This is a genomic window from Aeromonas sp. 600479 (assembly GCF_049175515.1).
GTDB classification, from domain to species: domain Bacteria; phylum Pseudomonadota; class Gammaproteobacteria; order Enterobacterales; family Aeromonadaceae; genus Aeromonas; species Aeromonas veronii_A.
In genome coordinates this window covers 1-115,343 of the sequence record NZ_JAAKVF010000004.1, presented here as the reverse complement: position 1 = coordinate 115,343, position 115,343 = coordinate 1, and the positions used below count along the sequence as shown (strand labels likewise).

At 59.5% G+C, this 115,343-nt stretch carries 101 protein-coding genes and 1 tRNA gene (1 of these 102 running past the window's edge); 61 read left to right on the top strand and 41 right to left on the bottom strand.

The window, feature by feature from the left end:
* Both G5149_RS06605 and G5149_RS06600 read left to right on the top strand, forming a co-directional pair.
* On the top strand, positions 1-1,410 hold the 3' portion of the coding sequence (locus G5149_RS06605) for an alpha-glucosidase (protein WP_216978941.1). Its footprint begins 612 nt before the window's first position; only the last 1,410 of its 2,022 coding nucleotides appear in the window; the start codon falls outside the window, past its left edge; the stop codon is at positions 1,408-1,410.
* 96 nt (positions 1,411-1,506) lie between these two features.
* On the top strand, positions 1,507-1,926 hold the full coding sequence (locus G5149_RS06600; RefSeq protein ID WP_337072914.1) for a GNAT family N-acetyltransferase: 420 nt from the start codon (positions 1,507-1,509) through the stop codon (positions 1,924-1,926).
* A 145-nt stretch (positions 1,927-2,071) separates the two neighbouring features.
* Here G5149_RS06600 and G5149_RS06595 read toward each other — a convergent pair whose 3' ends face one another.
* Both G5149_RS06595 and G5149_RS06590 read right to left on the bottom strand, forming a co-directional pair.
* Positions 2,072-3,103 (bottom strand): LacI family DNA-binding transcriptional regulator, encoded by a 1,032-nt coding sequence (locus G5149_RS06595; protein WP_005346285.1) that lies wholly within the window; start codon positions 3,101-3,103, stop codon positions 2,072-2,074.
* Positions 3,104-3,577: 474 nt separating this feature from the next.
* On the bottom strand, positions 3,578-4,300 hold the full coding sequence (locus tag G5149_RS06590; protein ID WP_421212123.1) for a DUF2982 domain-containing protein: 723 nt from the start codon (positions 4,298-4,300) through the stop codon (positions 3,578-3,580).
* A 214-nt stretch (positions 4,301-4,514) separates the two neighbouring features.
* Between G5149_RS06590 and recR the strand changes: the two genes are divergently transcribed.
* On the top strand, positions 4,515-5,117 hold the full coding sequence (gene recR, locus G5149_RS06585) for a recombination mediator RecR (RefSeq protein ID WP_019444931.1): 603 nt from the start codon (positions 4,515-4,517) through the stop codon (positions 5,115-5,117).
* A gap of 164 nt (positions 5,118-5,281) precedes the next feature.
* Positions 5,282-7,195, top strand: coding sequence for a molecular chaperone HtpG (htpG, locus tag G5149_RS06580; protein WP_337072913.1), 1,914 nt, complete (start codon positions 5,282-5,284; stop codon positions 7,193-7,195).
* A gap of 105 nt (positions 7,196-7,300) precedes the next feature.
* Here htpG and G5149_RS06575 read toward each other — a convergent pair whose 3' ends face one another.
* From G5149_RS06575 to pspF, 7 genes are all read right to left on the bottom strand, one after another.
* Positions 7,301-8,086 (bottom strand): ATP-binding cassette domain-containing protein, encoded by a 786-nt coding sequence (locus tag G5149_RS06575; protein WP_005333681.1) that lies wholly within the window; start codon positions 8,084-8,086, stop codon positions 7,301-7,303.
* A gap of 34 nt (positions 8,087-8,120) precedes the next feature.
* Positions 8,121-9,119, bottom strand: coding sequence for an oligopeptide/dipeptide ABC transporter ATP-binding protein (locus G5149_RS06570; RefSeq protein WP_005333679.1), 999 nt, complete (start codon positions 9,117-9,119; stop codon positions 8,121-8,123).
* The gene (locus G5149_RS06565; protein ID WP_421212122.1) at positions 9,119-9,247 is read right to left on the bottom strand and encodes a hypothetical protein; all 129 of its coding nucleotides are present in this window, start codon (positions 9,245-9,247) and stop codon (positions 9,119-9,121) included. The genes G5149_RS06570 and G5149_RS06565 overlap by 1 nt, the downstream gene beginning before the upstream one ends.
* Positions 9,247-10,140 carry an ABC transporter permease subunit gene (locus tag G5149_RS06560; RefSeq protein ID WP_005346264.1) on the bottom strand — a complete coding sequence of 298 codons (894 nt, stop codon included), beginning with the start codon at positions 10,138-10,140 and terminating at the stop codon, positions 9,247-9,249. Before G5149_RS06560 ends, G5149_RS06565 begins: the two co-directional genes overlap by 1 nt.
* Before the next feature lie 39 nt (positions 10,141-10,179).
* Positions 10,180-11,139 (bottom strand): ABC transporter permease, encoded by a 960-nt coding sequence (locus G5149_RS06555; RefSeq protein WP_288728356.1) that lies wholly within the window; start codon positions 11,137-11,139, stop codon positions 10,180-10,182.
* Between the two features lie 2 nt (positions 11,140-11,141).
* The gene (sapA, locus tag G5149_RS06550; RefSeq protein ID WP_216980316.1) at positions 11,142-12,737 is read right to left on the bottom strand and encodes an ABC transporter substrate-binding protein SapA; all 1,596 of its coding nucleotides are present in this window, start codon (positions 12,735-12,737) and stop codon (positions 11,142-11,144) included.
* A 108-nt stretch (positions 12,738-12,845) separates the two neighbouring features.
* Positions 12,846-13,874, bottom strand: coding sequence for a phage shock protein operon transcriptional activator (gene pspF, locus G5149_RS06545; RefSeq protein WP_005333674.1), 1,029 nt, complete (start codon positions 13,872-13,874; stop codon positions 12,846-12,848).
* Between the two features lie 196 nt (positions 13,875-14,070).
* Here pspF and pspA point away from each other — a divergent pair, with 196 nt between their 5' ends.
* The 18 genes from pspA to G5149_RS06455 all read left to right on the top strand — a co-directional run bounded on the left by pspA (position 14,071) and on the right by G5149_RS06455 (position 30,554).
* On the top strand, positions 14,071-14,757 hold the full coding sequence (gene pspA, locus G5149_RS06540; RefSeq protein ID WP_421212121.1) for a phage shock protein PspA: 687 nt from the start codon (positions 14,071-14,073) through the stop codon (positions 14,755-14,757).
* A 3-nt stretch (positions 14,758-14,760) separates the two neighbouring features.
* Complete coding sequence (gene pspB / locus G5149_RS06535; RefSeq protein ID WP_005333672.1) at positions 14,761-14,997, top strand: envelope stress response membrane protein PspB; 237 nt, start codon at positions 14,761-14,763, stop codon at positions 14,995-14,997.
* Complete coding sequence (gene pspC / locus G5149_RS06530) at positions 14,994-15,398, top strand: envelope stress response membrane protein PspC (RefSeq protein WP_005333670.1); 405 nt, start codon at positions 14,994-14,996, stop codon at positions 15,396-15,398. Before pspB ends, pspC begins: the two co-directional genes overlap by 4 nt.
* 102 nt (positions 15,399-15,500) lie before the next feature.
* A complete protein-coding gene (locus tag G5149_RS06525; protein ID WP_421212120.1) occupies positions 15,501-16,907 on the top strand; it encodes a YcjX family protein in 1,407 nt (468 codons plus the stop codon).
* 53 nt (positions 16,908-16,960) lie between these two features.
* Entirely contained in the window at positions 16,961-17,992 is a 1,032-nt protein-coding gene (locus G5149_RS06520; protein ID WP_236272075.1) for a YcjF family protein, read from the top strand.
* A gap of 190 nt (positions 17,993-18,182) precedes the next feature.
* The gene (locus tag G5149_RS06515) at positions 18,183-19,106 is read left to right on the top strand and encodes a LysR family transcriptional regulator (protein ID WP_005346246.1); all 924 of its coding nucleotides are present in this window, start codon (positions 18,183-18,185) and stop codon (positions 19,104-19,106) included.
* Positions 19,107-19,303: 197 nt separating this feature from the next.
* On the top strand, positions 19,304-20,449 hold the full coding sequence (locus G5149_RS06510; protein WP_158113403.1) for an ABC transporter substrate-binding protein: 1,146 nt from the start codon (positions 19,304-19,306) through the stop codon (positions 20,447-20,449).
* Between the two features lie 100 nt (positions 20,450-20,549).
* Positions 20,550-21,563, top strand: a complete 1,014-nt coding sequence (locus G5149_RS06505) for an ABC transporter ATP-binding protein (RefSeq protein WP_206877046.1) — start codon at positions 20,550-20,552, stop codon at positions 21,561-21,563.
* The gene (locus tag G5149_RS06500; RefSeq protein ID WP_337072906.1) at positions 21,560-22,528 is read left to right on the top strand and encodes an ABC transporter permease; all 969 of its coding nucleotides are present in this window, start codon (positions 21,560-21,562) and stop codon (positions 22,526-22,528) included. The genes G5149_RS06505 and G5149_RS06500 overlap by 4 nt, the downstream gene beginning before the upstream one ends.
* A gap of 35 nt (positions 22,529-22,563) precedes the next feature.
* Complete coding sequence (locus G5149_RS06495) at positions 22,564-23,391, top strand: ABC transporter permease (protein ID WP_216978933.1); 828 nt, start codon at positions 22,564-22,566, stop codon at positions 23,389-23,391.
* Between the two features lie 29 nt (positions 23,392-23,420).
* A complete protein-coding gene (locus G5149_RS06490) occupies positions 23,421-24,851 on the top strand; it encodes a gamma-aminobutyraldehyde dehydrogenase (protein WP_421212119.1) in 1,431 nt (476 codons plus the stop codon).
* A gap of 152 nt (positions 24,852-25,003) precedes the next feature.
* Positions 25,004-25,798 carry a phenylalanine 4-monooxygenase gene (gene phhA / locus G5149_RS06485; RefSeq protein ID WP_421212118.1) on the top strand — a complete coding sequence of 265 codons (795 nt, stop codon included), beginning with the start codon at positions 25,004-25,006 and terminating at the stop codon, positions 25,796-25,798.
* A gap of 74 nt (positions 25,799-25,872) precedes the next feature.
* Positions 25,873-26,211: a 4a-hydroxytetrahydrobiopterin dehydratase gene (locus G5149_RS06480; RefSeq protein ID WP_216978931.1), complete on the top strand. Its 339-nt coding sequence runs from the start codon at positions 25,873-25,875 to the stop codon at positions 26,209-26,211.
* A gap of 50 nt (positions 26,212-26,261) precedes the next feature.
* Entirely contained in the window at positions 26,262-26,360 is a 99-nt protein-coding gene (locus G5149_RS06475; RefSeq protein WP_270905441.1) for a 4a-hydroxytetrahydrobiopterin dehydratase, read from the top strand.
* A 148-nt stretch (positions 26,361-26,508) separates the two neighbouring features.
* On the top strand, positions 26,509-28,056 hold the full coding sequence (tyrR, locus tag G5149_RS06470; RefSeq protein WP_005333656.1) for a transcriptional regulator TyrR: 1,548 nt from the start codon (positions 26,509-26,511) through the stop codon (positions 28,054-28,056).
* Positions 28,057-28,244: 188 nt separating this feature from the next.
* Complete coding sequence (locus G5149_RS06465) at positions 28,245-28,802, top strand: YfiR family protein (RefSeq protein ID WP_421212117.1); 558 nt, start codon at positions 28,245-28,247, stop codon at positions 28,800-28,802.
* The gene (locus G5149_RS06460) at positions 28,799-30,040 is read left to right on the top strand and encodes a diguanylate cyclase domain-containing protein (RefSeq protein ID WP_421212116.1); all 1,242 of its coding nucleotides are present in this window, start codon (positions 28,799-28,801) and stop codon (positions 30,038-30,040) included. Before G5149_RS06465 ends, G5149_RS06460 begins: the two co-directional genes overlap by 4 nt.
* A 25-nt stretch (positions 30,041-30,065) precedes the next feature.
* On the top strand, positions 30,066-30,554 hold the full coding sequence (locus G5149_RS06455; RefSeq protein WP_421212114.1) for an OmpA family protein: 489 nt from the start codon (positions 30,066-30,068) through the stop codon (positions 30,552-30,554).
* Positions 30,555-30,626: 72 nt separating this feature from the next.
* Here G5149_RS06455 and G5149_RS06450 read toward each other — a convergent pair whose 3' ends face one another.
* Positions 30,627-31,355 carry a TerC family protein gene (locus G5149_RS06450; protein ID WP_421212112.1) on the bottom strand — a complete coding sequence of 243 codons (729 nt, stop codon included), beginning with the start codon at positions 31,353-31,355 and terminating at the stop codon, positions 30,627-30,629.
* Between the two features lie 120 nt (positions 31,356-31,475).
* On the opposite strand from G5149_RS06450, the gene G5149_RS06445 reads away from it, so the two are divergent.
* From G5149_RS06445 to G5149_RS06435, 3 genes are all read left to right on the top strand, one after another.
* Positions 31,476-32,591: an ATP-NAD kinase family protein gene (locus G5149_RS06445; RefSeq protein WP_421212110.1), complete on the top strand. Its 1,116-nt coding sequence runs from the start codon at positions 31,476-31,478 to the stop codon at positions 32,589-32,591.
* A gap of 99 nt (positions 32,592-32,690) precedes the next feature.
* Complete coding sequence (locus G5149_RS06440; protein WP_139740389.1) at positions 32,691-32,969, top strand: YfcL family protein; 279 nt, start codon at positions 32,691-32,693, stop codon at positions 32,967-32,969.
* 98 nt (positions 32,970-33,067) lie between these two features.
* Positions 33,068-34,732, top strand: coding sequence for an AMP-binding protein (locus G5149_RS06435; protein ID WP_005333638.1), 1,665 nt, complete (start codon positions 33,068-33,070; stop codon positions 34,730-34,732).
* 110 nt (positions 34,733-34,842) lie between these two features.
* On the opposite strand, the gene G5149_RS06430 is transcribed toward G5149_RS06435, so the two are convergent.
* The 3 genes from G5149_RS06430 to G5149_RS06420 all read right to left on the bottom strand — a co-directional run bounded on the left by G5149_RS06430 (position 34,843) and on the right by G5149_RS06420 (position 38,160).
* Complete coding sequence (locus G5149_RS06430; protein WP_421212108.1) at positions 34,843-36,006, bottom strand: trans-sulfuration enzyme family protein; 1,164 nt, start codon at positions 36,004-36,006, stop codon at positions 34,843-34,845.
* 133 nt (positions 36,007-36,139) lie between these two features.
* The gene (locus G5149_RS06425; protein WP_421212106.1) at positions 36,140-37,183 is read right to left on the bottom strand and encodes an isopenicillin N synthase family dioxygenase; all 1,044 of its coding nucleotides are present in this window, start codon (positions 37,181-37,183) and stop codon (positions 36,140-36,142) included.
* 338 nt (positions 37,184-37,521) lie between these two features.
* Positions 37,522-38,160, bottom strand: coding sequence for an NAD(P)-dependent oxidoreductase (locus G5149_RS06420; protein ID WP_421212104.1), 639 nt, complete (start codon positions 38,158-38,160; stop codon positions 37,522-37,524).
* Between the two features lie 101 nt (positions 38,161-38,261).
* On the opposite strand from G5149_RS06420, the gene G5149_RS06415 reads away from it, so the two are divergent.
* Positions 38,262-39,143 carry a LysR family transcriptional regulator gene (locus G5149_RS06415; RefSeq protein ID WP_421212102.1) on the top strand — a complete coding sequence of 294 codons (882 nt, stop codon included), beginning with the start codon at positions 38,262-38,264 and terminating at the stop codon, positions 39,141-39,143.
* A gap of 7 nt (positions 39,144-39,150) precedes the next feature.
* Here the strand turns inward: G5149_RS06415 and G5149_RS06410 are convergent, their stop codons facing one another.
* Positions 39,151-40,056, bottom strand: a complete 906-nt coding sequence (locus G5149_RS06410) for a LysR substrate-binding domain-containing protein (protein WP_421212100.1) — start codon at positions 40,054-40,056, stop codon at positions 39,151-39,153.
* 276 nt (positions 40,057-40,332) lie between these two features.
* Here G5149_RS06410 and metE point away from each other — a divergent pair, with 276 nt between their 5' ends.
* Both metE and G5149_RS06400 read left to right on the top strand, forming a co-directional pair.
* Entirely contained in the window at positions 40,333-42,597 is a 2,265-nt protein-coding gene (gene metE / locus G5149_RS06405; RefSeq protein WP_421212098.1) for a 5-methyltetrahydropteroyltriglutamate--homocysteine S-methyltransferase, read from the top strand.
* A 176-nt stretch (positions 42,598-42,773) separates the two neighbouring features.
* On the top strand, positions 42,774-43,523 hold the full coding sequence (locus G5149_RS06400) for a substrate-binding periplasmic protein (protein ID WP_421212096.1): 750 nt from the start codon (positions 42,774-42,776) through the stop codon (positions 43,521-43,523).
* 36 nt (positions 43,524-43,559) lie between these two features.
* On the opposite strand, the gene G5149_RS06395 is transcribed toward G5149_RS06400, so the two are convergent.
* Complete coding sequence (locus G5149_RS06395; protein WP_040069378.1) at positions 43,560-44,423, bottom strand: LysR family transcriptional regulator; 864 nt, start codon at positions 44,421-44,423, stop codon at positions 43,560-43,562.
* 167 nt (positions 44,424-44,590) lie between these two features.
* Between G5149_RS06395 and G5149_RS06390 the strand changes: the two genes are divergently transcribed.
* The 4 genes from G5149_RS06390 (at position 44,591) to pflB (ending at position 51,539) form a co-directional block, all read left to right on the top strand.
* On the top strand, positions 44,591-46,024 hold the full coding sequence (locus G5149_RS06390) for a glycoside hydrolase family 1 protein (RefSeq protein ID WP_288728338.1): 1,434 nt from the start codon (positions 44,591-44,593) through the stop codon (positions 46,022-46,024).
* 195 nt (positions 46,025-46,219) lie between these two features.
* Positions 46,220-47,980 (top strand): 30S ribosomal protein S12 methylthiotransferase accessory factor YcaO, encoded by a 1,761-nt coding sequence (gene ycaO, locus G5149_RS06385; RefSeq protein WP_005346164.1) that lies wholly within the window; start codon positions 46,220-46,222, stop codon positions 47,978-47,980.
* 381 nt (positions 47,981-48,361) lie between these two features.
* Positions 48,362-49,210: a formate transporter FocA gene (gene focA / locus G5149_RS06380; RefSeq protein WP_236348641.1), complete on the top strand. Its 849-nt coding sequence runs from the start codon at positions 48,362-48,364 to the stop codon at positions 49,208-49,210.
* 46 nt (positions 49,211-49,256) lie between these two features.
* Entirely contained in the window at positions 49,257-51,539 is a 2,283-nt protein-coding gene (gene pflB, locus G5149_RS06375) for a formate C-acetyltransferase (RefSeq protein ID WP_005346160.1), read from the top strand.
* Positions 51,540-52,015: 476 nt separating this feature from the next.
* On the opposite strand, the gene G5149_RS06370 is transcribed toward pflB, so the two are convergent.
* Both G5149_RS06370 and G5149_RS06365 read right to left on the bottom strand, forming a co-directional pair.
* The gene (locus G5149_RS06370; protein WP_005352569.1) at positions 52,016-52,450 is read right to left on the bottom strand and encodes a YcgN family cysteine cluster protein; all 435 of its coding nucleotides are present in this window, start codon (positions 52,448-52,450) and stop codon (positions 52,016-52,018) included.
* A gap of 412 nt (positions 52,451-52,862) precedes the next feature.
* Complete coding sequence (locus G5149_RS06365; RefSeq protein ID WP_005333614.1) at positions 52,863-53,348, bottom strand: cell division inhibitor; 486 nt, start codon at positions 53,346-53,348, stop codon at positions 52,863-52,865.
* Between the two features lie 230 nt (positions 53,349-53,578).
* Between G5149_RS06365 and G5149_RS06360 the strand changes: the two genes are divergently transcribed.
* Both G5149_RS06360 and G5149_RS06355 read left to right on the top strand, forming a co-directional pair.
* Positions 53,579-53,776, top strand: a complete 198-nt coding sequence (locus G5149_RS06360) for a DUF4250 domain-containing protein (protein WP_005333612.1) — start codon at positions 53,579-53,581, stop codon at positions 53,774-53,776.
* A 375-nt stretch (positions 53,777-54,151) separates the two neighbouring features.
* Positions 54,152-56,626: a glycogen/starch/alpha-glucan phosphorylase gene (locus G5149_RS06355; protein WP_005333609.1), complete on the top strand. Its 2,475-nt coding sequence runs from the start codon at positions 54,152-54,154 to the stop codon at positions 56,624-56,626.
* Between the two features lie 371 nt (positions 56,627-56,997).
* Here G5149_RS06355 and G5149_RS06350 read toward each other — a convergent pair whose 3' ends face one another.
* On the bottom strand, positions 56,998-58,383 hold the full coding sequence (locus tag G5149_RS06350) for a DASS family sodium-coupled anion symporter (protein ID WP_337072889.1): 1,386 nt from the start codon (positions 58,381-58,383) through the stop codon (positions 56,998-57,000).
* A 161-nt stretch (positions 58,384-58,544) separates the two neighbouring features.
* On the bottom strand, positions 58,545-58,979 hold the full coding sequence (gene trxC / locus G5149_RS06345) for a thioredoxin TrxC (protein ID WP_005346144.1): 435 nt from the start codon (positions 58,977-58,979) through the stop codon (positions 58,545-58,547).
* A 166-nt stretch (positions 58,980-59,145) separates the two neighbouring features.
* On the opposite strand from trxC, the gene G5149_RS06340 reads away from it, so the two are divergent.
* The 4 genes from G5149_RS06340 to G5149_RS06325 all read left to right on the top strand — a co-directional run bounded on the left by G5149_RS06340 (position 59,146) and on the right by G5149_RS06325 (position 66,241).
* Positions 59,146-61,950, top strand: coding sequence for a response regulator (locus tag G5149_RS06340; RefSeq protein ID WP_337072888.1), 2,805 nt, complete (start codon positions 59,146-59,148; stop codon positions 61,948-61,950).
* 166 nt (positions 61,951-62,116) lie between these two features.
* A complete protein-coding gene (locus tag G5149_RS06335) occupies positions 62,117-63,853 on the top strand; it encodes an ABC transporter transmembrane domain-containing protein (protein ID WP_337072887.1) in 1,737 nt (578 codons plus the stop codon).
* Positions 63,850-65,601, top strand: coding sequence for an ABC transporter transmembrane domain-containing protein (locus G5149_RS06330; protein ID WP_005346135.1), 1,752 nt, complete (start codon positions 63,850-63,852; stop codon positions 65,599-65,601). The genes G5149_RS06335 and G5149_RS06330 overlap by 4 nt, the downstream gene beginning before the upstream one ends.
* Positions 65,602-65,767: 166 nt before the next feature.
* Complete coding sequence (locus G5149_RS06325) at positions 65,768-66,241, top strand: DUF4442 domain-containing protein (protein WP_005346133.1); 474 nt, start codon at positions 65,768-65,770, stop codon at positions 66,239-66,241.
* A gap of 33 nt (positions 66,242-66,274) precedes the next feature.
* Here G5149_RS06325 and ybcJ read toward each other — a convergent pair whose 3' ends face one another.
* A complete protein-coding gene (gene ybcJ, locus G5149_RS06320; protein WP_005333598.1) occupies positions 66,275-66,508 on the bottom strand; it encodes a ribosome-associated protein YbcJ in 234 nt (77 codons plus the stop codon).
* A 274-nt stretch (positions 66,509-66,782) separates the two neighbouring features.
* Here ybcJ and G5149_RS06315 point away from each other — a divergent pair, with 274 nt between their 5' ends.
* The 3 genes from G5149_RS06315 to pdxY all read left to right on the top strand — a co-directional run bounded on the left by G5149_RS06315 (position 66,783) and on the right by pdxY (position 69,239).
* Complete coding sequence (locus tag G5149_RS06315) at positions 66,783-67,346, top strand: VC2662 family protein (RefSeq protein WP_421212089.1); 564 nt, start codon at positions 66,783-66,785, stop codon at positions 67,344-67,346.
* A gap of 84 nt (positions 67,347-67,430) precedes the next feature.
* The gene (locus G5149_RS06310) at positions 67,431-68,207 is read left to right on the top strand and encodes a DUF429 domain-containing protein (protein WP_421212087.1); all 777 of its coding nucleotides are present in this window, start codon (positions 67,431-67,433) and stop codon (positions 68,205-68,207) included.
* A gap of 168 nt (positions 68,208-68,375) precedes the next feature.
* Entirely contained in the window at positions 68,376-69,239 is an 864-nt protein-coding gene (gene pdxY, locus G5149_RS06305; protein ID WP_421212085.1) for a pyridoxal kinase PdxY, read from the top strand.
* Between the two features lie 75 nt (positions 69,240-69,314).
* Here pdxY and G5149_RS06300 read toward each other — a convergent pair whose 3' ends face one another.
* Entirely contained in the window at positions 69,315-69,707 is a 393-nt protein-coding gene (locus tag G5149_RS06300) for an NUDIX hydrolase (protein WP_005346122.1), read from the bottom strand.
* Positions 69,708-70,044: 337 nt separating this feature from the next.
* Between G5149_RS06300 and G5149_RS06295 the strand changes: the two genes are divergently transcribed.
* Positions 70,045-70,890 (top strand): DUF5718 family protein, encoded by an 846-nt coding sequence (locus tag G5149_RS06295; RefSeq protein ID WP_005346119.1) that lies wholly within the window; start codon positions 70,045-70,047, stop codon positions 70,888-70,890.
* A 58-nt stretch (positions 70,891-70,948) separates the two neighbouring features.
* The gene (locus G5149_RS06290; RefSeq protein ID WP_005346118.1) at positions 70,949-71,389 is read left to right on the top strand and encodes an acetyltransferase; all 441 of its coding nucleotides are present in this window, start codon (positions 70,949-70,951) and stop codon (positions 71,387-71,389) included.
* 62 nt (positions 71,390-71,451) lie between these two features.
* On the opposite strand, the gene G5149_RS06285 is transcribed toward G5149_RS06290, so the two are convergent.
* From G5149_RS06285 to G5149_RS06275, 3 genes are all read right to left on the bottom strand, one after another.
* On the bottom strand, positions 71,452-71,769 hold the full coding sequence (locus G5149_RS06285; protein ID WP_005346117.1) for a DUF4377 domain-containing protein: 318 nt from the start codon (positions 71,767-71,769) through the stop codon (positions 71,452-71,454).
* 93 nt (positions 71,770-71,862) lie between these two features.
* Positions 71,863-73,149 carry a citrate synthase gene (locus tag G5149_RS06280; RefSeq protein ID WP_005346116.1) on the bottom strand — a complete coding sequence of 429 codons (1,287 nt, stop codon included), beginning with the start codon at positions 73,147-73,149 and terminating at the stop codon, positions 71,863-71,865.
* A gap of 189 nt (positions 73,150-73,338) precedes the next feature.
* Positions 73,339-73,527: a hypothetical protein gene (locus G5149_RS06275; protein ID WP_005346115.1), complete on the bottom strand. Its 189-nt coding sequence runs from the start codon at positions 73,525-73,527 to the stop codon at positions 73,339-73,341.
* Between the two features lie 64 nt (positions 73,528-73,591).
* Between G5149_RS06275 and sdhC the strand changes: the two genes are divergently transcribed.
* The 9 genes from sdhC to G5149_RS06230 all read left to right on the top strand — a co-directional run bounded on the left by sdhC (position 73,592) and on the right by G5149_RS06230 (position 83,931).
* Entirely contained in the window at positions 73,592-73,969 is a 378-nt protein-coding gene (sdhC, locus tag G5149_RS06270) for a succinate dehydrogenase cytochrome b556 subunit (RefSeq protein ID WP_005346101.1), read from the top strand.
* Complete coding sequence (gene sdhD, locus G5149_RS06265) at positions 73,963-74,307, top strand: succinate dehydrogenase, hydrophobic membrane anchor protein (RefSeq protein WP_005346100.1); 345 nt, start codon at positions 73,963-73,965, stop codon at positions 74,305-74,307. The genes sdhC and sdhD overlap by 7 nt, the downstream gene beginning before the upstream one ends.
* A gap of 1 nt (position 74,308) precedes the next feature.
* A complete protein-coding gene (gene sdhA / locus G5149_RS06260) occupies positions 74,309-76,075 on the top strand; it encodes a succinate dehydrogenase flavoprotein subunit (RefSeq protein ID WP_041234283.1) in 1,767 nt (588 codons plus the stop codon).
* 16 nt (positions 76,076-76,091) lie between these two features.
* The gene (locus G5149_RS06255; RefSeq protein ID WP_005346097.1) at positions 76,092-76,808 is read left to right on the top strand and encodes a succinate dehydrogenase iron-sulfur subunit; all 717 of its coding nucleotides are present in this window, start codon (positions 76,092-76,094) and stop codon (positions 76,806-76,808) included.
* A 115-nt stretch (positions 76,809-76,923) separates the two neighbouring features.
* Positions 76,924-79,734, top strand: a complete 2,811-nt coding sequence (sucA, locus tag G5149_RS06250) for a 2-oxoglutarate dehydrogenase E1 component (protein ID WP_236348825.1) — start codon at positions 76,924-76,926, stop codon at positions 79,732-79,734.
* Positions 79,735-79,767: 33 nt separating this feature from the next.
* On the top strand, positions 79,768-80,955 hold the full coding sequence (odhB, locus tag G5149_RS06245) for a 2-oxoglutarate dehydrogenase complex dihydrolipoyllysine-residue succinyltransferase (RefSeq protein ID WP_005346092.1): 1,188 nt from the start codon (positions 79,768-79,770) through the stop codon (positions 80,953-80,955).
* Between the two features lie 104 nt (positions 80,956-81,059).
* Positions 81,060-82,226, top strand: a complete 1,167-nt coding sequence (sucC, locus tag G5149_RS06240; RefSeq protein ID WP_005346090.1) for an ADP-forming succinate--CoA ligase subunit beta — start codon at positions 81,060-81,062, stop codon at positions 82,224-82,226.
* Positions 82,226-83,098 carry a succinate--CoA ligase subunit alpha gene (gene sucD, locus G5149_RS06235; protein WP_005346088.1) on the top strand — a complete coding sequence of 291 codons (873 nt, stop codon included), beginning with the start codon at positions 82,226-82,228 and terminating at the stop codon, positions 83,096-83,098. The genes sucC and sucD overlap by 1 nt, the downstream gene beginning before the upstream one ends.
* Before the next feature lie 146 nt (positions 83,099-83,244).
* Positions 83,245-83,931, top strand: coding sequence for a hypothetical protein (locus G5149_RS06230; RefSeq protein WP_421212080.1), 687 nt, complete (start codon positions 83,245-83,247; stop codon positions 83,929-83,931).
* Between the two features lie 639 nt (positions 83,932-84,570).
* Here the strand turns inward: G5149_RS06230 and G5149_RS06225 are convergent.
* Complete coding sequence (locus tag G5149_RS06225) at positions 84,571-86,502, bottom strand: amidohydrolase (RefSeq protein ID WP_005346087.1); 1,932 nt, start codon at positions 86,500-86,502, stop codon at positions 84,571-84,573.
* Positions 86,503-86,699: 197 nt separating this feature from the next.
* Here G5149_RS06225 and G5149_RS06220 point away from each other — a divergent pair, with 197 nt between their 5' ends.
* Positions 86,700-87,380 carry a TetR/AcrR family transcriptional regulator gene (locus G5149_RS06220; protein WP_005346085.1) on the top strand — a complete coding sequence of 227 codons (681 nt, stop codon included), beginning with the start codon at positions 86,700-86,702 and terminating at the stop codon, positions 87,378-87,380.
* 40 nt (positions 87,381-87,420) lie between these two features.
* Here G5149_RS06220 and G5149_RS06215 read toward each other — a convergent pair whose 3' ends face one another.
* From G5149_RS06215 to G5149_RS06155, 13 genes are all read right to left on the bottom strand, one after another.
* Complete coding sequence (locus G5149_RS06215; protein ID WP_236348822.1) at positions 87,421-87,873, bottom strand: NUDIX hydrolase; 453 nt, start codon at positions 87,871-87,873, stop codon at positions 87,421-87,423.
* 54 nt (positions 87,874-87,927) lie between these two features.
* Complete coding sequence (locus G5149_RS06210) at positions 87,928-88,557, bottom strand: DUF2268 domain-containing putative Zn-dependent protease (RefSeq protein ID WP_421212077.1); 630 nt, start codon at positions 88,555-88,557, stop codon at positions 87,928-87,930.
* A gap of 91 nt (positions 88,558-88,648) precedes the next feature.
* Positions 88,649-89,851 (bottom strand): heme lyase NrfEFG subunit NrfF, encoded by a 1,203-nt coding sequence (gene nrfF / locus G5149_RS06205; RefSeq protein ID WP_421212075.1) that lies wholly within the window; start codon positions 89,849-89,851, stop codon positions 88,649-88,651.
* On the bottom strand, positions 89,848-90,447 hold the full coding sequence (locus tag G5149_RS06200) for a DsbE family thiol:disulfide interchange protein (RefSeq protein ID WP_005346081.1): 600 nt from the start codon (positions 90,445-90,447) through the stop codon (positions 89,848-89,850). The genes nrfF and G5149_RS06200 overlap by 4 nt, the downstream gene beginning before the upstream one ends.
* Positions 90,444-92,405 (bottom strand): heme lyase NrfEFG subunit NrfE, encoded by a 1,962-nt coding sequence (gene nrfE, locus G5149_RS06195; protein WP_421212073.1) that lies wholly within the window; start codon positions 92,403-92,405, stop codon positions 90,444-90,446. The genes G5149_RS06200 and nrfE overlap by 4 nt, the downstream gene beginning before the upstream one ends.
* A gap of 162 nt (positions 92,406-92,567) precedes the next feature.
* Positions 92,568-93,521: a cytochrome c nitrite reductase subunit NrfD gene (gene nrfD, locus G5149_RS06190; protein WP_236348817.1), complete on the bottom strand. Its 954-nt coding sequence runs from the start codon at positions 93,519-93,521 to the stop codon at positions 92,568-92,570.
* An 87-nt stretch (positions 93,522-93,608) separates the two neighbouring features.
* Complete coding sequence (gene nrfC / locus G5149_RS06185) at positions 93,609-94,301, bottom strand: cytochrome c nitrite reductase Fe-S protein (RefSeq protein ID WP_130632454.1); 693 nt, start codon at positions 94,299-94,301, stop codon at positions 93,609-93,611.
* Positions 94,298-94,891 (bottom strand): cytochrome c nitrite reductase pentaheme subunit, encoded by a 594-nt coding sequence (gene nrfB, locus G5149_RS06180; RefSeq protein ID WP_236348816.1) that lies wholly within the window; start codon positions 94,889-94,891, stop codon positions 94,298-94,300. Before nrfB ends, nrfC begins: the two co-directional genes overlap by 4 nt.
* Before the next feature lie 51 nt (positions 94,892-94,942).
* Positions 94,943-96,388, bottom strand: a complete 1,446-nt coding sequence (gene nrfA / locus G5149_RS06175; RefSeq protein ID WP_421212070.1) for an ammonia-forming nitrite reductase cytochrome c552 subunit — start codon at positions 96,386-96,388, stop codon at positions 94,943-94,945.
* Positions 96,389-97,011: 623 nt separating this feature from the next.
* On the bottom strand, positions 97,012-98,214 hold the full coding sequence (gene glpC, locus G5149_RS06170) for an anaerobic glycerol-3-phosphate dehydrogenase subunit GlpC (RefSeq protein WP_005346066.1): 1,203 nt from the start codon (positions 98,212-98,214) through the stop codon (positions 97,012-97,014).
* Between the two features lie 51 nt (positions 98,215-98,265).
* The gene (gene glpB / locus G5149_RS06165; protein WP_005346064.1) at positions 98,266-99,531 is read right to left on the bottom strand and encodes a glycerol-3-phosphate dehydrogenase subunit GlpB; all 1,266 of its coding nucleotides are present in this window, start codon (positions 99,529-99,531) and stop codon (positions 98,266-98,268) included.
* Positions 99,521-101,194, bottom strand: a complete 1,674-nt coding sequence (gene glpA / locus G5149_RS06160) for an anaerobic glycerol-3-phosphate dehydrogenase subunit A (RefSeq protein ID WP_005346062.1) — start codon at positions 101,192-101,194, stop codon at positions 99,521-99,523. Before glpA ends, glpB begins: the two co-directional genes overlap by 11 nt.
* A gap of 242 nt (positions 101,195-101,436) precedes the next feature.
* Positions 101,437-101,892: a YchJ family protein gene (locus tag G5149_RS06155; protein ID WP_080592824.1), complete on the bottom strand. Its 456-nt coding sequence runs from the start codon at positions 101,890-101,892 to the stop codon at positions 101,437-101,439.
* 123 nt (positions 101,893-102,015) lie between these two features.
* On the opposite strand from G5149_RS06155, the gene G5149_RS06150 reads away from it, so the two are divergent.
* The 4 genes from G5149_RS06150 to G5149_RS06135 all read left to right on the top strand — a co-directional run bounded on the left by G5149_RS06150 (position 102,016) and on the right by G5149_RS06135 (position 106,935).
* Positions 102,016-103,683: a methyl-accepting chemotaxis protein gene (locus G5149_RS06150; RefSeq protein ID WP_005346058.1), complete on the top strand. Its 1,668-nt coding sequence runs from the start codon at positions 102,016-102,018 to the stop codon at positions 103,681-103,683.
* 130 nt (positions 103,684-103,813) lie between these two features.
* Positions 103,814-105,025, top strand: coding sequence for an ROK family transcriptional regulator (locus G5149_RS06145; protein ID WP_005346056.1), 1,212 nt, complete (start codon positions 103,814-103,816; stop codon positions 105,023-105,025).
* A 174-nt stretch (positions 105,026-105,199) separates the two neighbouring features.
* The gene (locus G5149_RS06140; protein ID WP_005346055.1) at positions 105,200-105,955 is read left to right on the top strand and encodes a tRNA-uridine aminocarboxypropyltransferase; all 756 of its coding nucleotides are present in this window, start codon (positions 105,200-105,202) and stop codon (positions 105,953-105,955) included.
* Between the two features lie 203 nt (positions 105,956-106,158).
* The gene (locus tag G5149_RS06135; protein WP_005333472.1) at positions 106,159-106,935 is read left to right on the top strand and encodes a TSUP family transporter; all 777 of its coding nucleotides are present in this window, start codon (positions 106,159-106,161) and stop codon (positions 106,933-106,935) included.
* A gap of 76 nt (positions 106,936-107,011) precedes the next feature.
* On the opposite strand, the gene G5149_RS06130 is transcribed toward G5149_RS06135, so the two are convergent.
* Positions 107,012-107,878, bottom strand: a complete 867-nt coding sequence (locus G5149_RS06130) for a LysR family transcriptional regulator (protein ID WP_421212065.1) — start codon at positions 107,876-107,878, stop codon at positions 107,012-107,014.
* A 69-nt stretch (positions 107,879-107,947) separates the two neighbouring features.
* The gene (locus tag G5149_RS06125; RefSeq protein WP_421212063.1) at positions 107,948-108,865 is read right to left on the bottom strand and encodes a DMT family transporter; all 918 of its coding nucleotides are present in this window, start codon (positions 108,863-108,865) and stop codon (positions 107,948-107,950) included.
* Between the two features lie 173 nt (positions 108,866-109,038).
* On the opposite strand from G5149_RS06125, the gene G5149_RS06120 reads away from it, so the two are divergent.
* The 3 genes from G5149_RS06120 to G5149_RS06110 all read left to right on the top strand — a co-directional run bounded on the left by G5149_RS06120 (position 109,039) and on the right by G5149_RS06110 (position 112,735).
* Positions 109,039-109,917 carry a helix-turn-helix domain-containing protein gene (locus G5149_RS06120; RefSeq protein ID WP_236285029.1) on the top strand — a complete coding sequence of 293 codons (879 nt, stop codon included), beginning with the start codon at positions 109,039-109,041 and terminating at the stop codon, positions 109,915-109,917.
* Between the two features lie 262 nt (positions 109,918-110,179).
* Complete coding sequence (locus tag G5149_RS06115; protein ID WP_421212061.1) at positions 110,180-111,817, top strand: ATP-dependent endonuclease; 1,638 nt, start codon at positions 110,180-110,182, stop codon at positions 111,815-111,817.
* A 198-nt stretch (positions 111,818-112,015) separates the two neighbouring features.
* Entirely contained in the window at positions 112,016-112,735 is a 720-nt protein-coding gene (locus G5149_RS06110; RefSeq protein ID WP_421212059.1) for a hypothetical protein, read from the top strand.
* Positions 112,736-112,843: 108 nt separating this feature from the next.
* Here the strand turns inward: G5149_RS06110 and glgX are convergent, their stop codons facing one another.
* Complete coding sequence (glgX, locus tag G5149_RS06105) at positions 112,844-114,907, bottom strand: glycogen debranching protein GlgX (protein WP_058058466.1); 2,064 nt, start codon at positions 114,905-114,907, stop codon at positions 112,844-112,846.
* A 196-nt stretch (positions 114,908-115,103) separates the two neighbouring features.
* Here glgX and G5149_RS06100 point away from each other — a divergent pair.
* Positions 115,104-115,180, top strand: a tRNA-Met gene (locus tag G5149_RS06100).
* The last annotated feature ends 163 nt before the right edge of the window (positions 115,181-115,343 follow it).

Below are 115,343 nucleotides of genomic sequence, written 5' to 3'. Positions count from 1 at the left end.
GTGTGGGCGATCCCGCAGGCCATCGAGTTGCGCACCGCAGAGAGCTATCTGGGCATTATCGAAAAACTGTCCGCCCGGTTTGGCCGCCAGCCCCGGTTGCCTGAGTGGGTTTACAAGGGGGCGATCCTTGGTCTGAAGGGGGGAGAGGTCAATACCTTCAGTCGTCTGGAAAACGCCCTTGACCATGGTATCAAGGTTTCGGGTCTGTGGAGTGAAGACTGGTGCGGCTTGCGGGTCACCTCGTTTGGCAAGCGCCTGTTCTGGGACTGGGATTGGCAGCACCATCAGGATCGCTACCCCAATCTGCCCGCCAGGATCAAGGCGCTCAATGACCAGGGCATCGAGTTCATGGCCTACGTCAACCCCTACCTGTGTGAAGATGGCAAGCTGTTTCCGATCGCCAAAGAGCTCGGCTATATGGCGCTGGACAAGGATGGTCAGGTTGCGCTGGTCGACTTTGGCGAATTCTATTGCGGCTGTATCGACTTTACCAATCCAGATGCCATGGCCTGGTTCCGTGATACCGTGCTGCGTAAAAACATGCTGGATATGGGGATCAAGGGGTGGATGGCTGACTTTGGCGAGTACCTGCCGACCGATAATATCTACCTGCACAACGGTGTCGATGCCAAGCTGATGCACAATGCCTGGCCGACTCTGTGGGCCCAGTGCAACGCTGAAGCGATCGCGATGAACGGCCAAACCGGTGATGCCCTGTTCTTTATGCGAGCCGGTTACACCGGGGTGCAGCAATACTGCCCGCTACTGTGGGCAGGCGATCAATGTGTCGATTTCAGCCGTCACGACGGTCTGGTCACGGTGATCTCGGGGGCGCTCTCCTCCGGTATGTTGGGGAACGCGTATCACCACTCGGATATCGGTGGCTACACCTCACTGTTTGGCAACCGTCGAACCAAGGAGCTGTTTGACCGCTGGGTTGAAATGGCTGCCTTTACCCCAGTCATGCGTACCCACGAAGGTAACCGCCCTGATGAGAATTTCCAGTTTGACCAGGATGGCAGCACGTTGGCGCATTTTGCCCGGATGACCCGAGTTTATTGCCACCTGACTCCTTACTTGCGTAGCCTGGTGGATGAAGCGGCCGAGAAAGGGTATCCGGTTCAACGTGCCATGATGCTGCATTTTGAACATGATCCCGAGACCTACGTCATACAGGATCAATACCTCTATGGGTCAGAGTTGCTGGTGGCACCGGTTCACCAAGGGGATGTGCGTGAGTGGACAACTTACCTGCCTGCAGGTGAGCAGTGGACGCATGTCTGGAGCGGCCAGCGCTTTACAGGGGGCCAGCGGGTCACTCTGCCTGCACCGATTGGCCAGCCCCCGGTGTTCTATCGTGCCAAAAGTCCTTGGACTTCGCTGTTTGCCGAGCTAAAGGATCTGGCGTAAATCGCACCGGCGTTCGCTATAGAGGATGCGACCCGGATAACCCATGGCCGTGACAATGTTCACGGCCATTATGTTTCAACAGAGGAGCAGAGCAGCATGATTGACACTCTTGACGTTGTGCAAAACCCCAGCCAGGACGACATAGATTTTTTACGAGACAACCTGATCAAAACCAATCGTGAGTTTGTCGGTGAACAGATACGTCGCCCACTTGCCATATTCTATCAGGATGATCAGATGCGTCGTGCCGGAGGATGCAGCGGCCATACCTACGGTAACTGGCTCTATATCGAGTATCTGTGGGTGGCCAGTAGCCTGCGGGGGCGCGGTGTAGGAGGCCGGTTATTGGCGGCGATGGAGCAGGCTGCCCGCGAGCGCGGCTGCTGTTTTTCACAGCTCGATACTTTTAGCTTTCAAGCAAAGCCTTTTTACCAAGCGCGGGGGTATTCAGTCGTCATGACGTTGGAAAAGTGCCCGGTGTTTCATCAACGATATTACTTAACCAAAACCTTGTAGCGCAGGCAGTGACTGGTGTCCTGCTTAAAAATATCTGACGCAACGGATAGTGTTTTGGTAGATACATGGGGGGCATTTATCTTCATGGGCTATTTATCAAGGCCATGGTTTTGTGATGGTTCATGGTGTGACTGTATTGGCTTGGTCACAAAACAAACCGGGTACTCTGTCTGGGGATCAAGTCAAATCCGGCATCAATGATCTCGCCTTTATAATCGGGCTCGCGAGCCATCCGCAACATCATGGATGCAGCCTGGCTGGCAACAGAGTGGATATTGATATTGATACTGGACAAGGTCACGGGTGCCAGATAACCGCTGCCTGGAAAGTCGCCAAACCCGATGATAGAGAGTTGCTCTGGTACCGGGATATTGCGTGCAATCGCCTCCATCAGCAATGCCGTACCAATGGTATCGTTTGATGCAAAAATGCCGTCGAGTTTGCGCTCTTTGAGCAGTGTCTTGATGAGTAGCTCGCGCGCGGCGGGATAAATATTGTCGCTGTAAGGGATTTCGACCAACAAGGGATCCATACCCGCCGTCTCAAGTGCCTGGCAAAAGCCGCTGTAGCGGCTCTGCGCACGCACGTCATCGTTAAAACGGGTCGTGAAATAGGCAATTTTATGGCAACCGGAGCGTATCAGGTAAGATGCGGCATCGTAACCCACCTGAAAATGATCGATACCGACCTGCGCGACAAACGGACTGGCTTCACCGATTTGCCATGCTTGAACCACAGGCACCGCACTGTGCTCCAGCATACGAATCGTAGTATCACTGTGCTTAGCGCCAGTGAGGGTTATGGCAGCAGGAGACCATTGTAAAATGGAGCGGATCTGCTGCTCCTCTTTTTCCATGGAGTGATCATGAGATGCGATATAGAGCTGAAAACCTGCATCACTCACGATATGTTCAATCTGTTGGACAAAGGTACTAAAGGTAATATTGGAAATGGAAGGAACGATAATTGCCATTGCCGAGCTTCGCCCGGCAGTAAACTGACTGGCAATTTTGTTGTGCACATAACCCAATTCATCAATGGCACGCTGAATTTTATGGCCGGTATTGGCTTTTACCTTGTCTGGATGACGTACATAAAGTGAGACTGTCGAGGGGGACACTTTGGCCAGGGCCGCGACATCATCAAGCTTGACGGTTTGTTTGCTTCTCGAGGACACGTGTTCTGCTTCCTGATTGGTTTTACTCGGCTCGATATCCTTCGTGATCTGAGGGTAAAGCCATCCAATAATCTCCCGACATGTATTTAAGTGTATAAAAAATAAGGCTTAAGTAAAAGTGATGATTCGCTGTAGGAGGTGCGTCGGCAATTCGGGTTACTTGTATGGTAATTAGATTTTGGTTAGCCATTACAAATAAAAACGTGTTGCCAAGAGCGCTTGACCGTTTTGGCATCCAACGTCGAAAAATGAGCCTGTTTAACCGCCATTACCCATGGCAGTTCACTGTTCAAATAAACACCACACCCCATGGTGAAGGGGTGTTACTTCAGGGTATGAGTATGAGTGTTTAGTGTTATGGGAATAGGTAGTTCTCATCGGCACTCTCTGCAATCGTCTAATGGGTGTTACAACCGCGTTGGATAGCTCACCGTTCAGTGCCTGGGACGTAGCGACAACCACTTGGCATGGGGGTTATTGAGCATGTGGCTCTGATGAAGGTAGTGGAGATACGTTCGCCTCCTGCCGGTATTGGCGCAGCAGTTTGAGGAAATCGTCCGGTTCCCGATCCAGGCTGCCTACCGGGATCAACAGGTCATAACCGAGCAAGTGGCGCATGCGAATCATCCGGTGGGCCAGCATGGCCAATGCGCCATCGTAGTGCAGCCCTTGCGGGGAGCAAAAGTGACTCTCCTCCAGCCAGTCGATGCCCTGTAAGGGATCATTGGTATGCACAGGCTGCTCATGGGGCTTCTCATTATGCAAGGCATGCAGCAACACAGGGCGCTGCTCTGTCAACAGATGCACGGCCAGTCTGGGAGTGATCAGGGTCAGAAACTCGTCATACTGTTTTATCTTGAAACCGATATAGGGCAGGGGCTGGAGATCCCAACCAACATGGATTCTGGGTTGATCGATACGCTGGATGTTGTGCCACTTCAGTGCCCAGCCGCCATATTTGTGGTGATAGTGGAGGGATTGCTGGCATAGGGAGAGGCTGATCGGGGGTTCATTGAGCTTGAGCCAGCCTATCAAGGTCATCATCATGCCACTCAGTAGCAATATATAGGCCGGGAGCACCGGGCCTTCCACAAGCAACCAGAGCAGTAATAGCATCAGGCTGGTGATGAGCCCCCCGGCCCAGATCAGGGTCAGCCCGTTTCGGCGGACCAGAGGCTTTATATGTTGTGTCTCCATTTAACCTCCTTGTCCTGATGAGAGGGGCGATCTTTTATGACACCACCTGATTGTCTTTGAGCAAGTATAAGAGCCGCGTTTTTGCGCTGGCCAGCAAAGCAAATGGCAGTCATGGGCCGGCTCGGGTATAGTCCTGCGCCAATGGCGTTATCCTGTTTTGCTGACCCGTCGTGGCCCAGGTGGTGGCGAGGGCCAGGCCTGTGTAAGGAGTGTTATGAAGTTCAGTCCCCTGCTCGATGAGATGATGAAAGCCCTGCAGGTATTGCCGGGGGTGGGGCCCAAGTCTGCCCAGCGGATGGCCTTTACCCTGCTCGAGCGTGAGCGCAGCGGCGGCTTGCGGTTGGCCCAGCTGCTCTCTCGCGCCCTGACCGAGATTGGCCACTGCAGCCACTGCCGCACCTTTACCGAGAACGATCGCTGCGATATTTGCGCCAATCCCAAGCGGGAAGAGAACGGTCTGCTCTGCGTGGTGGAGAGTCCGGCGGACGTGGCCGCCATCGAGCAGACCGGCCAGTTTTCCGGTCGCTACTTCGTGCTGATGGGCCATCTGTCGCCGCTGGACGGCATAGGCCCGGAGGAGCTGGGGCTCGATATTCTGGAGCGCCGCCTGAAGGAAGAGCACATCAGCGAGCTGATCCTCGCCACCAATCCCACCATCGAGGGGGATGCCACCGCCTGGTATATCGCCGATATGGCCCGTGCGGCCGGGGTGGAGGTGAGTCGCATCGCCCATGGCGTGCCGGTAGGGGGTGAGCTGGAGCTGGTGGATGGCACCACGCTCTCCCACTCCCTGATGGGACGCCAGCGCCTCAAGTAAGGGGCGGGTGGTGACAAGTCGCGAAAAACTGAACATAAAATCGGCGGTTACACGCCAACAGGGGGCGAATGAGCAGGATTGCACATTCGCCCCCTTGATATTTGGATCGCTGTCCCCATCTAGGTTGGGCGTATGTTCAACCCGATGTTTCTGAGGATTGGTCCATGACCCAAAGTGTTCATGCCGAAACCCACGGCTTTCAAACTGAAGTCAAACAACTGCTGAGCCTGATGGCTCACAGCCTCTACTCCAACAAAGAAGTATTCCTGCGCGAGCTGATCTCCAACGCATCCGATGCGGCGGACAAGCTGCGCTTCAAGGCGCTTTCCGATGCCTCTTTGTTCGAAAACGACGGCCAGTTGCGTGTGCGCCTGGTGGTGGACAAAGAGAAGCGTACCCTGACCATCTCCGATAACGGGATCGGTATGACCCGTGATCAGGTGATTGAGCATCTGGGTACCATCGCCAAGTCCGGCACCGCCGAATTCTTCAAGAACCTCTCCGGCGATCAGGGCAAGGATTCCCAGCTGATCGGTCAGTTCGGGGTCGGTTTCTACTCTGCCTTTATCGTGGCCGACAAGGTGACCGTGGTGTCCCGCGCCGCCGGTACTGCTCCGGAGCAGGGTGTGCAGTGGGAGTCGGAAGGGGAAGGCTCCTTCACCGTCGCTGATGTGACCAAAGAGGGTCGCGGTACCGACGTCATCCTGCACCTGCGCGCCGAAGAGGACGAGTTCCTCGATGACTGGCGTCTGCGCTCCGTGGTGGGCAAATATTCCGATCACATCAGTGTACCGGTCGAGATGTTCAAAGAGGGTACCCCGGATCGCGAAGAGAATGGTGAGACCATCGTCGGCACCCCGGGCGAGTGGGAGCAGGTCAACCGCGCGACTGCACTGTGGACTCGTAACCCGAAAGATATCAAGGACGAGGAGTATCAGGAGTTCTACAAGCACGTCGCCCACGACTTTGAAGATCCGCTGCTCTGGGGTCACAACCGGGTGGAAGGGGCGCAAGAGTACACCAGCCTGCTCTACGTACCGGCCCGCGCACCGTTCGACCTCTACAACCGCGATCAGAAGCACGGTCTGAAGCTCTATGTGCAGCGCGTCTTCATCATGGATGACGCCGAGCAGTTTATGCCGACCTACCTGCGCTTCGTCAAAGGGGTGCTGGACTCCAACGATCTGCCGCTCAACGTCAGCCGCGAGATCCTGCAGGATAACAAGGTGACTGCCTCCCTGCGCAAGGCTTGCTCCAAGCGCGTGCTGACCATGCTCTCCAAGCTGGCGAAAGACGATGCCGAGAAGTACGCCAAATTCTGGAAAGAGTTCGGTAACGTGCTCAAAGAGGGCCCGGCCGAGGATTACGCCAACCGCGAAGAGATCGCCAAGCTCCTGCGCTTTGCCAGTACCGCTGGCGAGGGTGAAGCCCAGACCGTGTCGCTGGAAGATTACGTTGGCCGCATGAAGGAAGGTCAGCAGAAGATCTACTACATCACTGCTGACTCCTATGCCGCCGCCAAGAACAGCCCGCACCTCGAGATCTTCCGCAAGAAGGGTGTCGAAGTGCTGCTGATGTGGGAGCGCGTGGACGAGTGGCTGATGAGCCACCTGACCGAGTTCGATGGCAAGCAACTTATCTCCGTCACCCGTGGCGAGCTGGATCTCGGCGATCTGGAAGACGAAGCCTCCAAGCAGGCACAGGAAGAGGCCGAGAAGGCCAACGCCGGTCTGGTTGAGCGGGTCAAGAAGAGCCTGGGCGATGCAGTGAAAGAGGTGCGTGTCACCCACCGTCTGACTGACTCCCCCTCTTGCATCGTCACCGACGCCTACGGTATGAGCACCCAGATGATCAAGCTGATGCGCGCGGCCGGCCAGCCGGTACCGGAGCAGAAGTACATTCTGGAGCTCAACCCTGACCATGCGCTGGTGAAGAAGCTCGATACCATTGAAGACGAGGCGCTGTTCGGTGAGTGGGTCACCCTGCTGCACGAACAGGCCCAGCTGGCCGAGCAGGGCGGGCTGAACGATCCGGCGAGCTTCGTCTCCCGCATCAACCGTCTGCTGCTGCAAGCCTAAGCAGCAACGCCGGTAACAGAAAGCCCACTGCATGCAGTGGGCTTTTTTGATCCCGCCGAGTGAGCTCGGCGAAACACAGTGGCAAGGGAGGCGGCCAGAGTCTCTCTATTTGCGGTATTCGTTGTTGTAGTTCTGGATGAGACGGCGAGTCACCTCATGTTGGGGATCGGCAAACACCTTGAGAGTCTTGCCGCGCTCCACCACCCGACCTTCGTGCATTACCAGCACCTCGTCGCTGATATGGCTGACGATACCCAAATCGTTGGCTACCAGCACATAACTCAGTCCCATGGTCTCCTGCATCTCCAGCAGCAGATTGATGATCTGGGAGCGTACCGAGATATCCAGGGTGGAGAGCGCCTCATCGGCCACCACTATCTTGGGGTTGAGGATCAGCGCGCGCGCCAACGCCACCCGCTGCTGCTGACCGGAGGAGAGCATCTGCGGGTAGAAGAGGGCGTGATCCGGCAGCATCCCCACCATACGCAGGGTCTGCACCACCTTCTCGCGGCGCTCCTCTTCAGTCATCTCGGTGTTGAGGCGCAGCGGTGTCTCCAGGATCTGGCCGACCCGGATCTTGCGGTTCAGCGAGGTGTTGGGATCTTGAAAAATCATCCGCAGCAGTTTGCAGCGAGTCTGGTAATCGCCATGCACCATCAGCTGGCCGTCGATGGCGATGTCGCCGCTGGTGGGTTCGATCATCCCGGCCAGAATGCGGGCGAGGGTACTCTTGCCGGAGCCAGCTTCGCCGACGATGGCGAGGGTCTGACCCACTTCGAGATCGAACGAGAGGGGCTTGATCGCCTCCACCGCCTGACGACGGAATAGACCGGTGCGGTTCTGGTAGGTTTTGCTAAGGCCTCTGACCTGCAACAGGGACGGCTCGATCACAAGCGGGGCTCCTTCATGGGGGCATTAACGGTCATCATTTTTTTGGCTCCTCCATGTTCAGCGGGAAGTGGCAGCTGAACTGATGGCCCTTGATCTTGTTCATCAACGGAGTCTGCACGCACTGCTTCTGGGCGTAGGGGCAGCGCGGCCCCAGACGGCAGCCGATGGGCAGGTGTTGCAGCGGCGGGATGACGCCGGGCAGGGTCTCGAGGCGCGACTTGTGGCGCACCAGCTTGTCAAAGTCGGGGATCGATTTGAGCAGGGCATCGGTATAGGGGTGATGCGGGGTCTCGAGGATCTGCTCCCGGGTGCCCACTTCCACCATCTGGCCGCAGTACATCACGTTGATGGTATCGGTCAGGTTGGCGATGGCGGCGATATCGTTACTGATGATCAGGATGGTGGTATTGCCCAGCTTGTTCATCTTGTCCAGCAGTCGCAGGATCTGGGAGTGGGTGGTGGACTCCATGGCGCTGGTAGGCTCGTCGGCTACCAGCAGACGCGGCTGGTTGGCAATGGCCATGGCGATCATCACCTTCTGGCACATGCCATCCGACAGCTCGTGGGGATAGGCGCGCATCACCTTGCGGTGATCCTTGACGCCTACCCGGTGCAGCAGGGCGATGGCCTTCTTCTTGCGCCACTGGAAGCGCTGCCAGAATTGTCCCTCGAACGAATCGGTCGGGATCGCCTCTTCCAGCTGGGTGCCGATCTCTTCGGAGGGGTCGAGACAGCTGATGGGGTCCTGGAAGATCATGGCGATCTCGCGGCCCATGATGCGACGGCGCTCCTTGGGGGCCATGGTCAGCAGATCCATGTCGTTGAAACGCATCCGGTCGGCACGAACCGTCCAGTTGTCTTTCTCGATGCCGACGATCACCTTGGCGATCAGACTTTTTCCGGAGCCGGATTCACCCACCAGACCGCGGATCTCCCCCTCGGTCAGGGTCAGGCTCACCTTGTCCACCGCCTTGACCTTGCCCTGCGGGGTGTCGATCTCGATGGTGAGGTTGCGTATGTCGAGCAGAGGCATCAGTCATTCCCCTCTTTGAGTGCTTCACGAATGCCTTCACCAACCAGCGATGGGTTGACCTGCACGCCGTACAGGAATGAGTGGGGGACAAGGGTGAGCATGTCTATCTTGGGCACAGAGCATTGCATCAGTCATTCCCCTCTTTGAGCGCTTCGCGGATGCCTTCGCCAACCAGGTTGGTGACCAGCACGCTGAACAGGATAGCCATGCCCGGCAAAGTGACGGTCCAGGGGGCGAGATAGATGAGATCGCTCGAATCAGCCAGCATGGTGCCCCACTCCGGTTGGGGAGACTGGGCGCCGAGGCCGAGAAAACCGACTGCCGAGATATCGAGGATGGCTGCCGACAAGGTGCGAGTAGTCTGGGCCACCAGGGTTTCGACGATATTGGGCAAAATAGCCAGACGCATGATCCTGAAGGGGGGCGAGCCATCGAGCCGACTGGCAATGATGTACTCCTTCTGCATCTCGGCATGCACCGCGTTGTAAGTGGCCCGTATAAAGGGGGGGATCAATGCCAGGGTAATGGCGATCAGGGTGTTGCCAAGGCCCGGACCCAGAATGGCAACCATGATGATGGCCATTAACAGGGAGGGGATGGAGAGCAGAGTATCGAGCAGATGGTGCAGCACACTCGATTTGAGCCCCTTGCTCATGCCACCGAGGATACCAATGGCAGAGCCGACCACCATGGCGATCGCCACCACGACCAGGGCACAGCCGAAGGTGAGACGTGCTCCTACCACCAGCCGGGAGAGCATGTCGCGCCCCAAATCATCGGTGCCCAGGAAGTAGTCGATATTGCCGGTTGCCGCCCAGGATGGGGCCAGCAGCAGCTTGTCGGTGTGTTGTTCATCAATGCCGTAGGGAACGACCAGTGGCCCCACCAGAGTGACAAGCAGCAACAGTAAAAAACACCAGAGGCCCGCCATCGCCAGCGGGTTACGGCGATAGGATGCCCACGTCTGCTCAAGGGGCGAAAGGATCTTGAGTTCGGGGTAAATGTTCGATTTATCTTGCATAGGGAGGGTACCTGGCTCCTGGTCACGCCATGAGCGCGTTCAATCCTGTTTGGCATAGAGCTCTTTGCGCCGTGCCGGATAGATAAGGGTGGTCAGCAACTCTGTGCTGACGCTGATCAGAATAACGAAACTGGCCACCACCAGAGTCGCACCACGAATGGCGGCGTAATCCTGCAGGGCGATGCTGCTGATGAGCCAGCGGCCGATCCCGTGCCACTCGAACACCACCTCGGTGATCATGGCGGAGGTGAGCACGCTGCCCAGTTGCAAGCCCAGCAGCGGGAGTACCGGCGGCAGGGCGTTCTTCAGACCATGGCGCCAGACGATCTGCGCCTTGGACAGGCCCCGGCTCGCCGCCGCCTTGATGTAGTTCTGCTTCATCACGTCGATGAGGGAGCTGCGCACATGACGGATCACCTCGGTGGTGGGCACCACCGCCAGCACCAGTGACGGGAGAATAAGGTGGCGCAGGGCATCATGTAGTGCTGCTTGTCGCCAGGGCTCGTGGCTCAACAATACATCGATCAGGGCAATACCGGTAATGTGTGGTACATCGTAGAGCAGGCTGATCTGTCCTGATGACGGTAGCCACCCAAGATCCAGCGAAAAGAGCATTACCACCAGCAGTGCCAACCAGAATACCGGTACCGCATAGCCGATAAGACCTGCGGTCATGATGGAGAGATCCAGCGTCTTGCCTTGTGACAGGGCCGCCAGAGTGCCGAGGGGAATGCCCACCAGCAGCGAGATGGCAAATGCCGCCAGGCAGAGGATCAGGGTGGCGGGAAAATAGTGGCGGATCTCGTCCAGCACCGGCAGCCCGGAGACGCTGGAGATCCCCAGGTCGCCAGCAAAAATACGGCGCAGAAAGTCGGGATAACCGCGCCAGAAACTCAGTTCGTGACCGAGCAACCGATACTCCAGCAGATAGGCGACCAGCGTCAGCGCCAGCAGGGTGATGAGCAGCAGGTTGATGCGGCGCAAGATGTATAGAAGCATGCTTACTCCCTGTAGGCCTGATTGAAGGAGGTGCCGCCAAAGGGCATCAGTGTCAGCCCCTCGATATCGCTGCGAGTGACCTGGGTACGCAGGGCATGGGCCAGCGGAATGAGCGGCAACTGTTCATTGAGCAGGGTTTGCGCGTAATAGTAGTTGCGCAGCCGGAACGAGAGCTGGGGTGTGGTGACCGCATCATCCAGCAGCTGGTCGAAGGCCGGACTGCACCAGCGGCTGTAGTTGTTGCCCCGCTCCACCGCAGAGCAGCTCAGCAACTGGCGAAAGAAGTTGTCCGGGTCGGCATTGTCGGCGATCCAGCCGGAGAGCAGACTGTCGTATTGCCCATTGAGCAGGCGTCTCTCAATGACGGGCCACTCTTGCTGCACAATCTTGAGTTTGATCCCCACCTTGGCCAGGTCACTGCGGATCAGTTGGGCTGTCTTGACCGCATCCGGGTTGTAGGGGCGGGCGTCCGGTTGCACCAGTACCTGCATTTCCAGTCCCTGTTCGAGCCCGGCCTCCTTGAGCAGTTGGCGTGCCCGTTTCAGGTCGGGCTTGCGCTCGGGCAGGCTGGGGTTGTAGCCCCAGGAGAGGGGGGGCAGCAGACTGTTGGCTGGCAGGCCGGTATCGAAATAGACCGCCTGTAGCAGGTTGTCGACATTGATGGCGCTGGCAATGGCCTGGCGAACCTTGACGTTGTTGAACGGTGGTTTACGGGTATTGAGGGCTAAAAACGCGACATTCATTCCTGACTGGACCGAGAGGCTCAAGTCGGGGTGCTCTTTGATCACCGAGAGCTGGCTGGCAGCCGGCGTGCTCATCACGTCGCACTCGCCGGTCAGCAGCTTGGCCAGCCGTTTGGCGGATTTGGGGGTGATGTCGTAAACCAGTTGTTCAATTTTTGCTGGCCCGTTCCAGTAAGCGGGATGGCGCTGATAGCGAATGAACTCGTTGTGACGATACTCCTTGAAGCTGAACGGGCCGGTACCGATGGGGCGGCTATCCAGCAGGGTCGGTGTGCCTGCGTTGAGCAACTGGTCGGCATATTCGGCCGAGAGGATCACTGCATAGTCGCTCGCCAGGGTAGCAAGGAAAGAGGCGTTGGGCTGATTCAACTCAAAGACGACGGTGTGTGGCCCTTTTTTGTAGACCTTCTTGATCAGCTGATCCTGCCCCAGACTGAAGAAGTAGGGGTAGTCGCCGCCGGAAACCAGATGATAGGGGTGCTGCTCGTCAAGCTGGCGGGCATAGGTGAAGACCACGTCGTCGGCATTGAAGGGACGGCTAGGTGTGAACCAGGCGGTATGGTGAAAGCTTACCCCTTCGCGCAGGGTCAGGGTGTAGGTGAGGCCATCCTCACTGATCTGCCAGTTGGTGGCAAGCGCCGGCTCCAGCGCCAGGGTGTTGGGGTTAACTTCCAGCAAGCGGTCGTAGAGCGGACGGGCACTGGCATCCAGCGTCACCCCTGAGTTGGAAACATGGGGATTGAAGGAGAGGGGGGAGCCCTCAGCGCAATAGATAAGCCCGGTTTTGGAGGCCTCGGGTTGCTTCTGGCAGCCGGTGACCAGCACCAGCAGACCCAGCAGCAAGGGTGTGAGCATTCTCATTGTTGAACCATGTTCTTATAGGGGTTTTGTACGCACGTTTTGATACAAATGTGCCAGCGCGAAGGCTGGCGTGTTGCTGGAGTCGGCATCAACCGCGCTCCTTCACTCTTGTTCTGCATCGTTATCGCCATCCAGCAGCTGATATTTGCGTAGCATGCCACGGAACTGGTGATAGCTTAAGGCCAGCAGTTGAGCGGCTTTGCGCTGATTATACTGGGATTGCTGCATCGCTTGCTTGAGTAAATTAATCTCGTACTCCGCCACCGCCTGCTTGAGATCGAGCGGCAAGGCGAGGGGGGATGCAGATTGTACCTCGCTTCGGGCCTCTTGAGCTGGTTGCGTGACCTGTGGTCGCCAGGGGGAATCAAACGGGTTGAGCACCAGGGTCGAGAGCGGCAACTGGGGATTGCCCTGACGATAGATACTTCGCTCCACCACGTTCTTCAGCTCCCGCACGTTGCCCGGCCAGTGGTAATCCAGCAGTAGCTGGGTTGCCTTGCGCGAGAAACCGGCAAACAGCGGATAGCCCAGCTCCCGCGTCATGCTGTGGGCGAAGTGTTCCGCCAGCATCAGGATATCTTCCCGCCGCTCCCGCAAGGGGGGGAGGGTGATCACATCAAACGCGAGCCGGTCGAGCAGATCGTGGCGAAACTGCCCCTTGTCGGCCAGCGCAGGGAGATCCTCGTTGGTGGCGCAGACCAGCCGCACATCCACCTTGAGGGGCTTGGCCCCGCCCACCCGCTCGAACTCGCCATACTCGATGACCCGCAGCAACTTCTCCTGCACCCGGGCGCTGGTGGTGGCCAGCTCGTCGAGGAACAGGGTGCCGCCATCGGCCCGCTCGAAGCGGCCCTGATGGCGCTTGGCGGCGCCAGTAAACGACCCCGCTTCGTGACCGAACAGCTCGGTCTCCAGCAGGCTCTCACTCAGGGTGGCGCAGTTGATGGTGACAAAGCTTTGATCCCAGCGCGCCGAGAGATAATGTAGGCGGTGGGCGATCAGCTCCTTGCCCGTCCCCCGCTCACCGATGATCAGCACGGGTTTGCGCAGCGGGGCGAGCCGTGAGGCCTGCTCAATGATCTCGAGAAATGCGTTGGATTCCCCCAGCAGGCTTTCCGTGGCCGTGGTCATAGTGATCCCTGTCAGTTGTTAAAGCTGGTCAATCTTACCAAAAGTTGGTGATTTTAATCATCACTTGCGCGAGGCATCTTGCAATCCGGCTATTCTGCCCCATATAAATCAACAAGTTAAATTTTGTTCCAGATTGGCACACAAGTTGCCATTGTCAATGGAGAAACAACGCCATGCCAATAACAGGAGTGCAATCATGAGTATTTTTTCCCGTCTGGCCGACATCATCAATTCCAACCTGACGGCCCTGCTCGACAAGGCAGAAGATCCCCAGAAGATGGTGCGCCTGATCATCCAGGAGATGGAGGACGAGCTGGTCAAAGAGCGTTCCAATCTGGCCCGCTTCCTCGCCAGCCAGAAAGAGATTGGTCGTCAGGTCGCCCGTCATCAGGAGCGGGTCGACGAGTGGCAAGCCAAGGCCGAGCTGGCCCTGACCAAGGGGCGTGAAGATCTGGCCCGCGCCGCCCTTATCGAGAAGAAGAAACAGACCGAGTTGTCAGAGACCCTCTACCGCGAGCAGCAGGCGGTCGATAGCGGCATCGAGAAGCTGGGTGAAGAGATCCGCCAGCTGGAAGCCAAGCTGGAAGATGCCCGCGCCCGTCAAAAGGCGATGGCCATTCGCGCCGAAGCGGCCAGCAGCCGTCTCAATGTGCAGAGCCAGGTAGCCCGTGGCGAGAGCCAGGCGGTGGTGAGCAAGTTTGAGCGGATGGAGCGTCGCATCGACGAAATGGAAGCGCGCGCCGATCTGGGACAGTCCGACAAGGCGCTGGCGCAGCAGTTTGCCGAGCTGGAAGTGGACGATCAGATAAGTCGTGAGCTGGAAGCCATGCGCCAGAAGCTGGGCCAGGGCGACAGCAAAAGCGAAGGCAAACAGGGGGAGTAACAGATGGAAGATCTGCTGGGCGTATTGATGGTTCCCATGGTGGTCTTCATGGTGGTGGTAGCCCCCATCTGGCTGGTGCTGCACTATCGTGCCAAGGGGCGCATTGGCGCCGGTCTTGCCGATAGCGAGCGGGAACAGCTGCAAGGGCTGCTGGCTCGCACCGAGAAGATGCAGGAGCGAGTGGGCGCGCTGGAATCAATTCTGGATGCAGAAGTACCCGGTTGGAGGAACAAGGTATGAGCAGTGTCAGTCGTGAAGGGCGTAACCTCTATCGCGATCCCCAGCGTGGCAAGATAGCCGGGATCTGTGCCGGTTTGGCTGAGTATTTCGGGGTGGAGACCTGGATCGTGCGGCTGCTCGCCATCAGTGGCCTTATCTTCGCCGGTTTCATTACCTTCACCGCCTATATCGCCGCCTGGTTCTTGCTCGACAAAAAGCCGGTCACCCTCTATTCGCAAGAGGATGCCGACTTTGCTGAGGTGCGGATGAAAGCGCGCAGCTGGCAGGCGGGGATCACCCCTCATCAGGCGCTGGGCCGCATCGCGCAGGAACTTGACGCGCTGGAGCCCAGAGTTCAGCGGATCGAGAAGCTGGTGACCTCCAGGGAGTTCACCCTGCAGCGGGAATTTCGCAAGCTGTAGTTCTTGCTCAAGCACTCAATGTCGATGGCGGCGCCTCCCGTGATGCGCCACCATCGACACCAACTATCCAGATGCAACCACCAAGGGAGAACGGGTCAAGCCTTGATACTCAATAAACTGGAACAGAAGTTGACTCGCCTGCAACACAAGGCGAACGACGTGGTGAACCGGGTGCGGGATCGCCATATCCGGCTGGCGGTGACCGGCCTCTCTCGCAGCGGCAAAACCGCCTTTATCACGGCGCTGGTCAACCAGCTGGAACACGCGGCCATAGATGGCCGTTTGCCCCTGTGGGATGCCCTGCGTCAGGGGCGCATCCTCGGTGCCCGCCGGGTGCCGCAGCTCAATGCCCACATTCCTACCTTTGCTTACGAGCGTGGCCTCGACTCCCTGTTTGGCGATCCACCAGCCTGGCCCGAGCCCACTCGCGGCGTGGCCGAAGTGCGCCTCGAAATCCGTTATCGCACCCGTCATCCCCTGCGCAAGCATCTGGGGGAGATCTCCACCCTCTACGTGGATCTGGTGGACTACCCCGGGGAGTGGCTGCTCGACTTGCCGCTCCTTGAGATGAGCTACGAGCAGTGGAGCGAACAGGTGCGCGAGCAACTTCGTCGACCAGAGCTGCAGGCACTTGCCGCCAGCTGGCTGACACCCGGGTGGCAGGCCGATCAGCGCTTCGAAGAGCGGCCGGTGGCTGAGCTGGCCGAGCGCTACACCGCCTATCTGCATGCCTGCAAACAGGAGCTGGGATTGCATCTTATTCAACCCGGTCGCTTCGTGTTGCCGGGGGAGTATGCCGGTGCCCCCATGCTGCAATATGTACCCTGGGTGTGGGAGATGCCTGTCGGCGAGCCCGCCGATGGCACTCTTTACGCTACTCTCAAGCAGCGCTTCGAGCAGTACAAACAGCATCTGGTGCAGGGTTTTTATGAGCAGCACTTTGCCGGCTTTGATCGCCAGATCGTGCTGGTGGATTGCCTGCAGCCGCTTAACGCCGGGGCGGCCAGCTTTGGCGACATGCAGCAGGCCATCGCCCGCATCATGGAGAGCTTTGCCTACGGCAAAAGCAACTGGTGGCGGCGGCTCTTCTCGCCCCGTATCGACAAGCTGCTGTTTGTGGCGAGCAAGGCCGATCACGTTACCCCCGAACAGCATGGGCCCATGGTCTCCCTGCTCCAGCATCTGGTACGCAGCGGTCGCGGTCAGGCCCGTTTTGAGGGGATCACCACCGAGTGTCTGGCGCTTGCCGCCATCAAGGCGACCGAAGTGGGCAAGGGGGTGGCCAATGGCCGCGAGTTCCCCGCAATCCGCGGCACCAGTCTGAGCGGTGAGCCGCTGCTGCTGTTCCCCGGAGAGGTGCCGCCTCATACTCCCCCCGCACAGTGGTGGAACAGTCAGGGTTTTGATTTTCAGGCGTTTCGCCCCATGCCCATGAGCCCCCATCAGGCGCTGCCCCATATCCGGCTCGATGCGGCGCTGGAGTTTCTGCTCGGGGATCACCTCGAATAACGGTGTGCGGTCTTGGCACCTGAGCCGAAGGCTGCGCACAGGAGAACAATGCGATGAACGATCAGATAAAAGAGCGGCCACCGCTGCAGGGCAAGGTGATCCTTGAGCCAGCCTTGACGGTGGCCAGTGACGAGCGACCGCCCGCACCGGCTCAGCGGCTGGAGGAGGCGAGCTTCGAGCGTCTCGATGAGCTGGACGAGTTCACCGAGGTGGAGAGCGCCCTCGTCAGCAAACCGCGCCGCCGTCATCGGCTACTGGCGTGGGGGCTGGGGGCGGTCGGTCTGCTCTCGTTGGGCCAGTATGGCGCTTTCCTTTACGATCAATTTCTCACCACCCCGCTCTGGGGCAGCGCCTGGCTGGCGGCCTCGGCGCTGGTGGCGGCGGGTACCGCCAGCGTGGTGGGGCGCGAGTGGCTGCGACTGCGCACCCTCAAGCGGCGTCAGGATGTGCGCTCGCGTGCCGAAGATCTGCTGGCCCATCAGGGAGTCGGGCAGGGGCAGGCCTTTTGCGAAGGGTTGGCGGTCAAAAGTGGCGACAAGGGGCGCGAGGGGTATCAAACCTGGCTGGCCCAGCTCGACGAGAGCCACAGCGATCGGGAGGTGCTGACCCTCTATAGCCAGCTGGTGCTCGGCGAGCGCGACAAACTGGCGCAGGCGCGGGTGGCCAAATGGTCGGGGGAGGCCGCCGTGCTGGTGGCGCTCAGCCCGCTCGCCACCGTCGACATGATGCTGATGTTGTGGCGTAACCTGCGGATGATCGAGGATATCGCCGATGTCTACGCCATCGAGCTCGGCTACTGGAGCCGCATTCGCCTTATTCGTCAGGTGTTTCGCAACATGCTCTATGCCGGTGCCACCGAACTGGTGACCGAGGTGGGGATGGACTTGCTGGGCGCCGAGTTTGCCGCCAAGCTCTCTGCCCGCGCGGCGCAAGGGGTGGGGGCCGGGCTGCTCACCGCTCGCCTTGGCCTGCGTACTATAGAGGCGTGTCGCCCGCTGCCCTGGTGTGCGGACGAGAAACCCAAACTGGGAGAGCTGCGCAAGCGGCTGATCGGCCAGTTGGCGGGGTATCTCAACAAATCCTGATAGCCCTGTCTGCACCTTGCTGCGATGACCCATGCCCCTGTCGTGCTCGCCAAGTCGCAGGGGCATGGTTTTAATCGGCAGATCATTGAGTTGGCAGCAGTGCCCGGTTTTGGCGAGGCGCCCGTTTACGGTTAAGCTGGCAGTCAATCTTACCAATCACACTCATCGTACCAATCGGCAAGGATGACCGATGAACTTTACCTTTCGCCAGATCCGTTATTTTGTGGCCGTGGCCGACAGCTTCTCAGTGAGTCGTGCCGCAGCCGAGCTTCATATCTCCCAGTCGGCGGTCACCAGCGCCATTCGCGAGTTGGAGACCGAGCTCGGTGCCCCGCTATTCGAGCGCAATCCGCGCGGCGTCACCCTCACCACTCAGGGCCACCAGTTTTTGCTCCACGCCCGCCGTATTCTCGGCGCCATGACCGAGGCGAGCCACTCACTCAAAGCAGTAGCCCAGCAGGATCAGGGGCGACTCACCATCGGCGTGACCACCTTGGTGGCGGGTTACTACCTCTCAGAGGCGCTCGGCCGTTTTCGCCGCGCCTTTCCGGCGGTACAGATCGAGGTGAAGGAGGATGAACAGCCTTTTCTGGAGCACCAGATCGTCAACGGCGAGGTGGATGTGGGGATCCTGATGACCAACCGCACCATCCGGCAAGAGGCGTTTGATACCGAATTGCTGACCCGTTCGCCGCTGCGGCTCTGGCTGGCCGCCAATCACCCGCTCTGCGCCGAGTCGACCCTCTCGCTCACCGCGCTGGGGGAGGAGCCGATGATCTCGCTGACCGCCGATCAGCTCGATCAGATCATCGGTGGCGGCCTGCGCCGCTACGGCATCTCCCCCCGCATCGTGCTGCGCACCGCGTCGGTGGAGGCAGTGCGCAGTCTGGTCGCCAGCCAGCTCGGGGTCGCCCTGCTGCCCGATTTTGCCTATCGCCCCTGGTCGCTGGAGCAGGAGCGGGTCGAGGCGCGCCCCATCAAGGAGCCCATTCCCGCCATCGATATCGGGCTGGTGTGGCGCCGTGGTTCTCGGCTGGATTGGACGGCGCGGGAATTTATCGATATTGCGCGGGATCAGAGCCGGTTGCGGGCCCGTCAGGCGCTCCCTCGCTAGCCATCTTTTGCGGGGTAGCCACCAAAAATCAGATTCATCTGCACTCGGTATCGATTTAGCTGATACCTGAGCCACCAAAAATTGAAATATTCATCGTATTGCCACTCCCCTAAGCTCATTGCTGGTTAACAGGATGTTAACGCCCACGGCGGCGTTCCCTCACCTGATGCAAGTCAACACAATGCAAGGAGTGCATGATGAAATTGACCCCTCTGATGCTGGCTCTTGTTCCGGCGCTGCTGGCAGGCCAGACCCAGGCTGCCCCGACCGAGCTCGGCAAGGGTGAAGGCCAGCTCAATATTGTGGCCTGGGCTGGCTACGTCGAACGTGGTGAGACCGACAAGAACTACGACTGGGTGACCGGATTCGAGAAAGAGACCGGCTGCAAGGTGAACGTCAAAACGGCGGCCACCTCGGACGAGATGGTAGCTTTGATGAACGAGGGGGGCTTCGATCTGGTGACCGCCTCCGGCGATGCCAGCTTGCGTCTGATTGCCGGTGGCAAGGTGCAGGCGCTCAATCTGGCGCTCATCCCGAGCTACAGCAAGATTGATCCCCGTCTGCAAAATGCCCCCTGGCACACTGTGGATGGCAAGCACTACGGCGTGCCCTACCAGTGGGGCGGAAATATCCTGATGTACAACACCAAGGTATTCCCCAAGGCACCGGACTCCTGGAACGTGGTATTCGAGGAACAGACCCTGGCGGATGGCAAGTCTAACAAGGGGCGGGTGCAGGCCTTTGACGGCCCGATCCACATCGCCGATGCCGCCCTCTATCTGATGACCCATCAGCCCGCGCTGGGCATCAAGGATCCTTACGAGCTGAACGAGGAGCAGTACAAGGCCTCCCTCGATCTGCTGCGCAAGCAGCGCCAGCTGGTGGGACGCTACTGGCATGATGCTTTCGTTCAAATCGACGACTTCAAGAACGAAGGGGTGGTTGCCTCAGGCTCCTGGCCGTTCCAGGCCAACGCCCTGATCGCCGACAAGCAGCCCATCGCCACCACTGTGCCGAAAGAGGGAGTGACCGGTTGGGCCGATACCAGCATGGTGCACAGCGATGCCAAGAACCTCACCTGCGCTTACAAGTGGCTGGAGCACTCCCTGAGCAACAAGCTGCAGGGAGATCTCGCCGCCTGGTTTGGCTCGGTGCCTGTGGTACCTGCCGCCTGCGAGGGCAATGCCCTGCTGGGCCCGACCGGGTGCAAAACTAACGGTATCGACAACTTCGATCGGGTTCGCTTCTGGCGCACTCCGGTCTCCCAGTGCAAGAGCCAGGGAACTTGCGTGCCCTATTACCGCTGGGTTTCCGACTATATCGCCATTCTGGGCGGTCGCTGAGGTGGGGTGAGCAGCGTTTCCTCTGCACAGTTGCTCAAACCGGATAATCAAGCGGGCCGGACAGGAGTCCGGCCCATCCCAGTACAGACAAGGACGCCCCATGAACGCCGTACAATTTGACCGGGTCAGTCGCCACTATGGCGAGGTGAAGGCGGTCGACGACATCTCTTTCCAGATCCCCTCCGGGGAATTCTTTACCCTGCTGGGGCCGAGCGGTTCCGGCAAGACCACTTGCCTGCGGATGATCGCGGGCTTCGAGTACCCGAGCGACGGGGAGATCCGCCTGTTTGGCGAACCCTGCTCCACCGTGCCGCCCTATGATCGCAACCTCAATACCGTGTTTCAGGACTACGCCCTGTTTCCCAACATGGATGTGCGCGACAACATCGGCTATGGCCTGATGCTCAAGGGGGTCGCCAAGGCGGAGCGTTACCGCAAGGTGGACGAGATGCTGGAGCTGGTGCGACTGCCCGGGGTCGGCAAGCGCCGCCCGAGCCAGCTCTCCGGCGGCCAGCGCCAGCGCATCGCCATCGCCCGGGCGCTTATCAACCAGCCACGCATCCTGCTGCTGGATGAGCCGCTGGGGGCCCTCGATCTCAAACTGCGAGAGCAGATGCAGCTTGAGCTCAAGGCGCTGCAACGCCAGCTGGGCATCACCTTTATCTTCGTCACCCACGATCAGCAGGAGGCGCTCTCCATGAGCGACCGGATCTGCATCTTCAGTCAGGGCAAGATCGAGCAGATCGCTGCGCCCGATACTATCTACGACGCTCCGGCAACGCCGTTTGTGGCCCGCTTCGTTGGCACCGTCAATCTGTTCGAAGGGGAGCAGGCCAGACGGCTGTGCGGCGACGGCAGCCAGATGATGGTGCGCCCGGAGCGGATCCGGCTCGCTGAGGCGGGCGCGCCGGGCTGGTCGGGGGAGATCCGCGAGGTGGAGTATCTGGGCCCCTTCGTCCGTTATCGGGTTGATCTCGGGGAGCAGCTCGAGATCATCGTCAACCACCCCAATGAGGGGCAGGCCCGTCTGGCGCGTGGCAGCAGGGTCAGCCTCAGTTGGCCGGAGCAGGCCATCCATCGCCTGAGCGGCGCCCATCAGGGGGCGCAGCCATGAGTGCCTCTCACAGTGCGAGTCTTGCCATGAACCATCAGCCCGAACCTGCCCGTTTCAGGCCGCTGCGGCGCCTCTCGACCCTGCTCTATGGTCGGCCCGGCCTGCTGCTGGCGATCCTGCTGGGGCCGCCGCTGCTGTGGCTCGGCATCATCTATGTCGGCTCCTTGCTGATGCTGCTCTCCAACTCTCTGTTCGGGCTGGACGAGTTCAGCGGTCAGGTGCGCCACGAGCTGGGGCTGCAAAACTTCGTCGCCCTGCTACGGCCGGAGAATCTGGATGTGATCGGCCGCACCGTCGGCATGTCGCTGCTGGTGACCCTGGCCTGCGCCCTGCTCGGTTTTCCGGTGGCCTACTACATGGCGCGCTACACCAGTGGCAAGACCCGGGCGCTGTTCTATGTGGGGATCATGCTGCCGCTCTGGTCCAGCTATCTGGTGCGGGTCTACGCCTGGAAGCTGATCTTGGCCAAGGAGGGGGTAGTGAGCTGGCTTGCGGACAGCATGGGGCTGGAGTGGCTGCTCGATGCCATCCTCTCCCTGCCGGTGATAGGTGGCCCGTCGCTCTCTTTTTCGCGGCTCGGCACCTTTATCGTGTTCGTCTATGTCTGGCTGCCCTTCATGATCCTGCCCATTCAGGCGGCGGTGGAGCGTATTCCGCGATCCCTCCTGGAGGCGAGCAGTGATCTGGGGGCAACACCCGCCCAGACTTTTCGCAACCTGATCCTGCCGCTGGCGTTGCCCGGTGTGGTGGCGGGCTCCATCTTCACCTTCTCGCTGACCCTCGGTGATTACATCATCCCCGGCATCATTGGCAACTCGACCATGTATATCGGTCAGGTGGTCTATATGCAGCAGGGGACTGCGGGCAACTTGCCCTTCGCCGCCGCCTTCTCGTTGGTGCCGATCCTTATCATCGCCATCTATCTGGCGATCGCGAAACGACTGGGGGCTTTTGATGCGCTTTGACCCTATCGCTTTGAACCGGCAGCAAGGAGGCCGTCATGTCAGCTAGCTCAGTGAGCAGTCAGGGAGAGCGCCCTTCGGGCCTGCTCAAGTACGCCGCCATCGGTGGGCTCTTGTTCCTGCACTTTCCCATTCTGTTTATCTTCCTCTACGCCTTCACCAGCGAGAGCAAGAGTTACCAGTTTCCGCCCCCCGGGCTCACCCTCAAGTGGTTCGAGGTGACCCTCAATCGCCCCGATGTATGGCGTGCCATCCAGCTGTCGCTGGAGGTAGCGGGGCTGGCGACGCTGGCGGCCATGGTGCTCGGCACTCTGGCGGCAGGGGCCATTGCCCGCAGCCGCTTCTTCGGTCAGGAGGTGGTGTCGCTCTTGCTGGTGCTGCCCATCGCGCTGCCCGGCATTGTCACCGGCATTGCGCTGCGCTCGGCCTACGGGTTGATGGAGATCCCGTTCAGCTTCTGGACCATCGTCATCGGCCACGCCACCTTCTGTGTGGTGGTGGTTTACAACAATGCGCTGGCCCGTTTTCGCCGCACCAACCAGTCGCTGATCGAAGCGTCGATGGATCTCGGGGCCGATGGTTTTCAGACCCTGCGCTACGTGATCCTGCCCAATCTGGCCACGGCGCTGCTGGCGGGGGGCATGCTGGCCTTTGCCCTGAGCTTTGATGAAGTGATCGTCACTACCTTCACTGCGGGCCAGCAGACCACCCTGCCCATCTGGATGTATCAGGAGCTGATCCGCCCCCGAGACAGGCCGGTCACCAACGTGGTGGCCCTCATCATAGTGGCCTTCACCACTATCCCTATTTTGCTTGCCTACTACCTCACTCGCGACACCCACGATGTCGCTGGCAGTGGCAAATGATGACTCAACGCGTGCGCAAGGATGCAACCATGAAACTCTCTACCCAACTCTTGATTGATGGCCAGTTTGTGACCGGCGAGGGGCAGGCCGAACCCATTCTCAACCCGGCCAACGGCGAACAGATCACCGCCGTGCCCGAAGCCTCGTTCGAACAGGTGAACCGGGCGGTGAACGGTGCCCAGCGCGCCTTCGCCCAGTGGAGCCGCACCACCCCGGCAAGCCGCAGCAACCTGCTGCTGCGGCTTGCGGATCTCATCGAGCGTCACGCCGAGGAGTTCGCAGCGCTCGAATCCCTCAACTGCGGCAAACCCTATTTGGCAGTGCTCAATGACGAGCTGCCCGCAGTGGTGGACTGCTTCCGCTTCTTTGCCGGGGCGGCCCGTTGCCTGCAAGGGCCGCTGGCGGGGGAGTATATCGAGGGACACACCAGCATGATCCGCCGCGATCCCGTCGGGGTGGTAGGCAGTATCGCCCCCTGGAACTACCCGTTGATGATGGCGGCCTGGAAGATGGCGCCGGTGCTGGCGGCGGGCAATACGGTGGTGCTCAAACCCTCCGAGCAGACCCCGCTCACCGCCCTGCGCCTTGCCGAGCTGGCCAGCGAGATCTTCCCGCGCGGCATCATCAACGTCATCTGCGGGCGGGGCGAGAGTGTGGGGGCGCCGCTGGTGGAGCACCCGCTGGTGCGGATGGTGTCGCTCACCGGCGATATCGCCACCGGCCAGAAGATCCTGCAAAGCGCCGCCCGTACCATGAAGCGCACCCACCTTGAACTAGGGGGCAAGGCGCCGGTGATCATCTTCGACGATGCGGATCTGGAGGCGGTGGTGGCGGGTATTCGCACCTTCGGTTTCTACAATGCAGGGCAAGATTGCACCGCCGCCTGCCGTATCTATGCCCAGGGCAAAATCTACGACAAGTTCGTCGCCGCCATGACCGAGGCGGTGGCCTCCATCAAGGTGGGCAGCCAGTACGAGGAGGGGGTGGAGATGGGGCCGCTCATCTCCGACAGACAGCGCAACCGGGTCGCCAGCTTTGTCGAGCGGGCCCAGAGCAGCGGCCATGTGGAGGTGACAGCGGGGGGCAAGATCCGCCCAGGCAACGGCTTCTTCTTCGAGCCGACCCTGATTGTCGGGGCCCGTCAGGAGGATGAGATCGTGCGCCGCGAGGTGTTTGGCCCTGTGGTGTCGGTGACCCGTTTCAATGATGCCGAGCAGGTGGTGCAGTGGGCCAACGACTCGGACTATGGCCTCGCCTCGTCGGTCTGGACCAAAGATCTGAGCCTCGCCAGCAAGGTGGCCAGCCACCTGCAATATGGCTGCACCTGGATCAACACCCACTTCATGCTCACCTCCGAGATGCCCCACGGCGGCATGAAGATGTCGGGCTACGGCAAGGATCTCTCCCTCTATGCGCTGGAGGATTACACGGTGCCGCGCCATATCATGGTCAAGCTGTAGTGGGGACTGGTTAGCGGGTTGTCACAATTTATTTACAACTGTTCCCGGCAGCCGGCTCATGGGTCGGCTGCTTTTTTTGTTGCCATTTCGTTACAGTGAAACCGTGATGAAACGGCAAGGCGCCTGATGTGGCGCCAGAGGATGGAACCGCTATGGCAACCTTTTACACCGCCCACCAGCCGGATGCTGACGGGGTGATCCACTACAGCAACGAGGAGCATGGTACCTGGCAGGTCCTGATCGAACGTCAGTTCGCCGCTCTCGATGGCAAGGGGTGTGACGAGTATCTGGCCGGTCTCGACAGACTGGGGCTGCCCCGTGAGCGCATCCCCCAGCTGGCCGAGATCAACGCCGTCTTGCAGCCTGCGACCGGCTGGTCGGTGGCGGCGGTGCCTGCGCTTATCTCGTTCGATCGCTTCTTCGCCCTGCTGGCCAACCGCCAGTTTCCGGTAGCGACCTTTATCCGGCGCCGGGACGAGCTCGACTACCTGCAAGAGCCCGATATCTTTCACGAGATCTTTGGCCACTGCGCCATGCTGACTAATCCGGCCTTTGCCCACTTCACCCACCTATACGGTCAGTTGGGGCAGCAGGCGAGCAAGGAGCAGCGGGTTTTTCTGGCGCGGCTCTACTGGTTCACCGTGGAGTTTGGCCTGCTGGCCACGCCTGACGGGCTGCGTATCTACGGTGGCGGCATTCTCTCCTCCATCGGCGAGACCGCCTATGCCCTCTCCGGCCAGCCGCTGCTGCAACCTTTCGATCTGTTGACCGTGCTGCGCACCCCGTATCGCATCGACATCATGCAGCCCACCTATTTTGTGCTGCCGAGTCTCGAGCATCTCTACCAACTGACTGGGGAGGAGATCATGGCTGCTCTGGCCGAGGCCAGTCGTCTTGGCCTCTATCCGCCACGTTTTGAGGTTCCCGCTGGCAAACAGGCGAGCTGACCAAAAGCAAACAACCCTATTTCATTTTCATTAATTTTTCATTAATTTTTCATTAATTCAAGCAGGAGTAACCCATGTCCGAACTGGCCAGCCAACAGTGTGAAGCGTGTCGCGCCGATGCCCCCAAGGTGAGCGATGAGGAGCTGCGTGAGCTGATGCAGCTTATTCCCGACTGGCAGCCGCTGGTGGAGGGGGGGGCGCTGCAACTGCGGCGGGAATTTACGTTTCGCAACTTCAAGGAGGCGCTGGCGTTTACCAACCGCCTGGGCGAGCTGGCGGAGGCAGAGTTCCATCATCCGGCCATCCTGACCGAGTGGGGCAAGGTGACCGTCAGCTGGTGGACCCACAAGATCGGCGGTTTGCATCGCAACGACTTCATCATGGCTGCGCGTACAGACCAATTGCCCAGATAATCTGAGAACAGGTTGAGGCGGAGTATCCCCCTTCCTGCATTTCTGACCGAATGGGGGAGGTGACCGTCAGCTGGTGGATGCATAAGATCGGCGGCTTGCATCGCAACGACTTCATCATGGCGGCGCGCACCGATCAGTTGCTCCGGTAATCGCACCCCACACCAGCGTCATCGGTTGACCCGGGCCTGCCTGCGAAAGCGGGGCGGGCCCGCATTTTTATGGGCTGGCGCTCGCACTGGGGGGATCGAGACTGTATTATCCGCTCATTCATAGAGTTAGCTAGGAAGTGTGTCCCGAATGCGTCTTGAAGTCAGCTGTGAAGACCGCCTGGGCCTGACCCGGGAACTGCTCGACCGCCTGGTGGAGCACAATATCGATCTGCGCGGCATCGAAATCGATACCTCAGGCATCATCTATCTCAACTTTCCCGAGCTGGAGTTCAGTGATTTTCAGCACCTGATGCCGGAGATCCGCCGCATTCCCGGCGTCTACGACGTCAAGACCATCCCCTACATGCCTTCCGAGCGAGAGCATCACGAGATCGAGGCGCTGCTCAAGGCGCTGCCGGACCTGGTCTTCTCCCTCGACAGCAAGGGCAAGGTGACCCAGGCCAACCAGTCGGCCCTCACCACCCTCGGCTTGCCGGTGGAGGAGGTGCGCGGCGTGGCGCTCGGTTCGCTGGTCAAGGGCTTCTCCTTCACCCGCTGGCTGGAGGCGAGCGAGATCAAGCCACAGACCTGCAAGCTCAGTTTCAATGGCGAAGAGTATCTGGCAGATCTGATGCCGCTGTTCGTGGCAGAAGCCCGCGGCAAGCAGGCGCTGGCTGGGGCCGTGGTGGTGCTCAAATCTGCCCGTCGGGTCGGCCTGCACTTCAGCGCGCTTCATGCGGTGGAAGTGGGGGGCTTCGAGCATCTGCAGGCTGAGAGCCCCAAGATGAAAGAGGTGCTGTCGCAAGCGCGCAAACTGGCGATGCAGGACGCGCCGCTGTTGATTGTCGGTGAGACCGGTACCGGCAAGGAGCTGCTGGCCCGTGCCTGTCACGGGGCCAGCCTGCGCTCCAGCCACCCCTTTATGGCCCTCAACTGCGCTGCCATGCCCGATAACGTGGCCGAGAGCGAGCTGTTTGGTTATGCCCCCGGTGCCTTTGGCAACAACACCGAGGGCAAGCGCGGCGTGCTGGAGCTGGCGAGCGGCGGCACCCTGATGCTAGACGAGATCGGCGACATGTCTCCCCATCTGCAGACCAAGTTTTTGCGGGTGTTGCAGGATGGGGTATTCCGCCGGGTCGGTGACGAGCAGGAGGTGAAGGTCAACGTGCGTTTCATCTGCACCACCCAGAAGCAGTTGCTGGATCTGGTGCACGAAGGAACCTTCCGCGAGGATCTCTACTATCGCCTCAACGTGCTCAGTCTGGCGCTGCCACCCCTGCGCGAGCGCAAGGCAGACATCATGGTGCTGGCCCAGCAGTTTGTCTCCCGCTTTGCCAGCGAGTTGCAGCGACCCCGTCCGCGCTTTACCCGCAACATGGCCGACTACCTGACCGCCTACCGCTGGCCGGGCAACGTGCGTCAGCTGCGCAACTGTCTCTACCGCGCCATGACACTGCTGGAAGGGGATGAGCTGGGGCCCGAGCAGATCGACCTGCCGGTGGCGGCCGATACCATGCCGCTGATCGACGAGTGGTTTGAGGGGAATCTCGACGATGCGGTGAAGCGCTTCGAGAGCCAGCTGCTGGCCCGGCTCTATCCCGCCTTCCCGTCGACCCGTCAGTTGGCCAAACGCCTGGGCGTGTCGCATACCGCCATCGCCAACAAGCTGCGGGAATATGGCATCAGCAAGAAGTAAGTTGTTCCGGATGCTAGCCAACAGAGAGCCCGTCACCAGACGGGCTCTCTGTTTTCTTTACACGGCTTCCGGGCGGGAGGGCTTCGGGAGACTTGTCAGGCCAGTGTCCACCAACTTACTATCTGGATACATGTACCCGAACCGCTATGCCACTGCAGCGGTGTTGTCAAGGCGGCCATTTCCCGATCATGCTGTTACTCTTTTCTCCCCGTTTCGCCGCTCTCCTGGCGCCCTTGCTGTTAGGGTTTGGTCTGCTGTTGCCTCACGCGCTGGCGGAAACGGCCGCAGAGAGCCGGGCGACGGCGGTCAGAGAGTTGGTGCTCGATATCCTGAGTTACACTCGCTGGCCCACCGAGCCTGCGGTGCTGCGCCTGTGTGTGGCGGCGCCAACGGAGTATGCCGGAGCCCTCTTTACCATCGATCGTCAGGCCAATGGCCGTGCCGTGCAGGTCAATCGTTACGACGCGAGTGATCCGGCCATCAGTGATAATTGCGATGTGCTCTATCTCGGCGTCGTCGACGAGCCGACCCGGATTGCGTTGTTTGCGCGCTTGCAGGGTCATTCAGTGCTCAGCATCAGCGAATACAACCACGACTGTTCCACCAGCTCGGTGTTCTGTCTGCAGACCGAGCCACAGAGTGTGCGAGTGCGGTTTAAAGTGAACCTCGATGCCCTGGCCCTGAGCGGCGTACGAGTACATCCCGCTGTGCTCAAGCTGGCCCGTGCCGATAAGGGGGTCCCATGAGGCGACAGGTCAGCGCGGATCCCCGTCTTCCGACCCTGCGTCAGAGCTTGGGGCGAACCCATCTGGTGGCCGCCATCACGGCCGTCAGCGTGGCGGGACTCTTTTTTACTCTGATTGCCTTGCTGGTAGTACGCTTCTACGCCGATCACAATCTGGAGCTGGTGGCCCGCGCAATCAGCTACAGCGCCGAGGCGGCGGTGGTGTTCCACGATGAAGAGGCAGCGAGCGAGGCGCTTGGCGGTATTGTCGCCCATGAGGAGGTGGCCGAAGCCAGTATCGTGCTGGCCAATGGTCAACAGCTCGCTAAATGGGTTCGTCCCGTCAGCAATCCACTAGCCACAGTCGAAGATTATCTTGCCCGCCTGCTGTTACCGGGGCCGGTCACCTATCCCATGCTGCGGGGAGGTGATCAGATTGCCACCATAGAGCTGCGCGGTCATGGCGAGTATCTGTTGCTGTTCTTGCTCTCGGTGCTGCTGGTGATGGTGATTTGCCTGGTGTTGAGTGTGATGGGCGCCTTCTATGTCGCCGGGCGGATGCAGGTCGCGATCACCTCGCCACTGCGACAACTGGCACAGGTCGCCCACTCGGTGCGTCGACAACGCACTCTGGGGATGCGGGCGCCACCGGCCGATATCGTCGAGCTCAATGAACTGGGAGAGGATTTCAACGCCCTGCTGGATGAGCTGCAAGCCTGGCAGGCTCATCAGGCGCGGGAGAACGCCAGTCTGCTCCACCAGGCGACCCATGATGCGTTGACCGGGTTGCCCAACCGGGCGTTATTCGAAGCTCGCCTCGAGCATGCCATTGGCGAGGTAAGCGAGGGGGGGGCCCCGTTCGCCCTGCTTTATCTCGATTGCGATCGTTTCAAACAGATTAACGACACCCTGGGGCACAACGCCGGTGACGATGTGCTGGTGACCCTCTCCCGGCGGGTAGAGCATCAGCTGCGCCCCGGAGATCTGGTTTGCCGGCTGGGGGGGGATGAGTTCGCCATACTGCTGACACCTGTGCATCTGGGGCAGGATGTGGAAGAGGTGATCGACCGCATTCAGCAGGCGATGAGTGATCCTGTGGTATTGCGGGATGGACAGCAACTGGTGGCAGGGATCAGCATCGGTTTTGCCATCCATCAACCCGGGACCCGCGCCAGCGAGCTGTGCGAGCTGGCAGACAAAGCCATGTATTTGGCAAAACGTACACGCCGTGAGGAGGTTGAGGCCGCCAAATCGGCGTGAGTCAAGGTGTAAAGGAGTCATAACAATGAAACTATCCCTCTCCATCAAGGCTGTCGTGCTGGGCCTGTTGTTCTCTCTGCTGGCGGGTTGTCAGAGCACCCCCAGGGGGTTGACCCCGGAACAGCTGGCAGTATTGAAGGAGCAAGGTTTCTATCTGACCGATGAGGGCTGGACACTGGATCTGGCCAACCGGGTGCTGTTTGCCAACAATGTGGGTGAACTCAATCCGCAGACCCGGCAGATAGTGGAAAAACTGGGCAAGGCCCTGCTTGGGGTCGGGCTCGACAAGGCGAGGGTTGACGGCCATACCGACAATACCGGCGAGAGCAGCTATAACCAGCAGCTCTCTCTGAAACGGGCTCAATCGGTGGCCGATGTGCTGATCTCGGTGGGGATGAAGCCCGCCAATCTTGAGATCCGTGGCCGTGGTGAGACGGCCCCGGTGGCGGACAACAAGAGCGCCGCCGGACGAGCAGAAAACCGCCGGGTTGCCATTGTGATTGCCAACCAGTGATTTCTACCCGGCAGTACGCCGTGTGCATAGCAAAAGAGCGCCCCGAGAGGCGCTCTTTTTGATCCGGCGACACTACTTTCCTGTGTCGGCCTCGCTGTGCTTGCGCAGGCGGATGTTGATCATCTCCACCACCAGCGAGAAGGCCATGGCGAAGTAGATGTAGCCCTTCGGAATATGCAGGTCCATCCCCTCGGCCATCAGGGCGAAACCCACCAGGGTGAGGAAGGAGAGGGCCAGCATCTTGATGGTGGGGTGGGCATCGACGAAATCACCGATGGATTTGGCGGCAAACATCATGATGAAGACGGCGATCATGATGGCCAGCACCATCACCGGCACGTGATCGGCCATGCCGACCGCGGTGATCACCGAGTCGAGGCTGAACACGATATCGAGGATGGCGATCTGGATCAGGGTGCTGATAAAGCCCGAGGCCGCTTTGCTGACGCTTTCCGGCTCGGCCGCCCCTTCCAGGGTGACGTGGATCTCGTGGGCACTCTTGCCGATGAGGAACAGGCCCCCCAGCAGTAGGATCAGATCGCGGCCGGAGATGGCTTCACCCAGCACGGTGAAGAGCGGATCGGTGAGGCGCATCACCCAGGCCAGCGAGAGCAGCAGCAGGATCCGGGTACCCATGGCGAGCCCCAGACCCAGAATGCGCGCTTTTTGACGCTGCGCCTCCGGCAGGCGACCGACCAGGATGGAGATAAAGATGATGTTGTCGATGCCCAGCACGATCTCGAGCAGGGTAAGGGTGGCGAGTGCGACCCAGGCAGAGGGATCAAGAACCCATTCCAGCATGATTGAACCTTGGTTGAAAATTGGTTGGAAAATTGAAGCAGCGCATTCTAGCAGGGGCGCCACTGCTTGTCCCAGAGGGGGGAAAAGATAAAAATGGTGGCCATCGCAAGGGAGGCAGGCATGTTTCGATTAGGGTTCATCATTAATCCGGTCGCCGGGATTGGCGGCGCAGTGGGGCTCAAGGGGAGTGACGGCGTGGTTGCCGAGGCGCTGGCCCGTGGCGCTGTGCCCAAGGCGCAGGAGCGGGCGCGGCAAGCCTTGTTGCCACTGTGCGAGCTGAGCGTCCCGTTTGAACTGCTGACGGTAGCGGGAGAGATGGGGGAGGCGGTGGCCCGCGAGCTGGGGTTGCCCTGTCGGGTGATCTATCAACCGGCCGGGGAGAGCACCTCGGCCGATGACACCCGCCATGCTGCCGGGCTGATGCGCGAAGCCGGGGTCGATCTGCTGCTGTTTGCCGGTGGCGATGGCACGGCGCGGGATATCTGCGCCGCGGTGGGGGAGTCCTGCCATGTGCTCGGCATTCCCGCGGGGTGCAAGATCCACTCCGGCGTCTACGGGGTGACGCCCGCTGCCAGCGGGCGGGTGGTGGCGCGGATGATCGCAGGGGAACTGCTCAGCTTGATCGATGCCGAGGTGCGCGACATCGACGAGGAGGCGTTTCGCGCGGGCAAGGTGCGGGCCCGCCACTACGGCCAGCTGAAGGTGCCCGGTGATCTGCGTTATGTACAGGCGGTAAAACAGGGGGGCAAGGAGTCCGAAGAGCTGGTGCTGGCGGATCTCGCCGCCGGTGTGGTGGAGCAGATGGAGCCCGATACCCTCTATCTGATGGGCTCCGGCAGCACGGTGGCAGCCTGTATGGCAGAGCTCGGTCTGGAAAATACTTTGCTCGGTGTGGATCTGGTGGAAAATGGCCGACTTATCGGGCAGGATCTCTGCGCCGCCGAGATCCTGACCCGGATCCGCGGCCGTCGCTGCCGACTGATCATTACCCTGATCGGCGGACAGGGACATCTGTTCGGGCGCGGAAATCAGCAATTGAGTCCTGAGGTGATTCGGTGTGTCGGGCTGGAGAATATCCAGGTGCTGGCAACCAAAGCCAAGCTTGCCGCCCTTGCGGGCAGGCCACTGCTGGTGGATACCGATGATCCGCAATTAAACCGGGCGTTGCGCGGTTATCTGCGAATAACCACGGGATACAAGGATCAGGTCATCTACCCGGTGGCCAACCCGGAATAGGACGCCAAGGACGCTGCTGGCCTGGCGCCAGAGAGCTGCAATCAACCGGATTGCGGTTCCATACCCCCGAATTTTTTGCCGCAAATGAGGCTGCGTTACATGACGATTCACGATTTTGAGCACAAGTTGTTGGGACTGATCGACAGCATGGTTGCCACCGCGACCGATGATGAGCTGTTTGCGGGGGGTTACCTGCGAGGTCATATCTCATTGGCCGTTGCCCGGGCCGAGCTGGAAGGCAAGACCCTGGTGCGGGACGTCAAGAGCTATGTGCTGCGCAGCCTCAACGAGGCGATCTTGCAAGGTGAGCTCTCGGAAGAGGATGAGAAACTGGTGCAGGCAATGTGGATTCGTTTGCAACAAGACGCAGAAGCTTGATCGGATACACAATTCAAACTGAAGTTTGAGTTTATTCTTCCCCTGAAGTTAGTGAAAGGTTAATAATAAGTTTCGCCTTTTGTTTCAGGGATTAAACTATGGCCTCCTCCTCACGCATTGCCAATAAACTGCCGCTCGAGATGCTCTATCACTGGGAGCGGCAGTGTCCTGATCGAACCTACCTGCGTCAAACCATCAACCGCGAATATGTCGATTTCACCTGGGGTGAAGTGGCCGATGAAGCGCGGCGGATGGTGACGGCCTTGCGTCACCTCGGTCTGGTGGCCGGTGACAAGGTGGCGCTGCTCTCCAAGAACTGCGCCCAGTGGTTTATCGCCGATCTGGCGATGCAGATGGGGCAGTATGTGAGCGTGCCCATCTACCCGACTGCCAACGTCGATACCATCGAATATGTGCTGCGCCATAGCGAGGCCAAGGCGATCTTCGTCGGCAAGCTGGATGACTGGAAGAGTCAGGAGGCGGGCGTACCCGCCGATCTGCTGCGCATCGCCTTCCCCTATGACACCATGCCAGCCAGCCACCAGTGGGACGATCTGCTGGAGGCGCATGAGCCGATCCCTGACAGCCCGGTGCAGGCCCCTGACTCCCTGCTGAGTCTGGTCTACACCTCCGGCAGCACCGGCAAGCCGAAAGGTGCCATGCTGAGCGTCGAGCGCTACGCCTGGTCGTGTGAGAAGCTGGTTGAGACGGTGAGCCTGAGCCAGGCCGATAGGGGCTTCTCCTACCTGCCGCTGGCCCACATTACCGAGCGGGTCTACATCTACGGCGGCAGCCTCTATGGCGGCGCTACCATCGCCTTTCCCGAATCCCTCGACACCTTTATCGAAGATGTCAAACGCTGCCGTCCCACCGTCTTTATCTCGGTGCCACGGCTGTGGGCCATGTTCCGCATCAAGATCCACGAGAAGCTGCCCCAGAACAAACTGGCGTTGCTGCTCAAGATCCCGCTTATCTCCGGCCTCATCAAACGCAAGCTGCAAAAGGGGCTGGGGCTGGATCAGGCCCGGGTACTCGGCTGCGGCTCCGCGCCTGTCTCCCCTGCGCTGCTTGAGTGGTATCTGAGCATCGGCCTCAAGGTGACGGAAGCCTGGGGCATGACCGAGAACCACGCCTACTCCACCATCAACTACCCATTCCGCGCCGACAAGATCGGCACCGTCGGCAAGGCGGGGATCGGGGTGACCATCAAGATCTCTGACGAGGGGGAGATCCTCTGCCGCTGCGAAGGGATGATGCTGGGTTACTACAAGGATCCTGAGCACAGCGCCGAGGCCATCGATGCCGAGGGGTGGCTCCACACCGGCGACATGGGCAAGCTGGACAAGGAGGGTTATCTCACCATCACCGGCCGGATGAAGGATGTGTTCAAGACCGCCAAGGGCAAGTATGTGGCGCCGGTGCCCATCGAGGGACTGCTGGGGCAGGAGCCCATTATCGAACAGCTCTGCGTGATTGGCTACGGCATGCCCCAGCCCATTGCGCTGGTGCAACTGGCCGAGAGCGCCATGAAGGGCAATCGGGAGGAGGTCAACGCCAGACTGGAAGCGGCGCGGGTACGGGTCAACGATCAGCTGGAATCTCATGCCAAAATTCGCGGCATTCTGGTAGTGAAGACTCCCTGGAATATCGAAAACGGTGTGCTGACTCCCACCATGAAGATCAAGCGTCACCTGCTGGAGCAAAAGTACGCCCAGGTCGGGGATCGCTGGCCCTCATCCCAGGTGGTGGTGTGGGAGGAGTAACTCCCGTCTTTCCATAGCGCAACAAACAACAACGGCCCTTGATGGGCCGTTGTTGTGTTTGAGGCATATCACTCGCCGCTGTTTTGTCGGGGAGTAAAAAGCGTGTCCGGTTAGATCTGCGCCAGCGCAGCGGCCAGATCGGCGATGAGATCGTCTGCATCTTCCACCCCGACGCTGAAGCGGATGAGGTCGTCGTTGACCCCAGCGGCGAGGCGGCTCGCCTCGTCCATGGCGGCGTGGGTGGTACTGGCCGGATGGCAAGCGAGACTCTCGAGATCCCCCAGACTCACCGCCTGCACGAACAGTTGCAGGTTATCGAGCAGGGTAGCGCAGCGCTCAAACCCGCCTTCCAGCTCAATGCTCACCATGCCGCCAAAGCCGCTGGCGAAGGCGCCTAGGGCATCGTGGCCCGGATGGCTGGCAAGCCCCGGGTAGATCACCTTCTTCACCGCCGGATGGGCGGCCAGAAACTCGGCCACTTTCTGCGCATTGTGCAGGTGGGCATCCATCCGCAGGGGCAGGGTCTTGACCCCGCGCTGCAGCAGGTAGGCCTCCTGCGGGCCGATTGGGGAGCCGATATGTTTGAGGGCCACGGTGCGGATCGACTTCATCAGGGCGTGAGATCCCGCTACCACTCCGGCGATGATGTCGCCGTGGCCGCCCAGATATTTGGTGCCGCTGTGCATCACTACATCGACCCCGAGTTCCAGCGGACGCAGCAGGTAGGGGGTGAGGAAGGTGTTGTCACATACCGTAATGGCGCCCACCTTGCGGGCCGCTTCCACCACCAGCCGCGGATCCACCACCTTGAGGGTGGGGTTGGTCAGGGTTTCGAACAGTACCACCTTGGTGGCAGGGCGGATATTGGCCAGCAGATCCCGATCGCTCTCGTAGGCGGTGACCTTGATGCCAGCGCGGCTGAAGGTCTGCTTCAAGAAGGCATCGGTGCCGCCGTAGAGCGGGCCGATATAGGCCACCTCATCGCCGCTGTCGGCCAGGGCATACATGATGGCGCTCACCGCCGCCATGCCGCTCGCCACCACCAGCGCCTCGTCGGCCCCTTCGAGGGCTGCCAGCTTCTGCTCCAGCTCGGCGGTGGTGGGGTTGCCAAAGCGGCTGTAGATAAAGCCGGGGGCCTGACCTGCAAAGCGCTCCTTGCCCGCCTGGGCGTTGAAGTAGCTGAAGGTGCTGCTTTGGTAGAGCGGGGTGGTGAGGGCACCGGTCTGTGGGTCGATCCGCTGGCCGCTGTGTACGCTCATGGTCTTGAATTTCATCGTGTTGCTCCGTGATGGCCAGGCTCTGGCCATGACTTGTTTTGTTGTTCGTTGCTTGTTGTTTTTGTCAGCGCGGGTATGTGCATGCGGCTTGTGGCTTATGCATATACCCGCATGCGCATCTTTGCGCTGCTCAGGCCGGTATCGCTTCGCTTTCAGTGCGCGGGAGGTGAGCAGGTTCCACCGGCCCATAGTGGCGCGCCGCCACATCCGGGTGGGAGCGCAGCCGCCCTTTCAGCACGTTCTCCCCTACCTGATAGAAGAGCGGGTTGGTCGGGTCACTCTCCGGCCCTTGCGCCTGCGCTGCCAGCTCTGGGGAGAGGCTGAGCAGTGGCACGGTGGCATCGAGCCGCGCCGCCATAAAGAAGGCGCAGGAGAGGCGCGATACGCCGGGCGGCGGGCTCACCACCCGATGCAGGGTCGCCTTGAGATAGCCGTTGGAAGCCAGTTCCAGCAGCTCGCCGATATTGACCACCAGTGCTCCCGGCAGGGGCGGCGCGGAGATCCAGCCGTCGGCCGTCTCGACCTCAAGCCCCGAATGATTGTCCTGCATCACCAGCGTCAGGTAGCCGGGATCCTTGTGGGCGCCGACCCCCTGACTGCTGCCACCCGCTTCTTGCCCCGGGTAGTGAATCAGCTTCATGTGTTGGTAGAGGGCGCCGCGAATACTGTCGTCAAACACGTTGGCCGGTTGCTCCAGCACTTCGGCAAAAGCGGCCAGCAGGGTGAGGGTGATGTCGCTCAGCCGATTCTGCCACGCCAGCAGATGGGCTTTCATCTCTGGCAGGGCGGTCGGCCACTGGTTGGGGCCGATCAGCCGCTGCCAGGGTTCACGGATCAGGGCTGCAGGCAGAGCCTGCGCCTCATTCATGATATCGAACTGCTCGCGCAGGTCCGGCCGCGCTCGGGTGAGCTCGGCACCGACCCGGTTATAGCCGCGAAAGTGGGGGCTGTTGACCATCTGCACCGCCAGCTTCTCCTGCTCCGGCAGGGCAAAGAAGCGCTCTGCCAGCGCCAGGGTCTCTAGCATCTCAACCTTGCTCAAGCCGTGGCCGACCAGATAGAAAAAGCCCACATCGCGGGCGGCCGCGGCCAGCCTGGCCAGCATAGGGCGACGCACCTCGGGCGCCCCGTTGAGGGCAGCCAGATCGATGATCGGTAGTGGTGAATGTTCCATGTGCACCTCCTCACTCTTTCGTTATCTCTGGCGCCATCTGGGATAAAGGGGATGCTACTGTTCGGTGTCATAAGACGGAAACAACAAATTATTCTTAGTTATATACAAAATTCGAAATGGAATTCGGCGCCTGATGGGCTGACGGGTTTTTGCGCAGCCATTGCGGGGTAAAGGGGCAACGATGAGGGGGAGAGTGATAACCAGAGGCAAGCTGCCCGCGGTAAAAATGACCAAAACAGCAGGGAGGCGGATGCCTCCCTGCTGTTTGAGCGGGTGTTCACCTGACTGGGTGCGCAGGCGAGTGACCGCGCATTCTGGCCTTAACCGCCTGCAGGCTCTCAGTAACCCAGGGTAAAGCGCTGGCGCTGGTGAGCCGGTTTTTCCACCTCGTTCAGCACGCCATCGGCCAGATCACCGGCAGTGATCCCGGCAGGCTGTTCGCCACTGAACAGCACCTGATCGCCACCAATCCGATAGCCGCCGCGTTTCTCGCCCGGTTCGAGGAACACAGGGGGAGAGACAAAGCGCCAGTCGAGGGTGGTTTCACGACGCAGGGCGGTGAGACCGTCGCGGGCCGCCAGCGCCCCCTGTTTCCACTCGGCCGGAAACTCAGGGGTATCCACCAGTTGCACGCCGGGGGCGACCTCCAGACTGCCGGCGCCACCTACTACCAACAACCAGCTGTTGGCCGCTTTGGCTGCTGCGACGATCGCGTTGGCGCCCTTGAGGTACTGGTCGTAGATATCCGGTGTGGTCCAGCCCGGGTTGTAGGCGCTGATCACCCGATCGTGCCCCTGGAGCACCTCGGCCAATGCCTGCGGGTTTTGGGCATCCACCGCCACGGCGGTGACCTGCGGATGGGCGGCCACCTTGCTGACATCGCGGACGATGGCGGTGACGTGATGGCCGCGGCTGACGGCCTCGTTCAGGATGGCTGAACCGACAAAACCGCTGGCACCGATCAGGGCAATCTTCATGGGGAACTCTCCTTCACTGTTGGAATGGGGCTATCCTACGCCGCCATTTATGATTTAATAATCACCTCAAAAATGCATTCACTTATAAGCTGGATTTAATAATGGAACAGCTCAGACGTTACGCCATCTTCGCCGCCGTGGTGGAAGCGGGCAGCATGACAGGGGCTGCCAAATCCCTTGGCATGACCCCCTCCGCCGTCAGTCAGCATATCAGCCAGCTGGAAAGCCTGCTCGGGCTGCCCCTGCTCCATCGCTCCACCCGTCGCCTCAGTCTGACCGAGGCGGGAGAGGTGGTGTGGCGAGGGTGCCGGGCGTTGCAGCAGACCCTGAGCGAGACCGAGCTGCGCCTCTCGGAGGTGCGCGACGCCCTGCTCGGGGAAGTGCGGATCACTGCCCCGGTGGGTATGGCGGGCCAGCCGCTGGCGCTGGCCCTCTCTCCGCTGCTGCAGGCCCACCCCGGCCTCACCATCCAGATCATCGCCGACGACGAGAAACGGGATCTGATTGCCGAGCGGATCGACGTGGCATTGCGGGTCGGCACCTTGCCCGACTCGACCCTGGTGGCCCGCAAACTGGGGCAGACCCGGATGCTGCTCTGCGCCGCCCCCGCCTATCTGGCGCGCAAGGGAGCGCCGCGCACGCCCGACGATCTGGCGACTCACGACTGGCTCTGTGGCGACATGCTGGGCAACGGTTTGCTGCTGCAGGATGAGAAGGGGGGCGAGCACAGGGTGAGGTTCAAGGCCAAGGTGCTCTGCAATAACGTGTTGCCCTTGCGCCAGTTTGCGCTGGCGGCGCAGGGTATCTCGCTGCAACCGGAGGGAGAAATTGGTGAGGATCTGGCGCAAGGGCGTCTGCTCGAACTGCTGCCCGGTTTTCAGGTGGCGCCGATGGAGATCCACGCCATCACGCCGCAGCGGGAGATCCCGGAGAAGGTGCGGCGGGTGGTGGAAGCGCTGCGCAGCTACTTCGGAACGCTCTGAGCCATCATCAAGCCATGGTAGCCCGGATGCGAGCAAAGAGGCTCTGCAGGCAGGCTTGATCCCGATCGGCGGCCCGCACCGCGCCGTACATATGACGACGAATACCGCTGCCGAGGGGGCGGGCGCAGAGCATTCCCTGTCTGACAAACTCGTCACTGGCCCAGCGCGGCAGGGCAGCGACCCCTAGGCCAGCGGCGGCCATCTGCAGCATCACCGAGGTGTTGTCCACCGGCTTGCAGCGGGCGGGCTCCACCCCGGCGGGCTGTAAAAAGCGGCTGAAGATATCCATGCGGCTGCGCTCCACCGGATAGACCAGCAGCACCTCCGGCCCCAGATCGCCTGGCTCGATGTGGCTCTGGTGGCAGAGGGGATGATCCGGCGCCATCACCAGAGTCAGATCGAAGGCAAACAGCGGCTCGAAGTGGAGATCGCCGCGGGCCTGCACGTCCGAGGTGAGCAGCAGGTCGAGTTGGCCGCCTAGCAGGGCATTGATGGCATCAAAGCCCGGCACTGACTCCACCTCCAGGTCCACCCCGGGCCACTGGCGGCGAAAATCGGGCAACAGCGGCAGCAGCCACTGGATGCAGCTGTGGCAATCGAGCGCCAGATGCAGCCTGCCCGCATCGCCGCTCTGCAGGGCATGCAACTGCTTCTCGGTCTGGGCCAGGGCGGGCAGTACCTGACGGGCGAGGACGAGCAGCTGGCTGCCGGCTGCGGTCAGTACCAGCGGGCGGCTTTTGCGCAGGTAGAGCTCCAGATTGAGGCGGGTCTCCAGCTCTTTGAGCTGGTGGGAGAGGGCGGACTGGGTGAGGTTGAGGGTCAGCGCCGCACCGGCCAGCGAGCCCTGCTCGGCCAGCGCGGTCAATGTTTTCAAGTGTTTGATCTCTATCCCTGCATTGCTTGGCACTGCCATAAGATGGCTCCTTGTGAGATTGCGTATGGCGCTGAGGTTGCGGTCGGCGGTGGCCTGCTGCGCTTCTTGACTGCGGCACCTCTTGCACCTGTAAAAATCGGCCTCTGTATCCTCGCGGTGAACCTTACCGGCGGTCAGTTGAGGATTATTTGAGAGCCACTTGAAGAGGATTCAATAGCCAGCGTCACCTTATCTTGTCATTTTGGATGTGTAAACATCTGGATGGCTAAATCATCCAGTTTCCCATCAGATGAATGAGCATAAGGAAATGAACCTATGACACGAGCACACACCCTGGGCTTCCCCCGTATCGGCGCCAAGCGCGAGCTGAAATTTGCCCTCGAATCCTACTGGCGTGGCGAGACCACGCAGGCCGAACTCGTTGCCGTGGGCAAGACGCTGCGTGAACGCCACTGGCAGGCCCAGCACGGCGCCGGGGTCAATCTGCTGCCGGTGGGCGACTTCGCCTGGTACGATCAGGTGCTCGGCACCAGCCTGCTGGTGGATGCGGTGCCTGCCCGTCACCGTCATGGCGAGACCGACCTCGACACCCTGTTCCGGGTGGCCCGTGGTCGTGCGCCGACCGGCCCATCTGCCGCCGCCGCCGAGATGACCAAATGGTTCAACACCAACTACCACTATCTGGTGCCGGAATTCAGCCGTGACCAGCGCTTCAAGCTGGGCTGGAGCCAGCTGTTTGACGAGGTGGAAGAGGCCAAAGCGCTGGGGCTGCCGGTCAAGGCGGTGCTGCTGGGGCCGGTCTCCTACCTGTGGCTCGGCAAGGAGAAAGAGAGCGGCTTCTCTCGCCTTGAACTGCTCGATCGCCTGCTGATTGTCTATCAGGAGATCCTGGCGAAACTGGCCGCCCAAGGGGTGGAGTGGGTGCAGATCGACGAACCTGCGCTGACGCTGGACTTGCCGGACGAGTGGCGTCTGGCCTATCTCAACGCCTACGAGCGCCTGAGCGGTCCCTGCAAGCTGCTGCTCACCACCTATTTCGGCTCGGTGGCCCATCAGCGCGACATCATCACCAGCCTAAAGGTGGATGGCCTGCATCTGGATCTGGTGGCCGCCCCCGAACAGCTGGAGACACTGGTGCCGCATCTGCCCGCCCAGTGGGTCATATCCGCCGGGGTCATCAACGGTCGCAACGTCTGGCGTGCCAATCTGGCCAAGCTGGCGCCGACCCTGAAAGCATTGAAAGCCAAACTCGGCGAGCGGCTCTGGGTGGCCTCATCCTGCTCATTGCTGCATAGCCCGGTGGATTTGACCCTGGAGCAGGAGCTGGATCCCCAGACCCGCAGCTGGTTCGCCTTTGCCCTGCAAAAATGCTTCGAGTTGGGACTGCTCAGAGAGTATCTGGATGGGGCCGAGCTCGACAAAATCACCGCCTACAGCCAGCCCATCGTCGATCGGGAGTCTGACTGCCGCGTCCACAAGAAGGCGGTGCAGTCACGGCTCGCCAGCCTCACCAACGGCGATTTTGATCGCCACAGCCCCTATCCGGTCAGGGCCGAGCTGCAGCGCTCGGAGCTCAAGCTGCCGCTGCTGCCCACCACCACCATCGGCTCCTTCCCGCAGACCTCGCAGATCCGGGTATTGCGGCAGGATTGGCGCGCCGGTCACATCGATAACCGCGCCTACGAGGCGGGCATTAAGGCTGAGATCCGCGATGCCATCGCGCGTCAGGAGGCCATCGGGCTGGATGTGCTGGTGCACGGCGAGGCCGAGCGCAACGACATGGTGGAGTATTTCGGTGAGCTGCTGGATGGCTTTGCCATCACCCGCTTCGGCTGGGTACAGAGCTATGGCTCACGCTGCGTCAAGCCGCCGGTGATCACCCGCGATATTGACCGCCCGACCCCCATGACGCTCGAATGGACCCGATTTGCCCAGAGCCTGACCGACAAGCCGGTGAAGGGGATGCTGACCGGCCCTGTGACCATCCTCTGCTGGTCCTTCCCGCGGGAAGATGTGAGCCGCGAGCAATCTGCCCTGCAAATCGGGCTGGCCATTCGTGACGAGGTGGCAGATTTGGAAGCCGCTGGCATCAAGATCATCCAGATCGACGAACCGGCGATCCGCGAAGGTTTGCCCCTGCGCAAGCAGGATCACCAGGCCTATCTCGACTGGGCGGTGCGGGCCTTCCGTCTTAGCGCAAGCCCGGTGGCGGACAGCACCCAGATCCACACCCACATGTGCTACAGCGATTTCAACCCCATCATCGAGGCGGTGGCGGCGTTGGATGCGGATGTGATCACCATCGAGACCAGCCGCAGCCAGATGCAGCTGCTCGAAGCGTTCGAACGCTTCAACTACCCCAACGAGATTGGCCCGGGCGTCTACGACATCCACTCGCCGAACGTGCCGAGCCAGAGCTGGATTGAGGGGTTGCTGCGCAAGGCCGCCAAACAGATCCCGGCCGAGCGGCTCTGGGTCAACCCGGATTGCGGCCTCAAGACCCGCGGCTGGGAAGAGACAGAAGCCGCCCTCAAGGTGATGGTTGATGCCACCAAGGCGCTGCGGGCCGAGCTGGCGTAACCGGCAAGCCGTGACAGCCATCGGTAAGGTGGCGTGCTGACAAACGAACAAGAGAGGGGAAGCCACTGCTTCCTCTCTCTTTTTTCGTTGGCCACTTTTTCCACTGGATCCTGAACCTTGCCGCAGCCCGCTTTGCACTAGGCTCAGAGTTGGCAGAAGTGGATGGAGTCGCGGCCATGAGAGTCAGTCTGGGGAGCGCAATCCTGTGGGGATTGCTGATGTGGCAGAGTGCATGGGCGGCGCCAGCGGCCGAGGTGAAGATGGTCTACTTTGACGACTTTGCCCCATATTCGTGGCGTGACGAACAGGGCAGGATGCGCGGGCTGATGATCGACGTGATGGATCGGGTGGCCGCGCAGATGGGGCTGCGGGTTCGCCATGAAGGTTATCCGTGGCAACGGGCGCAAAAACTGGTGCGGATGGCGCAGGCCGATGGCTTTGTCACCATCGCTACTCAGGAACGGCGCAGCTATACCCTGGTTGTGGAAGAGCCAGTCACTACCACTGTGCTAACCATTTTTACCCAGCGTGCCCATCCCCGCATGGCGGAGTTTCAGCGTGCCAGCCGCTTGAGCGACTTCAAATCACTTACCTTTCTCGACTATTTCGGTAACGGCTGGGGCAAGGAGAACCTAGCGGGCTTCACCGTTCATCACACCATCAATGTCGATAATGTCTTCAAAATGCTGGCGGCGGGTCGGGGGGATCTGATGGTGACCGACCCACTGGTGGCACGCTTCAAACTTAACCAGCTGGGTCTCTCCGGGTTGGTGGTCGAGGTGCCGCTGCAGCTTGCCTCTACCCCGTTCAATCTCTGCATTGGCAAGCACTCCCGCTTCAATACCCGGATAACCGAGTTCAACCGTGCCCTGCAACAGCTGCGACAAAGCGGCGAGTTGGCGCGTATCGTCGAACGCTATCGTTGATGCGCGGCCGCCATCTGCTGTTTGCCAAGGGCGTGTCTATCTTGGCGCCATATCGGCGATGGTTGCCCAGAAGGCATCGATCAAGGGCCCCTTGCTGTGGGGCGGACGGATAAGGCCAATGGTCCAGCAGGCTTCCCCGTCTCTCAAGGGGAGGGTGAGTACATCCGGGTGCTCTATGGTGGTGGAGGAGGGAACCAGGGTCCAGGCGATCTCGGCTGCCGCGGTGGCGACTCCGGCGGCGAAGTCGTTGACGTACTGGATATCGCGAAAACGCAGCCCGCTCTGGGCCAGATAGTTCATCAGGTGATCGTAAAAGGACGGCGCCTTGTCACGACGCAGGATCGCCAGCGGCTTGTCCACCAGATCCGCCAACTCCCTCACATCGCGGTAGCTGGCGGGCAGTACGGCGACAAAGTGGGCTTCGACCACCGGCAGGGCGTGCCACCCCTTGGGGGCGGGCAGGCGGCAAAAACCGAGATCCAGCTTGCCTTCACTGAGCGCCAGCAGCTGGTGGTGGGTGGAGAGATCGTTGAGCTCGATGGTCACTTGCGGCCGCTCGGCGCGAAAGCGGGCAATGGCGGCGGGTACCAGGATCTTGGTAGCGACGCCAAAGCCGATGCGCAGGGTGCCAACGTTGCCCGCCAGCACGTCGCGGGCGGTGCGGGAGAGCTGCTCGCTCTGGATGACCACTGCGCGGGCATCTTCATAAAGCGCCCTGCCCAGTCCGGTGAGGCGAGTGGTGCTGGCATTGCGCTCGAACAGCTCGCCGCCCAGCTCCTCCTCCAGCCGCCTTATCTGTTTGCTCAGGGCCGACTGGGTAACGTGCTGACGTACCGCCGCTTGGCCGAAGTGCAGCACCTCCCCCAGAGTGACGAAGGCTTTCAGATCTCGTAGCTCCATCAGGGCTCCTTTCATTCCTGTTGGGAATGTTGAATGTTTAAATTTGTCATTGGACGGAATTTTAGAAGTGATGGATGCTTATGCCAATTCATTTCGGGTACCCCAGCACGGGGGCGCCGAGTTATCAGAGATGGCTGACACCATCAGCGCAGAAGGAGCAACACCAGATGCATCACCACAAGTTCAACGACTTCCCGAGCGATTTTCTGTGGGGCGCCGCCTCCGCCGCCTATCAGGTGGAGGGGGGCTGGAATGCCGATGGCAAGGGGCCCTCGGTGTGGGATCTCTTCACCAAGCTGCCGGGCAAGACCTTTGAGGGGAGCAACGGCGATGTGGCAGTGGATCACTACCACCGTATGGAAGAGGACGTGGCGCTGATGGCCGAGATGGGGCTCAAGGCTTACCGCTTCTCGGTGAGCTGGCCGCGCATTTATCCTACCGGTCGGGGGGAGGTGAACGAGGCGGGTCTGGCTTTCTACGAGAAGCTGATCGACACCCTCTTGGCCCACAAGATCGAGCCGGTGCTGACCCTTTATCACTGGGATCTGCCGCAGGCGCTGCAAGATGAGTACGGCGGCTGGGAAGACCGACGCATTATCGAGGATTTCGAGCGCTACTGCGTGACCCTCTATCAGCGCTTTGCCGGCAAGGTGAAGTACTGGGTGTCGCTTAACGAGCAGAACTACAACCTGACTAACGCCTATCAGCTCGGCACCCATCCGCCCGCTGTGCAGGATCGCAAGCGCTTCTTTGCCGCCAACCACATCGCGTTTCTGGCCAATGCCCGGGTGATCAAGGCGTTTCGCCAGCATGTGCCAAATGGCCTCATCGGCCCGAGCTTTGCCTACTCTCCTGCCTATCCGGCGTCGTGCGATCCGAAAGATATGCTGGCCTATGAGAACGCCGAGGAGTTCAACAACCTCTGGTGGCTGGATGCCTACTGCTTTGGCCGCTATCCGCAGGCGGCGCTCGCTTACTTGCGAGAAAACGGCGAGGCGCCGGAGATCCTGCCGGGCGATATGGAGTTGCTGCGAGAGGGGACGCCCGACTACATCGGCGTCAACTACTACTACACCCTGACCTACACCGATAACCCCTTGGGCGGTCAGACCCTGCAGCGGATCAACACCACCGGCAAGAAGGGCACTACGCCGTCCAGCGGTATTCCCGGCCTCTACAAGACGGCGCCCAATCCGCACCTTGAGACCAGCAACTGGGACTGGGCCATCGACCCGACCGGGATGCGCATCGCCCTGCGTCGCCTCTCTTCCCGCTATGGTCTGCCGCTGATGATCACCGAGAATGGCCTTGGCGAGTTCGACAAGCTGGAGGCGGGCGACAAGGTGAACGATGCGTACCGCATCGATTACCTGCGCAGCCACGTCAAGGCGTGCCAGGAGGCGATGCAGGATGGGGTGGAATTGCTCGGCTACTGCGCCTGGTCGTTCACCGACATCCTGAGCTGGCTCAATGGCTACCAGAAGCGCTACGGCTTCGTCTATGTGGAGCGTGACGAGCAGGGGGGCTCCCTTCGCCGGATCAAGAAAGCGAGCTTCCACTGGTACAGCCAGGTGATTGCGAGCCAGGGCAAGCAGCTCTGATGGTTTACCGCGTCGCGTAACCAGCGGGCCCGGGTAATCCCCGGGCCCGCGCTGTTTGTGGCGGGGTAAAGGGGATAAGCCTGTTTCTCACCGTGCAACTCACCCCCCTGTTTGCTGATTTTTGTCCTGCCAAAGTCGGCGACCCCTGCTATTATCTGCGGCCGAACATGAGCCAATAAAAATCAGGATATCGTGATGACTGACCACACTTTTATTCCCGGCAAGGATGCGGCGCTGGAAGACTCCATCGAACGCTTCCAGACCAAGCTGCAAGCCTTGGGCTTTGATATCGAAGAGGCCTCCTGGCTCAACCCCGTGCCGAACGTCTGGTCGGTGCATATTCGCGACAAAGAGTGCGCCCTCTGCTTTACCAACGGCAAGGGCGCCAGCAAGAAGGCGGCCCTCGCGTCTGCCCTTGGCGAATATTTCGAGCGTCTCTCCACCAACTACTTCTTTGCTGACTTCTATCTGGGCGAGCAGGTCGCCAACGGCGATTTCGTTCACTACCCGAACGAGAAGTGGTTCCCTATCGAGGGTGACCAGTTCCCGGCCGGTCTGCTCGACAGCTTCACCCGCAAGTTTTACAACCCGGATGGTGAAGTGACCGCCGACATGCTGGTGGATCTGCAGTCAAACAACGAAGAGCGCGGTATCGTCGCGCTGCCGTTCGAACGCCAGTCCGATCACGAGACCGTCTACATCCCGATGAACATCATCGGCAACCTCTATGTCTCCAACGGCATGAGCGCTGGCAACACCAAGACCGAAGCGCGCACCCAGGCGCTCTCCGAGGTGTTCGAGCGCCACGTGAAGAACAAGATCATCGCCGAGGCCATCAGCTTGCCGCTGATCCCGGACGAGGTGATTGCCCGTTATCCGGGAATTGCTGCCTCCATCGCCGCCCTCGAAGCGGAAGGCTTCCCCATTTACAGCTTCGATGCCTCCCTCGGTGGCCGTTATCCGGTCATCTGTGTTGTGCTGCTCAACCCGAGCAACGGCACCTGCTTTGCCTCCTTCGGCGCCCACCCGCGCTTCGAAGTGGCCTTCGAACGCACCGTGACCGAGCTGCTGCAGGGCCGTGGTCTCAAAGATCTCGACGTGTTCGTGCCGCCGTCATTCGATAACGAGCAGGTAGCGGATCACCATAACCTCGAGACTCACTTCATCGACTCCTCGGGCCTTATCAGCTGGGATCTGTTCAAGCAGGATGCGGACTTCGAGTTTGCCGACTGGGACTTCCGTGGCACCTCGCAGGAGGAGTTCGATCACCTGATCGGCATCTTCCATGAGCTGGAGCAGCCGGTCTATATCGCCGACTACGAGCATCTGGGTGTCTACGCCTGCCGCATCCTGGTGCCGGGCATGTCCGACATCTATCCGGCTGAAGATCTGCTGCTGGCCAACAACAACATGGGCGCCAACCTGCGCGAAGTGATCCTGGCGCTGCCATCACTTGATTGGGATGCCGAGCAGTACATGGCGTTGTTCGACCAGCTGGATGAAGAGGGGCACGACGAGCGTACCCGTGTACGCGAGCTGCTGGGCATCGCTGCCGCCAAGGGTACCGCGCTGCATACCCTGCGCGTTGGCGAGCTGAAAGCCATGCTGGCGCTGGCCGCCGGTGAGCTGGATACGGCGCTGGATCTCATCGACTGGACCATGGAGTTCAACCAGTCGGTGTTTACTGCCGAGCGAGCCAGCTACTACCGTGCCCTGCGTGCCTGTGTCGAGTTGTTCCTCGACGAGGAGCGGGATCCGGAGCAGTATCGCGCCGTCTTCACTCGCATGTATGGTGAAGAGACGCTGGCACAGGCATGGGCCAACGCCAGTGGCGAAGCACGCTTCCACGGTCTGGAAGCGGCCGACCTGTCGCTCTCCCAGTTCCCGCTGCACCAGAAGCTGCTGGCAGCTTACGAGAAGCTGCAGAAGGCCAAGCGAGCCCATCACTGGGCCTAATCGTTGCTGTAAAGGAAGGGGCCGAGTGGCCCCTTCTGTTTATCGTGCAGCAAGGCACGGGATTGTTATTCAAAGATGAAATAAAAAACAAAAAATACCCCTAAGGGGGTTGATGGCAGGGCAGGGGATTTGCTGTCGATCTGCAAAGATATCTTGCCAATACTATATTTCCGTGATTGAAAATAAATTCTTTAAAATCATTGCATTAAAAATGTGACATTTCTGTTTCAGCTGATACCTGGTGTAAAGTGGCGTAGCCATCGCACTAAAATATTTGTAGTAAAATTACATTCGCACACTGATAAACTTGATCAATGTCAATTTTGGCTATTTGGCCCTTTGTTATGATTTCAACAGGCAAAACATTCAGGTAGAAAATAATTGAAAGCTGAATCTCCATTCGATTGTCTCAAGCCCGAAGCCATCGCTGCACTGGCTGAAGACATCACCTATGCCAAGGCTACCAAGCCGGCATACAAGGTCATTCCACTGGCCATTACCGCAGGCGCTTTCATCGCCATCGCGTTTATCTTCTACATTACTGTCACGACCGGTTCCGGCTCTATGTCCTGGGGTATGGCCAAGCTGGTTGGCGGTCTCTGCTTCTCTCTCGGACTTATTCTCTGTGTGCTGCTCGGTGCCGAGCTGTTCACCTCCACCACCCTGACGCTGGTGGCCAAAGCTGCCAATCGCATCAGCTGGGCTCAGCTGCTCAAGAACTGGGGTCTGGTCTACTTCGGCAACCTGATTGGCGGTCTGCTGATGGTGGCGCTGATCATCGTTTCTGCCGAGTACACGGCTGCAGACGGTCAGTGGGGTCTCAATGCCCTGAAAGTGGCCCAACACAAAATTCACCACACCTTCTTCGAAGCGGTGGCGCTGGGTATCCTCTGTAACCTGATGGTATGTCTTGCTGCCTGGATGGCCTTTGGTGCCCGCAGCGCGACTGACAAGGTAGTCGTCATGCTGCTGCCGGTTGCCATGTTCGTTGCATCAGGTTTCGAGCACAGCATCGCAAACATGTTTATGATTCCGGTTGGTATCGCTATCCACAGCGTGGCTGGCCCGGAATTTTGGCAGGCCATCGGCCAGGATCCGGCAACCTTTGCTGACCTGACCGTATCCAACTTCGTCCTACACAACCTCATCCCCGTGACCATCGGCAATATCATCGGTGGTGGCGTGATGGTTGGTCTGACTTACTGGTTTATCTTCCGTCGTCATCATTAAGGATGATCGCGGGATACTACATCAATACCGTGTGAGGTAATGAAAAATGGCAGAACTTAACGAACAGTTCCAAAAAGCATGGGAAGGCTTCGCGGCCGGTGAATGGCAGACCTCTGTCAACACCCGTGACTTCATCCAGAAGAACTACACCCCGTATGAAGGTGACGAGTCCTTCCTGGCTGGCGCGACCGAAGCGACCACCAAGCTGTGGGACAAGGTCATGGAAGGGATCAAGATCGAGAACCGCACTCACGCGCCGGTCGATTTTGATACTGACCTGCCCTCCACCATTACCGCACACGATGCCGGTTACATCGATCAGAGCCTCGAGAAGATCGTAGGTCTGCAGACCGACAAGCCGCTGAAGCGCGCCATCATCGCCAACGGCGGTATCAAGATGGTTAAAACTTCTTGCGAAGTGTACGGTCGTCAACTGGACCCGATGGTCGAGAAGATCTTCACCGAGTACCGCAAAACTCACAACCAGGGTGTGTTTGATGTTTACACCAAAGACATCCTGAACTGCCGCAAGTCTGGTGTTATCACCGGTCTGCCGGATGCCTACGGCCGTGGCCGTATCATCGGTGACTACCGTCGTGTTGCCCTGTACGGTGTTGACTTCCTGATGGCCGACAAACTGGCACAGTTCAAGTCCCTGCAAGCTGACCTGGAAAACGGCGTCAACCTGGAAGCCACTATCCGTCTGCGCGAAGAGATCTCCGAGCAGCACCGTGCCCTGGCTCAGATGAAGGTGATGGCTGCCAAGTATGGTTGCGATATCTCCGTACCGGCTACCAATGCCCGTGAAGCAGTTCAGTGGACCTACTTCGCTTACCTGGCGGCAGTCAAGTCCCAGAACGGCGCGGCCATGTCCTTCGGTCGTACTTCCAGCTTCCTGGATATCTACATCGAGCGTGACCTGCAGAAAGGTTTGATCACCGAGCAAGAAGCCCAGGAGCTGATGGACCACATGGTCATGAAGCTGCGTATGGTTCGCTTCCTGCGTACCCCGGAATACGATTCACTGTTCTCCGGCGACCCGATGTGGGCTACCGAGACCCTGGCTGGTATGGGCGTTGATGGCCGTACCCTGGTCACCAAGAACAGCTTCCGTATGCTGAACACTCTGTACACCATGGGCCCGTCCCCTGAGCCGAACCTGACTATCCTGTGGTCCGAGAAGCTGCCGGTCGGTTTCAAGAAGTACTGTGCCAAGGTATCTATCGAGACCTCTTCTGTTCAGTACGAGAACGACGATCTGATGCGTCCGGATTTCAACAACGATGACTACGCCATCGCTTGCTGTGTATCCCCGATGATCGTTGGCAAGCAGATGCAGTTCTTCGGTGCTCGTGCCAACCTGGCCAAGACCATGCTGTATGCAATCAACGGTGGTATGGACGAGAAGCTCAAGATCCAGGTCGGTCCGAAAACCGAAATGGTCAAGTCCGAGTACCTCGACTACAACGACGTAATGGATCGTCTGGACCACTTCATGGATTGGCTGGCCAAGCAATACGTTGCTGCGCTGAACATCATCCACTACATGCACGACAAGTACAGCTACGAAGCCTCTCTGATGGCGCTGCACGACCGTGACGTATATCGCACCATGGCGTGTGGTATCGCTGGTCTGTCTGTAGCCGCTGACTCCCTGTCTGCCATCAAGTACGCCAAGGTCAAGCCGATTCGTGACGAAGATGGCGTTGCCATCGACTTCGAAATCGAAGGCGAATACCCGCAGTTCGGTAACAACGACGCTCGCGTCGATGATATCGCCTGTGACCTGGTTGAGCGCTTCATGAAGAAGATTCAGAAGCTGAACACCTACCGTGGTGCTGTTGCTACCCAGTCTGTTCTGACCATCACTTCCAACGTGGTATATGGCAAGAAGACCGGTAACACCCCGGATGGCCGTCGTGCTGGTGCTCCGTTCGGCCCGGGTGCCAACCCTATGCACGGTCGTGACCAGAAAGGTGCTGTTGCTTCCCTGACTTCCGTTGCCAAGCTGCCGTTCGCTTACGCCAAAGATGGTATATCCTATACCTTCTCCATCGTTCCGAATGCACTGGGTAAAGATATGGAAGCCCAGAAAGCCAACCTGGCTGGCCTGATGGACGGTTACTTCCACCACGAATCCAACGTAGAGGGTGGTCAGCACCTGAACGTTAACGTGATGAACCGTGAAATGCTGCTGGACGCCATGGAAAACCCGGAGAAATATCCGCAGTTGACCATCCGCGTATCCGGTTATGCCGTTCGCTTCAACTCTTTGACCAAAGAGCAACAGCAAGACGTCATCACTCGTACCTTCACCGCTTCTCTGTAATCGAGACGTAGTGAGCAAAAACCGGCGCCAAGGCGCCGGTTTTTTTATACGTGCGATTCAGGGGCGGATTACATCCATTTCATCGTAATCACAACAGTTGTCATGGGGTATTTGAACAGGGCTATGGCGCAGGTGTTCACCCGGATTGACCCTGGCACAGCCTGTAATGCGATAACGCGTTATGCACGAGCTAAGGGAATAGGGCGGTTGCTTTGTCTGCCATTGCATCAGTGTTGCTATGGCTCGTGGAACAGGCTTATCAGGATTCGGGGTGAAGAGAGACGCCATCGTGGGTATAAAGCAATACCCGTAAGCCTGTGACTATGAAATTATTCTCTGCCTCTCTCAATGCGCAGCTGGGAGGGTGTCTGGTTTAGCCAGCCAGATATGTGTGAAGCTACAAACCCTGCTTGCAGAAACAACAAGGGATGCACATTGTGCAGCCCTTGTCTCTGGAAAATAGCGGGTTGAGCGTGTCAGCTGGCCCAGGTGATGATGTGATCGATCCATTCACCCGCCTGATCCTCGTGAATGACCTTGCCACGGACGGATTGACCAGCCTGATGCATCGCGGAACGACTGCCGGTCAGCAGAGGATGCCACTCTGGAAGAGCGTCACCTTCAGACAGCAGGCGATATGCGCAAGTTGAGGGGAGCCAGTCATATTCGGCGATCTTGTCATGGGTGATCTGCAGACAGTCAGGCTCTTTTTTGAAACGATTGGCGTAATCAGAGCACTGACAGGTCTTGGTGTTAAGCAAATTGCAGGCGACATTGGTGAAAACCAGTTCGTCGGTATCTTCATCGATCAGCTTGTTGAGGCAGCATTTTCCGCAACCATCGCAGAGGGATTCCCATTCGGATTCAGTCATCTGCTGCAGACTCTTGGTCTGCCAAAAGGGGGCTTGCATCATACCGCTCACTTATTACACCTGATAAAACGCGTGGTTATACCCCTTGTTACCCGGTATTTCAAGGAGAGGGTCACTCCGGTGGACAAATTGTCGTGATCAGCTCAAATGAATGCAATGACTTTCAGCCTCATCATATTGCTCAAACGGGTTCGCTGGTGGGCAGGAATTCCCGCAGGTTTGAATACTTGGGCTGCATGATTGTCCAGTTCAGATTTTATTTTCTGCTTCTTTATCCGTTGCATCTTTTGATGTTTGTCTGCTTGCAGCAAGCAGGGTCAAATGATCTCCGATGCCTACCGTCAGGCTGTTGCAAGCTTGTCTTTCAAATAAAGCCGCTGGTCACATATTGTTTGCGCCCTTCTGTCACTGCGACCGGCGGGAGAGCCTGCGTAGGCTTTCGTTTTTTGTCTTAATGATTGAGATAGATATCTTGCTCTGCATAGGCCAGCAGAGGTGTGCCGAGGTTAGTCCGTTTCGCGCCAAAGAAGCGGGTGAGTACGCCAGATTGCTGTCCCAGTCGCTGCAGCTTGACGTGATCCAGTTCGATTTGCTCAGGCAGCCAGGTAAATACAGCGGCGCAATGACCATTGCCAAGACTGCGCTCCAGAGTTTGCTGCCAGTTCTTGATTTTGGGGCTATGTACCACCAGCACTCTCTTGGGATCGATACCTCGCTCTTCCAGACGGCTGACTGTGGGGCGTCCCGGCGGGGCGATCAACAAGATCCAGCCGGTATGAGCCTCCCCAAGCTTTGTCAGCTCGCTCAGAAACTGATCATCAGACTGGATAGTCACACCATAATGAGCCAACTCCGCTTTGCAGGCGGTTCTGGTGGGCCAAGGCTTGCTCATGACACGATTCATCGCAAAGGGCAGTGAGTGCAGGGGCTGGTTCATATATGGGTTTCCTGTATGAATATCCAAGCTGTATACGCATACAGTAGTTCTATCCTGTGGCAGTGACAAGGTGTTTTTGCTGAAAAATGTGATGGTGTTGGCATGTGTCGTTAGTAAGGTTATGTTTTTAAACACTATTTAATATAAAGCTGGTTGAGTGTTTTTCGTACTATGGACAAAACTTGCGTAACCGCCCATGGTTATACAGGTCATTTACAGGAAGTGCCGCCATGGATATCAGTACCTTGCAACGTCTTGATGCCAACATCTTGCTGGGCATCATCAATGAGAAGCTAAGGCTTGAGTGTGACGGGTTGGAGGAGTTGCTGGCCTATTACGATATGAGTGAAGAGCAGTTGGCAGGGCGTCTGGATCAGATTGGGTACCATTACGATCCATTGAGCAATCAGTTCAAGGCACATCTTTAAGGGTGCAATCATTGCTTCATATTTATACGGTAATTTTTAAGGCACATTGAAACCGGTTTCAATGCGCCGTCTTGTTGCCTATTTTCAGGGATTTTCAAGGCTTGGCAATCTCTGAAAACCTATTCATGCCAGAATATTTTTATTGTTTAGTTAAGTTGTTGATAATAAAGGGAATGTTTGTTTTTGTGCGATCAATTAAAGGAAAGGGTTTTCAAGCTTTTCAGGCTGTTTTTATCGGTTAAAGTGTGACTTGCGTTAACTTTTAATTCTGCCGCTTTAGTTAGTATTCTTACGCCGGTACATATTTTGAGATAACAACAGCGCCGGTCCCGCAAGCGGGATAACAATTTTATTTGTAACGAAGGAATATGGTTTATGGCTACCAAGAAGAAGACAGACCAGGATCTCCAACTGGATAAAGATCAGCTCAAGGCGAGTATCGTGCGTCACCTGCGTTCTACCTTGGGAACAAGCGAACAGAAAGCCTCTCCCGAAGCGTGGTGGAAAGCCACTGCGGCGGCCGTCAATGAACAGGTGTACGAGCGCCTGACCCGCACTCAGCAGACTCATTTCAAGAAAGACACTCGTGCGATTCACTATCTCTCTGCTGAATTCCTGATGGGACGATTGACTTCCAACAACCTGCACAACCTCTCCCTCTACAAGACTTGCGAAGAGGCGCTGGGCGAACTTGGTCTGGAACTGACCGACCTGTGCGAACAAGAGCCGGATATGGCACTCGGCAACGGCGGCCTGGGTCGTCTGGCTGCCTGCTTCATCGACTCGCTGGCCACTCTGAACTATCCGGCGGTTGGTTACGGTATCCACTACGAACACGGTCTGTTTCGTCAGGAAATCCAGGATGGCCGCCAGATCGAGCGTCCGGACTCCTGGCGTGAATATGGCAACCCATGGGAGATCTGCCGTCCCGAGTCGGTACAAGAAGTGCCGCTCTATGGCTATGTCGAGACCGTGTTTGGTGACAATGGTGGCCTGAAGAAGGTATGGCACGCCGGGCGCAAGATCAAAGGGGTGCCTTGGGATATTCCGGTGGTCGGTTTTGGCGGTCATACCGTCAACATCCTGCGTTTGTGGGAATCCCGCGCCTCCGAGTTTTTCGATTGGGACGTCTTTAACGCAGGTGGTTACATCGACTCCCAGGCTGAAAAAGCCCAGGCCGAGACCATCTCCAAGGTACTCTATCCGAACGATGAGACCGATGCAGGTAAAGAGCTGCGTCTGATCCAGCAGTACTTCTTCTGTGCTTGCTCCATCAAGGACATCATGCGCCGCTACAAGCGAGTCCATGGCAGTGACTTCAGCAACTTTGCCGCGCAAATTGCCATTCAGCTTAACGATACTCACCCGACTGTCGCCATCCCGGAACTGATGCGGGTGCTGGTGGACGAGGAAGATCTGAACTGGGATGCCGCTTGGGCCATTTGCTATCAGGTCTTCTCTTACACCAACCACACCCTGCTGCCGGAAGCGTTGGAGAAGTGGTCGGTCAGCCTGTTCGAGAAGGTGTTGCCTCGCCATCTGGAAGTGATCTACGAGATCAACGCACGCTTCCTGAACGAGTTGGTGGAGCCCAAGTGGCCGGGCAACGATGCCATCAAGGCCAAGCTCTCCATCATCGAAGAGGGAGATGTGCGCAAGGTTCGCATGGGCAACCTGTGCGTCATCGGTTCGTCCAAAGTGAACGGTGTGGCCGAGATCCACTCCAAGCTGGTGAAGGAAGATCTCTTCCCCGAGTATGCCGAGCTGTGGCCGGAAAAAATGTGCAACGTGACCAACGGTGTTACGCCGCGTCGCTGGCTGCTGGCGTGCAACCCGGAACTGGCTGGCCTCTACAACGAAGTAGTGGGGAAGGAGTGGCCGCTGCAACTGGACAAACTGCGTGGCGTGGTGAAGTTTGCCGACGACAAGGCGTTCCAACAGCAGTTCATGACCATCAAGCGTCACAACAAAGAGAAGCTGGTCAAGGTCATCAAAGACGAAACAGGTATCGATGTCAGTGCCGAGGCGATCTTTGACGTTCAGATCAAGCGTCTGCACGAGTACAAGCGCCAGCAGCTGAACCTCATTCACATCATGGCGCTCTATCGTCGTCTGCTGGCCAACCCGGACTATGACATGCATCCGCGCGTGTTCATCTTCGGCTCCAAAGCGGCGCCCGGTTACAAGCTGGCCAAAGACATCATCTATGCCATCAACAAGCTGGCGGATCGGGTCAATAACGATGCTCGTATCCAGGGCAAGCTGAAAGTGGTGTTCATGCCGAACTACCGCGTGAGTCTGGCCGAGAAGTTGATCCCGGCGGCAGATGTCTCCGAGCAGATCTCTACTGCAGGCTACGAAGCATCCGGTACCGGCAACATGAAGATGGCGCTCAACGGTGCAATCACCATCGGGACGCTGGATGGAGCCAACATCGAGATCGCCGAAGAGGCGGGGGCCGAAAACTGCGCCATCTTCGGTCTGAACGTGGACGAAGTGAAGTCGCTGAAGGCGCGCGGTTACAACCCGTACGACTTCTACTATGCCAACTCCGAGCTCAAAGCCGTGCTGGACTGGTTTGATACCGACTACTTCACCCCGGGTCGTCCGGGTGAGCTGGCCTCCATCAAGCGCTCCTTGCTGGAAGGGGGAGACCCTTACCTGACCTTGGCGGACTTCCAGTCCTACTCGGATGCACACAAGCTGATCGATACCTGGTATCGGGATCCGGCGCTGTGGGCGAAGAAGGCCATTATCAACTCTGCCACCATGGGCAAGTTCAACTCTGACCGCTCCATTCAGGATTACGTTGATCGCATCTGGAAGCTGAAACCCTGCAACATTGGTTGATCGCTTCTGAATATGAGAACCCCGCTATGCGGGGTTTTTTTATGGCTGTAGGTATCGAGCATGAATATTGGCACACCATTCGGGACAAAATTGTGCTCAGAGCCAGATGCACAAGACATCGATTTATAACTTCTTCTGTTATTGCTAACCCTATTCCGGCAACAACACTCATCTCCTGGTCTCAGGATTGCGCAACTTTAGGAAGCCAACATCATTTGTACTCTCGGGGCTGTCGCATAGCACAAGCTGATGGATGTACAGGGATGTGGCAGATGGTCGTGAGTGTGCCAAAAAAGAGAAAGCCCCGACGATACGGGGCTTTGTTGGTACTTGGGGTTAATTGAGGAGCGCGGTGAGCGTGCAACCTTCCATCAATGCAGTATGTCGCCCATGAAATAGGCAAGCAGGGTCAAAATGACGGTGAAGACCAGGTTCAGCACCAGACCCGCCCGCATCATCTCACGCTGCTGGATATGGCCGCTGGCGAAGACAATTGCGTTGGGCGGGGTGGCTACCGGCAGCATGAAGGCGCACGAGGCACCGACAGCGATCAGTACGGAGACGACAATGGGAGAGACTCCCAGTGCCTCTGCGACTCCGGCAAACAGTGGAACCAGCAGAGCGGCGGTAGCGGTGTTGGATACCAGCTCGGTCAGGAACACCACGAAGGCGGCAAGACAGAGCAGGATGACGAAGATCGGCATGGTGGCCAGACCGTTGGATAGGTGCTCCGCCAGGAAGGCGTTGGCCCCGGTCTGCTTAAGGATGGCGCTCAGGGTCAAGCCGCCACCAAACAGCATCAGTACTCCCCAGTCGGTGTTCTGGTTGATGTCATCCCAGCTTGCCACTCGGCTGACGGCAATGGCGATGATGGCTCCCATGGCGATCAGTGTATCAAATTGAGGTATTCCTCCCAGCGCCTGGGCAATAGGCTGGGAGCCAATCCACAACAGCACTGTGGTCAGAAAGATCAGCAGAGTCACCTTGCGCTGGCCAGTCCACTCTATGGTCACCTGCTCGGTGCTGACCTGGTGCGAGAGGTTGGGGCGGGTCACGAGATAGAGCAGACCGATCCCCACGGGCATGAAGATGAGGACTACAGGGATACCAAATTTCAGCCAGTCAGTAAAACCAAGTCCCATTTGGGCTGCTGCGATGGCGTTGGGCGGGCTGCCGACCAGGGTGCCGATACCGCCAATACTGGCGCTGTAGGCAACACCAAGCAAGACGAAGACCAGAGTACGCCGCTCCTTGTGAATGTCGAGGCCTTTGAGCATGCCAAGAGCCAGCGGCATCATCATGGCGGCGGTGGCGGTATTGCTGATCCACATGGAGAGTGCCGCAGTAATACTGAAGAGTACGATAGCAGCCCAGCCGAGGTGTCCCTTGGCAAGCTGCATCACCTTACCGGCAATCTGGGTGTCTAGTCCCTGTTTGGAAAGTGCAGCCGCCAAGGCAAATCCGCCAAAGAAGAGGAACAGTACCGGGTTAGCGAAGTCGGTCAACGACTTGCTCATATCAAACACCCCGAGCAGGGTGGCAAGCACCGGGATGGAGATCGCGGTGATAGTGATATTCACCGCTTCGGTTAGCCAGAGAATGGCGATAAAGATCAGAATGCCCAGCCCCTTGTTGACCATAGGGTCAAAAGGGAGCCAGGCGAGCATGGCGCATAGCAGGAGCAGATCCAGGATAACGATCCCGGTTTTGATATCCAGCCAACGAGATGGAGTTGCGGGTACAGCCGATGTGTGCATATCGTTCTCTCGGTTAATTTATGGTTGTTTTTGTGTTGCCGAGATTACATCCATTCACTTGTTTGAAACAGACTCACATATTGAAAATCAGCCTCTACTCACACACTCATTGATAAAAAAGGGGATTGCCACACGCAAATAAAACAATATTGAAACATAAGTTAAACATTGATGAGCTGTGCCAGCCACTGCTTGAACATGGTTTTAGGCAAGGAGCCATTTATCTGATCCACCAGCTTGCCCTGCTTGAAGACCATCAGAGTGGGGATGCTGCGAATGGCATAACGTGTTGCAATTGCGCTTTGCTGCTCGGTATCGACCTTTACAAAGCGCATTCGAGGTTCGAGTTCGTTTGCTACGTCATGAAAGACGGGAGAGAATTGTTGGCAAGGTCCGCACCAGCTGGCCCAAAAATCGACCACGACCGGAATATCGGAGCTGATAAGGGTATCGAAGTTATCAGCCTTCCCGAGGCAAGGGGTCTGGCTGAACAGAGACGCCTTGCAGTGCCCACATTTGGCGGACTGGTTTACGTGGGTGGAGGGCAGGCGGTTTCTGGTAAAGCAGTGGCTACAATAAGTAGTGATAAATGACATAATAGCCTCCTTGAAGAGCGGCTCTGGTGGCTGTGACGAGAATAGTGCCAGAGTTAAATAGTCAAACAACGTTAACACAGTGCTCGGCTGGGGTGGATACTTCCACTCTGGGTTCTGCCCAAGCCGGATAATTCAGCTGCCCTTATAAGTAGAGAGTCAAAACGGGATGAATAAAGGATCACGGAAGAGCCCTGTGGTACTGCTGCTGGTTGCTGCCTTGTTGCTTGGCTTCTCGGTTATGTGCTGGCAGTTGCTTAGCCAGCAGCAGCGCGCATACAGCCTGAATCAGGCTGCGGAGGCTGTGCTGAACAGAATCAACACTGACAGTGTTTACCTGCTTGGTCGAGAGAGTGCCAATGATAGCAACGTCCAGCAACGGCTCGTCCAGTTATCCGGTATTCTGGATAGCTTTGTTCACAAAATCCGCAGTGATGCCGAGGTTGAGCAAACTCCTCTTTCCCGGAGGTTGCTGCAGGATTTGGATCTCTACCAGATGGAGCTGGCCAGACTGTACAGCATGGAAAAGGCGGTAGAATATATCGCGCAACCCTTTCAGCATCAGCTTGAGAAGGTTCGCACTATCACGCCGGCAGAGAGCCTTTTGCATCGTGATCTGAATGAGTTGGCCCAACTCAGCCATTTTTTGCAACACAGCGCCGATAACCAGTATCAACAACAGTTGAGCTTGTTGCAGCGCGATCTCGCTTCCCATTATGGCTCGCAACCCGAGGTGATCACCTTGGTTAACCTGAGCAAGGATTTGAGTCGTCAGGTGATGGCTTATCATACCCTGCGCCATCGTCTAATCGATATGCAGGTGAGCGATAACCTGGTGCGTTGGAAGATGGATAAACTGGAGCGGGCTTCATCATTGCTGAACCGCTTCTATTTAATGGTGCTTGGCGGTGCCTTGATCAGTTTTGTGCTGGTGGCCTATACCCTATGGCGTCGTAATCAGAAATTGAGCGAGTTGTCCCGTCAGACAACTTTGCTGGCCCAGGCCAAAAGCGATTTTTTGGCCAACATGAGTCACGAGATCCGCACCCCCATGAACGCCATCATCGGCTTCAGCTCGCTGGCACTGCAGACTGAGCTTGATCAGCAACAGAGGGACTATCTGGGCAAGATCAAATCCTCATCCGATACCTTGCTTCTGCTGATCAATGACATCCTGGATTTGACCAAGGTGGAGTCCGGCAAACTGACGCTCGAGGAGATCGACTTCGATCTTAGCGAGCAGCTCGATTCGCTGGCAGGCATGTTTGCCGATTTGGCGGAGCGCAAACATGTGGAAGTGATCATTCGCAAGTCACCCGAGGTGCCGGTCTTTTTGCGTGGTGATCCCCTGCGGCTGGGGCAGGTGCTGGTCAATCTGGTGAATAATGCCATCAAATTCACCGAACGTGGCGAGGTCGAAGTCTGCATCGAGCTGGCCAACACTCATCCCATGCGGATCCGCTTCAGCGTGCGCGACACCGGTATTGGCATTGCTGAAGAGAAGCAGACTCAACTATTTCAGGCCTTTACCCAGCTGGAGGCGGGAAATACCCGTAAATATGGTGGCTCGGGTCTGGGGCTCAATATCTCCCAGCGGCTGGTTGAACTGATGGGAGGGCGGATCACCGTACAGAGCAAGCCCGGTGTCGGCTCTTTGTTCAAGTTCGATATACCGATGGCGCAAGCGGTCTATGGGGTGGCTGGACGAAAAGTCTTCTTCGAGAACCAGCCGCTGGTGATGGTAATGGACGACAACGAACTAGTGCTGGATCTGGCCAGGGATATTCTCACTCGCGCAGGCGTGCGAGTGCTGCCGGTCAACTCCCTTTCCCGTGCCCGTCAGCTGCTCCGTGAAGAGGGGCCCAATCTGCGGCTGGCCATTCTCGACTGGCGCATGGGTCAGGAGGATGGACTCGATCTGGCGCTGGAGATGTATCAACACAGCCAGTGGAGGCGGATCCCAATCCTGATGATCAGTGCCTGGGCCAGGGAGGGGCTACACGCCCGGATGGACAGCATGGGACTGGTCCATTTTCTGCCCAAACCGATGACCGAGAATGCCCTGCTGGCCAAGGTGGACGAGCTGCTCAACGGCAGCTCCTACGAGCTCAACCTGCGCAAGGCCGAAGTGCAAGGGGATCAGCAGCACTTCAAATCCCTGTTGCAGGGTACCCGAGTGCTGTTGGCCGAAGACAACCGGGTCAATCAGCAGCTCATCATCGAGTATCTGCGGCGGGTCGATGCGGCGGTGTGCGTGGTCAGCAATGGTCGGGAGGCAGTGGAGCGGGTCGCCGAGCAGCCTTTTGACGTGATCCTGATGGATTTGCAGATGCCGGTGCTGGACGGGCTCGATGCCACCCGCCAGATCCGCAAGATGGTCGACAAGCATGATGTGCCCATCATTGCCCTCACTGCCAGCGCTATGCCCGGTGACAAGGAGCGTTGCCTGGGGGTGGGGATGAATGGCTATGTCACCAAGCCGGTGAGCAAGCTGGATCTCTACAACAACCTGCTGCAGTGGGTGAAGCCGCAAGGGGTGGCGCAGGCGGGGATCATGGAGGTGAAACCACCGGATATGATCGGGATACTCGATCTGCAGGATGCTCTCAAGCGGCTGGAGCAGGACAAGGAGGCATTGCAGATCCTGTTCAAGCTGTTCATGTCGGAGCACAAGGACGATCTGTGGGAGATCCGCTCTGCCCTGCGCCGTCAGCAGCCCGAGGTGGCCAGCAAGCTGCTGCACACCCTCAAGGGGGTGTCTGCCAATATTTCGGCGGCCCGTCTGCAATTGGTGGCTGGCGAGCTGGAGTGGCGCCTGCGGCAAAATGAGGTACTGAGCGAGACGGATCTGGAGCAGTTGCAACAGGTGTTCAGTCAGACCCGGGAAGAGGTGTCACACTTCCTGTTGACCGGTGAGCAGCATGAAAATTCGTATAATCCCTATTCATCAGGGGATGATCGCATGTCACAGTGAATTAAATAGTAATTATTCTCAACCATCCCGGTTCGGGATATGATGAGCTTTCGTTCGAATCGCCTCCAGCCGGAGGCGATTGTTTTCATTCTTCTATTTCTGCGTGGCTTCTCTGATGGCGGCTCCTTGGAGCGGTCACGGGCAGAGAGCGCTAAAGGTTGGTGGTGTGAGCGTATTTCTACGATTGAGCTGGTTTTTCAAGGAGCAGTGGCCCCGTTATCTGGCTGCCATCTCCCTGCTACTGATGGTAGCCCTGTTGACCGTTATTCCGCCCAAAGTGGTGGGCTGGGTGGTGGATGGCATCACCAGGGGCGGTCTCGACAATGGTACCCTGATGCGCTATCTGGCGGGGCTGTTTGGTCTGGGTGTGCTGATTTATCTGCTGCGCTACGTCTGGCGGGTGATGCTGTTCGGTGCCTCTTACCGTCTGGCCTATGTGTTGCGCAATCGCCTTTTCAGCCATTTCACCCGGATGAGCCCCGATTTTTATCAGCGCCACCGTACTGGCGATTTGATGGCCCATGCCACCAATGACATTCAGGCGGTGGAGATGACCGCTGGCGAAGGGGTGCTAACCCTGGTGGACTCCATCATGGTCGGGGTATTGGTGCTCTCCATCATGTGCAGCCAGTACTCCTGGCAGTTGACGCTGGTCTCCTTGATGCCGCTGCCGGTGATGGCCTATTTCATGAACCGCTTCGGCACCCAGATCTACACCCAGTTCAAGGCGGCGCAAGGGGCCTTCTCCAGGCTCAACAACAAGACCCAGGAGGCCCTTTCCGGCGTGCGGGTGTTGAAATCCTATGCGGTTGAATCGCTGGAAGATGAAGGCTTTGCCGAGCTGACCAAACAGGCGGGGGAGCGCAATATGGCGGTGGCCCGCATCGATGCCAAGTTCGATCCGGTCATCTATCTCTGTATCGGTTGCTCCTACTTCCTCGCGGTGGCGGGGGGCAGTGTGCTGGTGCTGCGCGATGAGCTGACTCTGGGTGAGCTCACCAGCTTCACCATGTACCTCGGCCAGCTGATCTGGCCGATGTTTGCCATCGCCTGGCTGTTCAACATCATCGAGCGGGGCAGCGCCGCCTACTCCCGTATCGAAAGCCTGCTGGGGGAGCGCAGCGATATCGAAGAGCCCGCCCAGCCGGCCGCGTTTACCTCTGCCTTTCCTTTGCAGATCAAAGGGGTGAGCTATCAAGTTGAGCAGCGCACCCTGCTTGCGGATATCGACGTTACCCTCAAGCAAGGGGGGATGCTCGGGGTGGTGGGGCGCACCGGGGCAGGCAAGAGCTCCCTGCTCAAGCTGTTGATGCGCCTTGCCAATCCGACCCACGGTTCGATTGTTATGGGTGGCGTACCGATTGATCAGCTGCCGCTCGCCACACTGCGCAGCCAGTTTGCCTATGTGCCGCAGGAGCCATTCCTGTTTTCCACCACTATCGCCGCCAATATCGCCCTGGGCAAACCCGATGCGAGCCGCGAGGAGGTCGAACGGGTGGCGCGCATTGCCTGTGTCCACGATGATATTGTGCGTTTTCCCAAGGGCTATGAGACCGAGGTGGGGGAGAAAGGGGTGACCCTCTCCGGCGGCCAGAAACAGCGGCTGGCCATTGCCCGCGCCCTGCTGCTGGATGCGCCCATTCTGGTGCTCGATGATGCGCTCTCGGCGGTAGATGCCCACACCGAGCAGCAAATTCTGCATGCCCTCAAAGCCCATCGTCGCACCCTGATCCTGGTCAGCCATCGCATGACGGCGGTGGAGCAGGCCGACGAGATCCTGGTGCTGGAGCAGGGGGCCGTCAGCGAACGGGGTCATCACGGTGCCCTGATGGCGCACAATGGCTGGTACGCCGACATGGTGCGTTACCAGCGTCTCGAAGAAGCCGTGGAGGAGAGCCTGTGAATCCGACCATTAAACGACTGCTCGCCTACTGCGCCCGCTATCCTCGCTGGCTGATTCAGGCGGGGATTTGCCTGCTGCTCGCCACCGGCGCTGAAGTAGCCGGGCCGCTGCTGATCAAGCTCTTTATCGATGACTATCTGGCGCCCCGCAATATCGTGTTGCCCACCATTGCCCTGATTGCGGCAGGCTATCTGGGGTTGCAGGTGCTCTCGGCGGCAGGTTTTTATTTGCAATCCCTGCGCTTTAATCGCATCGCCCAGGCGGTGGTGCAAACTTTGCGCGAGCAGGTATTTGCCACCGCCATCCGCTTGCCAGCCCGCTACTTTGACAAGCATCGCTCCGGCTCGCTGATTTCCCGCATCACCAATGACACCGAGGCGATCATGAACCTCTATGTGCAGGTGATCGGCTTGCTGGTGCAAAAAGTTGTGCTGCTGTGCGGCATCCTCATCTCCATGGCGTTGCTGGATCTGCGGCTGATGCTGGTCTGTTCCCTGTTGCTGCCCGCAGTGGGCGGGGTGATGTGGCTCTACCAGAAGCTGAGCGTGCCGGTGGTACGAGCGACCCGCAGCCTGCTCTCCGACATCAACAGCCGCCTCAACGAGTCGCTGCAGGGGATGCCGGTGATCCAGGCCATGGTGCAGGAGCGTCACTTTGCCAACGCCTTTGCCGAGGTGAATCAGCAGCACTGGGCGGCACGGATCAAGAGCCTCAAGATCAACGGCATCCTGCTGCGCCCGCTCATCGATCTCTTCTACATGATGGTGCTGATCGGCCTGTTGGCGCTGTTTGCCCATGAGGGGGGGAGCCACGCCGGTGCCATTCAGGTGGGGGTGCTCTACGCCTTTATCAGCTATCTGGGACGGATGATCGAGCCGCTCATCGAGATGACCAACCAGCTCAACCAGCTGCAGCAGGCGATGGTGGCGGGGGAGCGGGTCTTTGCCCTGCTCGATGAAACTCGCGAGAGTACCGACGGCGAGATGCTCCCGCTGGAAGGGCGGGTCAGTTTCGAGCGGGTCAGCTTCTCCTACGATGGTCAGCAGCCGGTGCTGCGGGAGGTCAGCTTTGCCGCAAAACCGGGCCAGATGCTGGCGCTGGTGGGTCATACCGGCAGCGGCAAGTCCACCATTATCAGCTTGCTGATGGGCTTCTATCCGCTGGATCAGGGGCAGATCCGCTTCGATGATCACGCACTGGATGCCCTGTCGCTGGCGGCGGTGCGCCGCAGCATCGGGCTGGTGCAGCAAGATCCCTTTATCTTCGTCGGCACTTTGGCGGAGAACCTGCGTCTCGGCCGCGCCGGAATAGACGAAGCGCGGCTCTGGCAGTCGCTGAGCGAGGTGCAACTGGCCGAGTTTGTGCGCAGCCTGCCACAGGGGATCAACACCCTGATGGAAGAGGGGGGCAAGAACCTCTCCGCCGGCCAGCGGCAACTGCTCTCCTTTGCCCGTGCGCTGGTGGGGGATCCGCGCATCCTCATTCTGGATGAGGCGACGGCGAGCGTGGACTCCCAGACCGAGCTGGCACTGTCGCAGGCGATCTCTGCCGCGCGTCGTGGTCGCACCACCATCGCCATCGCCCACCGCCTCTCGACCATCGTCGATGCGGACGAGATCCTGCTGCTCTCCCGCGGTCAGGTGAGCGAGCGGGGCAGTCACAGCGAGCTGATGGCCCTCGGTGGCCACTATGCCCAGTTGTTCGAGATGCAGAGTCAGGGGGCCTGGCTGGAAGAGAAGCGCGCCTGAGCGGCAGATTTGCTGTTAACAGTGAGATGAACGAGAAGAGGGAGCCGGTGCGGTTCCCTCTTTTTTTGCGCCGATCAAAAGGTCGTAACCGTGATCCCTGCGCTTGTCGAATGCCACAGATGCAGGCAACATGTTGTTTACATTAACTCATCGGATCAGTTCGCATATGGATTTGCAACGCTTCAAAGCCAATCTGGCGCTTCGGCTGTTTGCCTGGCGCTACATTCCCGTCATCGGGTTTTGTGCCCCGATCATCGAAGAGATGAATTCCAAGGCGCTGCGCATTCGCATTCCCCTTGGCTGGCGTACCCGTAACCATCTGGGCAGCATGTATTTTGGCGCGCTGGCGACCGGCGCCGATCTGGTAGGCGGTCTGCTGGTGATGGAGAAGGGGCGGCAGCGGCGCAAGAAGGTGCACTTTGCCTTCAAGGATGTGCAGGGGGAGTTTTTGAAACGACCGGAGGGGGATGTGCAGTTCGACTGCGCAGCGGGGGAGGAGATTGACGCCATGATCGACGAATCGCTGGCAAGCGGTCAGCGCATCAATCGCCCCATCCGGGTGGTGGCCACCTGTCCGTCATTGAACGGGGATGAGGCGATGGCGCGTTTTGTGCTGACCCTGTCGATCAAGGCCAGCTAGCGGGTTGCCAGAGCGTGGCACCCCGACAGGGGTTTAGCCAATCTCCGGGCTGACGCCCTCTTTGACCACAACCTTCATGCCGTTGAAGTTGACCACCTGTTCGGCCACGATCTTGCAGCGCTTGCGGGTCTCGACCTGACCGTCCACCTCGACCAGCCCTTCGGCAATGAGGGCTTTGGCTGCGCCGCCACAATCGGCCCACCCCTGATGCTTGATAAGGTCACACAAGGCAACGAAGGGGTGACCTTCGAGCAGAAACGTCTCCATGGGAAATCCTCTAGATGGATAAATGCCGGATCTGGCAGGGCGGTTATTCTAGGCAGTTCATTCCGGCAAGAAAAGGGAAGCTGGACCACGGCAGTGAAAATGGTCTCCTCGCGCCAGCTTTTTATGTCGGGTTGTACTGAACTGTGCCATTGATCCCATTTGTGGAGTAGCTGGGACGAGTGATGACGCAAGAGATGTTCGCCGCACTGCTTTCTGCTTGCTACGGCTGTTAGGATGGCCTCCTTTGTTTGGTAAATGGTGCAAGGAGCCTCCAATGATTCTCTCCCGCCTGCTGCTGGCATGCAGCGCCCTGACTCTGTGCGGTGTCGCGCAGGCCAGTACCCCGGTGCAGGTTTCGCTGCCCGGCGTCAACCTGCCCGCATCCCATCAGGTGGAAGGGGCGCGCGCCTCGCTGCTCTACGGCCGGACCGGTCAGGTGAAGGGCATTGATCTGCCGATCTTCGCCCTCTCAGATGTGGATCAGTTCAGCGGCCTGCAGCTCGGGGTATTCTTGGGTGCTGGTCGGGTGCGTCACCAGTTTGGCGGGGTCGCTATCAACGCCATCAACTGGCACGAAGGGCAGGATACCGGCGTCAATCTGGGGCTGGTCAACCTGACCAACAATGTACAGGGGCTCAACTGGGGGGCGGTCAATATCGCCAAGGGCAATGCGCTGGCCAACGTCGGCTTCGTCAACTATGCCGAGCGTACCACCTTCCAGATTGGCTTTATCAATGCGACCAAGCACCTCGATGGCTTGCAGATCGGGCTGGCCAACTATGCCGCCAACGGCGTTTTCCCCATTTTGCCGCTGGTGAACTTCCAGAAATCGTTCTGACCAAGGCAGTTCGCTTTGCGTTAAAGACATCTGCTGATTACCCTGTGCCTCTTGCAACTTGTGACAGGCGAACAGAGGTAATTGATGACGGCAGGGCAAATGAGTGCAATCGGGATCGGCTGGGATGTGCGTGGCTGGCAGGGCAGTGCCCAGGCGGTGGCCGTGGTGGGCTGGCAGGCCGACTCCAACCGCCTGCACTGGTTCGGGGTGTCGCCGCTGTTTCGTCTGAGCTCGCGGGTGGCGCCGGATCTGGCCGCTCTGCTGCGTCCCGCCCTGCAAAACGAGCTGACCCTGATGCAGGTAGAAGCCTGCCCGCAACTGGCGCTCGGTATCGATGCGCCGCTCGCTTTTCCCCGCGCCTTGCGGGATCTGCTCAACGGCCAGCCACACAGCTGCGCCGTGCCCGAGCGTGAGATAGACAACCCCTACGCCTATCGCGACTGCGAGCGCTGGCTGTATCAGCAGTACGGCAAGAAGCCCCTCTCGGCCACCTTCGACCGGCTTGGCAACAATGCCACCCTGGCGCTCTCCATGCTGCCGCGACTCTCGGATCTGCAACTGGTGCCGACCGTTGCCCCGAAGGCCAGTCGCGCCGTGCTGGAGGTCTATCCGGCATTGGCCAAAGTGGGCGGCAAGGCATCCCCGGCACGGCCCGAGCTGGCGGCGCTGCTGCCTGCGGATGTGCAGGTCGGCACCGATCGCTACGATGCGGCGCTCTGCGCCCTGATGGCGCTGCAGTATGCCGCTGGTGGCAAGGTGACGGTATTGCCTGAGCTGGTTCAGCCCCCCAGCGACATGCCTTGTGATGAGGGATGGGTCTATCACTTTGCCCCTCATGCTGTTGAACGCAACGGGATGTGACGGACGCGGCGCATCATGGCTCCGCTCACCTTGTCGACGTGGGCCAAATGGCGTAAAAAACCTGTCTTTAGTCAGGAAATTGCCTGTTCATCCCGCGCCAAGGTGGCGCATCGTTATCTTCATCCGATATATTGCCCACCTTGCTGATCCTTTGCTGTGGTATTCCCGATGAAATCCGTTCTCTCTATTCAGTCCCACGTGGTCTTTGGTTGTGCCGGCAACAGCGCGGCCGTCTTTCCCATGCGTCGCCTCGGCATGGATGTATGGCCCATCAACACGGTGCAGTTTTCCAACCACACCCAATATGCCCAGGGGTGGCAGGGAATGGCGATGCCGGCGGGCCATATCAGTGCACTGGTGAACGGATTGGGCAATATCGAGGTGTTGAGCCAGTGTGATGCCGTGCTGAGCGGTTACCTTGGCTCCGCCGAACAGGGAGACGAGATCCTGACTGTGGTCAACGCCGTCAAGGCGGCCAACCCCGATGCCATCTACTTCTGCGACCCTGTGATGGGTCATCCGGAGAAGGGGTGTATCGTCGCTCCCGGCGTTACCCGTTTCCTGACCGAGCAGGCGTTGCCGGTGGCCGACATGATGGCCCCCAACCTGCTGGAGCTGGAGACCCTCTGTGATACCCATCTGGCAGATCTGGATCAGACCCGCGCGGCTGCCCATCAGCTGCTGGCCCGCGGCGTCAAGCTGGTGCTGGTCAAGCATCTCGGTCGTGCGGCGCAGGATTCCAGCCGCTTCGAGATGCTGCTGGCCACCCCGCAAGGGGATTACTTGATTGCCCGTCCGCTTTATGACTTTGCCCGCCAGCCGGTGGGGGTGGGCGATCTCATCAGTGCCCTGATGCTGGCGAATTTGCTGGCCGGCCACGATGCGGTCAGCGCGTTCGAGCGCACCAACGCCTCTGTGGATGCGGTGCTGCAAGAGACCTGGCGCCAGCAGGCTTACGAGCTGCAACTCATCGCCGTGCAAGATGCGTTTGATTCGCCGAAGGTGGAGGTGCGAGCGGTGATACTGCCCTGATTGCTGCCATGTCTGAAGCAAAAGAGGTGAGCCATTGGCTCACCTCTTTTGCTTGTATCGCTCCCGGTTATGGGGTCAGCGGATCAACCCCTGTTCAACCAGCCAGGCAAACAGCAGACGGGAGACGGGGGAGAGCTCATCGAGGTGAGTGCTGTCTAGCCAGCGCAGCTCGGCAATTTCGGCCGAAGCGATGGGGGTGCCGCTCGCTTCGCCGGTGTAGCAGCGCAGGCGCACCTCGACTCCTGCCGGCTTGCCATCTGCCTGGGCGCTGAATTCGCAGGCAAAGCGCAGGGTATCGGGCTGCAGGGTGACGGCCAGCTCCTCTTCAATCTCGCGGATCAGCGCCGCTTCGTCGCTTTCGCCCGGTTCCCGTTTGCCGCCGGGGATGTAATAGATGTCCTTGCCGTGGGAGCGGGCGCAGAGCAGTTGCTGATCTTTAAAGGTGAGCCAGGCGAGTTTGTCGATCATCCGTTTTCTCTCCGATGGGGTTGCCGTGATGAGCCGGGCGCACTCAAGCGCACCGCTGTTTTGCATGCAGGCAGCCTAACAAAGATGAAGTTGAGTCCCAAGAAGAAAGAGGGGAGAGGCCGGAAACGCACTGTTTCCAGCGCGGTGACCGCGTAGCTGGAAGAGTGCGCACTGGCTGGTTCGCCACAGCCTTCTCGTCCTTAAAAAAGTAGACTGGCGCACACCACGACAGGGCCGGACTGGGCGAAGGTGGGGGCCTTGTGGTTTAATCTTGCCACTTTAGCGGTAGTGGGCGACAAGCCTGCTACCTTGCGTGGGCAAGATGCAGGTGAACAAGATGCAAGTGACAGCAGAGAGCAAGTTTATCGGACTCGGGGTGGCGGGCAATTTCGCCGGTCATCTGGAGCAGGCGGGTGAAGCATCGGATTTTGTGGCGGTCGTGGTGCGCGATACCACCGCGCCCAAGGCGCTGTTTCCCTTCTTCGTGCCGGGCCATCCGGGTCAGCTCGGGGTGTTCCCGCTGAGCAATAACGCCATCTTCCTGCCGGAAGCGGCGGTCAGCGGTGACGAGAAGGTGCAGATTGAGCCGGAAGTGGCCCTCTGGTGCGAGCTGGAGTATGCGGGCAAGCAGGTGGTAGCGATCCATCCCCGTGCCTTTGGTGCCTATAACGACTGCTCCATCCGTCGTCCCAACGCCAATAAGATCAGCGAGAAAAAGAACTGGGGCGAAGAGAGCAAGGGGCTGGCGGCCAACCTGCTGCCGCTATCCGGTTTTGCCGCCGGCTGCGAGCTCGATGACTATCGCATCGCCTGCTATCTGGAGCGAGACGGTGAGCTGCACGCTTACGGGGTAGACAGCGCCGCCATCGACTACAGCTACTTCCATGGCAAGCTGCTCGACTGGGCCATCGACAAGTTCAACCATCAGCAGGATGAGGGGCCGGCGGAGCACATTCAAGGACTGCTGGCGCAGGCGGGACATCCTCCCCACGCGCTCATCAGCATCGGTGCCACCCGTTATACCCCGTTTGGCGAGACCCACTTCCTCAAGCCTGGCGACACCTCCTGTGTGGTGGTCTATCCGGGCAGCCGTTATAGCGAAGCGGATATTCGCGAGGCGATCCGTACCCGCAGCTTTGGTGCCGATGTGTCGGTGCTGCTGCAGGCGGTGCAGGCGCGCTAATCGCTTTGGCCCGCGGGGAGGCAGTTGCCATCCTGCGGGCTGCAGCAAAGAGTCATTGATGAAGATTGATACTGCAACGCGGGCCGATTATCCGGCCCTGATCGTGCTGTGGGAGGCCTCGGTGCGGGCGACCCACCACTTCCTGCCCGAGGCCGAGATCCTCGTGCTCAAACCGCTTATTCTGGAGCACTACTTTGATGCAGTGACACTGCACTGTGCCCGAACGGAGGAGGGGCGCATTGCCGGTTTTTGCGGGCTATGTGATGGCAAGATAGAGATGCTGTTTGTGGCGCCGGCGGTGCGCGGCAGTGGCGTGGGTCGCCGGCTGGTGGAACATGCCATCAGCCAGTGCGGCGCGACGCTGGTTGACGTCAACGAGCAGAATGAGCAGGCGGTGGGTTTCTACCACAAGATGGAGTTCGTCGTGACGGGCCGCTCGCCGCTGGATGGCCAGGGCAAGCCCTATCCTTTGCTCCATATGGCGTTGCTGCCGCGATAGTCGTTCAAGTGTGATAATGAACGGGGGATGGCCTGCGCCATCCCCCGTTTTTGATCCTGCCGTTACTTGCTGGCGACCTTGCTGACCACCTTGATCAGCTGGTAGCGCAGGGAGGAGGCATCGGCCGGCACATTGGTAAGCTGCTCCTTGCTCACGGTGAGCTGATACTGGTAGCCCGGCTCGAACTGGAAACCCTCGATCTGCTGATAGAAAAGTGTCCAGGGCTGCTGCTCGTCGCTGCGCACCTGCATGCACTGCATCGGCCCGACCCCGACACAATCGACCAGCTGGCTGTTGATGTAGAGGGTCTCACCCTGTGTGGCCGTGGTGCCCTGACAGGCGGTGAGCAGCAGGGCGGCGCTGGCAAGCAGAGGTTTCATGGGGGACTCCTTCGAATTGAAAGGGGCATTAGAGCGATAAATAAAAAGGCGGTCAATGACCGCCTTTGTAACAAACCATGTTGATTCAGTTCATTAACGCTGATCAAGCGGCGTGAAGTCCCGTTGCGGGTGGCCCACGTAGAGCTGGCGCGGGCGGCCGATCTTGCTATCCGGGTCGGAGTGGAACTCGTTCCAGTGAGCAATCCAGCCGATGGTGCGGGAGATGGCGAAGATCACGGTGAACATGTTCATCGGGATACCGATCGCCTTCATGATGATACCGGAGTAGAAGTCCACGTTCGGGTAGAGTTTCTTCTCGATGAAGTAGGGGTCGGAGAGCGCGATGCGCTCCAGCTCCATGGCCACGTCCAGCAGCGGATCCTTGATCTGCAGCTCGGTTAATACCTCGTGACAGGTTTCACGCATCACAGTGGCACGGGGGTCATGGTTCTTGTAGACACGGTGGCCGAAGCCCATCAGACGGAACGGATCGTTCTTGTCCTTGGCCTTGGCGATGTACTCGGGGATACGATCCACCGAGCCTACCTCCTCCAGCATGCGCAGGCAGGCTTCGTTGGCACCACCATGGGCCGGACCCCACAGGGAGGCGATACCGGCGGCGATACAGGCAAACGGGTTGGCACCGGAGGAGCCAGCCAGACGGACGGTGGAGGTGGAGGCGTTTTGCTCGTGATCAGCGTGCAGGGTGAAGATGCGGTCCATGGCGCGCTCGACCACCGGATTGACCTTGTACTCCTCGGTCGGTACCGCAAACATCATATGCAGGAAGTTGCCTGCATAGGAGAGGGCGTTGCGCGGATGCATGAACGGCTGGCCGATAGAGTACTTGTAGCACATGGCCGCCAGGGTCGGCATCTTGGAGATGAGGCGGAAGGCGCAGATCTCGCGGTGCTGTTCGTTGTTGATGTCGAGGGCGTCGTGATAGAAGGCAGAGAGTGCGCCCACCACACCACACATGATGGCCATGGGGTGGGAGTCACGACGGAAACCACGGAAGAAGAAGGCAATCTGCTCGTGCACCATGGTATGGCGGGTCACGGTACGCTGGAAATCGGCAAACTGTGCCTTGGTCGGCGCCTCGCCGTAGAGCAGGATATAGCAGACTTCGAGATAGTTGGACTCTTTGGCCAACTGGGCGATGGGGTAACCACGGTGCAGCAAGACACCCTGATCCCCGTCAATGTAGGTGATGGCAGATTTGCAAGAACCGGTCGCCATAAAGCCCGGGTCAAAGGTGAAATACCCTTGCCCACCCAGCTTTCTAACATCGACAACATCAGGTCCAACGGTTCCAGAGAGGATCGGCAGTTCAACCGGATCTTTCCCGGGCAGGTGTAGGGTGGCTATCTTATCAGCCATAGCACGTCTCCTTTGCTCTTTATAATTTGGTTCCAGTCCTACTCTATTACGACTTTTATGACGCTGGCAAAGGTTGTTACCCATACCGAGGTGGCTGGAGCGCCCTATTTGAAACAGAGTTCCCTATCAATGTCAATTTTGCTGGGGCGGCATTAACGGCATTAATGGAATGTTAAATTAAATATGCGATCAAGTTTGCGGTTTTGTGTTTTCTTTGTAGCTGTTTGATTGTCTTCGTTTAAGGGCGTGGATATACTGCGCCACGTGGGTCATGGCTGCTGGTGTTTGAAACGCTTTGGCAAAGCCTGATGTGAAACCAAAAATTCGCGTTTTGGCTTTTTCAGAGTGTTTTGGTAACAAATAGCCAACAATCACCATCCCGTGCCCTCAAGTGTGAGTTAAAACAATAACTAACGTGCTCAATAGAGCTGAGTGGGCAAGCGTGAAAAACAAACAGAGACCGGTCAACCTCGACCTACAAACGATCAGCTTTCCTGTCACTGCCATCGCCTCCATCCTGCACCGTGTTTCAGGGGTCATTACCTTTGTGGCACTGGGCATCTTGCTGTGGATGCTTGGCACTTCACTCGCCTCTCCCGAAGGATTTGAGACAGTGGTGTCCATCATGGACAACTTCCTGGTCAAATTCGTGCTGTGGGGGATCCTGACTGCGCTGGCTTACCACATTGTGGGCGGTTTGCGTCATCTGGTCATGGACATGGGCTATTGGGAAGAGCTGGAATCCGGTAATCAGAGTGCCCGTGTGGCCTTCGTGATCACCGCGATCCTGGCCGTATTGGCGGGAGTGCTTGTATGGTAACCAATTCTGCAACATTCGGGCGTAGCGGCGTTCATGATTACATCCTGATCCGCGCCACCGCCCTCATCATGACCTGCTATGTCCTCTATCTGGTGAGTTTTGTCGCGTTCAACGACATCACCTTTGAGGTGTGGACAGGTTTCTTCGCCAACACCTTCACCAAGGTATTCACCCTGTTGGCCCTGCTGTGCGTACTGATCCATGCCTGGATCGGTCTGTGGCAGGTGTTGACCGACTATATCAAGCCGGTAGGGCTACGCGGGGCGCTGCAATTTGCCCTGGTCGTGGTGCTGTTTGTCTATCTGATGACGGGTTTCGTCGTGCTGTGGGGTGTGTAAGGTGACTATTCCAACTCGTGAATTTGATGCTGTGGTGATTGGTGCCGGTGGTGCCGGTATGCGCGCCGCGTTGCAGATTGCCCAGTCCGGCAAGAGCTGCGCTCTGTTGTCCAAGGTTTTTCCAACCCGTTCTCACACTGTTTCCGCTCAGGGCGGTATCACGGTTGCGCTGGGCAATGCCCACGATGACAACTGGCAGTGGCACATGTATGACACCGTAAAAGGCTCCGATTACATCGGTGATCAGGAGGCCATCGAGTACATGTGCAAGACCGGCCCCGAAGCCATCTATGAGCTGGAGAACATGGGCTTGCCCTTCTCCCGTTTCGACAACGGCACCGTCTACCAGCGTCCGTTTGGTGGCCAGTCCAAGAATTTCGGTGGCGAGCAGGCTGCCCGCACTGCGGCTGCGGCCGACCGTACCGGTCACGCCCTGCTGCACACCCTCTACCAACAGAACGTCAAGAACAAGACGACCGTCTTCTCCGAGTGGTATGCGCTGGATCTGGTGAAGAACCAGGACGGCCACGTGGTGGGTTGTACCGCCATCGACATGGAGAGCGGTGAAGTGGTCTACTTCAAGGCCAAGGCTACTGTGCTGGCCACCGGCGGCGCCGGTCGCATCTACCAGTCCACCACCAACGCCCACATCAACACAGGTGACGGCGTCGGCATGGCGCTGCGTGCCGGCGTCGGCGTGCAGGACATGGAGATGTGGCAGTTCCACCCGACCGGCATCGCCGGGGCTGGGGTGCTGGTAACTGAAGGCTGCCGTGGTGAAGGCGGCTATCTGCTCAATAAAGATGGCGAGCGCTTCATGGAGCGTTACGCCCCGAACGCCAAGGACTTGGCCGGTCGCGATGTGGTGGCCCGCTCCATCATGATCGAGATCCGTGAAGGCCGTGGCTGCGACGGCCCCTGGGGCCCGCACATCAAGCTCAAGCTGGATCACCTCGGCAAAGAGGTGCTGGAATCCCGTCTGCCGGGGATCTGCGAACTCTCCCGCACCTTCGCCCACGTGGATCCGGTCAAAGAGCCGATCCCGATCATCCCGACCTGCCACTACATGATGGGCGGCGTGCCGACCAACGTGAATGGCCAGTGCCTGACCCAGGACAAGAACGGCAACGATGTACCGGTGGTCGGTCTGTTTGCTGTGGGCGAGATTGCCTGCGTCTCTGTGCACGGTGCCAACCGTCTGGGCGGCAACTCCCTGCTGGATCTGGTGGTGTTCGGCCGCGCGGCTGGCATGCATCTGGTCAACACACTGGGCGAGATGGATCACGGCCGCGATGCTTCCGAATCGGATCTGGATGCCGCATTGGCTCGCTTCAACCGCTGGGAAAATTGCCGTGACGGGGAAGACCCGGTGCAGATCCGCAAAGACCTGCAGCGCTGCATGCAGAACAACTTCTCCGTATTCCGTGAAGGTGCGGCGATGGCAGAAGGGTTGGCCGAGCTCAAGGTTATCCGTGAGCGCCTCAAGTCAGCCCGTCTGGACGACACCTCCAAGGAGTTCAACACCCAGCGCATCGAGTGTCTGGAGCTGGACAACCTGATGGAGACGGCGTTTGCCACGGCGGTAGCTGCCAACTTCCGTACCGAGAGTCGCGGTGCTCACTGCCGCTTCGACTTCCCGGATCGCGACGATGAGAACTGGCTGTGCCACAGCCTCTATCACCCGGACACCGAGTCCATGACCCGTCGCGCTGTCAACATGTCACCCAAGACCCGTGAGGCGTTCCCGCCCAAGGTCCGGACTTACTGATTGCGGAGCCAGCCCTATGAACGTTACTTTCTCTGTCTACAGATATAATCCGGATGTTGATAACGTCCCCCATATGAAGGATTATCACCTTGATATTCCTGAAGGTTCCGACATGATGGTGCTCGATGCACTGATCCAGTTGAAAGAGCTGGATCCCACACTCGCCTTCCGCCGCTCCTGCCGCGAAGGGGTCTGTGGATCTGACGGCATCAACATGAATGGCAAGAACGGTCTTGCCTGCATCACCCCGCTCTCCGATTTGCTGAAGAAGGGCAACAAGGTCGTTATCCGCCCCTTGCCAGGCCTGCCGGTGATCCGTGATCTGGTGATCGACATGACCCAGTTCTACACCCAATGGGAGAAGGTCAAACCTTTCCTCATCAATGAAGACAAATTGCCGCCGGTGCGTGAGCACCTGCAATCCCCCGAAGAGCGTGCCAAGCTGGATGGCCTGTACGAGTGTATTCTCTGTGCCTGCTGCTCAACCTCTTGCCCCTCCTTCTGGTGGAACCCCGACAAGTTCATCGGCCCGGCCGGGCTGCTCGCCGCCTACCGCTGGCTGGCTGACAGCCGAGACACCGCGACCACTGAACGGCTGGGTAATCTGGACGACGCCTTCAGTGTGTTCCGCTGCCACGGCATCATGAACTGCGTGAACGTCTGTCCGAAAGGCTTGAATCCGACCAAGGCGATTGGCCAGATCAAGTCGATGTTGCTCAATCGGGCTGTTTAGTATTTGGGCCGGCCCGGAGCTGGCCCGACTTCCGGATAGCCATCCCACCCGTGGCAGGATGGCTGTTTGAACCCTACAAGCTGCGTAGCAGTAACAAGAAGTACAAGGGATAGAAATGCATAACGGCGTGATGAAGGCCTGGTTGGAGTCATCTCACCTGGCTGGTGCGAATGCAAGCTACATAGAGGATTTGTACGAATCCTTCCTGGAAAATCCTGACTCCGTATCCGATGAGTGGCGCAGCCTCTTTAGCGAGCTGCCCCAGGTCAATGGCCATGCGGTTGAACAACCCCACTCCCAGGTCCGCGATTATTTCCGTCGTCTGGCCAAGGACTCCTCCCGTTACAGTGCCCCTGTCTCTGACCCCCAAGTGGATGCCAAGCAGGTGCGGGTATTGCAGCTGATCAACGCCTTCCGTTTCCGTGGTCACCAGAATGCCAATCTGGACCCGCTGGGCCTGTGGCAGCGTGAAACCGTTGCCGAATTGGACCCTGCGTTCCACAACCTGCAGGGCGCAGACATGGAGGCCACCTTCAACGTGGGCTCCTACGCTATCGGTCGCGAGACCATGGTGCTTTCTGATCTCTATGCATCGCTGAAGAAGACCTACTGCGGCAGCATAGGCGCCGACTACATGCATCTTACCTCCACGGAAGAGAAGCGCTGGTTGCAACAGCGTCTCGAATCCATTGAAGGGAAGGGGAGCTACACCCTCGAAGAGAAGACCCGTTTCCTCGAGAGCCTGACCGCCGCCGAAGGGCTGGAGAAATATCTGGGCGCCAAGTTCCCGGGAGCCAAGCGCTTCTCGCTGGAAGGTGGCGATGCCATGATCCCCATGCTCAAGGAGCTGATCCGTCGCGCCGGTGAGCAGGGCTGCAAAGAGGCCGTTATCGGCATGGCCCACCGTGGTCGCCTCAACGTGCTGATCAACGTGCTCGGTAAACGGGCGCAGGATCTGTTCGACGAGTTTGCCGGCAAGCACGGCGAATCCTGGGGCACGGGTGACGTGAAGTACCACATGGGCTTCTCCTCCGACTTCGCCACCCCGGGTGGCAACGTCCATCTGGCGCTCGCCTTTAACCCCTCCCACCTCGAGATCGTCAACCCTGTGGTCATCGGCTCGGTTCGTGCCCGGATGGATCGTCGCGGTGACAAGGATGGCTCCAGCGTGCTGCCCATCACCATTCACGGTGACTCGGCCATGGCCGGTCAGGGCGTGGTGGCCGAGACCTTCAACATGTCCCAGACCCGCGCCTATGGTGTCGGCGGGACGGTGCGCATCGTCATCAACAACCAGGTTGGTTTCACCACCTCCTATATCCGTGACCTGCGCTCCACCGAATATTGCACCGACATCGCCAAGGCGGTGCAGGCGCCTGTGCTGCACGTCAACGGGGATGATCCGGAAGCCGTGGTGCTGGTGACCCAGATTGCGCTGGATTACCGCAACACCTTCAAACGCGACGTGGTGATCGAGCTGGTCTGCTACCGTCGTCACGGTCACAACGAAGCGGATGAGCCGAGCGCGACCCAGCCGCTGATGTACCAGAAGATCAAGCAGCACCCGACTCCACGCAAGATCTACGCCGATCAGCTGGTGGCTGAGGGGACCCTCGCTCAGGAGCGGGCGACCGAACTGGTCAACGAGTATCGCGAAGCGCTGGATCGCGGCGAGCGGGTGAGCAAGGAGTGGCGGCCGATGGAGCTGCACTCTGTCGACTGGACCCCTTATCTCGGTCACGACTGGAACATGGCCTATGAGAGTGCCGTGCCGATGGATCACCTCAAAGCCCTTGGCGAGCGGGTGAGCCAGTATCCGGCTACCCATGTGCTGCAGCGCCAGGTCGAGAAGATTTACGAAGACCGCCGTCTGATGGCCGCCGGCGAGAAGCTGGTGGATTGGGGCTTTGCCGAGACCCTGGCCTACGCCACTCTGGTGGACAAGGGGTCCCGCATCCGTTTTACCGGTGAAGACTCCGGCCGTGGCACCTTCTTCCATCGCCACGCCGTGCTGCACAACCAGACCGACGCCAGCACCTATACCCCGCTGTGCAACCTGCACGACGAGCAGGGGCCGTTCGAGATTTACGACTCGGTACTGACCGAGAACGCGGTTCTGGCTTTTGAATATGGCTACGCCAGTGCCGAGCCGGCCGGCCTCACCATCTGGGAAGCCCAGTTCGGCGACTTCGCCAACTGCGCCCAGGTCGTGGTGGATCAGTTCCTCTCCTCCGGCGAGCAGAAGTGGGGGCGGATGTGCGGCCTCACCATGTTGCTGCCGCACGGTTACGAGGGGCAGGGCCCGGAGCACTCCTCCGCCCGTCTGGAGCGTTATCTGCAGATGTGTGCGCAGCACAACATGCAGGTGTGCGTGCCCTCTACCCCGGCACAGGTATTCCACATGCTGCGTCGTCAGGTAGTGCGTCCGATGCGCCGTCCGCTCATCGTAATGACGCCCAAATCCCTGCTGCGCCACCCGCTGGCGGTCAGCAAGCTTGAAGAGCTGGCGGAAGGTACTTTCCAGAATGCCATTGGCGAGATCGATGCGCTGGATCCGAAAGCAGTCAAGCGTGTGGTGTTCTGCTCCGGCAAGGTCTACTACGACCTGCTCGATGCCCGTCGCAAGGCCGAGCAGCAAGATGTGGCACTGGTGCGGATCGAGCAGCTCTACCCCTTCCCGGAAGAGGAAGTGCGCGCCATTCTGGCCGATTACAGCCATGTCACCGACTTTGTCTGGTGTCAGGAAGAGCCGCAGAACCAGGGCGCCTGGTACTGCACCCGTCACCACTATGATGGCGTGTTGCCAGCCGGTGCCACCCTGCGTTACGCCGGTCGCCCTGCATCCGCCTCACCGGCGGTTGGTTACATGTCCGTCCATGCCAAGCAGCAGAAAGCCTTGGTGGAAGATGCTCTTACTTTGGCCTAAGCCCTGAACAAGAAGTAACAAGGAACTGATTTGATGACTATCGAAATCAAGGTACCGGATCTGCCGGAATCAGTGGCCGATGCCACTATCGCCACCTGGCACAAAAAACCGGGCGATCTGGTCGCCCGTGACGAAGTACTGGTCGACATCGAGACCGACAAGGTGGTGCTGGAAGTGCCGGCCCCGCAAGCGGGTGTGCTGGGGGATATTCTGCAAGGGGAAGGGGCGACCGTGTTGTCCCGTCAACTGATTGCCATCCTCACCGCCGCCCCGGTGGCGGGTGAAGAGACCAAAGAGAAACCGGTTGAAGCGGTTGCTGATGATGGCGCCGATGGCCTGAGCCCCTCGGTGCGTCGCCTGATTGGCGAGCATGACATCGACGTTGCCAAGCTGACCGGCACCGGCAAGGGCGGTCGCATTACCAAGGATGATGTGGAAGCCTACATCAAGGCGCTGAGCAAGCCTGCCGCAGCCGCTCCGGTAGCTGCTGCCCCGGTCGCGCCGGTTGCCGCACTGGCCGGTCGCAGCGAGAAGCGGGTGCCGATGACCCGTCTGCGCAAGCGCATCGCCGAGCGTCTGCTGGAAGCGAAAAACACCACCGCCATGCTGACCACCTTCAACGAGGTCAACATGAAGCCCATCATGGATCTGCGCAAGCAGTACGGCGAGATCTTCGAGAAGAAGCACGGCATCAAGCTTGGCTTTATGTCCTTCTACGTGAAGGCAGTGGTGGAGTCCCTCAAGCGCTATCCGGAAGTGAACGCGGCGCTCGATGGCGATGACGTGGTTTACCACAACTACTTCGACGTCAGCATCGCCGTCTCAACTCCGCGTGGTCTGGTGACTCCGGTGCTGCGCGACTGTGACAACATGAGCCTGGCGGACATCGAGAAGGCCATCAAGGATCTGGCTGGCAAGGGCCGTGACGGCAAACTGACCGTGGATGAGCTGACTGGCGGCAACTTCACCATCACCAACGGTGGTGTGTTCGGCTCCCTGATGTCCACCCCGATCATCAACCCGCCCCAGAGCGCCATTCTGGGCATGCACAAGATCCAGGATCGCCCGATGGCCGTTGACGGCAAGGTCGAGATCCTGCCGATGATGTACCTGGCCCTCTCCTACGATCACCGTCTCATCGACGGGCGCGAATCGGTAGGCTTCCTGGTCTCCGTCAAGGAGCTGCTGGAAGATCCGACCCGCCTGCTGCTGGACGTCTGAGCAACCAACTGAAAGATAACGAGGGGCCCCCGAGGCCCCCACTCACAGGGGATTGAGAAACACGAGCCCCGGACGGAAATACCTACAACACGGATAGAGCATCTATGAATCTGCATGAATATCAGGCAAAACAGCTGTTTGCCGAGTATGGCCTGCCGGTCTCCGAAGGTTATGCCTGTGCTACCCCGCAGGAAGCGGCCGAAGCGGCCGACAAGATTGGCGGCAATACCTGGGTGGTGAAATGCCAGGTACACGCCGGTGGCCGCGGTAAAGCGGGCGGCGTGAAAGTGGCCAAGAGCAAGGATGAGATCCGTGCTTTTGCCCAAAACTGGCTGGGCAAGAATCTGGTGACCTACCAGACCGACGCCAACGGCCAGCCGGTCACCAAGATCCTGGTTGAATCCTGCACCGACATCGCCAAAGAGCTCTACCTGGGCGCCGTGGTTGACCGTGGCTCCCGTCGCGTGGTCTTCATGGCCTCGACCGAAGGTGGCGTGGATATCGAGAAGATCGCCCACGAAACCCCCCATCTGATCCACAAGGCCACCCTGGATCCGCTGGTTGGCCCGCAGCCCTATCAGGCCCGCGAGCTGGCCTTCAAACTGGGTCTGGTCGGCGATCAGATCAAACAGTTCACCAAGATCTTCATGGGTCTGGGCCAGATGTTCCTCGACTGCGACTTCGCGCTGCTGGAGATCAACCCGCTGGTGATCACCGCGCAGGGCAACCTGCACTGCCTGGATGGCAAGATCAACATCGACGCCAACGCCCTCTATCGTCAGCCCAAGCTGCGCGAGATGCACGACCCGTCGCAGGATGACCCCCGCGAAGCGCACGCCGCCCAGTGGGAGCTGAACTATGTGGCCCTCGATGGCAACATCGGCTGCATGGTCAACGGCGCGGGTCTGGCCATGGGCACCATGGATATCGTCAACCTGCACGGCGGCAAGCCGGCCAACTTCCTTGACGTCGGCGGCGGCGCCACCAAGGAGCGGGTGACCGAGGCGTTCAAGATCATCCTCTCCGACAGCAACGTCAAAGCGGTGCTGGTCAACATCTTTGGCGGCATCGTGCGCTGCGACATGATCGCGGAAGGCATTATCGGTGCGGTCAAGGAAGTGGGGGTCAAGGTGCCCGTCGTGGTCCGTCTGGAAGGCAACAACGCCGAGCTGGGTGGTATCAAGCTGGCCGAGAGCGGCCTCAACATCATTGCGGCCAAGAGTCTGACCGATGCCGCGCAGCAAGTCGTCAAAGCAGCGGAGGCCAACTGATGAGCGTACTGATCAACAAGGACACCCGAGTCATCTGCCAGGGCTTTACCGGCGGTCAGGGTACTTTCCACTCCGAGCAGGCGCTCTCCTACGGCACCCAGCTGGTGGGCGGCGTCTCCCCGGGCAAGGGTGGCACCACCCATCTGGGCCTGCCGGTGTTCAACACCGTCCGTGACGCAGTCGAAGCGACCGGCGCCACCGCCACCGTCATCTATGTGCCGGCACCGTTCTGCAAGGACGCGATCCTGGAAGCGATCGACGCGGGCATCAAGCTCATCGTCACCATCACCGAAGGCATCCCGACGCTGGATATGCTGGATGTGAAAGTGAAGCTGCAAGAGACCGGCGTGCGGATGATCGGACCCAACTGCCCGGGTGTGATCACTCCGGGTGAGTGCAAGATCGGCATCATGCCGGGCCACATTCACAAGCCGGGCAAGGTGGGCATCGTCTCCCGCTCCGGCACCCTGACCTACGAAGCGGTCAAGCAGACCACTGACGAGGGCTTTGGCCAGTCCACCTGCGTCGGTATCGGTGGCGACCCCATCCCGGGCTCCAACTTTATCGACATTCTGGAGATGTTCCAGAACGACCCGCAGACCGAAGCGATCGTGATGATCGGCGAGATCGGCGGCAACGCCGAGGAAGACGCGGCCGCCTATATCAAGGCCCACGTCACCAAGCCGGTGGTCTCCTATATCGCCGGTGTTACTGCGCCTCCCGGCAAGCGGATGGGCCATGCTGGCGCCATCATCTCCGGTGGTAAGGGTACTGCCGCCGAGAAGTTTGCCGCGCTGGAAGATGCTGGCGTGAAAACCGTCCGCTCCCTGGCCGATATCGGCAAGGCCCTGCGCGAAGTGACTGGCTGGTAATTTCTGTTAGCCCGTTATCTCTAATAAAAAGCCGCCCGATGGGCGGCTTTTTTTATGATAAAATAGTTTTGTTAGTTATATTTATGTGTGAAAAGCTGAAAACAGTCTGACTATTAATTTTTATGAATCGGTTAAATCAACTTGAGATGAAAAATATGATTCAAGGGAAAGTAATATTAAATACGATGCCAAGTAAACATCGTAAAAATATTGAAGATATTTGTAATGGCTGGATTGAAGCTTTGCAGAGATATGAGAATAGTTATCCTGGACGTGATTCAATACATTGGTATAACGAACGAGCCTGTATTGGTGCGCTCTCAGCAGGGATTTGGATTAAAGGTGGTATTACTCTGGAGGAATATCAGTCGACAAAGCTCATAGGTAGTAAGAAGGATAGCCTTCCAAAATATGGACGAGTAGATTTATATTTTCAAATTGATAGTAAGAGAAACAAATGTCCTTCAACACTAGTAGCTATATGTGAGGCTAAACTACGTTGGCTATGTACATCCCAAAGAGCGAAAAAGCATGTTATTGTAGACCGAATTAAAAGTACTCTTAATAATGCAGCAAAAGATAGTGAAAACTCATTTAATGGTGGTAATGAACACATAACACTTGCTGTAAGCTTCTTTCCTACGTACAGGAAAGGTGATCTCGATGAGAATGTTTTGGTCTTTATTGAGGAAACCCTTGAAAGTCTGGAGTCAAAATGGAGTGAAGGTCGAGCTATCGCCAGGTTCACAACTAGTGTGGATCTAAAGTCTTCGAATGATAATATATGCAATGAAATATATATGGTCGTTGAGTATAAAAATATGCAAAGGTAAATATCATCGCCATACAGGCAGGTCTCATTTTTTGAGCATCTTGTATGTAGGGCTAAAAATGGTAGGTCGGTGCTGATCGAAGTGAAGCCCAACGTTTACCGTGATAAATGTCTATCAATTTTTTTTAAGGCTTCGCCATATCCTTATTTATCCCGCTCTGGTTGGCGTAATAATGCACGCTTGTTGGGGCTTCGCGCCAACCTACAAATTACGTGATTGCCCTGAGGGGCAACCCGTGGGGCCGAATAGCGAAGCCTGTTCGGACGAGCGGGGGATTGGTATGCCACAGCTTTCGCTTGCGGCCAGAATCGAGTAACCCAAGATTGTTACGCTGTTGCAACCAAGTTGGCTTAGGCTGTTTCGCTGGTGAATCAACCTTGCCGCCGCTTGTGGCAACCAGCTGGCTACGCTGGTGGCCAATGTCCCTCCGATTTGAGGCAAAGTACCAAGCCGAACGTGGGTTAGCTCCCGCTTATTGACCCTTGCGAAGCGTTCTTTGTCATCAGGGCTCGCTATCACTCCCCGAAGTAAAAATGCCGACCAAAAGGTCGGCATGTTGCTTTTAAGAGGCACCGATCTGGCTGCATATGCTCAGATCGCAGCTGACCAGATGCTCACACTCGCCATATCACCTGAACCCTATTGGCTAAAGACCGTCTGCCCGCGAAAGACGGTGCGGGTGACTTTGGTATCGGCGATCTGCTCCGGTTTGCCGGCGGCGACCAGCTGGTAGAGATCCCGATCCAGCACGATAAAGTCGGCCGATTTGCCCACTTCGATGGAGCCGCTGATGGCCTGCTGGCGCACCGCGCGCGCGCCATTTATGGTGTAGGCCGCCAGCATTTCGTCCAGGGTGATGCGCTGGCTGGCGCGATAGTCATCGCCGCTTTGGGGAGCCTTGATGATCCCGGTAGCCATATTTTCGAAGGGGCGGGGATCCCGGCTGTCGACCGGGGCATCGCTGCCAGCGACCAGTATGGCGCCCGCCTTGCGTGAACTCTCGACCGGGTAGAGGGCGTCGTGCAGATAACCGAGGGGATCGTAGAGGGCATCGCTCAGGGATTGGCCCACCCGGGTCGGCTGGATAAAGGAGGCGACCAGCATGTCGTAGGCCAGCTGGGGGGAGGTCCAGGCATAGGTAAAGGTGAGGTAGAGCCCCAGCTCGCCGAGCCGTTTTTGATCATCGGGATGGACCACCTGCAGGTGGGCCAGGGTGTGGGGAATGCCGCTATCACCGTTGCTGGCACGGGCGGCGGTGAGGGCATCCAGCGCCGTGCGGGTGGTGCGATCACCGATGCTGTGCATATGGATGCTAAAGCCTGCCTTGTCCAGCGCTCCTATATAGCGGGTGAGATCGGCCTCCCGGTAGTTGACGATCCCGTTGCTGCCGGACTCCTCGCTGTCGGCTGTGATGGTCACTTCATCGGTAGCCGGGTCTCTGGCCAGATGGGGGGTGTGGTAGTTTGCCAGCATGCCGGCATTGGGCAGGAAGGGGGGGGTTGTGAAGGGATCCCCTTCCAGCACACCGTCGAGGAAGATCTTGACCGCATCGGCCTTAATCAGCGGGTTGTTGGCAAAGGATTCTCTCACCTGGCTGGCCTTGGCAAGATGCCCCTCTATATCGAGTTTGCCCTGATAATCATCATCGCTAAAGCAGGTGGTGGCCGTCACACGCATATGCAGCAGATCCCGGGACTGCATGGTGAGTAGTCGCTGGCGGATAAAGTCGGTGGCGCAGGCATCCTGAATGCTGGTGATACCGCGAGAGGCCATCAGCTCGGCAATGGCGGGCAGGATCTGGTCGTATTGGCTGGCTGCCTGCTCATCGCTGGCGCTCAGCACGCCGCTATCGGGCACTGGAATGGCGCTGCGGGCCGTGTCACGCACCACTCCGCTGGTCAGGTCGACATAGGGGATAAAGGGCTCGAAGGCCCCGCCGGGGGCCAGCGTAGTTCCATTGAAGCCGATTGTGTTGCCGTCGTTATCTTGCGCCATGGCGAGGGCGCGGGAGTTGTAGGCACTGGCATGGCCATCGACCCCGGCCAGCACCACCGGATTGTCGGGGGCGGCGGCATCGAGGGCCGCCAGCAGGGTGGCATGGCTGGCGGTCGCCGTATTGCCCTCATAGGGGGACCACTGATTGACCACCAGCCACTCCCCCGGCTTGGCCGCATAGCGGGGCAGGCATGTGCTGATCTTGGCGGCCAGCTGATCCAGAGTGACGGGTTTGCCATCGAGATCGCACATGTCCAGCGCCACCGTACCGAGCAAGTGGATATGGTTGTCGTGCAGGCCGGGCAGCACCATACGCCCTTGCAGATCCACCACCCGGGTGGTGGGGCGCTTGAGCGCTTCGGCCCCCTCCTTGTTGCCCACATAGATGAACTGGCCGTCACTGACCATCATGGCCTCGGCCACCTGACGTTGCCCATCCTGTGTGTGGATCTTGCCATTGAGATAGAGGGTCGTAGCACCATTGTTATCACTGGTGCCGCTTCGACAGCCACCGAGCAGGCCTGCGGCCAGCAGGAGGGTGATGCCAAATCGGGTTGAGGTCTGTTTGCTATCCATTGCACTGCTCTCCTTGAGTTAAATGCAGTAATTACTGCAGATATGAGCAGATATGTTTATTGCAGCTATTCTGAAAAAATCCAGTAATTACTGCATTTATTTAACTTTTTGTTTACCTTGTCTCATGGATGACAATGAGCCACCACCGGTCGTACCCCGGGCAAAGAGGGGGCCCCCAGTGGTTCGAAGGAGAGAAGATGTCAGAACAACGAGTGCCTGCCGCCCTGCATATGCGACGTCAGCCACGGCAGCAGCGCAGTCAGGAGGTGGCGAGCCGTATTGAACAGGCAACGCTGATGTTGCTGCAGGAGCGAGGTTTTGCCGCTCTCAACACCAATGCCATTGCTGATCGGGCCGGAGTCGGGATCAAATCGCTCTACCACCTCTATCCAAACAAGGAGGCGATCATTTGCCGTCTCGCTATGGGGTGGCTGGCGGCGGTTTGCGAGGCGCAACAACAGCTCCGTATCGAGGCAACGAGTTGGCCGCAGGCGTTGGCACTGCTGGATCTGGCGCTTGAAGAGCTGGATCGCCGCTTTGTCGGCTATGGTGCCTTGTGGCACGCCATGGATCTTATCCCCGAACTGCACGTGGTCGAGCAGGAGCACGAGCGGCGCCAGATTGACTTCTGGTCATCCCTGCTGCGCGACTTTGGCTGCCGCTGGCCGGAGGCCGAGCTCACGAGTCTGGTGCGCTACTTCTATCGCACCGCCGATGTCACCAAGCAGTGCACCAAGGCTGATGGCGAGATGGGCCAGCGGATGTGGTTGCTGCATCGTCGCTGGAGCGAGCAGCTGATCGCCGCCGCCATTGTCGAGCCCGATCCCGAGCTGGTGTGGCAGGGAATGCCTGCGTTGCGGCTTGGGACCAACGAGTAATACCGCCAGAATCCACCATGCAGCGCAGCTCCAGCATGTGTTAGCTGAGCGTGATCCGCATCAGGGGAGAGGGGGCGTTGTCGACAAAGTGGTGCCAGATATGGTCGTAGAGCGCCTTCTGGCCGGGGAAACTCACCAGCGCCTTGGCCTCGGCCAGGGAACACCAGCGATATTCGGTGTGCTCGTCGTTGAGGGTCACCGCCTGATTGGCCGGGCAATAGGCCACAAAGACCGGCACCACCTCTATCGTATTCAGGCTCGCCTCGTAAAACTGCTCCAGATACTGGCCGTTGTAGAGTTCGGTGACTCGGATACCCGTCTCTTCGCCAAACTCCCGAATAATGGTCTGCCAGCCGGTTTCACCCGCCTCCACTGTGCCTGCCACATGACACCAGAAGCCCCCCTTGACCCGTTTCATCACCAGCAATTTGGTTTCGCCATCGACAGTGGTAAGGGCAACGCCGGAGACGGCCTTGCAGCGAATGGGGATCATGATCTTCTCTCCGGATTTGGGCTCTGTAATCGCCACGAACAGTGTGAAGGCGTGTTAATTGAAATATGCTTCGGCGGGTAGGCCCATGACCTCTATTTCATTCAGGCCATTTTTGGCCAGATAGTTGGCTACCAGATTGAACCCCACCCAGTAACCGGCATATTTGGGAAATGGCCGGTTATCACGGCAGTAGAAAAAGTCTAGATAGTTGAACTGCTTGCTGGATAGATGGGGCGTCATCTCTGCCAGGAGCGATTGCCAGTCATGGTGATGAGATGCCTTGAACAGCGAGGGGAGTGTGCCACCATTGAACCTCTGCTCAAAGTAGCAGGCCAGTCCTTCAAAAATCAGGGTTTCGGCCAGTGTTTCTGCTTCCACCTTGTTCTTCTTTTGCACGATATGGTGGACTTCGTGGGCCAGCAAGGCAGGCAATTCGGTGATGATCACCTCTTTGATATCAGACCGTTCCAGATCAAGCTGGAGTTCTATTCGATACATGTTGATGGCCCAGCCACCGATACCCGAATCGGGAGCATCCCCCTCGGCAAAAGGGCTGAAGGTGACATCCAGTTGGGAGAGATCGAACAAGGCATTCAATTTGTGCGCCGTCTCGGCAAAAACGTGCTTAATGGTGTCATCGAGCCCATCGAATTTGCCCGAGTCGTTTAACAGGGTGAGTTGCATCCAGACATCCTTGTCTATTGAAAGAGAGTACTGAACCACTTGCGTGGTCGCGGCGCCATATCACCACGATTACCCTCCTTCAATCAAGGGGTTACCCGCCCATTATGCTTGCCGTCTGGATCGCCTCGATCAGCGCGGCCCGGTTGATGCGAGGGCGCTCGCCATCGAGCAATTGCTGCCACAGGGCAATGGCCCGACTGTAGCGACCATGCAGGAAGTGATCGGAGGCGAGCAGCATCAGGGCGCTCACTTCCCCCGCGTCCTGCTTGAGGGCGCTCTCCAGCAGGCGGGTTGCCTCGGGAGTCAGCTGCTGGCCCGCCTGATAGTAGAGCACGGTGGCTTGCGCGGCTTGAGTCGCCGCACTGGCGCCCCCCTCCAGCAGAGCGAGACGCTGGTAGGCGAGCAGGGCGTTGTCGTACTCACCCCGATAGAGATAGAGCTGGCCGAGCGCCGCCCAGCTGTCGAGATCGGCGGGGTTGGCTTGCAGGCGCTGGTGCAGGGCACCCAGCTCCTTGTCCTGCAGATCCCGCGGGCTCAATCCCGCCAGCGGATCGGGGCGCGACTGATAAGCCTGCCATGCCTGATAGCGGCCGGTGCTGAGATACACAGCGGCAACGGTCGTGATGGCCAAGAGGCCAAGCAGCAACAAGGCCCGCCCGTGCCGGTTATTGCGATCGCGATTGTTATCCTGGTTGGCCAGTTGCTTGCGCAGGGCCAGCTCAGCCGCCGGGATGGCGTTGGCCAAGCGGGCGGCGCTCAGCTCCCTGTAGAGTGGTTGGTCGGGGGAGAGGCCTGCCTGCTCCCCGTGCATGATCAGCAAATTCAATTCGCTGCGCGGATCGGCGGCGGGTTGATAGATCGACTCATCGATTGCCTTAACGGCAGGGATAGGTTGCGCCTTTGTGCGTGTCAGGCGGCGAAACAGGGTCAACAGCGCTAGCCCCAGCAGCAGCAGGGGGCCGCCCCACAGCAGCGCCGTGCTGCGCTTGAAGGGGGGATCGTAGCGGACGAAATCGCCGAAGCGCTCCGTCATGCGGGCGATCACCTGCTCATCAGACTGCCCCTCGTCCACCCAGCGGTAGACCTCGAGCCGCAGATCCCGAGCGATGGGGGAGTTGGATTCCACCAGATTCTGGTTCTGGCACTGGGGGCAGCGCAGGGCGCGGGCCAGCTCTTGCGCCCGATTTTGCAGCTCGGGGTGGCGAAACTGATAGGTATCGACCCCGCTGGCAAGGGCCCCGAAGCTCAAGGCCAGCAAGAGCGGCGCGATCAGGGCGTGGCCGAGGCGGCTCATGGCTTGCTCTCCTGCACTTGTTTCTTTACTTCTCTCTCCACTGCTCTTTCCACTTCGGGCTGGCTGGCTGTGTTGCTGCGGGCCTTTGCAAGCAGGGGGGCAAACTGGCGTTGCCAGATTTCCCGGGTGAGCAGGCCGGTATGACGGGTCAGCAGGGTACCGTCGCCGGCGAAGAGATAGGTCTCCGGCGTGCCGTAGACGCCGAGCTCCAGTGCGAGTCGGCCGTCGGGGTCGGCCAGCACGGCGCGATAGGGGTTGCCCGCCTGAATAAGCCAGGCGCGGGCGGCATCCCCCTTGTCCCGGTAGTTGAGGCCATAAAGGGGCACGGCGCTGGCCAGCTCACCCAGCAGCGGATGCTCGGCGCGGCAGTTGGGGCACCAGCTGGCCCAGACGTTGAGTACGAAGGGCTCCCCCTTGAGCGCCGCGGTGTGGATGGGGGCGCCGCCAAACAGGTCGTCACGCTGCCAGGCAGGCAGGGTGCGCCCGGCGATGGCCTCATCCTGGCTGTAGGGGTTGTTGCCAAGGCCGAGCCAGAGCAGGGCGCCGAGCCCCAGGGTGAGCACGAGCGGCACGAACAGGCGCAGACGGGCGTTCATAAGGACTCCTGTTCAAGCCGAGGGTAGGGGGTGGTCGCTGGCGCAGGATGGCTAGCCAGCAGCGGCCGGCGGGCGAGCAGACGCAGGGCGCCGCCCGCCATCATCAACAGGCCGCCGAGCCAGATCCAGCGCACCAGCGGCTTGTAGTGCAGCCGCATGGCATAGGCGCCGGGCCCCATCTTCTCGCCAAGCACCACGTAGAGATCGCCGAGCATTCCCCACCCGATGCCGGGCTCGTTCATATTCATGGTGCGCACGCTGTAGTGGCGCCGCTCCGGCGTCAGCCGCGCCACCTCTTTACCGTCCTTGTGCACGCTGAGAGTGATGCGCTCGGCGGTGTAGTTAGGGCCGATGATGGGCTCGCTCCCCTCATAGTGAAACTCATAGGCGCCGAGCCGATAGGGCTGGCTTGCGGCGAGTACGGCGCCTCCCTCCTGGCTGTGGTGACTCACCTGCGCAATGCCGAGGGCGCACACCGCCACCCCGAGGTGGGCCAGCAGGCTGCCGAACCGATTGAGGGTGAGCTCACGCAGCGACGTCGGTTGCAAGAGCGGGAGCAGCAGGCTGGCCATCAGCCAGAGGCTCAGCACGTTGGCCGCAAGCCCCAGCCAGCCGCCCCGCAGCGGCTCGGGATAGGCGAGGCTCAGCAAGGTGCCCCCCAGCAGGCCGAACAGGCATGGGAGCAGCACCTTGATGCGGCGCTGGCCTGCCAGATGCTGCCAGCGCAGGTGCGGCAGCTGGGTCATCAGCGCCATCAGGCAGAGGGCCAGCGGCACGAAGATGGTATTGAAATAGGGGGCGCCCACCGAGAGTGAACCCAGATGGAGCGACTGGAACACCATGGGGTAGAAGGTGCCGAGCAGCACGCTGGCGCAGGCCACGCTGAGCAGCAGGATGGCGGCGCCGAGCAGCCCCTCCTTTGACAGTAAGCCGAAGCGGGCATAGGGGGCGCGGATGTCCGCCCGCAGGGCAAACAGGGTGAGGGCGCAGGTCAATAGCAAGCCGAGCAGCAACAAGAGGGTGAGGCCGCGGCTGGGGTCCACCGCAAAGGCGTGCACCGAGGTGAGCACCCCCGAGCGCACCACGAAGGTGCCGAGCAGGCTCAGCGAAAAGGTAAAGATGGAGAGCAGCAGCACGGCGTGGCCGTAAGCCCCGCGCTTCTCGCAGACCACCAGGGCATGCAGCAGGGCGGTGCCGAGCAGCCAGGGCAAGAGAGAGGCATTTTCCACCGGATCCCAGAACCACCAGCCACCCCAGCCGAGCTCGTAATAGGCCCACCAGGAGCCCAGCACGATGCCGGCGGTGAGAAACACCCAGGAGCCGAGCGCCCAGGGGCGGCTCCAGTGGGCCACGGCGCCATCGAGCCGACCCGAGTGCAGCGCCGCCATGGCGAAGGCGAAGTTGACCGCAAAGCCGACGTAGCCGAGATAGAGCAGGGGGGGGTGGATGATAAGGCCGATATCCTGCAGCATGGGGTTGAGATCGCGCCCCTCCAGCGGCCCCGGGAACTGGCGGTCAAACGGGCTGGAGAAGATCAGGGTATAGAGGCCGAACAGCCCGACGATCAGCCCCATGATGGCCAATACCCGGGTTGTAATCAGCGGATCGACCCGCCTGGAGCAAAGGGCCACCAGGGCGCCCCACAACCCCAGCGCAAAGACGAAGAACAGCATGGAGCCCTCGTGGCCGCCCCACACGGCTGCCAGCTTGAAGCCCAGCGGCAAGGCACTGTTGGCGTGCTGTGCCACATAGACCAGGGTGAAGTCATCCTGGCCAAAACAGCTGGCGAGCAGCAGCAGGGAGGCCAACAGCAGGAGCGCGACCAGGAGGGCCAGCGGTGTTGCGCAGCCCAGCAGCGGGCGTGAGGCGAGCCGCAGCCCCAGCCAGGGCAGGGTGCCTTGTAGCAGGGCGAGCCCGGTCGCCAGCAACAGTGAGAGATAGCCGAGCTCCGCCAGCACACAACCTCCAGTCAATCATTCGTCTATGTTATGCCGCAGCGTCTGCACCGTACCGGCGCTGGGGGATAACATCTACATTTCTGGCAACAATCAATCGCAACAACTCATCGCAACAAATAAGCGCCAGTCACCCGAGGGTGGCTGGCGCTGGTGATCATACCGTTATACGACTGTCATCTGGCCGGCGTAGAGCACGAAGTAGCGCAGCAGCAGGATCCCCACCAGGGTCAGGCTGCAGACCAGCACCAGATAGCCGTTTTTGGCCCGCAGCGGTGCGGGGGCCAGCATGGCCAGCAACTGGGGCAGCAGCATGCCGATGCCCACCACCCCGAGCCAGAACACCTGAGCCCAGAAGCCGCTGCCGATGGCGGCCCACATGGCTGCCTCCTTCTGGCCTCCACCGAAGTAGAGGCCGGTAAAGAAGCAGACCAGCAGCAACACCTCCACCGCCAGCACCGGCCGCTCGAAGCGGTGGACAAAGCTCACTCCCTGGCTGTGATGGTTCTCCTTGAACAGGGTGACCGCCAGCAAGATGGTGGAGGCGATGCCGGAGCTGACGCCGGAGATGAGGAACAGCACCGGCAGCACAGGGTTGTTCAACAGCGGATAGGTCTTGAGCGCCGACAGCAGAAAGCCGGTGTAGGCCCCCAAGAGCACGGCAAGCAGCAGCAACAGCGGCGCCAGCAGCCGCTCGATGCGGGCAAGCCAAGCGATGAGATCATCCACAAAGGCGAACTTCTCTTGCAGCAGGTGACTGCGCAATGTCTCGATCTCGGAGCGAAACACCACCGCCAGCCAGGCGAACAGCACCGCCATATAGAGCTGAAACAGCATGACCCCCATCGACATCACGGAGTCGAACTGATAGTGGAACATCAGCTTCCAGAAGGTCCAGGGGCGGGCCAGATGGAAGATGAGAATCAGTAACCCCAGCACCACGCTCACCGGCGCCAGAATGGCGGTCGCCTTGATGATGCCGCTCTCGCTGCCGGCCCCCTTGCGGCGCAGCAGCACCGAGAGGGTGGTGGCCCCGGCGGAGATGCCGAGCAGAAAGAGATAGATGGCGATCGGCCAGTCCCACACCAGCGAGGAGAAGTGAAATGCGTCATGCAACATGATCCATTCCTCCTTCTGTTACTGCGGTAGATGGCGATCGGACAAATCCCCACACGAGGGAAGGGAAGTGAAACGCCTCTTGCATCGTCATGACTTTATCTCCCCTTTGGGCACGCGGTACATTTTGGGCGAGGTGCCGAGTGCCTGCTTGTAGCGATAGGTGGTCTCCTTCACCAGCCGTTTGGCGATGGGGCTGTCCGGGTCATCCAGATTGCCGAACACCAGCGCCTTGGTGGGGCAGGATTCCACGCAGGCCGGCTCCTTGCCCGCCGCCAGGTTGGTCTTGCGGCAAAAGTCGCACTTGTCGGCAACCTTGGTCACAGGGTTGATAAAGCGCACCTGATAGGGACAGGCGGCCAGACAGTACATGCAGCCGACGCAGAGATCCGGGTTGACGTCGACGATGCCATCCTCCTTGCGGATATGGGAGGCACCGGTCGGGCAGACGTGCACGCAGGGGGCGTTGTCGCAGTGCTGGCAGGACTTGCGAAAGAAGTGGTACTCGGCATCGGGGAAGGTGCCGATGGGACCGGAGCGGATGATCTCGAGGCGCGAGACCCCCTCTGGCACCTGATTCACCTCCCGGCAGGCATCCATGCAGGCGGTACAGCCGATGCAGGCCGTCTCGTCGTGGATCATGCCGTAGCGGATCCCGTCGATGGTCTGGCTGTGGGCGAGGGTGGTGGCAAGGGAGCGGGTGTTGGCACGAGCAGCCCCCGTCATCATGATGAGGGCCCCCGCGCTCATCCCCGCCATGAAGTGACGGCGAGAGCAGCTCATTGTGCCTCCTTGCCCGAGGTGGTATTCGCCTTGGCCGCCTTGACGGCCTCATGCTGCTTGCTGTGGCAGTCGACGCAGAGCTTGATGCGGGACTTCTCCGGAATAGCCACCATGGGCTCCTTGGCCGGGTGCAGCTGGTGGCAGCTGGTGCAGGTGAGCTTGGTGGCGTGCACGTCGTGGGCCCAGAGCGCCTCGCGCAGCAGTTTGGGCTCGTGACAGCTCATGCAGACCCCGTTCTGCTCGGCGATGGGGTAGCTCTCGGTACTCTGTTTGTCCTTGAAGCTGTCGCTAAAGCGCATCACATCCTTGACCCCTTCCCGGTGTTTGGGGGAGGGTTGACCATGGCAGTTGGTGCAGGTGACAGGTGCCAGGTTGTTGGGATTAGTCGCCTGACCATGCTTGCCGTGCATCCCTTCGCTCTGCTCCTTGTGACAGTCGGTGCAGGCCTTGTCGGGATTGCGTAAAAATTCCACCTCATGTGTAGCTGGAACAGGGGCTGCTGCCGGCTCGGCTGCCTGACCCTGCAGGCTGGTCAGCAGCATGGCTGCCATCAGCATCAGTCGTAAGAAATCCATCGTTAAATCACCCATAGGAAGCCTCCATCCGGCTGCGGGCCCGACACTGCGGGCCCGCATGCCTCGTCATTGTACGAGCCGTCCGGCCGCTTTGGCCTCGGCATCCCAGGCGGGGACAGTGGTCTTGAGGAACTGGGCCTTGTCGCTGTTGAACTGCTTCATGTCCATGCCAAGAGCGGCCTGGGCCTTCTCCTTGCTGGAGATGTCAGGAATGGCGATCTCGTGGCTGATCCCCTTGGCGGCCAGCAGGCGTGCCAGCTTGGTGCGGGCGTCGGCGGCCTTGTCCAGGGCGGTCCCCAGCATGCGCAGCGCCACTTCCGGGGCGTGCATCTGCACCCCGTGGGAGGCGATGGAGAAGTCCCAGCGCCATTGGGCGTGACGGATATCCTGCAGAATGTCCTTCATTTCGGCTTCGGTGGCGCCGGCATCCCAGGCGGCCTTGGCTTCAAAGTGGGCGTGCACCAGCTGCTTCTCGACTTTGAGCTTGATCTCGGTGACGGCATCCTTGCGCTGCTTGACCACCCCTTGCAGCATCTCCTTGCTCTGGGTGTGGCAGTTGCGGCAGGTCTGGTCGAAGCGATCGAAGGGGTTGCCTACCTTGTGATCGGTATAGACCTTGCCCTGCTCGTTCTGCACCTTGGGCATGTGGCAGTCGACGCAGGCGACGTTGTTCTGGCCGTGAATGCCGGCGCGCCAGGTCTCGTACTCGGGGTGCTGGGCTTTGAGCATGGGGGTCTTGGAGAGGGCATGAGTCCAGTCGGCAAAGCCGATTTCATCGTAATACTGCTCCATCTGCTCCACTGTGGTGCCCTTGTCCCAGGGGAATTTCACCGCCTTGGTCGGGCCGCTGAAGTAGTACTCCACGTGGCACTGGCCGCACACCTGGGACTGCTGATCAAAGCGCCCCTGCTCCTTGAACGGCTTGCCGATGGCGGTCATGGCCCGGTCGGCATAGGGACGGGAGAGGTGCAGGGCGGGTTTGCCCTCCTTGAACTCTTTCGAGGCGGTGTCGTGGCAGTCGGCGCAGCCGATGGTGTTGACGATCTCGGGGCCCCCTTTTGCCCACATCCCCTTGAAGTAGCCATCCTCACCCTTCTCGTCGATGACGCGGGCCACGTCCGGGCCTTTGCAGCTCCAGCAGGCCATGGGCAGCGGACCGTCTTCAGCGGTCTTGGGGGCGCCGGTGCGCAGGGTTTCCCGCACGTCGGTCAGCGCATAGAAGTGGCCGCGCGGCTTGTTGTAATCCTTGGAGAAGGGGTAGCCGGCCCAGAGCACCACCATCTGCGGATCTTCCGCCAGGGCATCGGTGCGCTCCTTGCTCTCGCTGGTGCCTTTCCAGCTGGTGAACTGATCGGCGTGATCCTTGGCGAACAGCTCGCTGCGCGCCTCGATCTTGCCCTTGGGTTGTGCCTCGTCGGTCGCCTGTGCCCAGCCGCTGGTACCAAGGCAGGTGGTCAGCAGCAGGGCGGCGAGGCCCAGCTTGATCTGTCTGTTGCGTGAACTCACGATCATCACTCCCTAATCGATCTCATTGCCAGACCTGACCGTTCCATCCTGGATGTGGGCATTGGTTCGCCCCCGCCAAGCAGGAGCAGGCAGGCCGCTTCATTGTTATTAGTGAATAAAACCCATGTTTTTATGCGATTGCTCGAGCTGGATATTACCAAATGGGTAAAAAGAATGATGATTTATCAGAGGGGGGCTTGCGCTAGATCAATTACCGAGAGCGCCAACAGATAGAAATGAGATCCCGGTTAAATTATTAAGAAAGTCAGAATATTGGAAGTGCAATGAGTCTCTGTGGCGGGACGGAGCGACACCTGAGGTATGCCTGCGTTATCTGGCAAGGCATTCAGGGTTATCTATCATATCAATTATCTATTTATGGGTACAAAAATAAAAAGTGAATAAATATTCTTTTTTGAGAGGGCTGTCGGTTACAGTCTGTACGGGCCGGGCGTTCCGCCGATGGGCGAGATGGTCGGCAACATCAATGAGAGAAGCCGGCAATGCCGGCTTCTCTCAGCTCTTATCGTGATCAGATACTGTTTGGGTTGCGGCCCCAAAGGCATGGTGCTGAACCAACGAACACCCCGGCTTCGGGGTTTACACCAGCGGATATGGTCACGCTCATCTTATGCCAGAGCCCGAGCCAGCAGATGAATAGGATGCTCGCAGCGAAACGCCGTGCTCATCTCGATCTGCCATTTACAGGTCTCGCAATCGGTGATCACCAGATCGGGGGCCAGGCGGTTGATTTGATCAAACAGCCCTTCGCCGATGGTCTGGCTGGTCTGGTAGTTCTCCGACTTGAAGCCGTAGGTGCCGGCGATGCCGCAGCACTGGGAGTCCAGCACGGTCACCTTGACTCCGGGGATGGCGCGCAGCAGCTCAAGGGTATAGATGACGCCGCCCATCTTCTCCATGTGGCAGGGGGTGTGGTAGGCGATGTGCAGATTGAGCGGCTTCATCGCCGGTTTGTTGCCCTTGTAGAACTCGTTCCACAGGAAGCGGGTTACCAGGGAGATGCGATCCCGCACCTTGTGGTTGTCCTGCTCCAGCAGGTGGGGGTATTCGTCCCGCAGGGTGAAGCCACAGGTGGAGGAGGTGGCCAGCAGCGGCATCTCATTGCCCAGCAGGGAGTTCTCCATCTGCTTGATATTAAAGGCCGCCTGCTGCTTGGCCTTGTCCATGAAGCCGTTGGCAATGAGCGGTACGCCGCAGCACTTCTCCCGCTCCAGCAACTGCACGCCGATGTTCATGGCGTTGAGCACCTGCACCAGCTCCTTGCCAAGCTGCGGGTGGTTGTAGTTGACGTAGCAGCCGTGGAAGTAGGCAATTTGGCGATCATAACTGGCCTGGGTCGCCTTCTGCTTTTTGTACCAGCCGCGGAAGGTGCCCTGGGAGTATTTGGGCAGATCGCGGTGGGAGGAGACCCCCAGCGCCTTGTCCAGTACCAGCTTCATCGGCTTGAGGCCGGTGGTGAAGTTGACCACCGGCGCCATCAGGGTAGACATGCTGCCCATCAGATCGGTGTGGGAGAGCACGAACTCGCGGATCCCCGGTTTGAAACCGCTGTACTGGTGTTTGGCTTTGGCAATGATGTCACCGATGCGCACCCCGCTCGGGCAGGCTACTTCGCAGCGCTTGCAGTTGGTGCAGTGCTTGAGGGCGCTGTCAAAGAGCTCCGGGCTCTTGATCCGCAGGCGCTCGCCATCCGGGCCCGCCTGTTTCGGGCCGGGGTAGGCGGGGTTGGCCTTGGCCACCGGGCAGTAGGCGGTACAGACGGTGCATTTGATGCACTGATCGAAAGTTTGGTTGGCGTGATCCAGTAGCATGTCAGTTCTCCTCCCGTAGGGTGTGAAGGCACGGGATATGGGACAAAGTAATCATTGGGCCGCGCCCAGAATATGGCCGGCAGCCTGCCAGCCGGTGGCAACGGCAACGCCAGAGCCTGAGCCCTCTTTAATGGGGTCGTAATGGGCCAAGACACTGCCCGCGCCATAGAGGTTGGTGAGCGGCTTGCCGCCGCGCAGCACTCTGAGCTGGTCGTCGGTCTTGACCCCGAATCCCATAAAGGGGTGATGGTCAAACAGGCGACGACCGGCCCAGGCATCGCGCTCATCCAGACTCAGCACATCGGCATCGAAGATGGGCTCGCGAATGCCACGCAGACGGGACTCCAGCCCGCGACTAAAGAAGCTGCCGGAGGCGAGCACGAAGTTGTCCGCCTCGAACAGTTGATCATCGCCATTCTGGGTATGTACGCCGACCACCCGATCACCCTCGTAACGGGCGCCCAGCACCCGCTCGCTGGTGAGGAAGGTGCCGCCAAGGGCCATAAAGCGGCGCTTGAGGGCTTCCTGCATCCGCATCCCGATCAGTGATGGCGGCATGGTCGCCACCTCCTTGATGGTGCAGCCGGTACGCTGCTCCAGCTCCGCCAGACGCGGGCCAACCAGCCCCAGCGACAGGCAGGCGGGCAGCACGATATGGCTGCAGCCCGGTTCGCCACTCTCCTGCACCATGCGGCTGATCTCGCGGGCCAGGTCCGCTACCAGATGGTGTTTGTCACAGAGGCGCGCGATATCGGCGGAGCGAAACTCGTGGGGATTGCGGCTGAATTCCGCCAGCTGGGGCAGGCGGATTTCGCCGGTCAGAATGCGGCAGTGGGCAAAGCGGGGATGGGTCGCCAGATTGGCGGCCGCCAGTGCCGGATGAAAGTCGCGAAAGCCCTCGAGGGTGGCCAGCAGCAGTACATCCGGGATCGGTGCATCTGTGACACAGGCACAAGTATCGGGGGAGAGCCAGGTGCGCTTGAGGGTACCGATGGGGGTCAGGCGCTGGTGATTGGTCTCGTGGCGCACCAGTGGCAATCCCTGTTCGGCGCAGTGGCGCTGCAGATCGGCCAGGCTCGCTTCGATATTTTGCATCCCCACCTTGCTGTAGGGGTGATCCGGATGGGCTGCCATAAAGGCAGGCAGCGCAGCGCGGGGATCCCCCTCACTTTCGAGCAGATCGACCGAGCCGGAGGAGAAGTGCAGGGCACTCTGGCCGGAGGCCATCAGCAGGGTCTTCTGGCCCGCCTCCACCAGCCGCAGTGCTGCCGAGAGTCCCGCCATGCCACCGCCGATAACGATATTGTCAAACTTCATGACGGCTCTCCTTGTGAGTGGTCTCGCTGGTTGGGCCGCATGGGGTATCGGCAACCAGCTGTGGCGTCGTCCATTCCCCCAGGCCAAACAGCCCTTCGTAGATCCAGTAGGTAAACTCGGCCTCGCGCAAGGCATCGCCCCACAGCACCGGGCGGGTGCCCTTGTAACGCTCTTCCAGGAACTGGCGCAGCATGACGCAGGCCTGACGACCGTCAGCCTTGCCATACTCCTGCATCAGGCCAGCGGCGCGATAGGCGCACAGCTCGCCTTGGCAGGGGCCCATGCCGAGGCGGGTGCGGCGGCGCAGGTCGATGAGGTTGTCCACATCCAGCTCGCGCAGGGCGTATTCGATTTCACCCGCGGTGACCATTTCGCACTCGCAGATGAGGGCATTAGCCTTGGGATTGTCACGGAAGAAGGCGATGACCCGTTCGCCGTGGCGGTATTGGGCTGAGCCTTCGACCGGCACCGAGAGGCCGGGGGCTGAGACCTTTTCCGGATCCCGCGAGCCGGGCAGGCTCAGTTCGGCGGTCTGGCAGGGTTTTCTGTTGCCGAGTTTCTTGGCCAGCAGATCGGTGGCCCACTCCGCCATCAGGCGGTAGGTCATCAGCTTGCCGCCGGTGATGGTGTTGAAGCCCTTGAGGCCGTCGCGCTCGGCGTGATCGAGCAGCACGATGCCGCGACTGATGTTGCGGCCGGTGTCGTCACCGTCCACCGCTACCAGCGGGCGTACCCCGGCGTAGGCGCGCAGCAGACGGGTGCGAGCCATGATGGGAGCGAGCTTGATCCCCTCGCGCAACAGCACCTCCACCTCTTCGGGTTCGACGGTGAGCTGGTCAATCTTGTTGTAATCGATGCGACTGGAGGTGGTACCGATGAGGGAGATGGTATCGCCCGGCACCAGAATGTCCGCATCCGCCGGTTTGCGGGCTCGGTTGAGCACCAGCTGGTTGATGCGGTAATCCATGATGAGCAGGGAGCCCTTGGCCGGGAACATGCGGATGCCGAGATCGGCGTATTCGCAAATTTGCTGGCCCCAGATGCCGGCGGCGTTGATCACCTCCTGACACTCCACCTCGAACGCTTCGCCGGTGCGGGTGTTGATCGCCTTGACCCCGTGTACCCGATCCTGAGTGCGCAGTAGCCCCAGCACCTTGCAGTGGGTAAAGATGCGCGCGCCGTGCTCTTTGGCGTCCAGCACGTTGGCCGCGGCGAGGCGGAACGGGTCGACCGTGCCGTCCGGCACATGGATGGCGCCGATCATCGCCGGGTTGGCGTTGGGCTCGAGCAGCAGTGCTTCGCGGGGATCGAGCTGGCGGGTGTCGATCCCGGCCAGGGCGCAGGCATCCATAAAGGTGGTTTGGAAATTGATGTCATCTTCCGGCAGGGTAAGGAAGAGGCCGCCCGTGTCTTCGACACAGTGGCTGGCAATCCGCTTGAGGATGCGGTTTTCCTGGATGCATTCGCGAGCTGACTCCTGATCCGTCACCGCGTAGCGGGCACCGGAGTGGAGCAGGCCGTGGTTGCGGCCGGTGGTGCCGGCGGCGATATCATCGCGCTCGAGCAGGATGCAGTCGATGCCGCGCAGTGCGCAATCGCGCATGATGCCGGCCCCTGTAGCACCGCCGCCTATGATGACGACTTGTGTAGTTATTCTTTTCATTGTTGCCCGTCTCATCTCTTCCAGATGAGGCCAGTGTGGCCTACTTCTGAGTGGAAATGTTTGATATGGGCCAAATTTGCGTTCGCAAACGCTCATTTTCCCGCGCGTTAATGAGCATTGTGTGACATTTATCACGCTTGTTATCGCATCGGTTTATGGGCAGCTGGCAAATAACAGGCACAAAAAAGGGGCATCGGATGCCCCTTGTCACTGTTTGACGAGTCTGGTGGGTGTGTGATGGGTCAGCCGCAGCACTTCTTGTGCTTTTTGCCGCTGCCACAGGGGCAGGGATCGTTGCGGCCGGTTTTGGGCGGAAGGGGATCGATCTCCCCTTCGGTGTAGACCCAGCGCCCCTGATAACGCACGAAGCGGGAGCGCTCATGGAGGCAGTGGCGCTCATTCCCCTCCAGAAACCAGGCTTTGAACTCCACCATTCCGGATTCATCCTCCGGGTCGCCCTGGCTGGCGATGATCTCGAGACCGTCCCAGCGGGTGTCGATGCGAGAGAGCTCTTCGCCGGTGAGGCCGCCAAGGTGGGCGGGGTGCCAGCTATGGACCAGATACTCCCCCAGACCAAGCACAAAAGCGCTGTAGCGCGAGCGCATCAGCTGCTCGGGAGTTTGGGCGGGCGCGCCGCGGTGAAGTGAACCGCAGCACAGTTCGAGAGAAAGGGTTGAGCCGCAAGGACAAAGATTCATGATTTTCACGTTCTGGCCGATTTGTTTAAGGGAATTGTAACGAAAGCTGGGCTAGCCCTACCAGCACCTATACTGATGAGTAGGCTAGGAATTCCAATAAAAACAGCTGCAAGGATGTGAAAGATGACGCTAAAACAGAAAATCCTGTTACTGGGTGCAGTCCCCGTACTGCTGATGGCCCTGGTGGTCAACCTAAGTAACTACATGGTCTCCAAAAGCGCTCTGGAGTCTGAGCTGGTGGTGGCGAGGGAAGATGCCATCAAGGAGCGCAAGGCGCTGCTCAGCAGTTACATCATGATGGCCAAAACCGCCATCGATGCCGTTTATGCACTGCCGGATTCACCGGAGAATCGGCAGAAGGTCAAAGAGTTGCTCAGGCCACTGCGTTACAGCAGCGATGGCTACTTCTTTGTCTATGACTTTGAGGGGAACACTGTATTGCTTCCGGTGCGTGCCGAGCTGGAAGGGAAAAACCGCTGGAACGACAAGGATGCCAAGGGCAAGTTGCTGATCCAGGACATCATCAAGGTGGCCCGTCAGGGGGATGGCTTCTCCGAGTACTGGACGGCCAAACCCTCTATCGGTCGCGATGCCCCCAAGCTGGCCTTCAACATGGTGCTGGACAAGTATCAGTGGGTCATCGGTACCGGTTTCTATATCGATGATATCGACAACGATCTGGCCGCCCTGCGGGCAGAGCGCGAGAGCAATATGCACGCGTCGCTGCAGAGCAGTGTGCTGGTGATCTTGCTGATCCTCGGTATTACCCTGGCGGCTACTGTGATCGTGGGGAATCGTGTCACCAAGCCGCTGGCAGATGCCGTGTTGGCATTGAACGATATTGCCAATGGAGACGGGGATCTGACCCAGCGGCTCAAGGTGCAGAGTGACGATGAGATCGGGCAACTGGCTAGCGCCTTCAACCGCTTTGTCGAGCGGATCCAGTCGGTAGTGAGTCAGGTTGGCGAGACCAGTAACCACCTCTTCACCGCCGTTGACAAGCTGCACCATCTGAGTGAGCACTACGACAAGCAGATGCATGGTCATAGCCGGGAGACCGATCAGGTGGTGACTGCGGTGACCGAGATGAGCTCCACCGCCCAGGAGGTGGCTGCCAGTGCCTCCAACGCGGCGACGGCAACCAGTGATGCAGCCCGTGAATCGGACGCCGCTCGTGGTGTGGTCAGCACGGCTATCAACAGCATCAACCGACTGGTGGGGGAGGTGCATACCGCGGCTGGCGTCATCGCACAGTTGGCCCAAGAGACCGCCAAGATTGGTTCTGTGGTCGAGGTTATTCGCGGCATTGCCGAACAGACCAACCTGTTGGCGCTGAATGCGGCGATCGAGGCTGCTCGGGCGGGCGAGCAGGGCCGCGGTTTTGCGGTGGTGGCGGACGAGGTGCGTTCGCTGGCCGGTCGTACCCAGCAGAGCACCAAGGAGATCAATGAGATGCTCCAGCGCTTGCAAGGGGGGGTGAAGCAGGCGGTGGATGTGATGCAGGCGAGCGAGGATCGCAGTCAGGAGACAGTGCAGGAGGCGAGCCATATTGCCAGCTCCCTCGACAGCATGGTGATGGCGGTCAGTACCATCAACGACATGAATATTCAGATCGCTACCGCTGCCGAAGAGCAGCACGCGGTGTCGGAGGAGATCAACAAGAACCTGGTAGCCATTCAGCAGATAGTCAGCGAGCTGACCGACGCAGCCATGGAGTCCAATAGCACCACCCGCGATCTGGCCAATACCGGTGACAAATTGCGCAAACTGGTCTCCCAGTTCCGTTATTGAGCCCGACCATCTCGGTGATATTCACTCAACAATGCGGTCTGAACCCCGGTTCAGACCGCGCTTTATTTGGGGATCGAGCAATAATGTGTGAAAATCGGTGGCCCCAGTTTCAGCCCTTAATCCATACCCTATGAATGAGATCGTGAAAGGCAGTATCGATTTGATCCGTCAGCTCAACTATGGCCTGGTCTATGCCAGTCTGGAGGAGCACAAGGAGCTGTCGCGCACCGATCTCTCCCGCCTGACCGGCCTCTCGCCAGCCAGTATCACCAAGATCACCAGGGAACTGCTCGATGGGGGTCTGGTGGTCACCTGTGGTGAAAGTTCGGTGGGGCGCGGCCGTCGTCAGACCCTGCTGCGTATTAACGAGCGCCGCTTCCAGTTTCTCTCCATGCGTCTTGGCCGTGGCTACGTGGATATGGCGCTGTTCGACTTTTCAGGCCGCTCCCTGGCCCGCCATCGCCACCTCTTTACCGAGCTTGAGCGTAACGACCTGCTGGGCAGCTTAGTACATGCGATCCAGGGGTTCTTGCCGAAAAAGTCTCTCAATCTGGCCTGTATCGCTCTCTGTCTACCCGGACAGGTAGAGCGTCACTCCGGTATGGTCAAACATTTCCCCTTCTATGATCTGCGCAACTGGCCGTTGGGGCCGACCTTGCAGGAGGTGTTCTCGGTACCTGTGCTGGTGAGTGGTGATGTGCGCACCTGGATCCAGGCAGAGCGGGAGTGGGGGGCCGCCAAAAATTGCGCTGATGCGGTGCTGGTGTTTGTCCACAACGACATCGGGGTTGGCATGGTGGTCAATGGCCAGCTCATCGAGAGCGAGAATGCGCTGCTCGGTGATCTCAGCCACCTGCAGCTCGAGCCCTATGGCCAGCGCTGCTACTGCGGCGGCTTTGGCTGCGCCTGTACCCTGGTGACCAATCAGGCGCTGGAGGCGCAATACCGGGATCTGCGCGAGCGGATGCAGGAGCATGACTTGCCCGAGAGCGTTACCATCCGCGAGCTGTGCGAGCTGGCGCTGGCGGGCAACAGCCTCTGTCAGGATATTCTCCATCAGGCGGCGGGCCGCCTCTCCAAGGTGCTATCCAACCTCATCTGCCTGCTTAATCCGGGCAAGCTGCTGCTGGGGGGCGAGATCACCCGTGCCGATCGGCTGCTGTTCCCCATGCTGCACCAGTCGCTGGCCAGCCAGTTGCCCGCCGAATATCTGGTTCGGCTGCAGATCGAATCCACCCACTTCTACGAAGATCCTACCAAGCCCACCTCGGTGCAGGTGCACAAGGCGCTGCGCGATGGCAGCCTGTTGCTGGAGCTGCTGCGCAGCTGTCAGGAGTCGTAAGACAAGAGGAGTTGGCGCAGTGTCTGGCGAAAAGGGCAGGGATTGCTGTTCCGCCAGCGCGTAACTCGGTACAATCTTGCGCTTTTCCGGCAGTCCCCCTGTTATCGCGCCCTGTGGCGCCGTGACATGTTGGCACCGCTGCCGTTCCTGTTTTGACTCCAGTTGTGAACCTAGATGAAGCCTGTTCCTGATCACGCCGTCAACCGCCTGCGGGCCTGGCGCAAGAGTATCTCTACCCGACCGTTTCTTGCCCGTGGCGGCACTCTGGCCCGCTGTCCGGCCTGTCAGCTGCGCGAGGATTGGTGTGCCTGCGAGTGGCGCCCCGAACTCAAAGCCGAGGCCGGTTTCTGCCTGCTGATGTATGACAGTGAGCCGATGAAACCCTCCAACACCGGTCGCCTCATTGCCGATGTGTTGCCGGACACTACCTGGGCGTTTCTCTGGTCACGTACCCAGCCCCATTCCGAGCTGCTGGCCCTGCTGGCCGATCCTGTCTGGCAGCCCTATGTAGTCTTTCCCGCTTGCGAGAAGGAGCCTGCCCGCCTGACCGGCGAGGTGACGCTGGCACCCGGCAAAAAGCCGCTCTTTATCCTGCTCGACGGCACCTGGCCGGAGGCGCGCAAGATGTTCAACAAGAGCCCCTATCTGGACGGTTTTCCGGTGCTCGCCATCAAACCCGATGCGCTCTCCACCTACGGCATGCGGGTCGCCAACTGCGACGAGCACCTCTGCACCGCCGAAGTGGCGGCCTGTGTGCTGGAAGTGGCGGGAGAGCTCAAGGCGGGGCAGGCCTTGCAGCACTGGTTCAACTTGTTCAGCAGCCGCTACATGGCCGGTCGGGTCAGCCGTTTCCCCGGTGCCGATGAGGATCATCTCTGTGAAGCGCTGTCGGCCATCAAGGAAGCGAACGTCGCTTCACCGGCTTGCTAACGGACACTTTGAGGGTTGGGCCAGGGGCGTGCCCGTTCTAATTAATGAAAATCAGGAATCAATTGTCTGCCACTGTTTCGTTAGATTCATGGTCAGTGGCCCGCTAGGATAGCGAACAGCCTGTGCAGCCCCCCGCACAACGTCGCTTTGGTTAGCTCCGGTTGCTCGATCCTTCGGGCAACCCACTCTCGAGAGGTCTATGGATGGAATTGGAACTGGTTACCCTGTTTGCCCTGTTCGGTGTGGCGCTTGTTGCCGGCTTTATCGATGCCATCGCCGGTGGCGGTGGTCTGCTGACGGTGCCGGCCCTGCTGGCCACCGGCATGCCCCCCGCGCTGGTGCTCGGCACCAACAAGCTGCAGAGCAGTTTTGGCTCCTTCTCCGCCACCTGGTTCTATGCCCGCAAGGGGTTGCTGGAGTGGGCCATGATCTGGCCTGCGGTGATCTGCACCTTTATCGGTGCGGCTATCGGCACGCTGGCGGTGCAGACCATAGACGCTGCCATTCTCGAGCGTCTGCTCCCTTTCCTGCTGATGGCCTTTGCCTGCTACTTCTACTTCTCGCCGCGGGTAAGCGATGCCGAGAGCTCCCGTCGTCTCACCCCCATGCTGTTTGCGCTGCTGGTAGGGGGCGGTGTCGGCTTTTATGACGGCTTCTTCGGGCCCGGCACAGGTTCGTTTTTTGCCATTGGTTTCGTGGCGCTGGCGGGCTTTGGCATGGCGCGCGCCACCGCCCATACCAAGCTGCTCAACTTCACCTCGAATATCGCCTCCCTGCTGTTCTTTGCGCTCGGTGGCAAGGTGGTGTGGAGTGTCGGCTTCTGCATGGCGCTGGGGCAGTTTATCGGCGCCCGCTTCGGCTCCAAAATGGTGCTGAAAAAAGGTGTGAAGCTGATCAAGCCGCTGCTGGTGACCGTCTCCCTGCTGATGTCCGCCAAGCTGGTGTGGAGCCAGTATCCCGAGCTGTTTGCCTGGATCTGAGTTGTGGCGACTGTGTGACAAATCAGATGTTTACGGGGCCCTCGGGCCCCGTTGTCATATCTGGTGTTTTACAGAGCTAACGTGGTAAGTCGCTGCGGTGGCGAAAGTGTTGGTGCAGGGCGCTAACCAGCCTGGCGATCCGCTCGCGCTTTAGGCTGTTTGGCCGGTAGACCAGATGGAGGGGGCGGCCTAGCCCGGGCAGTGGGCGGGCCATCTCCCCCTGTTCGCCCACCAGCCCCAGCAGGCCAGCGGGGAGCAGTACAGGGCCAATGCCTGCCTTGGCGAGTTCGATGAGCGCCAGATAGGAGTCGAGCTCCATGGCGGGCTCCAGCCCCAAATAAGCCAGCGGTTCGCGCAGGTAACGGTTGGAGGGGTTCTCCAGATCCATGGTGAGGATCTTGCACCTGCTTTCTGCGCTGGCTGGCGGCAGGCTCTGCTGCGTTTCGCCCACCAGATAGAAGGGCTCCTCAAGCAGCAGATCGGCGCCGAGGCCATGGCCGGGTGGGAGCCGACCGGCGCAGATGCCGAGCAGGGCATCACCGCTGCGCACCCGCGCCAGAATGACCGGCGTGTGGTGAGTGGAGAGGGCAAGGTGGGGATCGCGCTCCAGATAGTCGCGCATAAAGTGGGCGAGATAACCCGCCAGCAGGGTTTCAGAGCAGGCGATGGGGAGGGGGCTCTGATCCGCCAGATCCTGACTATCGGCCAGCACCCCCTTCATTTCGGCCAGACTCGGGGCAACTCGTTCCAGCAGCTCCTTGGCCTGCGGGGTGAGGCGGATCTGGCGCCCCTCCGGCTCGATCAACTTCTTGCCAAGGCGTTGCTCCAGCTGGGCAATCCGCTTGCTCACCGCCGACTGGCTGATATAGAGGCGACTGGCCACCTTGGCCATGGTTCCTTCACTTGCCAGCAGGCTCAGCGTCTCCAGCCCTTCCAGTAACATCTCGCCCCCTTGTTTATCGCCATCAGGATCGTCACAGATTGATCAGCGCTACCTTAGGGGCTGACTGGCTCAGGAGCAAGGGTCGTTTGCTGCCTTGGCCGGTCGAATGCGCCACTCGCTCAAGGGCGGCGCGAAGATCACCAGATTGCCGATCAGGCTGATCACCACTCCGGCCACCGAGACCGGCTGCCAGACAAAGCTTTCATAGAAGGTGGAGAGGGTAAGCGCCACCAGCGGAAAGAGCACGGTGGCGTAGGAGGCCTTGCTGGCACCGATGCGCCCCACCAGCGTCAGGTAGGCGGTAAAAGCGATCACCGAGCCAAACAGGGCGAGGTAGACCATGGCCGCCAGATAGTGGCCATCGGTCGGCACAACCAGTTGCTGCCCGAGCAATGTGACCCAGCCCAGCAGCAGCACCACGCCGTAAACCATGCCCCAGGGCACCAGTTGCAGTACGTGGTAGCCATGGCGCTGGCCCCGGGCCGAGACCAGATTGCCCAGCGAAAAGCAGAGGGTGCCGCCGCAGGCGAGCAGCAGCCCCTGCCAGGCGTTTGCACCCAGTTGCGCATCCGCCAGCACCGGCCAGAACAGTAACAGGGTGCCAAAGAGTCCCAGCAAGGAGCCTTGCAACCAGCGCAGGGTGGGGCGCTTGCGCTCGAACAGCCAGAGGTTGATGCCGTTGAAGATGCTGGCACTGGCGAAGATCACCGCCGACATGCCGCTCGGGATATAGCGTGTGGCGTGGTAGAAGCAGAGAAAGTTGGTGGAAAAGAGCAGGGCACCGAGCAGCGCCGCATAGCGCTGGCCATGCCACGGTAGGCGCGGAAAGCGGCCGCTGGCAGTGAGCAGGGCAAACAGTGCCACCGCCGCCAGCAGGAAGCGATAGAGCACCGACACCTCGATGGGGATGGGGCCAAGTTGCCAGGCGATGGCAATCCAGGTGCTGCCCCAGATAAGCACGGTGGCAAGATAGAGCATCAGATTCATCACAGTTCCGGTGAGTCAGGGAGAGATGACCCACTATGGGGCGAGCCCTTATGGCTGGATTGCACCATCTTGCGGTTTTTCATCGTCACGCGCTGTCATCTGCGGGCGCGGTCGGTAAGATGGATGGCAGCGGGATAACCCGTACACATAACCGTAACAGGCGGCAGGGGCGAATGAAAACAGCAGGGGTATTTGATGCACTGGTCAGCACCGGCGCCCGGCTGGAGGACGCCTGCTGGCTCGAACCCGGGCTTGGCGTCGCCAGTTGGCGCAACTGCTATGACCAGACCCGCTATCACAAGCCGGGCCACCACACCCTGAGCGTCTATCTGCAAGGAGGCGAGCAGACCGAGCGACTCGATGGGCCGGGTGGCCACGGCGGCACCGGCAAGGTGTGCATCATGCCGGATCACCACAGATCCGAGTGGCTGGTGCGCGAAGAGTTTCGCTTCTTTCATCTCTACTTCACCCCGGCTCACCTCACTCGTATCGCCGAGGAGGTGTGTGACAAGGAGGGGCGCAACCTGCAACTGGTGGACAAGACCTTTATCGACGATCCGCAGGCGGCCGGACTGGTGCAGCGCCAACTGATGCAGCTTCAGTGGCAGCACGGGGTCGATCGGCTGGCACTTTCCCACGGCGCCTGGATGTTGATCCTCCACGCCTATCGCCACCACACCGAGGAGGCTCCCGGTCTGCCGCCTCTGCGCGGCGGGCTGGCGCCGGTGGTGATCAAGCGGGTGCAGGAGTATCTGCAGGCCCATCTGGCCGATTCGGTCACGCTGGCAGAGCTGGCCCAGCAGGCGGGGCTGAGCGAGTATCACTTTGCCCGCATGTTCGGCCAGAGTCTCGGCTGCCCGCCCCACCGCTATCTGCTGGGGCTGCGGCTCAAACGGGCCAAGCAGCTGTTGGCCGGCCCCGAGCCGCTGGCCAGTATCGCCAGTCAGTGTGGCTTCTCTTCCCAGGCCCATTTCGGCAATCGTTTTCGCGAGGCGTTTGGTTTGACGCCGGGGCAGTGGCGGGCGCAATTGTCATCTTCTCGTCACAGATAACCCTGAGACTTTGGACAAAAGAGGTGTACTCTCTACCACTTATCCATTGAAAGGAATGCCCATTGAATTATCGCAAACGTCAAATCCGTACCCGTCATCTCTGGTTCAGCCACTGGAATGCCCCGCAAGATCGCACCGCTGTTGTTACCCCTCCCGAACCTGCAGTGCCTCACAGTTCACGTTGAAAAAGCCCCGCCTGCGATAGGATTTTTCCGGTAACTTTGCCACTATTGCCCCATCACAATGATGTGGACATGGCTGGATGTTTCTGGAACGTATTGAAGTCAAAGGTTTTCGCGGTATAAATCGCCTGTCGCTCGGGCTGGATCAGACCACAGTATTGATCGGCGAGAATACCTGGGGTAAATCGAGCCTGCTGCGCGCCCTCTGGTGTCTGCTGGGGCAGGATGCCGAGCCCTATCAGTTCACCGCCGAGGATTTTCACCAACCGGAAGATCCCGAATTGGCCCCGGCGCGCCACCTGCAACTGGTGCTCACCTTCAGTGAGCACAGACCCCAGATGTGTCAGCACTCCCGTCGGCTGGCCCGTCTTTGCCCCTCCTGGGTGCTGCACAAGGACAAATTCCACCGCATTCACTATCGTGCCAGCGCCGAGCTGCAGGCGGATGGCTCTGTGCTCACCATTCACGACTTTCTCGACGGGGTAGGCAAGAGCTTGCCCATCGCCAATACCCACGAGCTTGTCTGCATGCTCATCACCATGAACCCGGTGTTCCGGCTGCGGGACGCCCGTACCGCTCGCAACGGGGTGGAGACATTGCAGTGGGGAGATCTCTCCGAACATCGCTTGAGCGAGCTGGCAGACAAGCTGATCGACGAACCCCAGCGGATCGGCGAGCCGGAGCTCAAAGAGGCTTTGCAGGCGGTGCGCCAGCTGATGGATCACTACTTCAACGCCCTGGCCCCCATCAAGAACAAGCCGCGCAGTCAGCGCGACATCATCAATCGCCCCATGACATTGCGCAATCCGGGCAACCTGCATACCCTTTTGCACCGCGCTGATAACCGCGCACTGCAGCTGGCGATGGCGGGGATGGCGGCTACCCTGCTGCAAGCGCGTGGCAACCGCGAGTTGGAGGAGGGGGCCCGTCCCATCATGATCCTGGAGGACCCTGAGAGCCGGCTGCACCCGACCATGCTGGCGCTGGCGTGGGGGCTGCTGGAACAACTGCCGGGCCAGAAGCTGCTCACCACCAACTCGGGGGACTTGCTCTCTTCCCTGCCGCTCAATCAGGTACGGCGGCTGGTGCGCCGTCAGCAGGATATCCTCTGTCACCAGCTGGGGGGGGAGCGTTACAGCAGCGACGATCTGCGCAAGATCGCCTTCCACGTGCGGATCAACCGCCCCATGTCGCTGTTTGCCCGCTGCTGGCTGCTGGTGGAGGGGGAGACCGAGATCTGGCTGCTCTCCGAGTTGGCGCAGATCTGCGGTTACAGTCTGCGGGCCGAAGGGGTGCGGATCATCGAGTTTGCCCAGTGCGGCCAGTCGCCGCTGATCAAGGTGGCGCGGGATTTTGGCATCGAGTGGCACTTGCTGACCGATGGCGACGAGGCGGGGCTCAAGTATGCCACCTCGGCCCGGGGCCAGCTCAAGGGAGAGCGGGAGCGGGACCGACTGACCCAGCTCCCTGCCGCAGACATCGAGCACTACCTCTATCACAACGGTTTTGAAGCTGTGTTTCGCCGCGAGGCCGGGGTGGGCGGGCGCGCCATGTGGAGCGCCAGTCACATCATCAATAAGGCGATCCATCACCGCAGCAAGCCGGGAATGGCGCTGGCGGTGGTGGAAGAGGCTGAGCGGCTCGGCGCCGAGCATATTCCACCGGTGATCCGCCAGATGTTTGCCCGGGTGGTGGCGCTGGCCCGCGGTCAGGGCTAACGCCACCACCGCATCCCGTCACTATGGACATGGCTGCCAGCAGGGCGCCCTTCAAGGTGGGCCTTGCTGGCGGCAAATTGCCCCGGATTGTTTGCCCACGATTGTTTGTCGCGATTGGGGATAGCCGCCGGTTTGGGTATACTCGCCCCTCTCTGGCGCCCCGGTGGCGCACCTCGAATCTTTACTGCTGGAGGCGTCGTGTTCGTCCAACTCCCTTTTTGGCTCTTTCCCCTCACCGGATTGATGGCGCTTGGCGCCCTGATCGCCCTCGGTATCGTGCTGTGGCGCGGTGATATCTGCCCTGGCCAGCGCTCGCGCATCAGTCAGCAGCTCTTCTCCATCTGGGTTATTACCGCGCTCTCCCTGATGCTGGCGGTCGAGGCCAAGGCGGCCAGTTGGCTCATCTGGAGTGGTGGGGTTGCACTGGTGCTCGGGGTTGGCTTGTCGCTGGCCCAGTCACGGCTGGAGGGCAAGCGTTCAGTCCCCTCGACACTGCTCTGGCTACCGGCGTTGCCGCTCGCTCTCTATGGCATCGGGTTGCTGCAACTGCAGGGCTGGGTGAGCGGTCTGCTGCAGATGGCGATGCTGGGGGCGGCTTTTGCCCATCTGATGCTGCTGCGGGCCCGTCATCGCCTCAAGGCATTCAATACCCTGTTGCCGCTGGCCGGTCTGGTGGGGGCGATGGCCAGCCTTGTCTGGCTGGCAGTGCTGGTGGGCTGGCAAGGGGGGGAGGCCAATCTCGATGCCCTGATCCCGGCTGTGGTGACCCAGGCAGCGCTGCTGGTGGCCTCTCTGCTGCTCTGGTTCAGTCCGCTCTACTTGCATCGTGATACCGCGCCAGTGGTGGTCTCTACCTCCCTGTGTGGCCTGCTGATCGCCCAGATCGCCGCCACCAGTGTGTTGCACCAGCTGATCTGACACTGGCGCTGAAAAGAGAAAGCCCCGAGCCAACACTCGGGGCTTTTGTATATCTGGCTTGCAGGAATCGCAGCAATCCATTAGCAGCAATCAAGCAGCAGCTATCGATCAATAGAAGTCGTCGGCCCCGCAGATAAAGAGGCAACTGCTGCGCGGCTGGGCGAGATACTCCCGGGTCAGCCCCTCCAGCGGCATGCCGAAGGTGCAGATATCTTGTGGCGAGGGGAGGGCGGTATCGAGGATCCGCCGCCAGTAGCCGCCGACCCCCTTTGGCGGGCTCGGCAGGTTGAAGGTGAGGGGCTCCCAGTAGGCGTTGAACAGTACATAGAGCGCCAGCTTGGTTTCGCTCGACAGCGCCGACATGGCGATAGCGTGGGAGTGGGGGCTGAAATCCGGTTGCCCGGCGTTGACCCCGTGCCAGCAGATCTCGCTGTGGCGCAGGATCTCGGTGAGCGACAGCGGCATGCTCTCCTGCTCCGGGCGCTGGAACAGGTGTTTGCGGTACTGGATCAGCTCCTTCATAAAGCGGAACATCTCCTGACTGCGGGCATTGGGCAGCCAGTTCATCCAGCAGGTGGCGTTGTCCTGACAGTAGCCGTTGTTGTTGCCCCGCTGGGTGCGCAGCAGCTCGTCTCCCATCAGCAGCATGGGGGAGCCCACCGAGAGCAGGGTCGCTACCATCATGTTTTTGGCCTGGCGCATCCGCAGGGCGTTGATCTGGGGATCTTCCGTCACCCCTTCATGGCCGTGGTTCCAGCTGAAGTTGTGATCGCAGCCGTCACGGTTCTCCTCCCCGTTGGCCTCGTTGTGCTTGCTGTTGTAACTGGCCCAGTCCCACAGGGTAAAACCGTCGTGGCAGGTAACGAAGTTGATGCTTTTCTCGGGATCGGCGTGGTGATAGTGGTAGATGTCGGGGCTGCCGCAGAGCCGCTCGACAAAGGCGGTGACGCTGTTGTCATCCCCGCGCAGAAAGCGGCGCACATCATCCCGAAACTGGCCGTTCCACTCACGCCAGCGGGCGCCGGCCAGTGACCCCACCTGATAGAGCCCCCCCGCGTCCCAGGCTTCGGCAATCAGCTTGATGTCGGCGATGTTGGGGTCCGTATCTATGGTGCGCAAGGTTGGCGCATTGGCCTGCGGCTGACCCGATTCATCCCGTGACAGAATTGCAGCCAGATCAAACCGAAAGCCATCGACGTGCATCTCCTGACGCCAGAAGTGGAGGCTGTCCATGATCATCCGCAGCACCACCGGATGGGCGCCGTTGAAGGTGTTGCCGCAGCCCGAATAGTTGGTGTCCTTCTGGTTGTTGTCGAGGATGTAGTAGGCCTCGTTGTCGATGCCGCGAAACGAGAAGGTGGGGCCATCATCACCCCCTTCGGCGGTGTGGTTGTAAACCACGTCAAGGATCACCTCGATATTGGCCTTGTGCAGCGCCTTGACCATGTCGCGAAACTCGGTCAGCGGATCATCGCCGCAGGCGTATTGGGCGTGGGGGGCGAAAAAGGACATGGGGCTGTAACCCCAGTAGTTGGAGAGTCCTTTGGGCGCATCCTGAGGATCGAACTGGAACACCGGCAGCAGCTCGACGGCGGTGACACCGAGAGACTGCAGATAGGGGATCTTCTCAATCAATCCGAGATAGGTGCCACGCAGCGCCGGATCGACTCCGGAGCTCGGGGACTTGGTAAAGCCCCCCAGATGCAGCTCGTAGATCACCGAGCGGGAGAGGGAGTGAGCGGGCAGTTTGTCTCCTTCCCAGTCGTAGTGGCGAGTATCGACCACCTTGTTCTTGGCGCAACAAGCTAGGTTGCTGCCTGGACGGGCCGCCGCCCATCGATCGTAATTGGCGCCAAGCTCGATGCTGCGGCCGTAAGGGTCGAGCAACACCTTCTCGGCATCGAAGCGGGTGCCGCCATATGGGCGCCACGGGCCCTGAATGCGATAGGCGTAACGTTGCCCGACCGAGATCCCCTCCACATGGATATGCCAGTAGTAGGCGGTGCGATTAAGGCGCGGGGAGAGGGGGATCACCTCGGGGGTCGCATCGTCTGCGCTTGCGAAGAGCAGCAGTTCGACCCTGCTGGCGAGGCGTGCCCAGATCGCGAAGTTGACGCCGTTACTGTCGGGTGTGGCCCCCAACTGACGGCAGTGACCGGCGGAGATGCGCATATTCTACCTACCCAAAATGAGGAGTGTTCACCTTATTGAGTGTAGTGCCGGATGCTTGGTGAGGACTCGATTGCCTGAAAAAACAGCATGATGCTGCTAATGACCGCACTATTTGTCCGATTAATCTACGAATAAACTTTTTTTGAGATATTTACTTGCAATCTGTGCGCTGGCGCCTATTATTGGCGACCTCAGACGCGGGGTGGAGCAGCCCGGTAGCTCGTCGGGCTCATAACCCGAAGGTCGTCAGTTCAAATCTGGCCCCCGCAACCATCTGAGACCCTGACCAGTCAAGCCGGTGTAACCGGTTGGTGGAAAAGGAGAAATCGAACTGGCTACTGCTCGGCCACTTCGAGAAAAATTCGGACGCGGGGTGGAGCAGCTCGGTAGCTCGTCGGGCTCATAACCCGAAGGTCGTCGGTTCAAATCCGGCCCC

Bases quoted from the DNA above. Each gene is read 5' to 3' on its own strand.
- G5149_RS06600 (WP_337072914.1), top strand. From the start codon at position 1,507: ATGATTGACACTCTTGACGTTGTGCAAAACCCCAGCCAGGACGACATA.
- G5149_RS06590 (WP_421212123.1), bottom strand. From the start codon at position 4,300: ATGGAGACACAACATATAAAGCCTCTGGTCCGCCGAAACGGGCTGACC.
- recR (WP_019444931.1), top strand. From the start codon at position 4,515: ATGAAGTTCAGTCCCCTGCTCGATGAGATGATGAAAGCCCTGCAGGTA.
- htpG (WP_337072913.1), top strand. From the start codon at position 5,282: ATGACCCAAAGTGTTCATGCCGAAACCCACGGCTTTCAAACTGAAGTC.
- G5149_RS06570 (WP_005333679.1), bottom strand. From the start codon at position 9,119: ATGCCTCTGCTCGACATACGCAACCTCACCATCGAGATCGACACCCCG.
- G5149_RS06565 (WP_421212122.1), bottom strand. From the start codon at position 9,247: ATGCAATGCTCTGTGCCCAAGATAGACATGCTCACCCTTGTCCCCCAC.
- G5149_RS06560 (WP_005346264.1), bottom strand. From the start codon at position 10,140: ATGCAAGATAAATCGAACATTTACCCCGAACTCAAGATCCTTTCGCCC.
- G5149_RS06555 (WP_288728356.1), bottom strand. From the start codon at position 11,139: ATGCTTCTATACATCTTGCGCCGCATCAACCTGCTGCTCATCACCCTG.
- sapA (WP_216980316.1), bottom strand. From the start codon at position 12,737: ATGCTCACACCCTTGCTGCTGGGTCTGCTGGTGCTGGTCACCGGCTGC.
- pspF (WP_005333674.1), bottom strand. From the start codon at position 13,874: ATGACCACGGCCACGGAAAGCCTGCTGGGGGAATCCAACGCATTTCTC.
- pspA (WP_421212121.1), top strand. From the start codon at position 14,071: ATGAGTATTTTTTCCCGTCTGGCCGACATCATCAATTCCAACCTGACG.
- pspB (WP_005333672.1), top strand. From the start codon at position 14,761: ATGGAAGATCTGCTGGGCGTATTGATGGTTCCCATGGTGGTCTTCATG.
- pspC (WP_005333670.1), top strand. From the start codon at position 14,994: ATGAGCAGTGTCAGTCGTGAAGGGCGTAACCTCTATCGCGATCCCCAG.
- G5149_RS06520 (WP_236272075.1), top strand. From the start codon at position 16,961: ATGAACGATCAGATAAAAGAGCGGCCACCGCTGCAGGGCAAGGTGATC.
- G5149_RS06515 (WP_005346246.1), top strand. From the start codon at position 18,183: ATGAACTTTACCTTTCGCCAGATCCGTTATTTTGTGGCCGTGGCCGAC.
- G5149_RS06510 (WP_158113403.1), top strand. From the start codon at position 19,304: ATGAAATTGACCCCTCTGATGCTGGCTCTTGTTCCGGCGCTGCTGGCA.
- G5149_RS06505 (WP_206877046.1), top strand. From the start codon at position 20,550: ATGAACGCCGTACAATTTGACCGGGTCAGTCGCCACTATGGCGAGGTG.
- G5149_RS06500 (WP_337072906.1), top strand. From the start codon at position 21,560: ATGAGTGCCTCTCACAGTGCGAGTCTTGCCATGAACCATCAGCCCGAA.
- G5149_RS06495 (WP_216978933.1), top strand. From the start codon at position 22,564: ATGTCAGCTAGCTCAGTGAGCAGTCAGGGAGAGCGCCCTTCGGGCCTG.
- G5149_RS06490 (WP_421212119.1), top strand. From the start codon at position 23,421: ATGAAACTCTCTACCCAACTCTTGATTGATGGCCAGTTTGTGACCGGC.
- phhA (WP_421212118.1), top strand. From the start codon at position 25,004: ATGGCAACCTTTTACACCGCCCACCAGCCGGATGCTGACGGGGTGATC.
- G5149_RS06480 (WP_216978931.1), top strand. From the start codon at position 25,873: ATGTCCGAACTGGCCAGCCAACAGTGTGAAGCGTGTCGCGCCGATGCC.
- G5149_RS06475 (WP_270905441.1), top strand. From the start codon at position 26,262: ATGGGGGAGGTGACCGTCAGCTGGTGGATGCATAAGATCGGCGGCTTG.
- tyrR (WP_005333656.1), top strand. From the start codon at position 26,509: ATGCGTCTTGAAGTCAGCTGTGAAGACCGCCTGGGCCTGACCCGGGAA.
- G5149_RS06465 (WP_421212117.1), top strand. From the start codon at position 28,245: ATGCTGTTACTCTTTTCTCCCCGTTTCGCCGCTCTCCTGGCGCCCTTG.
- G5149_RS06460 (WP_421212116.1), top strand. From the start codon at position 28,799: ATGAGGCGACAGGTCAGCGCGGATCCCCGTCTTCCGACCCTGCGTCAG.
- G5149_RS06455 (WP_421212114.1), top strand. From the start codon at position 30,066: ATGAAACTATCCCTCTCCATCAAGGCTGTCGTGCTGGGCCTGTTGTTC.
- G5149_RS06450 (WP_421212112.1), bottom strand. From the start codon at position 31,355: ATGCTGGAATGGGTTCTTGATCCCTCTGCCTGGGTCGCACTCGCCACC.
- G5149_RS06445 (WP_421212110.1), top strand. From the start codon at position 31,476: ATGTTTCGATTAGGGTTCATCATTAATCCGGTCGCCGGGATTGGCGGC.
- G5149_RS06440 (WP_139740389.1), top strand. From the start codon at position 32,691: ATGACGATTCACGATTTTGAGCACAAGTTGTTGGGACTGATCGACAGC.
- G5149_RS06435 (WP_005333638.1), top strand. From the start codon at position 33,068: ATGGCCTCCTCCTCACGCATTGCCAATAAACTGCCGCTCGAGATGCTC.
- G5149_RS06430 (WP_421212108.1), bottom strand. From the start codon at position 36,006: ATGAAATTCAAGACCATGAGCGTACACAGCGGCCAGCGGATCGACCCA.
- G5149_RS06425 (WP_421212106.1), bottom strand. From the start codon at position 37,183: ATGGAACATTCACCACTACCGATCATCGATCTGGCTGCCCTCAACGGG.
- G5149_RS06420 (WP_421212104.1), bottom strand. From the start codon at position 38,160: ATGAAGATTGCCCTGATCGGTGCCAGCGGTTTTGTCGGTTCAGCCATC.
- G5149_RS06415 (WP_421212102.1), top strand. From the start codon at position 38,262: ATGGAACAGCTCAGACGTTACGCCATCTTCGCCGCCGTGGTGGAAGCG.
- G5149_RS06410 (WP_421212100.1), bottom strand. From the start codon at position 40,056: ATGGCAGTGCCAAGCAATGCAGGGATAGAGATCAAACACTTGAAAACA.
- metE (WP_421212098.1), top strand. From the start codon at position 40,333: ATGACACGAGCACACACCCTGGGCTTCCCCCGTATCGGCGCCAAGCGC.
- G5149_RS06400 (WP_421212096.1), top strand. From the start codon at position 42,774: ATGAGAGTCAGTCTGGGGAGCGCAATCCTGTGGGGATTGCTGATGTGG.
- G5149_RS06395 (WP_040069378.1), bottom strand. From the start codon at position 44,423: ATGGAGCTACGAGATCTGAAAGCCTTCGTCACTCTGGGGGAGGTGCTG.
- G5149_RS06390 (WP_288728338.1), top strand. From the start codon at position 44,591: ATGCATCACCACAAGTTCAACGACTTCCCGAGCGATTTTCTGTGGGGC.
- ycaO (WP_005346164.1), top strand. From the start codon at position 46,220: ATGACTGACCACACTTTTATTCCCGGCAAGGATGCGGCGCTGGAAGAC.
- pflB (WP_005346160.1), top strand. From the start codon at position 49,257: ATGGCAGAACTTAACGAACAGTTCCAAAAAGCATGGGAAGGCTTCGCG.
- G5149_RS06370 (WP_005352569.1), bottom strand. From the start codon at position 52,450: ATGCAAGCCCCCTTTTGGCAGACCAAGAGTCTGCAGCAGATGACTGAA.
- G5149_RS06365 (WP_005333614.1), bottom strand. From the start codon at position 53,348: ATGAACCAGCCCCTGCACTCACTGCCCTTTGCGATGAATCGTGTCATG.
- G5149_RS06360 (WP_005333612.1), top strand. From the start codon at position 53,579: ATGGATATCAGTACCTTGCAACGTCTTGATGCCAACATCTTGCTGGGC.
- G5149_RS06355 (WP_005333609.1), top strand. From the start codon at position 54,152: ATGGCTACCAAGAAGAAGACAGACCAGGATCTCCAACTGGATAAAGAT.
- G5149_RS06350 (WP_337072889.1), bottom strand. From the start codon at position 58,383: ATGCACACATCGGCTGTACCCGCAACTCCATCTCGTTGGCTGGATATC.
- trxC (WP_005346144.1), bottom strand. From the start codon at position 58,979: ATGTCATTTATCACTACTTATTGTAGCCACTGCTTTACCAGAAACCGC.
- G5149_RS06340 (WP_337072888.1), top strand. From the start codon at position 59,146: ATGAATAAAGGATCACGGAAGAGCCCTGTGGTACTGCTGCTGGTTGCT.
- G5149_RS06325 (WP_005346133.1), top strand. From the start codon at position 65,768: ATGGATTTGCAACGCTTCAAAGCCAATCTGGCGCTTCGGCTGTTTGCC.
- ybcJ (WP_005333598.1), bottom strand. From the start codon at position 66,508: ATGGAGACGTTTCTGCTCGAAGGTCACCCCTTCGTTGCCTTGTGTGAC.
- G5149_RS06315 (WP_421212089.1), top strand. From the start codon at position 66,783: ATGATTCTCTCCCGCCTGCTGCTGGCATGCAGCGCCCTGACTCTGTGC.
- G5149_RS06310 (WP_421212087.1), top strand. From the start codon at position 67,431: ATGACGGCAGGGCAAATGAGTGCAATCGGGATCGGCTGGGATGTGCGT.
- pdxY (WP_421212085.1), top strand. From the start codon at position 68,376: ATGAAATCCGTTCTCTCTATTCAGTCCCACGTGGTCTTTGGTTGTGCC.
- G5149_RS06300 (WP_005346122.1), bottom strand. From the start codon at position 69,707: ATGATCGACAAACTCGCCTGGCTCACCTTTAAAGATCAGCAACTGCTC.
- G5149_RS06295 (WP_005346119.1), top strand. From the start codon at position 70,045: ATGCAAGTGACAGCAGAGAGCAAGTTTATCGGACTCGGGGTGGCGGGC.
- G5149_RS06290 (WP_005346118.1), top strand. From the start codon at position 70,949: ATGAAGATTGATACTGCAACGCGGGCCGATTATCCGGCCCTGATCGTG.
- G5149_RS06285 (WP_005346117.1), bottom strand. From the start codon at position 71,769: ATGAAACCTCTGCTTGCCAGCGCCGCCCTGCTGCTCACCGCCTGTCAG.
- G5149_RS06280 (WP_005346116.1), bottom strand. From the start codon at position 73,149: ATGGCTGATAAGATAGCCACCCTACACCTGCCCGGGAAAGATCCGGTT.
- G5149_RS06275 (WP_005346115.1), bottom strand. From the start codon at position 73,527: ATGGTGATTGTTGGCTATTTGTTACCAAAACACTCTGAAAAAGCCAAA.
- sdhD (WP_005346100.1), top strand. From the start codon at position 73,963: ATGGTAACCAATTCTGCAACATTCGGGCGTAGCGGCGTTCATGATTAC.
- G5149_RS06255 (WP_005346097.1), top strand. From the start codon at position 76,092: ATGAACGTTACTTTCTCTGTCTACAGATATAATCCGGATGTTGATAAC.
- sucA (WP_236348825.1), top strand. From the start codon at position 76,924: ATGCATAACGGCGTGATGAAGGCCTGGTTGGAGTCATCTCACCTGGCT.
- odhB (WP_005346092.1), top strand. From the start codon at position 79,768: ATGACTATCGAAATCAAGGTACCGGATCTGCCGGAATCAGTGGCCGAT.
- sucC (WP_005346090.1), top strand. From the start codon at position 81,060: ATGAATCTGCATGAATATCAGGCAAAACAGCTGTTTGCCGAGTATGGC.
- sucD (WP_005346088.1), top strand. From the start codon at position 82,226: ATGAGCGTACTGATCAACAAGGACACCCGAGTCATCTGCCAGGGCTTT.
- G5149_RS06230 (WP_421212080.1), top strand. From the start codon at position 83,245: ATGAAAAATATGATTCAAGGGAAAGTAATATTAAATACGATGCCAAGT.
- G5149_RS06225 (WP_005346087.1), bottom strand. From the start codon at position 86,502: ATGGATAGCAAACAGACCTCAACCCGATTTGGCATCACCCTCCTGCTG.
- G5149_RS06220 (WP_005346085.1), top strand. From the start codon at position 86,700: ATGTCAGAACAACGAGTGCCTGCCGCCCTGCATATGCGACGTCAGCCA.
- G5149_RS06215 (WP_236348822.1), bottom strand. From the start codon at position 87,873: ATGATCCCCATTCGCTGCAAGGCCGTCTCCGGCGTTGCCCTTACCACT.
- G5149_RS06210 (WP_421212077.1), bottom strand. From the start codon at position 88,557: ATGCAACTCACCCTGTTAAACGACTCGGGCAAATTCGATGGGCTCGAT.
- nrfF (WP_421212075.1), bottom strand. From the start codon at position 89,851: ATGAGCCGCCTCGGCCACGCCCTGATCGCGCCGCTCTTGCTGGCCTTG.
- G5149_RS06200 (WP_005346081.1), bottom strand. From the start codon at position 90,447: ATGAACGCCCGTCTGCGCCTGTTCGTGCCGCTCGTGCTCACCCTGGGG.
- nrfD (WP_236348817.1), bottom strand. From the start codon at position 93,521: ATGTTGCATGACGCATTTCACTTCTCCTCGCTGGTGTGGGACTGGCCG.
- nrfC (WP_130632454.1), bottom strand. From the start codon at position 94,301: ATGAGCTGCTCTCGCCGTCACTTCATGGCGGGGATGAGCGCGGGGGCC.
- nrfB (WP_236348816.1), bottom strand. From the start codon at position 94,891: ATGGGTGATTTAACGATGGATTTCTTACGACTGATGCTGATGGCAGCC.
- nrfA (WP_421212070.1), bottom strand. From the start codon at position 96,388: ATGATCGTGAGTTCACGCAACAGACAGATCAAGCTGGGCCTCGCCGCC.
- glpC (WP_005346066.1), bottom strand. From the start codon at position 98,214: ATGCTACTGGATCACGCCAACCAAACTTTCGATCAGTGCATCAAATGC.
- glpB (WP_005346064.1), bottom strand. From the start codon at position 99,531: ATGAAGTTTGACAATATCGTTATCGGCGGTGGCATGGCGGGACTCTCG.
- glpA (WP_005346062.1), bottom strand. From the start codon at position 101,194: ATGAAAAGAATAACTACACAAGTCGTCATCATAGGCGGCGGTGCTACA.
- G5149_RS06155 (WP_080592824.1), bottom strand. From the start codon at position 101,892: ATGAATCTTTGTCCTTGCGGCTCAACCCTTTCTCTCGAACTGTGCTGC.
- G5149_RS06150 (WP_005346058.1), top strand. From the start codon at position 102,016: ATGACGCTAAAACAGAAAATCCTGTTACTGGGTGCAGTCCCCGTACTG.
- G5149_RS06145 (WP_005346056.1), top strand. From the start codon at position 103,814: ATGAATGAGATCGTGAAAGGCAGTATCGATTTGATCCGTCAGCTCAAC.
- G5149_RS06140 (WP_005346055.1), top strand. From the start codon at position 105,200: ATGAAGCCTGTTCCTGATCACGCCGTCAACCGCCTGCGGGCCTGGCGC.
- G5149_RS06135 (WP_005333472.1), top strand. From the start codon at position 106,159: ATGGAATTGGAACTGGTTACCCTGTTTGCCCTGTTCGGTGTGGCGCTT.
- G5149_RS06130 (WP_421212065.1), bottom strand. From the start codon at position 107,878: ATGTTACTGGAAGGGCTGGAGACGCTGAGCCTGCTGGCAAGTGAAGGA.
- G5149_RS06125 (WP_421212063.1), bottom strand. From the start codon at position 108,865: ATGAATCTGATGCTCTATCTTGCCACCGTGCTTATCTGGGGCAGCACC.
- G5149_RS06120 (WP_236285029.1), top strand. From the start codon at position 109,039: ATGAAAACAGCAGGGGTATTTGATGCACTGGTCAGCACCGGCGCCCGG.
- G5149_RS06115 (WP_421212061.1), top strand. From the start codon at position 110,180: ATGTTTCTGGAACGTATTGAAGTCAAAGGTTTTCGCGGTATAAATCGC.
- glgX (WP_058058466.1), bottom strand. From the start codon at position 114,907: ATGCGCATCTCCGCCGGTCACTGCCGTCAGTTGGGGGCCACACCCGAC.